At 33.9% G+C, this 115,343-nt stretch carries 93 protein-coding genes and 2 riboswitches (2 of these 95 cut by a window edge); of the genes, 36 read left to right on the top strand and 57 right to left on the bottom strand.

Features of this window, described 5'->3' with window-relative positions:
- The 3 genes in view from PQ463_RS20625 to mutY are tightly spaced (at most 36 nt apart) and all read right to left on the bottom strand, a layout consistent with a single transcriptional unit that may run on beyond the window.
- A protein-coding gene (locus PQ463_RS20625; RefSeq protein WP_274255277.1) for a gliding motility-associated protein GldE crosses the window boundary here: on the bottom strand, positions 1–769 show its 5' portion. The gene continues 536 nt to the left of window position 1, outside the view; only the first 769 of its 1,305 coding nucleotides appear in the window; it begins with the start codon at positions 767–769; the stop codon falls past the left edge of the window.
- 26 nt (positions 770–795) lie between these two features.
- Positions 796–1,233 carry a single-stranded DNA-binding protein gene (locus tag PQ463_RS20620; RefSeq protein WP_095928033.1) on the bottom strand — a complete coding sequence of 146 codons (438 nt, stop codon included), beginning with the start codon at positions 1,231–1,233 and terminating at the stop codon, positions 796–798.
- 36 nt (positions 1,234–1,269) lie between these two features.
- Positions 1,270–2,316 (bottom strand): A/G-specific adenine glycosylase, encoded by a 1,047-nt coding sequence (gene mutY / locus PQ463_RS20615; RefSeq protein WP_274255276.1) that lies wholly within the window; start codon positions 2,314–2,316, stop codon positions 1,270–1,272.
- Positions 2,317–2,456: 140 nt separating this feature from the next.
- On the opposite strand from mutY, the gene PQ463_RS20610 reads away from it, so the two are divergent.
- From PQ463_RS20610 to PQ463_RS20595, 4 genes are all read left to right on the top strand, one after another.
- Positions 2,457–2,747, top strand: coding sequence for an HU family DNA-binding protein (locus tag PQ463_RS20610; protein WP_007805026.1), 291 nt, complete (start codon positions 2,457–2,459; stop codon positions 2,745–2,747).
- A gap of 381 nt (positions 2,748–3,128) precedes the next feature.
- Positions 3,129–4,673: an Rne/Rng family ribonuclease gene (locus tag PQ463_RS20605; RefSeq protein WP_066032867.1), complete on the top strand. Its 1,545-nt coding sequence runs from the start codon at positions 3,129–3,131 to the stop codon at positions 4,671–4,673.
- 147 nt (positions 4,674–4,820) lie between these two features.
- Positions 4,821–5,609, top strand: coding sequence for a hypothetical protein (locus PQ463_RS20600; RefSeq protein ID WP_274255275.1), 789 nt, complete (start codon positions 4,821–4,823; stop codon positions 5,607–5,609).
- A 13-nt stretch (positions 5,610–5,622) separates the two neighbouring features.
- Positions 5,623–6,384 carry a hypothetical protein gene (locus PQ463_RS20595; RefSeq protein ID WP_274255274.1) on the top strand — a complete coding sequence of 254 codons (762 nt, stop codon included), beginning with the start codon at positions 5,623–5,625 and terminating at the stop codon, positions 6,382–6,384.
- A 13-nt stretch (positions 6,385–6,397) separates the two neighbouring features.
- Here the strand turns inward: PQ463_RS20595 and pbpC are convergent, their stop codons facing one another.
- The 3 genes from pbpC to PQ463_RS20580 all read right to left on the bottom strand — a co-directional run bounded on the left by pbpC (position 6,398) and on the right by PQ463_RS20580 (position 15,114).
- Positions 6,398–8,773 carry a penicillin-binding protein 1C gene (pbpC, locus tag PQ463_RS20590; RefSeq protein WP_274255273.1) on the bottom strand — a complete coding sequence of 792 codons (2,376 nt, stop codon included), beginning with the start codon at positions 8,771–8,773 and terminating at the stop codon, positions 6,398–6,400.
- Between the two features lie 74 nt (positions 8,774–8,847).
- On the bottom strand, positions 8,848–14,535 hold the full coding sequence (locus PQ463_RS20585; RefSeq protein WP_274255272.1) for an alpha-2-macroglobulin family protein: 5,688 nt from the start codon (positions 14,533–14,535) through the stop codon (positions 8,848–8,850).
- 135 nt (positions 14,536–14,670) lie between these two features.
- Positions 14,671–15,114, bottom strand: a complete 444-nt coding sequence (locus PQ463_RS20580; RefSeq protein ID WP_111379385.1) for a nucleoside deaminase — start codon at positions 15,112–15,114, stop codon at positions 14,671–14,673.
- A gap of 60 nt (positions 15,115–15,174) precedes the next feature.
- On the opposite strand from PQ463_RS20580, the gene PQ463_RS20575 reads away from it, so the two are divergent.
- The 4 genes from PQ463_RS20575 to PQ463_RS20560 are packed head-to-tail and all read left to right on the top strand — an operon-like array spanning position 15,175 to position 19,495.
- On the top strand, positions 15,175–15,987 hold the full coding sequence (locus PQ463_RS20575; RefSeq protein ID WP_274255271.1) for an energy transducer TonB: 813 nt from the start codon (positions 15,175–15,177) through the stop codon (positions 15,985–15,987).
- Complete coding sequence (locus PQ463_RS20570; protein ID WP_274255270.1) at positions 15,987–16,622, top strand: hypothetical protein; 636 nt, start codon at positions 15,987–15,989, stop codon at positions 16,620–16,622. Before PQ463_RS20575 ends, PQ463_RS20570 begins: the two co-directional genes overlap by 1 nt.
- Positions 16,623–16,673: 51 nt before the next feature.
- Complete coding sequence (locus tag PQ463_RS20565) at positions 16,674–18,461, top strand: 1-deoxy-D-xylulose-5-phosphate synthase (RefSeq protein ID WP_274255269.1); 1,788 nt, start codon at positions 16,674–16,676, stop codon at positions 18,459–18,461.
- 32 nt (positions 18,462–18,493) lie between these two features.
- Positions 18,494–19,495, top strand: coding sequence for a DUF3078 domain-containing protein (locus PQ463_RS20560; protein WP_111426123.1), 1,002 nt, complete (start codon positions 18,494–18,496; stop codon positions 19,493–19,495).
- Between the two features lie 74 nt (positions 19,496–19,569).
- On the opposite strand, the gene PQ463_RS20555 is transcribed toward PQ463_RS20560, so the two are convergent.
- The 5 genes from PQ463_RS20555 to PQ463_RS20535 all read right to left on the bottom strand — a co-directional run bounded on the left by PQ463_RS20555 (position 19,570) and on the right by PQ463_RS20535 (position 26,006).
- Positions 19,570–20,916 carry a deoxyguanosinetriphosphate triphosphohydrolase gene (locus tag PQ463_RS20555; RefSeq protein ID WP_274255268.1) on the bottom strand — a complete coding sequence of 449 codons (1,347 nt, stop codon included), beginning with the start codon at positions 20,914–20,916 and terminating at the stop codon, positions 19,570–19,572.
- A gap of 128 nt (positions 20,917–21,044) precedes the next feature.
- Positions 21,045–21,830, bottom strand: a complete 786-nt coding sequence (gene pflA / locus PQ463_RS20550) for a pyruvate formate-lyase-activating protein (protein WP_274255267.1) — start codon at positions 21,828–21,830, stop codon at positions 21,045–21,047.
- 74 nt (positions 21,831–21,904) lie between these two features.
- Entirely contained in the window at positions 21,905–24,139 is a 2,235-nt protein-coding gene (gene pflB / locus PQ463_RS20545; RefSeq protein WP_274255266.1) for a formate C-acetyltransferase, read from the bottom strand.
- Positions 24,140–24,231: 92 nt separating this feature from the next.
- Complete coding sequence (locus PQ463_RS20540) at positions 24,232–25,425, bottom strand: L-lactate MFS transporter (protein WP_274255265.1); 1,194 nt, start codon at positions 25,423–25,425, stop codon at positions 24,232–24,234.
- Positions 25,426–25,544: 119 nt separating this feature from the next.
- Positions 25,545–26,006 (bottom strand): Lrp/AsnC family transcriptional regulator, encoded by a 462-nt coding sequence (locus tag PQ463_RS20535; RefSeq protein WP_012023598.1) that lies wholly within the window; start codon positions 26,004–26,006, stop codon positions 25,545–25,547.
- A gap of 157 nt (positions 26,007–26,163) precedes the next feature.
- Between PQ463_RS20535 and metE the strand changes: the two genes are divergently transcribed.
- Together metE and PQ463_RS20525 are read left to right on the top strand one after the other, a co-directional pair.
- Entirely contained in the window at positions 26,164–28,485 is a 2,322-nt protein-coding gene (metE, locus tag PQ463_RS20530; RefSeq protein WP_274255264.1) for a 5-methyltetrahydropteroyltriglutamate--homocysteine S-methyltransferase, read from the top strand.
- A gap of 224 nt (positions 28,486–28,709) precedes the next feature.
- Positions 28,710–29,684, top strand: coding sequence for a polyprenyl synthetase family protein (locus PQ463_RS20525; RefSeq protein WP_274255263.1), 975 nt, complete (start codon positions 28,710–28,712; stop codon positions 29,682–29,684).
- 96 nt (positions 29,685–29,780) lie between these two features.
- Here the strand turns inward: PQ463_RS20525 and PQ463_RS20520 are convergent, their stop codons facing one another.
- Complete coding sequence (locus tag PQ463_RS20520) at positions 29,781–30,362, bottom strand: outer membrane beta-barrel protein (protein WP_274255262.1); 582 nt, start codon at positions 30,360–30,362, stop codon at positions 29,781–29,783.
- A 194-nt stretch (positions 30,363–30,556) separates the two neighbouring features.
- Positions 30,557–31,135, bottom strand: a complete 579-nt coding sequence (locus PQ463_RS20515) for an outer membrane beta-barrel protein (RefSeq protein ID WP_111367829.1) — start codon at positions 31,133–31,135, stop codon at positions 30,557–30,559.
- Positions 31,136–31,283: 148 nt separating this feature from the next.
- Between PQ463_RS20515 and gldA the strand changes: the two genes are divergently transcribed.
- Both gldA and PQ463_RS20505 read left to right on the top strand, forming a co-directional pair.
- The gene (gene gldA / locus PQ463_RS20510) at positions 31,284–32,180 is read left to right on the top strand and encodes a gliding motility-associated ABC transporter ATP-binding subunit GldA (protein WP_274255261.1); all 897 of its coding nucleotides are present in this window, start codon (positions 31,284–31,286) and stop codon (positions 32,178–32,180) included.
- A 380-nt stretch (positions 32,181–32,560) separates the two neighbouring features.
- On the top strand, positions 32,561–34,681 hold the full coding sequence (locus PQ463_RS20505) for an outer membrane beta-barrel family protein (RefSeq protein ID WP_274255260.1): 2,121 nt from the start codon (positions 32,561–32,563) through the stop codon (positions 34,679–34,681).
- Positions 34,682–34,770: 89 nt separating this feature from the next.
- Here PQ463_RS20505 and PQ463_RS20500 read toward each other — a convergent pair whose 3' ends face one another.
- The 16 genes from PQ463_RS20500 to PQ463_RS20425 form a co-directional block, all read right to left on the bottom strand.
- Positions 34,771–36,171 carry a pyridoxal phosphate-dependent decarboxylase family protein gene (locus tag PQ463_RS20500; protein ID WP_274255259.1) on the bottom strand — a complete coding sequence of 467 codons (1,401 nt, stop codon included), beginning with the start codon at positions 36,169–36,171 and terminating at the stop codon, positions 34,771–34,773.
- 81 nt (positions 36,172–36,252) lie between these two features.
- Positions 36,253–37,476, bottom strand: coding sequence for a dicarboxylate/amino acid:cation symporter (locus PQ463_RS20495; protein ID WP_274255258.1), 1,224 nt, complete (start codon positions 37,474–37,476; stop codon positions 36,253–36,255).
- Between the two features lie 192 nt (positions 37,477–37,668).
- A complete protein-coding gene (locus PQ463_RS20490) occupies positions 37,669–38,322 on the bottom strand; it encodes a class I SAM-dependent methyltransferase (RefSeq protein ID WP_274255257.1) in 654 nt (217 codons plus the stop codon).
- A gap of 134 nt (positions 38,323–38,456) precedes the next feature.
- The gene (gene metF / locus PQ463_RS20485; protein WP_274255256.1) at positions 38,457–39,413 is read right to left on the bottom strand and encodes a methylenetetrahydrofolate reductase [NAD(P)H]; all 957 of its coding nucleotides are present in this window, start codon (positions 39,411–39,413) and stop codon (positions 38,457–38,459) included.
- A gap of 158 nt (positions 39,414–39,571) precedes the next feature.
- Positions 39,572–42,247: a methionine synthase gene (gene metH, locus PQ463_RS20480; protein ID WP_274255255.1), complete on the bottom strand. Its 2,676-nt coding sequence runs from the start codon at positions 42,245–42,247 to the stop codon at positions 39,572–39,574.
- 86 nt (positions 42,248–42,333) lie between these two features.
- Entirely contained in the window at positions 42,334–42,750 is a 417-nt protein-coding gene (locus PQ463_RS20475) for a T6SS amidase immunity protein Tai4 family protein (protein WP_274255254.1), read from the bottom strand.
- A 293-nt stretch (positions 42,751–43,043) separates the two neighbouring features.
- Positions 43,044–43,364, bottom strand: coding sequence for a YbbC/YhhH family protein (locus PQ463_RS20470; protein ID WP_274255253.1), 321 nt, complete (start codon positions 43,362–43,364; stop codon positions 43,044–43,046).
- On the bottom strand, positions 43,364–44,368 hold the full coding sequence (locus PQ463_RS20465) for a homocysteine S-methyltransferase family protein (RefSeq protein WP_274255252.1): 1,005 nt from the start codon (positions 44,366–44,368) through the stop codon (positions 43,364–43,366). The genes PQ463_RS20470 and PQ463_RS20465 overlap by 1 nt, the downstream gene beginning before the upstream one ends.
- A gap of 340 nt (positions 44,369–44,708) precedes the next feature.
- Positions 44,709–44,825, bottom strand: a riboswitch (SAM riboswitch).
- Positions 44,826–45,148: 323 nt separating this feature from the next.
- Positions 45,149–46,201, bottom strand: coding sequence for an NAD(P)/FAD-dependent oxidoreductase (locus PQ463_RS20460; protein ID WP_073412897.1), 1,053 nt, complete (start codon positions 46,199–46,201; stop codon positions 45,149–45,151).
- 196 nt (positions 46,202–46,397) lie between these two features.
- Positions 46,398–46,979 carry a precorrin-2 dehydrogenase/sirohydrochlorin ferrochelatase family protein gene (locus tag PQ463_RS20455; RefSeq protein ID WP_274255251.1) on the bottom strand — a complete coding sequence of 194 codons (582 nt, stop codon included), beginning with the start codon at positions 46,977–46,979 and terminating at the stop codon, positions 46,398–46,400.
- 183 nt (positions 46,980–47,162) lie between these two features.
- A complete protein-coding gene (cobA, locus tag PQ463_RS20450) occupies positions 47,163–47,936 on the bottom strand; it encodes a uroporphyrinogen-III C-methyltransferase (RefSeq protein ID WP_274255250.1) in 774 nt (257 codons plus the stop codon).
- Positions 47,929–50,019 (bottom strand): ferredoxin-like domain-containing protein, encoded by a 2,091-nt coding sequence (locus tag PQ463_RS20445; RefSeq protein ID WP_274255248.1) that lies wholly within the window; start codon positions 50,017–50,019, stop codon positions 47,929–47,931. The genes cobA and PQ463_RS20445 overlap by 8 nt, the downstream gene beginning before the upstream one ends.
- An 81-nt stretch (positions 50,020–50,100) precedes the next feature.
- The gene (locus PQ463_RS20440; RefSeq protein ID WP_274255247.1) at positions 50,101–51,345 is read right to left on the bottom strand and encodes a sulfate adenylyltransferase subunit 1; all 1,245 of its coding nucleotides are present in this window, start codon (positions 51,343–51,345) and stop codon (positions 50,101–50,103) included.
- Between the two features lie 144 nt (positions 51,346–51,489).
- Positions 51,490–52,389, bottom strand: coding sequence for a sulfate adenylyltransferase subunit CysD (gene cysD / locus PQ463_RS20435; RefSeq protein ID WP_008466601.1), 900 nt, complete (start codon positions 52,387–52,389; stop codon positions 51,490–51,492).
- Between the two features lie 111 nt (positions 52,390–52,500).
- Positions 52,501–53,211 (bottom strand): phosphoadenylyl-sulfate reductase, encoded by a 711-nt coding sequence (locus PQ463_RS20430; RefSeq protein WP_274255246.1) that lies wholly within the window; start codon positions 53,209–53,211, stop codon positions 52,501–52,503.
- A 26-nt stretch (positions 53,212–53,237) separates the two neighbouring features.
- Entirely contained in the window at positions 53,238–54,125 is an 888-nt protein-coding gene (locus PQ463_RS20425) for a sulfite exporter TauE/SafE family protein (protein WP_274255245.1), read from the bottom strand.
- 316 nt (positions 54,126–54,441) lie between these two features.
- On the opposite strand from PQ463_RS20425, the gene PQ463_RS20420 reads away from it, so the two are divergent.
- Positions 54,442–55,224 (top strand): sulfite exporter TauE/SafE family protein, encoded by a 783-nt coding sequence (locus PQ463_RS20420; RefSeq protein WP_111379420.1) that lies wholly within the window; start codon positions 54,442–54,444, stop codon positions 55,222–55,224.
- A gap of 70 nt (positions 55,225–55,294) precedes the next feature.
- Here PQ463_RS20420 and PQ463_RS20415 read toward each other — a convergent pair whose 3' ends face one another.
- From PQ463_RS20415 to PQ463_RS20360, 12 genes are all read right to left on the bottom strand, one after another.
- A complete protein-coding gene (locus PQ463_RS20415) occupies positions 55,295–55,705 on the bottom strand; it encodes an RrF2 family transcriptional regulator (RefSeq protein WP_008466594.1) in 411 nt (136 codons plus the stop codon).
- Positions 55,706–55,827: 122 nt separating this feature from the next.
- The gene (locus tag PQ463_RS20410) at positions 55,828–56,334 is read right to left on the bottom strand and encodes an RDD family protein (RefSeq protein ID WP_274255244.1); all 507 of its coding nucleotides are present in this window, start codon (positions 56,332–56,334) and stop codon (positions 55,828–55,830) included.
- A 60-nt stretch (positions 56,335–56,394) separates the two neighbouring features.
- The gene (locus tag PQ463_RS20405) at positions 56,395–56,907 is read right to left on the bottom strand and encodes an alpha/beta hydrolase (RefSeq protein WP_274255243.1); all 513 of its coding nucleotides are present in this window, start codon (positions 56,905–56,907) and stop codon (positions 56,395–56,397) included.
- A 95-nt stretch (positions 56,908–57,002) separates the two neighbouring features.
- On the bottom strand, positions 57,003–58,175 hold the full coding sequence (locus PQ463_RS20400; protein ID WP_274255242.1) for a trans-sulfuration enzyme family protein: 1,173 nt from the start codon (positions 58,173–58,175) through the stop codon (positions 57,003–57,005).
- A gap of 187 nt (positions 58,176–58,362) precedes the next feature.
- The gene (locus tag PQ463_RS20395; RefSeq protein WP_111426103.1) at positions 58,363–58,788 is read right to left on the bottom strand and encodes an OsmC family protein; all 426 of its coding nucleotides are present in this window, start codon (positions 58,786–58,788) and stop codon (positions 58,363–58,365) included.
- 129 nt (positions 58,789–58,917) lie between these two features.
- Entirely contained in the window at positions 58,918–61,332 is a 2,415-nt protein-coding gene (thrA, locus tag PQ463_RS20390) for a bifunctional aspartate kinase/homoserine dehydrogenase I (protein ID WP_274255241.1), read from the bottom strand.
- Position 61,333: 1 nt separating this feature from the next.
- Complete coding sequence (locus tag PQ463_RS20385) at positions 61,334–62,317, bottom strand: alpha/beta fold hydrolase (protein WP_274255240.1); 984 nt, start codon at positions 62,315–62,317, stop codon at positions 61,334–61,336.
- A gap of 77 nt (positions 62,318–62,394) precedes the next feature.
- Positions 62,395–62,502, bottom strand: a riboswitch (SAM riboswitch).
- Between the two features lie 191 nt (positions 62,503–62,693).
- Positions 62,694–62,909: a hypothetical protein gene (locus PQ463_RS20380; RefSeq protein WP_274255239.1), complete on the bottom strand. Its 216-nt coding sequence runs from the start codon at positions 62,907–62,909 to the stop codon at positions 62,694–62,696.
- A gap of 638 nt (positions 62,910–63,547) precedes the next feature.
- A complete protein-coding gene (locus tag PQ463_RS20375; protein WP_274255238.1) occupies positions 63,548–64,636 on the bottom strand; it encodes a homoserine dehydrogenase family protein in 1,089 nt (362 codons plus the stop codon).
- A gap of 215 nt (positions 64,637–64,851) precedes the next feature.
- Positions 64,852–66,156 carry an O-acetylhomoserine aminocarboxypropyltransferase/cysteine synthase family protein gene (locus PQ463_RS20370; protein WP_274255237.1) on the bottom strand — a complete coding sequence of 435 codons (1,305 nt, stop codon included), beginning with the start codon at positions 66,154–66,156 and terminating at the stop codon, positions 64,852–64,854.
- Between the two features lie 52 nt (positions 66,157–66,208).
- A complete protein-coding gene (locus PQ463_RS20365; protein WP_274255236.1) occupies positions 66,209–66,403 on the bottom strand; it encodes a hypothetical protein in 195 nt (64 codons plus the stop codon).
- Between the two features lie 338 nt (positions 66,404–66,741).
- On the bottom strand, positions 66,742–69,588 hold the full coding sequence (locus tag PQ463_RS20360) for a TonB-dependent receptor plug domain-containing protein (RefSeq protein WP_274255235.1): 2,847 nt from the start codon (positions 69,586–69,588) through the stop codon (positions 66,742–66,744).
- 547 nt (positions 69,589–70,135) lie between these two features.
- Here PQ463_RS20360 and metK point away from each other — a divergent pair.
- Positions 70,136–71,386 carry a methionine adenosyltransferase gene (gene metK / locus PQ463_RS20355; protein ID WP_057117586.1) on the top strand — a complete coding sequence of 417 codons (1,251 nt, stop codon included), beginning with the start codon at positions 70,136–70,138 and terminating at the stop codon, positions 71,384–71,386.
- Positions 71,387–71,503: 117 nt separating this feature from the next.
- Here metK and PQ463_RS20350 read toward each other — a convergent pair whose 3' ends face one another.
- The 3 genes from PQ463_RS20350 to PQ463_RS20340 form a co-directional block, all read right to left on the bottom strand.
- Positions 71,504–73,762: a hypothetical protein gene (locus tag PQ463_RS20350; protein WP_274255234.1), complete on the bottom strand. Its 2,259-nt coding sequence runs from the start codon at positions 73,760–73,762 to the stop codon at positions 71,504–71,506.
- A 91-nt stretch (positions 73,763–73,853) separates the two neighbouring features.
- Positions 73,854–76,541: a carboxypeptidase-like regulatory domain-containing protein gene (locus tag PQ463_RS20345; protein WP_274255233.1), complete on the bottom strand. Its 2,688-nt coding sequence runs from the start codon at positions 76,539–76,541 to the stop codon at positions 73,854–73,856.
- Between the two features lie 83 nt (positions 76,542–76,624).
- On the bottom strand, positions 76,625–77,515 hold the full coding sequence (locus PQ463_RS20340) for a GLPGLI family protein (RefSeq protein ID WP_274255232.1): 891 nt from the start codon (positions 77,513–77,515) through the stop codon (positions 76,625–76,627).
- Positions 77,516–77,727: 212 nt separating this feature from the next.
- On the opposite strand from PQ463_RS20340, the gene PQ463_RS20335 reads away from it, so the two are divergent.
- The 4 genes from PQ463_RS20335 (at position 77,728) to PQ463_RS20320 (ending at position 79,974) form a co-directional block, all read left to right on the top strand.
- A complete protein-coding gene (locus PQ463_RS20335) occupies positions 77,728–78,543 on the top strand; it encodes a hypothetical protein (RefSeq protein ID WP_274255231.1) in 816 nt (271 codons plus the stop codon).
- On the top strand, positions 78,543–79,157 hold the full coding sequence (locus tag PQ463_RS20330; protein WP_111367772.1) for a deoxynucleoside kinase: 615 nt from the start codon (positions 78,543–78,545) through the stop codon (positions 79,155–79,157). Before PQ463_RS20335 ends, PQ463_RS20330 begins: the two co-directional genes overlap by 1 nt.
- A gap of 146 nt (positions 79,158–79,303) precedes the next feature.
- Positions 79,304–79,600 (top strand): type II toxin-antitoxin system HigB family toxin, encoded by a 297-nt coding sequence (locus tag PQ463_RS20325; RefSeq protein ID WP_111379445.1) that lies wholly within the window; start codon positions 79,304–79,306, stop codon positions 79,598–79,600.
- A gap of 5 nt (positions 79,601–79,605) precedes the next feature.
- Positions 79,606–79,974 carry a helix-turn-helix domain-containing protein gene (locus tag PQ463_RS20320; protein ID WP_111379447.1) on the top strand — a complete coding sequence of 123 codons (369 nt, stop codon included), beginning with the start codon at positions 79,606–79,608 and terminating at the stop codon, positions 79,972–79,974.
- Between the two features lie 62 nt (positions 79,975–80,036).
- Here PQ463_RS20320 and PQ463_RS20315 read toward each other — a convergent pair whose 3' ends face one another.
- The 3 genes from PQ463_RS20315 to PQ463_RS20305 all read right to left on the bottom strand — a co-directional run bounded on the left by PQ463_RS20315 (position 80,037) and on the right by PQ463_RS20305 (position 83,935).
- Complete coding sequence (locus tag PQ463_RS20315) at positions 80,037–82,580, bottom strand: sodium-translocating pyrophosphatase (protein WP_274255230.1); 2,544 nt, start codon at positions 82,578–82,580, stop codon at positions 80,037–80,039.
- A gap of 113 nt (positions 82,581–82,693) precedes the next feature.
- Positions 82,694–83,224 (bottom strand): inorganic diphosphatase, encoded by a 531-nt coding sequence (locus PQ463_RS20310; RefSeq protein WP_111288276.1) that lies wholly within the window; start codon positions 83,222–83,224, stop codon positions 82,694–82,696.
- Between the two features lie 111 nt (positions 83,225–83,335).
- A complete protein-coding gene (locus PQ463_RS20305) occupies positions 83,336–83,935 on the bottom strand; it encodes a DNA-3-methyladenine glycosylase family protein (protein ID WP_274255229.1) in 600 nt (199 codons plus the stop codon).
- Positions 83,936–84,008: 73 nt separating this feature from the next.
- Between PQ463_RS20305 and PQ463_RS20300 the strand changes: the two genes are divergently transcribed.
- Positions 84,009–85,130, top strand: a complete 1,122-nt coding sequence (locus PQ463_RS20300; RefSeq protein WP_274255228.1) for a hypothetical protein — start codon at positions 84,009–84,011, stop codon at positions 85,128–85,130.
- A gap of 196 nt (positions 85,131–85,326) precedes the next feature.
- On the opposite strand, the gene PQ463_RS20295 is transcribed toward PQ463_RS20300, so the two are convergent.
- On the bottom strand, positions 85,327–87,828 hold the full coding sequence (locus PQ463_RS20295) for a DUF5686 and carboxypeptidase-like regulatory domain-containing protein (RefSeq protein ID WP_274255227.1): 2,502 nt from the start codon (positions 87,826–87,828) through the stop codon (positions 85,327–85,329).
- A gap of 69 nt (positions 87,829–87,897) precedes the next feature.
- Entirely contained in the window at positions 87,898–88,875 is a 978-nt protein-coding gene (locus PQ463_RS20290) for a pyruvate dehydrogenase complex E1 component subunit beta (RefSeq protein WP_008466560.1), read from the bottom strand.
- Positions 88,876–89,376: 501 nt separating this feature from the next.
- On the opposite strand from PQ463_RS20290, the gene PQ463_RS20285 reads away from it, so the two are divergent.
- The 4 genes from PQ463_RS20285 (at position 89,377) to PQ463_RS20270 (ending at position 92,968) form a co-directional block, all read left to right on the top strand.
- Positions 89,377–90,123, top strand: coding sequence for an electron transfer flavoprotein subunit beta/FixA family protein (locus PQ463_RS20285; protein WP_198854647.1), 747 nt, complete (start codon positions 89,377–89,379; stop codon positions 90,121–90,123).
- A gap of 146 nt (positions 90,124–90,269) precedes the next feature.
- Positions 90,270–91,238, top strand: coding sequence for an electron transfer flavoprotein subunit alpha/FixB family protein (locus PQ463_RS20280; protein WP_274255226.1), 969 nt, complete (start codon positions 90,270–90,272; stop codon positions 91,236–91,238).
- A 165-nt stretch (positions 91,239–91,403) separates the two neighbouring features.
- Positions 91,404–92,027 carry a bifunctional nuclease family protein gene (locus PQ463_RS20275; protein ID WP_008466556.1) on the top strand — a complete coding sequence of 208 codons (624 nt, stop codon included), beginning with the start codon at positions 91,404–91,406 and terminating at the stop codon, positions 92,025–92,027.
- Between the two features lie 89 nt (positions 92,028–92,116).
- The gene (locus tag PQ463_RS20270; protein ID WP_111379457.1) at positions 92,117–92,968 is read left to right on the top strand and encodes a thymidylate synthase; all 852 of its coding nucleotides are present in this window, start codon (positions 92,117–92,119) and stop codon (positions 92,966–92,968) included.
- 38 nt (positions 92,969–93,006) lie between these two features.
- On the opposite strand, the gene PQ463_RS20265 is transcribed toward PQ463_RS20270, so the two are convergent.
- On the bottom strand, positions 93,007–93,303 hold the full coding sequence (locus tag PQ463_RS20265) for an isoamylase early set domain-containing protein (protein WP_274255225.1): 297 nt from the start codon (positions 93,301–93,303) through the stop codon (positions 93,007–93,009).
- A 239-nt stretch (positions 93,304–93,542) separates the two neighbouring features.
- On the opposite strand from PQ463_RS20265, the gene PQ463_RS20260 reads away from it, so the two are divergent.
- The 4 genes from PQ463_RS20260 to porT all read left to right on the top strand — a co-directional run bounded on the left by PQ463_RS20260 (position 93,543) and on the right by porT (position 96,394).
- Positions 93,543–93,887 carry a 2TM domain-containing protein gene (locus PQ463_RS20260; RefSeq protein ID WP_274255224.1) on the top strand — a complete coding sequence of 115 codons (345 nt, stop codon included), beginning with the start codon at positions 93,543–93,545 and terminating at the stop codon, positions 93,885–93,887.
- An 11-nt stretch (positions 93,888–93,898) separates the two neighbouring features.
- Positions 93,899–94,381, top strand: a complete 483-nt coding sequence (locus tag PQ463_RS20255; protein ID WP_274255223.1) for a dihydrofolate reductase — start codon at positions 93,899–93,901, stop codon at positions 94,379–94,381.
- 569 nt (positions 94,382–94,950) lie between these two features.
- A complete protein-coding gene (gene ubiE / locus PQ463_RS20250; RefSeq protein ID WP_111379460.1) occupies positions 94,951–95,682 on the top strand; it encodes a bifunctional demethylmenaquinone methyltransferase/2-methoxy-6-polyprenyl-1,4-benzoquinol methylase UbiE in 732 nt (243 codons plus the stop codon).
- Position 95,683: 1 nt separating this feature from the next.
- The gene (porT, locus tag PQ463_RS20245) at positions 95,684–96,394 is read left to right on the top strand and encodes a type IX secretion/gliding motility protein PorT/SprT (protein WP_111426084.1); all 711 of its coding nucleotides are present in this window, start codon (positions 95,684–95,686) and stop codon (positions 96,392–96,394) included.
- Positions 96,395–96,403: 9 nt separating this feature from the next.
- Here porT and PQ463_RS20240 read toward each other — a convergent pair whose 3' ends face one another.
- Positions 96,404–97,132 carry an RNA methyltransferase gene (locus PQ463_RS20240; RefSeq protein WP_274255222.1) on the bottom strand — a complete coding sequence of 243 codons (729 nt, stop codon included), beginning with the start codon at positions 97,130–97,132 and terminating at the stop codon, positions 96,404–96,406.
- 37 nt (positions 97,133–97,169) lie between these two features.
- Here PQ463_RS20240 and tamL point away from each other — a divergent pair, with 37 nt between their 5' ends.
- The 3 genes from tamL to accD all read left to right on the top strand — a co-directional run bounded on the left by tamL (position 97,170) and on the right by accD (position 101,831).
- The gene (gene tamL / locus PQ463_RS20235; RefSeq protein WP_274255221.1) at positions 97,170–99,743 is read left to right on the top strand and encodes a translocation and assembly module lipoprotein TamL; all 2,574 of its coding nucleotides are present in this window, start codon (positions 97,170–97,172) and stop codon (positions 99,741–99,743) included.
- A 61-nt stretch (positions 99,744–99,804) separates the two neighbouring features.
- Entirely contained in the window at positions 99,805–100,872 is a 1,068-nt protein-coding gene (gene fbaA / locus PQ463_RS20230; protein ID WP_008466540.1) for a class II fructose-bisphosphate aldolase, read from the top strand.
- Between the two features lie 104 nt (positions 100,873–100,976).
- Complete coding sequence (gene accD / locus PQ463_RS20225) at positions 100,977–101,831, top strand: acetyl-CoA carboxylase, carboxyltransferase subunit beta (RefSeq protein ID WP_111367748.1); 855 nt, start codon at positions 100,977–100,979, stop codon at positions 101,829–101,831.
- 129 nt (positions 101,832–101,960) lie between these two features.
- Here accD and PQ463_RS20220 read toward each other — a convergent pair whose 3' ends face one another.
- Positions 101,961–102,860, bottom strand: a complete 900-nt coding sequence (locus PQ463_RS20220) for a cupin-like domain-containing protein (protein ID WP_274255220.1) — start codon at positions 102,858–102,860, stop codon at positions 101,961–101,963.
- 89 nt (positions 102,861–102,949) lie between these two features.
- The gene (locus PQ463_RS20215) at positions 102,950–104,197 is read right to left on the bottom strand and encodes an ABC transporter permease (protein WP_274255219.1); all 1,248 of its coding nucleotides are present in this window, start codon (positions 104,195–104,197) and stop codon (positions 102,950–102,952) included.
- A 165-nt stretch (positions 104,198–104,362) separates the two neighbouring features.
- Between PQ463_RS20215 and purH the strand changes: the two genes are divergently transcribed.
- From purH to rodA, 6 genes are all read left to right on the top strand, one after another.
- Positions 104,363–105,889: a bifunctional phosphoribosylaminoimidazolecarboxamide formyltransferase/IMP cyclohydrolase gene (gene purH, locus PQ463_RS20210; protein ID WP_274255218.1), complete on the top strand. Its 1,527-nt coding sequence runs from the start codon at positions 104,363–104,365 to the stop codon at positions 105,887–105,889.
- 56 nt (positions 105,890–105,945) lie between these two features.
- Complete coding sequence (locus PQ463_RS20205) at positions 105,946–106,974, top strand: rod shape-determining protein (protein ID WP_008466528.1); 1,029 nt, start codon at positions 105,946–105,948, stop codon at positions 106,972–106,974.
- A 111-nt stretch (positions 106,975–107,085) separates the two neighbouring features.
- Positions 107,086–107,910 (top strand): rod shape-determining protein MreC, encoded by an 825-nt coding sequence (mreC, locus tag PQ463_RS20200; RefSeq protein ID WP_111426075.1) that lies wholly within the window; start codon positions 107,086–107,088, stop codon positions 107,908–107,910.
- Positions 107,903–108,409, top strand: coding sequence for a hypothetical protein (locus tag PQ463_RS20195; RefSeq protein ID WP_008466524.1), 507 nt, complete (start codon positions 107,903–107,905; stop codon positions 108,407–108,409). Before mreC ends, PQ463_RS20195 begins: the two co-directional genes overlap by 8 nt.
- Positions 108,406–110,382, top strand: a complete 1,977-nt coding sequence (mrdA, locus tag PQ463_RS20190) for a penicillin-binding protein 2 (protein ID WP_274255217.1) — start codon at positions 108,406–108,408, stop codon at positions 110,380–110,382. Before PQ463_RS20195 ends, mrdA begins: the two co-directional genes overlap by 4 nt.
- 15 nt (positions 110,383–110,397) lie before the next feature.
- A complete protein-coding gene (gene rodA, locus PQ463_RS20185; protein WP_111379481.1) occupies positions 110,398–111,633 on the top strand; it encodes a rod shape-determining protein RodA in 1,236 nt (411 codons plus the stop codon).
- A 261-nt stretch (positions 111,634–111,894) separates the two neighbouring features.
- On the opposite strand, the gene PQ463_RS20180 is transcribed toward rodA, so the two are convergent.
- The 4 genes from PQ463_RS20180 to PQ463_RS20165 all read right to left on the bottom strand — a co-directional run.
- The gene (locus PQ463_RS20180; RefSeq protein ID WP_274255216.1) at positions 111,895–112,575 is read right to left on the bottom strand and encodes a DedA family protein; all 681 of its coding nucleotides are present in this window, start codon (positions 112,573–112,575) and stop codon (positions 111,895–111,897) included.
- A gap of 134 nt (positions 112,576–112,709) precedes the next feature.
- Positions 112,710–113,051: a heavy-metal-associated domain-containing protein gene (locus PQ463_RS20175; RefSeq protein ID WP_111379484.1), complete on the bottom strand. Its 342-nt coding sequence runs from the start codon at positions 113,049–113,051 to the stop codon at positions 112,710–112,712.
- A gap of 30 nt (positions 113,052–113,081) precedes the next feature.
- Entirely contained in the window at positions 113,082–115,088 is a 2,007-nt protein-coding gene (locus PQ463_RS20170; protein ID WP_274255215.1) for a TonB-dependent receptor plug domain-containing protein, read from the bottom strand.
- 119 nt (positions 115,089–115,207) lie between these two features.
- Positions 115,208–115,343: the 3' end of an HYC_CC_PP family protein gene (locus PQ463_RS20165; protein WP_274255214.1), read on the bottom strand. It continues 263 nt past the right edge of the window; only the last 136 of its 399 coding nucleotides appear in the window; its start codon lies beyond the right edge, outside the window; the stop codon is at positions 115,208–115,210.

Below are 115,343 nucleotides of genomic sequence, written 5' to 3'. Positions count from 1 at the left end.
TATTATCTCGATAAACTGGTATTCTTGAAAATCCTGTTTCAATTATCTTAGGATAAATTTCTGCGAATGTCTCTGATATTTCCAATGCAAAAATATCAATTCTCGGGCTCATTACCTGCTTTGTATCGGTATTTCCAAAAGAAACAATTCCTTCAAGGATTTTCTGTTCTTCTGTTGAAGTCCCTTCCGAATCTGTAAGTTCCAATGCCTGAGAAAGTTGATTGACAGAAAAATTACTTTTTTGCTTTCCTAATTTGTTTTGAAAATATATGGTAACGGCACGCATTGGCAAACTAATCGGAGTAAGCACTTTATCTAAAAATGCCAGCGGATAAGCGACACGTTTAGCAAAGCGAATGCTATTTCTGCTTGCATAAACCTTAGGAAGCACTTCGCCAAATAATAAAATCAAGAAAGTAACCAGAATTACTTCGAGCGTAAATTTAAAAGCTGGCGAACCTACATTAGCAAAAATATTCTGTCCTATATAAGCAAATAGGATTACTACGCCTATGTTAAAGAAGTTATTAGCAACCAATAAAGTTGCGAGAAGCTTTTTAGGCTTTTCTAATAAATTTGAAATAATTTTTCCTTTTGCAGGATTATCGTTTAAAGAATTGTCGATATCTTGCTGTGATAAAGAAAAAAGCGCAACTTCAGCACCAGAAACGATTGCTGAAAGGAATAACAAAATAAAAATTCCGACGAAACCAATAATTAAATTAGCGTCAAGATTGGTAGAAAAAAGTAAACTGGGCTCTGGGTCCAAATTGCATAAAATTAGTTAAACATCACTTAGAAGGGCAGATCATTAATAGGAAGCCCTTCAGGAGCATCAAAGTTAGTGTTTTTTGCCGACTCTGTATCCTGGTTTTGTTTTGTATAGGCAGTTTCTTTTTTGGTAGTCAGAAAAGTAAACTCTGTAACCTGAATTTCGGTTGTATATTTTGTAGTTCCATCTTCTGTCTGCCACTGACGAGATTTTATTCTTCCCTCGACATAAATTTTGTCTCCTTTAGAAAGATATTTTTCGCAAATCTCTGCGGCTTTATTACGCACAACCAAATTATGCCATTCTGTAGAGGTAATCTTTTCATTGGTCGTTTTATTGATATACACCTCATTGGTAGCCAATTGAAAACGTCCGATGCAATTTCCTCCATCAAAATAATGCATCTTTACATCATCGCCTAAATGGCCAATAAGCATCACTTTATTTAATGTTCCGTTCATAGTTTTTGGTAGTATTTCTCCCAAAGATACATTTTTTTAGCAATTTATTTCTTGCTTTTCTATAAAATTATATATCACAATAGGAAAAGGAAAAGTTTTTATTTTTTGTGAATCTATTCCGTTTTCAATTTTCTCCTGTACTTTAATTTTCCAGAATTGAATGTGCAGATGCTGATGTGAAAGCTTATGCACAATAGTCGATTCGCTGCAATCTTCTATACTTATAATAGTATATTCTGAAAAAATTTCTTCTTTTGCTTTTTTAGAAACTTCATTAAAACCAACAATTGATTCTGTTTCCAGCAACGGAAACTCGTATAAATTATGCCAGATTCCTTTTTGAGTTCTTTTCTGAATTAATGTATTTCCTAAAACATCTTCTAAAATCAAATAATTGAAATAACGATTGGTTACTTTAAGCTTTTTAGATTTAACAGGGAGCATATTTACTTTTCCTTTTTGTAATGCAGCGCAGCTTTCGTTAAAAACACAAACTGAACAATCGGGACTTTTAGGCACACACTGTAATGCTCCAAACTCCATTATGGCTTGATTAAAGATAGCAGGATTATCTTTTGGCATTAATTCTTGCGCCAAAGCTGTAAATTCTTTTTTAGTTGCAGGAAGCGCAATATCCGATTCAATATCAAAATAACGAGACAATACCCGAAACACATTTCCGTCTACCACAGGAACCGATTCATTATAAGAAAAGGAAGCAATTGCCGCCGCTGTGTACTCTCCTACTCCTTTAAGTTTTAGAAGATCTTTATAAGAATCTGGAAAAACTCCATTTAAATCATTACTTATATATTGAGCCGTTTTATGAAGATTTCGCGCACGAGAATAATATCCTAAGCCTTGCCAAAGTTTCAAAACCTTCTCTTCGGGAGCATCTGCTAAATGTTTTACAGTAGGAAATTCCTTGGTAAATGAGAAAAAGTAAGGCATTCCTTGCACAACTCTGGTCTGCTGAAGCATAATTTCTGAGAGCCAAATTTGGTACGGATCGACCGTTTTTCGCCACGGTAAATCACGTTTATTCTGTAAATACCATTTTATCAATATGTTATGAAAATCCATTGCAAAATACTTAGATTGCAAAAGTAAATGTTTATGTAATTAAAATTTAACGAATTAGCTTGATTAATTATTTTTTTAATTCCTATATTTGCAAACTCAAAAAAATAGTACACCATTTATAAAATAAAATAGGAAAGAAAATGACGAAAGCAGATATCGTAGCGAAGATTTCAGAGAAACTAGGTCTTGAAAAAGGAGACGTTCAAGCAACAGTAGAAACTTTTATGGAAGAAGTTAAGACTTCTTTAGAAACTGGAGACAATGTATACCTTAGAGGTTTTGGTAGTTTTATCGTTAAAACTAGAGCTGAAAAAACTGGAAGAAACATTTCTAAAAACACTACTATTAAAATTCCAGCACACAACATTCCTGCGTTTAAACCTGCGAAAGTTTTTGTAGAAGGGGTTAAAACAAACAACGAAGCAAAATAATATTAATTAACATAAAATCTGACACAATATGCCAAGTGGTAAAAAAAGAAAGAGACATAAGGTAGCGACTCACAAACGTAAGAAAAGAGCGAGAGCTAACCGCCACAAAAAGAAAAAGTAGTTTTAAACTACTTTTTTCTTTTTAAACGTTCATTGAAATTGAAAATTAGTATTCAGTCATCAGTTTTTAGCCTTCAGTCTACTGATTACTCAGAACTGCAAACTGCCAGCTAGTTTTCACCGGGTTAATACCTGTTAAAAATATTGTTTAATCCATCCTTACAATTCAGTTATGAGTTATGAGTGTTGAGTTATGAGTTGTAAAACTTGAAACTTGAAACTTAAAACCTGAAACTAAAAGTCTGGATAAAAATTTACAGTGTGAATAAAGAATTAATCATTAGATCTAGTTCTGATGCAGTAGATTTTGCCTTATTAAAAGATGGAAAACTAATTGAATTACACAAAGAAGAAGAAAAAAGCAACTTTCAGGTTGGTGATATTTTTATTGCCAAAATCAGAAAACCAGTTGCTGGACTAAATGCTGCTTTTGTGAATGTAGGTTTCGAAAAAGATGCCTTTTTACATTATCACGATTTGGGTCCAAATCTAGCTTCTCAGCTGAAATTCATAAAACTTGTAAGCGCAGGTAAATTAAAAGATTTCTCCCTAAAAACCTTTCAGTTTGAAAAAGAGATTGACAAAGATGGCATCATTACTGATATTTTAAGTGCCAATCAATCTGTCTTAGTTCAAGTAGTTAAAGAACCTATATCTACCAAAGGCCCAAGAATAAGTGCTGAGCTTTCTCTTGCCGGAAGATTTATCGTTCTAGTTCCTTTTTCTGATCGTGTTTCTATTTCTCAAAAAATAGAAGACAAAAAAGAAAAGGATCGTCTAAAAAAACTTGTTCTATCGATCAAACCTAAAGGATTTGGTGTTATTGTTCGTACAGTAGCAGAAGGCAAAAACGTAGCCGAATTAGAAAAAGATTTGCAGAACCTGCTTGGCAGATGGTCTGCAATGTGTAAAAAATTACCAACTGCTCATCATCCATCAAAAGTATTAGGAGAGCTTAACAGAGCTTCTTCGATATTAAGAGATGTATTTAATGATACCTTTAGTGGTATTCAAATAGATGATGAAGAGTTGTACCATCAAACGAAGGAATATCTGCAAGAAATTGCACCTTCAAAACAATCGATTGTTAAGTTTTATCAATCAAATGACACTCCGATTTTTGAGAAATACAATATAGAGAGACAAATCAAAACTTCATTTGGCCGAACTGTTTCCATGAGTAAAGGTGCTTATCTTATCATAGAACACACTGAAGCTCTTCACGTTATAGACGTAAACAGCGGAAACCGTTCTAATAAAGCGACCAACCAAGAAGACACAGCCATGGAAGTAAATATGATTGCCGCAGCAGAAATTGCCAGACAGCTTCGTCTGCGTGATATGGGCGGAATAATTGTAGTTGATTTTATCGATATGTCTAATCCAGAAAACAGGAAAGTTTTGTTCGACTTCTTGCGAGAAGAAATGAGCGACGATAAAGCAAAACATAAAATATTACCGCCAAGTAAATTTGGCTTAGTCCAGATTACAAGACAGCGAGTAAGACCAGAAGTGAATATCAAAACCAGAGAGGAAGATCCTAACAAACATAATGGTGAAATTGAAGCTCCAATTTTAATCATTGATAAGATCACCGCTGATTTAGAAAGACTTTTAAAAACCCACAACAAGGTTGTGCTTAATACACACCCGTTTGTGGCTGCATACCTCAGCAAAGGTTTTCCATCATTACGTTCAAAATGGTTTTTTGAACATAAGAAATGGGTGAAAATCATACCTCGTGACGCTTACACGTACTTAGAATACCATTTCTACGATAAAAAGGGAAATGTTATTACAGAATAAAAACATCAAACCGCCTTTCGAAAGATTGGCGGTTTTTTTGTGCTTTTTTACAACACATTTTATGTCTTATAATAGCATATAAAAAACTTCTATCAGCCATCTAATTGCCTACCACACATTATGTTTGCCATATTTTAATCGATTTATATGACAGCTGCCACACGTCTTTTTTCGTTAACCAAAACAAAAAACATTCATTACTTGGTTATTCTTTTTTTATTTTCATTCAAACTATTGGCTCAAAATGACACTATTTTTTTTAATCCAGAATGGAAAACTACTGTAAAAGATTCTGCTATTTATTACCGATTAAAACCTACAAAAATAAAAACCAAAAAAGCTATTGGGCGAAAAATACAATATGTAGATTCACTTTATGTTATTAAAGATTACTACGTAAAAAATAATACTTTACAATTCGAAGGCTACACAAAAGATGTTGAGGGAAACAATAATGTCGGAAAAGCAAAATGGTTTAAAGAAGATGGTACTGTTCTTTATTCAAGAGATTTCAACAAACCTGCCCCAGGAACATTTAGAGTACCCAGAGCGCCAATTACTTATTTAAATTATAGCATTGCTGACAAAAGCCTTCTAACTGCAGGTTATGAATTTTGTTTGGACTGCAAAACCAACAATAAACTTTTTTTAGGCATTGGATACGGTGTTACAAATAGCTACAACGGACAATACTATGGTTTACCTGACCTGCATTTATCACGCAATGTCTCAATATTATTTGCAAAAATAGGAACAACCCACAAAAATGGTTATATAATGGGAGGATTATCCCTAATGAATTTCATAGATTTAGGGCTTGGATATTCCTTACCGTATAACCCAGATAAAGCTCCTGCATTTGAAGGATTTACGATGAGTCTTAATTTAAGATTTACAAAAAATCGAAAAGCTTACAGCCAATTTATGGGCTACTAAATAACTTAAACAAATGAAAACCTACATCACTATAATCTTCCTAATGTTACTTGCTCCATTGTCTGCTCAAAATGACACAATCTTTTTTGACAAAAACTGGAAAATAAGCAGTAAGGAAGCTGCTATTTATTACCGAATTAAACCTCTAAAAGTAAAAACAAAAGATGCTGTAGGTTATAAAATAAAAAACATCGACTCTCTTTTTACAATTAAAGATTACTATTTAAATAGTAATAAAATACAATTTCAAGGCTATTCTAAAGATTACAATGGTGATTATTTAGTTGGGAAAGCAAAATGGCATAATGAAAACGACGACACAATTGAAACGAGAGAATTTAACTATAGAGAATACAATACTTCATCAAAATTTAGAATCCCAGACTGGCCTATACTTTATTTAAATTATTCAATTGCCAACAAAAGTCTTTTAACTGCAGGTATGGAATTTTGTTTAGATTGCTATAGTGACAACAAACTCTTCATAGGTGCCGGGTACGGAATTACAAACAGTTACAGTGACAAATATTATGGACTTCCAGATCTTCATTTGGCCTACAATTCAAAAACTGGCTGGTTTTGTAAAGCTGGCGCATCAAATAAACATGCTTATACATTAGTCGGCTTATCATGGTTAAATGCGATAGACTTCGGACTTGGTTATTCACAACCTTTTAGTTATGAAAAGGCTCCAGTAATTAAGGGGCTTTTATTTGGTTTAAATATTAGGTTAACAAAAAATAAAGATGCGATTCTTCCAATGAAATTCATGTAATTTTTAAACGTTATTATTCTCTAACAATTTCAATTCTACGTCTTATTTCATTACCAGAAGCATCTACAACTGTTATGTAATGTATTCCCGTTGTGGGAGTAATTGGCAGTTCATGAAAGGTTTTTGTGGTCGCTTTATAAACATCATCTACATACCAAAATAACTCTTTATCTCTTTCAGAATACGCTACTTTCAAAATTACGGGCTGCACATTGCTATTAAAATCCTTTGTCAAATAGATTTTACTATTGGCTTTTGGGTAAATAAAATCCATTGTTGTGGTTTGCGTTCCCTCGCAACCTTCTTTGAATGGAGGCAATGGTAAATACTCAATATGCTGACTTTTGTAATACCAAGCCATAACAGGAGGCAGTACAAACCAGTTTTTAGTAACAATATTATCGATATTTTCACAACTACTGTTTACCTGAAACTGCTCTGTTTTATCTAAATGAATCGTTCTATGATATGGACAGACCTTAGTCGATTTTCCTTTTTTAGTAACCCATTGCTTAATTTTCGGGCAATTGTCTTTTGCCAAATAACCGCTTAAACGGCAAACCTCAACTTCAGCCAAATCGCTATAAGGCGTATCAAACCATCTTTGTCTTGGCAGCAAATTAAAAACATCAAATAAAATTGGCGCGGCACTGGTTACTCCTGTCAAAGTTGGCCTTCCTTCTCCAGTTGCATTTCCAACCCAAATTCCTACTACATATCTTGAGTTTGTTCCAATTGCCCACGCATCTCGATTTCCGAAACTTGTTCCCGTTTTCCAAGCAATTTTAAGCGAACTGTCATAAAATTTCCAAGCTTCATCTCCTTCGGGCCTATTTACCTCTTCCATTGCGTTATACGTCAACCAAATTGATCCTGCGCCTAGAATATTCTTTTGATCAGTTTCAGAGCCAAAATCGGGCTTAAAATCGTTTTTATAATTGAGCTCTGTAAACTCGTTGGTTCTATATTGCCCTTTATTTTTAGTGTAATAATTGACCGTAGATGAAAGATTCGCGTACGTTCGGCATAAATCCCACAAATTACTTTCTGCTCCTCCTAAAATAAGCGATAAACCGTAATGATCGGGTGTTTTATTAATGTTCTTTAATTTAAACTTCTGTAATTCTTCATAAAATTTGTTTACAGTAAACTCCTGAAGCATTAAAACCGCTGGAATATTCAGCGAACGTGACAAAGCGCGATGTGCGGGAACAGCTCCGTCAAATGTCAAATTAAAATTTTGAGGTGTATATCCAGAAATTTGCGTTGGAATATCGGCCACTAAAGTATTCGGCAATAACTCACCGTCATCTAACATCGCTCCATACAAAAGAGGTTTTAAAATACTTCCTGTACTTCTTGGCGCATCAATAATATCAACATCTTTTTGATGATCCACATCTGCTGGAGAGTTTCCAACATAACTCATTACGTTTCTGCTCTGAACATCAATTACCAAAATGGCCAAATTATGCACTTCATTCTGTTTATACTGATTGTAATAATATCGTGCAATTTGATTCACACGATTTTGCAACGCATAATCAATTGTTGTCTTTACTCTTGTTCCTTCTTCATTTTTTGCCACTCTCTGCAGTAAATGAGGCGCAATTTGAGGCAGATCGTATGGTTTTTGAGGTAGAGGTTCTTCTATTGAAAGTTCATACGTCTGCTTATCGATTATGCCTTCTTGATGCAGTTTTAATAAAAGTCGGTTTCGTTTGTTGAGTAATTTTATTTGATTTTTTCCTGGATAAATTAAACTTGGCGCATTGGGCAAAACGGCCAAAACCGCATTTTCAGCCCATGATAATTGATTGGACTGAACGCCAAAATAACGCCATGAAGCCATTTCCAACCCCACAACATTTCCTCCAAAAGGCGCGTGTGCTGCATACATTTCAAGAATTTCATTTTTAGAATAGCCTAACTCTAATCTTGTAGCGAGAATTATTTCTATTAATTTTTCAAAGTAAGTTCTATTTTTTCCTTTTCGGGAAAGTCTGATTACTTGTTGCGTCAATGTACTTCCCCCTCTGACTACTTTTCCTGCTTTTCTATTTTGTTTAAAAGCATTTATCATTGCACCGGGATTGAAACCAGGATGTTTATAAAAATACTCATCTTCAAAATACACAATACATTTCTTGAATTTGTCGGGAACACTATCTTGCGCAGGAAAACGCCATTGTCCGTCTCTGGCAATTTTAGCCCCTAGAAGTTCTCCTTCTTTACTTTCTATTACGGTTGAATATGGTTCTTTGAATAAAGTTCGAGGTATCGAAAAATAGTAAATCAGCAAGAGCATAAATGCAATTGCTGATTTTATTTTGTTTCTTTTTATCCAATTTAGAATGCGTTGGAGAAACGCTTTTAGTTTATTTTTCAATATTATTTTTTTTCGCTACGAATTCACTAATTTAAATTATAACAAATTAATTCGTGAATTCGTGGCTAACAATTTTATTTCACCACCTCAACCCAGAATCCTTTTGTTCTTGCCAAGAAAGTATTATCATACATCGCTTCGCATTGTAATCCAGGCAAATAATAGTTTCCTAAGTATGATGCGTTTAACAGAATTCTAAAGACTTTGGTTTCTCTGGCTTTCATACCAAAATAGAAATTAGTTCTGTCATCGCGAATATCAATATAATCAGCGATGTTGTTTACCGCATCTCCATAATCTGTAAAACGAGTATTTACAATTTCGAATCCTGAAGGCAGAATTTGCGATAATGCAACATTTTGAACGCTTTCTCCTCTTTGGTTTTTAATTGTAACCTCAGCAACAAATTCAGTTCCCTGATTGATTCTTGACACATTGATTACACTTCCTTTTCTATTTTTGAAAACAATAGAAGCTGTAACATCACTTTGAACCGCATTTTCTTGTCCTATTGGCAATATTCCAGTGTTCAATACACGAACATAAACCGTATTGGCTTTATTATTTTTAAGCGTAATACTGTTTGTCCCCGAAGCAACAGACAAACTACGATCTGCAACCGATTTACCTGTGTTTATGGTCTCTCCTTTTCCGTTTTTACTAAACTGAATATTAATTCCTTTTGGACCATTGCTTACTGCAAATTTCGACATTGCGTATAGACAGTAAGCAGTTGTCTGTGTACTCATCCATTGATTTGCTGACATTTCTTTAGCTAATTTAGAAGCTGTTACAAATGCTTTTTGTTTTTGGTCTAATAAAAGCATCGTTTCCAAAGCCATTGCTCTGTTTCTTTCGCTTGAACCATAATAGTAATAGCTATATCCGTCTGAACTTCCATCAATGCTTGTTCTCAAGAATAAACTTTGTCCAGCCGATTTTTGTCCAGCTAAAACATAAGCGGCTGCCAGACGAAGCATACTTTCGTTTGAAATACCTTTTGTTTCACGCAATCTGTTCATTGATGATAAATCGGCATTTCCTGCCAGAGCCAAAGTGTACAAACGATACGCTTGAGCTAAATCATTTCCGTATTTAGGTTCAAAACGCCATTGTTTCGCTTCTTTCTGCTGATATGATAACCATTTTGATTTGAAATTAATCGGTAACACATAACCTTTTTTCTCTGCTTCAATCAAGAAATGTCCTGCATAAGAAGTTCCCCAATCGTCTGCAATCGCATTTCCTTGCCAGTAAGGCAATCCGCCGTTTGATAACTGGAAATTACCCAATCTGGCAATTCCAGCAGCAACGTTTTTCTGAATCAGATCTTTACGTTTCGCATCAATATCTGCCACGTCTCCTAAGTACAATTGAGGGAAAACTGATGACGTAGTCTGCTCTACACATCCATGTGGATACTGAATCAAAAATTGCAATCTTCCATTCAAATTCATTGATGGCATTGACGAAACTTCTAATCTTGCTTTATTACTTCCAGCAATTCCAAATGTTTTCCATGAAATTGTTTTAGTGCTATTTGGAGATAAAACAACATCTGTAAATGTACTTGTAACTGGATTCGGATTTGTCATGTCGATTTCAACATCATAAACCGATTTCTCGCTTCCAGATGTTGCAATTACCTGAACTTTCGCAATTCCAGTCGCAGAACCTACAACCAAATTAAAATAAGCCATTTTCTCATCCGGCTGTGCAAAACTTAATTTTTGAACCGCACTTCCCATAACTTTCAATCCGTTACTCGTTTTAACCTGAATTGAAACATTTTTGATTTTATTTTCAGTTGCGAAAACCGTCACAGGCAATGTCACTTTTTCTGATGGCGAAATTTTTCTTGGTAACGAAGCCAATACCATCAGCGGACTCTTAACCTGTGTTGCTTTCTCAACACTTCCGTAAGCGCTTGTTTTTGCATCTCCCGCAACCACCATTGTTCTAACTGAACCAATGTATTTAGGGAGTTTTAATTCATGCGATTTTGTTTCTCCTTTTCCTAATTTAAATGGTCCGTAATACAATACAACAGGTTTAAAACGGTTGGCTTTTTTAGCTTTTCCGCCTCCTAAATCCTGGTCACCACCAATACTGAAAATCTGGTTTATTTTTCCGCCATAAGCACCAATTACATCATCATAAATATCCCAAGTTTTTACACCTAAAGCTTCCCGAACATAGAAACTATCCCATGCATTTGGCGTTTTAAAACGAGTTAAATCCAAAAGTCCTTCATCGACAACTGCAATTGTATAAGTCATTTCTTTACCTGATTTCTCACCCACTTTTACTGTAAACGGCTGTTCTGGTCTTAAAACATCTGGCATATTAAGAGTTGGTGCCAAAATGGTATTTTTATCTACCACTTCAATCGGTACAATTCCATACATACGAATTGGCGAATCATTTTTGGTTGAAGCATGAGGTTGCAATAACGTGATATTGAAATATACGTTTGGAGCCATTGCTCCTGTAATCGGAACTTCAACTTTTGTTTCTCCGTTTTTAGTTTCAGCCCAAATAGTCTGCACAACTCGCGATCCGTTTTCGATAGAAATTAAAGCACGCCCACCTTCACTTGAAGGGAAAGAAATTTGTGCTTTTTCTCCAACTGCGTAATTCTTTTTATCGGTAGAAAAAACTAACATATTGGCCGTTGAAGCATCTCTGTTTCGTGTTTTTCCAGACCAGATTGGCCAGTCTATATTTACAGTTAAAGAAGCCGCATGTCCGCTTTCACCATCTTCAACACGAATTAAGTAGCGTCCCCATTCTTCGTCTGTCAAAGCAAATTGGAAACTTCCTTTTCCGCTTGAGTCAGTATTGATTACAAATGTTTTGTATGAAGTCGTTGCATTCGATGAGTTGTAATTTGATAAATTATCGCTCGAAGAATCCCACCACCATCTCCAGTCTACTTTGTAAACTCTTACTTCGAGATTACGAACTGATTTTGGTCTTCCGTTTTCATCAACCGTTACCACATCAAAACGATTGTTTGCTCTCGTTTCAAGCATGCTGTATTTGTTTAGCTCAGGCGTTTTAAGTCCAACATACGTTTTATACGGAGAATAAGTTGTTGACATTACATCTGTACTAAAATCTCCTCCTTCTTCATACACTTTTGTAATGAATGATGCACGCAACATTCCAGGTGCTTGACCTTGCAATCTTGGCTGAATATTTACTGAAGCCTTTCCGCTTTCATTCAATTTCCCAGAGAAAACATTGATTTCTTCTGTACTAAACTGACGCGCTAAATCATCAAAAGTATATTTTTCATAACCTTTAAAAGTGGTTGCCTGCTGAGAGAATTTCGCCTGCATTTCTACATTCAAATTCTTAGCAATTGCACCGTGAAGCCATGTTACCTCAAGATTGTCTGTATTTGGATACGAAGCCGAAAGTGTTTTTCTGCTAAATGTATTTTTGATTTTTAAACGATTCGGCTTGATGGTTTCAATCTTAATACTCTTATAGAATTTAGCGCCACCAACACTTACCATGGCTTCCCAATTTCCTGTAGGCGCATCTTGGTTTGTTGGTACTATAAAAGCATAATGATTTAAATCATTTGTTTTTTGAACGGTTTGATAAACTGTTTTGCCATTCGGATCATTTAATCTGAATTTAATTGGATGTGATTTCGGAAGTTTATTTGCCGCATCATTCAAAATAAATGACAGATACAAATTATCTCCCGGACGCCAAACACCTCTTTCTCCATAAATAAATCCTTTTAAACCTTTTTGCAAAGTCTCTCCGGCAACATCAAAATTACTTACAGACAATGAAAGTCCGTCATCTAATTTCACATAAGTTGATTGATCTCCTAAAGTTACAATTGCGAAATAAGCGAATTTATCCAATTGGAAAGAAGCAATTCCTTCGCTGCTAGTTGCTTCTGTTGCTATTTTTTGCTGTTGAAAGTTGTATAAATCAACTCTTGCGTTTGAAACTGGCTCAGTTGTAACAATATTATTTACAGCAAATAAATACGATTTATTTTCACCTCTTTTAGCAATAACTCCTAAATCTGATGCTAAAATATTAGTAGCAATTCTAGCATTGTAGAAATAAGAACCTGTACAAGGATCCTGACTTTCTCTCCAGTCGTAATCATCATAATAGTAATAATCGTCGTAAGAGTTTCCGCTGTAGTTTACATCATTTTCATCAACTTCTTCTTCCTCGGCTTCATCGTCATTCCCTTCTGATGTTTCGCATTTATAAAGCGAATATTTCTTTTTATAAACAAATTCAACTCTGTAAATCGCTCCTGGTTCTGGTTTAATGATTTTAGATAAATCTAAAGCATACGTATTCCATTTCGAAAGATTTACGAGTGTGCTTTCCCTTAAATTCAGCGTTGTTTTGGCAATTGGCTGTGCTACTTTTTTGAGATTCTGTCCGCCATTTAATTCGTTATATTGAAGAAATTGCAGAATATTATTCTTGTAGATTTTATAAACCTTTACGTCAACTGCACTTAGATTTACAGCCTCAAAATTCAATTTTAAATTGTTTGAACTTGGCAGAATTGTTCCGTTTTTAATAAAACGAACATTTGGTTTTATCTGGTCGAAAGAGATTTTTTCGCTGTAATTGTTTTCTAATTTTTTACCATATTGACTTTCTATTCCCTGAAAAACTTCCAATAATAATTCACCCGTTACAACCTGTTCCGGTTCTTCGCCTGGCACATATTCAACGGCTTCTTCCACAACTGCTGCAGCCGAATCTACTGCAACTGCTGCAGAATCAACCACAACAGCAGCTGAATCTACCGCTACTGCAACAGTCTCTTCTGCAACAACCGTTACTGGTTCTGCTTTTTTAGGAGCATTTTGATTGGTAAAATATACTTTTAGTAAATTTCCTTGGGTCGAAAACTTCAGATTATTAGTGTTTTGAATTGAAACCAATCCAGCAAAATCCTGCCCTTTTTCTAAAGGTTCTGAGAAATTAATTAAAACCTGCTGATTGTTTCCGTCTGGAACTTCAACTTTTATAACTTTAAATTCATTAATGCTTGTAATCGGGAAATCGATTTGTCCTTTCTGATCAATATCAAAATCATTTCCATCATAAATAATTTCTAGATTTGAAGCTTCTGATTGACGTTGAATGCTGTCAATTATAAAATGAAATTCCTTTCCTGAAGATACATTTTTATCAAACTTAATCTTAAGATCGTTTCCATTATGTTTGGCTTGAACCAGCTTAATTGCGGTTTCCAAATCAATATTATCTGCTGTTTTTAAAGTACAATTTAAATATTGATACTCTTTACTATACGACTGAATATCGCCAGTATTGATGGTAAAATCCTGTTTAACCGTTTTAACTGTAAAATTGAATTTAGAAAGTTCTTTTTCTTTCTCTTTTGGAATTGCAGTCAGTTTATCTAAGTTTAAAGTAACTTGATATTCTGTACCCATTTTGAGCTTTTTCTCTGGAATAAAAGCTAAAGTATTTGTTGAAAGCGCTATGACTTTTCCGTGAACACTTGGCGAAATATCAAACAAATCGTCATCTAATTCCTGATTAGGTTTCCAATCATTTTTATCGAAAGCCAAAACTACACGAATATCCGAATCCGAAGAGACAATACCGCCTGTAAAACTGGTAATGTAATCTTTGAATAATGAAAAATCTGAATTGAAATCGGCAGCTGATTTTCTGCCACAAGATTGAAAAATAAAAAACACAAAAAATACGAGAAACAGTCCTTTTGCTTTCACTTTTAACTAGAGTTATTGGTTAATAAACTAGTATAAAAGTAAAATATTTTCGGGATCTTTAAGAGGAAAATTCTCTAATAATGATTATTTAACTTTTGTTGAAGATTATAAACTATCCTACAAGGTATCTAAAGCTTATTTACGTCTTTCCAGAAAAAAACGTTTCATTAAATCTGCTGCTTCATTAGCCATTACTCCAGAAACAACAGTCGTTTTCGGGTGCAATTTTGTTCCCATATTAATAAATCCGCGCTGTTCATCTCGTGCGCCAAAAACAATTTTCGAAATCTGACTCCAATACAAAGCACCTGCGCACATTTGGCAAGGTTCAAGAGTTACATAAAGCGTACAGTCTTTTAAATATTTTCCGCCCAGAAAGTTTGCTGCTGCAGTAATAGACTGCATTTCGGCATGAGCTGTTACATCATTTAATAATTCTGTCAAATTATGACTTCGTGCAATAACTTTATCAGCTACAACTACAACAGCTCCAACAGGAATTTCACCTTTTAAATAGGCTTCTTCTGCTTCCTGCAAAGCTTTCTTCATAAAATATTCGTCAGTAAAAGGATTTTCCATATCTGCAAAAGTAAAACTTTACCCATTATTTTTACTACATTTAAATTTTGAAATTGGAATATGGAAAGAAATCATAAAATAACAATACCAGAACCATGTCATGAAGACTGGGACAAAATGACGCCAGCTGAAAATGGACGTTTTTGTCTGAGCTGTTCTAAAACGGTTATTGATTTTACTTCTATGCCTCCAAAAGAAATTCAGCATTATTTCATTCAAAACCAAAATCAAAAAATTTGCGGAAGGTTTAAACAATCACAGTTAGATCGCATTACGATTCAAATTCCTAATCGCGTTTTATATTCGCAGACAAACTACCATAAAATATTTCTTCTCGCTTTGTTTATTGCAATGGGAACCACTTTGTTTAGCTGTGCAGATAAAGAAGGCAACAAGAAAAAAATTGATCAAATTGAAATTGTTGACAATCCAACACAAAATCAAGATGAAGATGTTTCCTCCTGCTATGGGCATCAGATTGAATCTAAAAAAGAAAAAACAAAAATACCAAGAGAAAGAGTCACAATGGGAATGGTAGTTCCTTCTAAACCTATTGAATATTATCGTTTTAAGTATAGCATTATATATAATTCAGTTGATTTAGATATTTTACCCGCTCCAAAAGACGGAATGAAAAAATTCTATTCTTATTTTGCAAAAAAATATACTGCTTCAAAAAAAGGAGAAATGTCGGTTTTATTTGTAGTAGAAAAAGATGGTACTTTGACTAATTTCAAAGTAACTAAAAACACTTCATCAGAAAATGAAGCAGAAGTCATTAAAGTTTTAGAATCTGGCCCCAAATGGATTCCTGGAAAAATAAACGATCGAATTGTACGATCAACTTTCATTTTGCCAATTACACTTAAATAATGAAAATAAAACATAAAATAACTGCCAATATAAATCGCAAATCATTTTTGCCCATACTGTTTGCGGTTATAACTGTACTTTTTTTCGGTTGCCAAAACAAAGAAGATAAACAACAGGAAGTTAAGAATATTGGAACTGTAAAAGACACTTTGACAGCAAAACCAGATGTTTTGGATACAACTGCAATTAACACTAAAAAATTAAATCAAACACCAGATTTATCAAAAGCAGAGCAAACTGAATTAAAACAAACGACACCAATAGCAACTAAAGAAGTTGATGAAAACAAATCTTCAAAATCTGACAAAGTAAAAAAAGATGATTCTGCCTCAACTCTAAAACCTATTTCAAATACAAATGCAGAATTTCCGGGCGGAATAGAACAATTTCATAACTTTTTTATGAAAGAATATAAAAAGCCAGAAGATGTAAGTTATTGGAAACTTAATTTCACTCTTGCATTTGCTGTCGAAAAAAACGGAAGTGTTTCATTTCTTGAATGTTCACCAGCCGTTGAAGAACCACTACAAAAAGAAATCATAAGAGTTTTAAGTTTATGTCCGAAATGGCAGCCTGGAGAATCGAATGGGAAAAAAGTTAGAATGCAATATTCTGTGCCTATTTTATTGAAATAAGACTCTGGGGAAAATTAAATTTAAAACCGTAAATTTGCTTTTTACCTTACGATGAAAAGCGATTTACTTTCCAACATATACAATCCTGCCGATTTGCGTCTTTTAAAAGAAGAACAGCTTGCTCAAGTTGCTCAAGAACTTCGTCAGTTTATTATTGATATTGTTTCTGTAAAAGAAGGGCATTTGGGAGCTAGTTTAGGCGTTGTAGAGCTTACAATAGCTTTGCATTATGTTTTTAATACTCCTGATGATTTATTGGTTTGGGATGTTGGACATCAAGCTTACGGACATAAAATACTGACCGAAAGAAGAGAAATTTTTCATACTAATAGACAAATTGGAGGAGTTTCTGGTTTTCCAAAAAGAAGCGAAAATGTTTACGATACTTTCGGTGTTGGACATTCTTCTACTTCGATTTCTGCAGCACTCGGAATGGCAATTGCTTCTAAATTAAAAGGCGATTTCGAAAAAGAACATATTGCAGTAATTGGCGACGCTTCTATCGCAAGCGGAATGGCGTTTGAAGGTTTAAATCACGCTGGAGTTACTGATGCTAATATTTTGGTTATTCTAAACGATAATGCGATCGGAATTGATCCAAGTGTTGGCGCTTTGAAAAAATATCTTACTTCGGTTAAAAACGGTAAAAATCCACGACAGAATAACATCATTAAATCTTTGAATTTTGATTATTCAGGGCCAATAGACGGTCATGATCTTCCTAAATTAATCAAAGAATTAAATCGTCTTAAAAAGATAAAAGGACCTAAATTCCTTCATATTGTAACTACAAAAGGAAAAGGTTTACAGCAGGCTGAAGAAAATCAGGTGAAATATCATGCTCCTGGAAAATTTGATGCTTCGACTGGAGAAATTCATTTAAAACAAGAAGAAAATCTTCCTCCAAAATATCAAGATGTTTTTGGCTTGACTATTTTAGATTTAGCCAAAAAGAATGAAAAAATAATCGGAATCACACCCGCAATGCCTTCTGGAAGTTCATTAAAATTTATGATGGACGAATTCCCAGAACGTGCTTTTGATGTTGGAATTGCCGAACAGCACGCCGTAACGCTCGCAGCAGGAATGGCAACTCAAGGCATGATTGTGTATTGCAATATTTACTCTACATTTTTACAGCGTGCCTACGATCAGGTAATTCATGATGTGGCGCTGCAAAATTTGCCTGTAATTTTTTGTCTAGACCGTGCAGGCCTAGTTGGCGAAGATGGCGCAACGCATCATGGTGTTTTTGACATCGCGTATCTGCGTTCGATTCCAAATATGGTAATCTATGCTCCGTTGAACGAAATTGAACTTCAAAACATTTTATATACAGTTCAATTAGGAATTGATCATCCTATTGCAATTCGATATCCACGAGGTCGCGGAGTCCTGCCAAATTGGGAAGTAGAAAATTTCGGACATTACGAAAAAATAAATTGGAACGAGGCAAAATGCTTGAAAGATGGTACGAAAGTTGCTGTGCTATCGGCCGGAACAATTGGAAATAATGTTATAGAAGCTCTAAAAGAATCTACCAATTCTAACGAAATCGCCCACTATAACTTTAGTTTTATTAAACCATTAGACATCAATACTTTAAAAATTATTTTTTCAACTTTCGAACGTATTATTACCATCGAAGAAGGGGTTAAAAATGGTGGTTTTGGAAGTGCAATTTTAGAGTTTGCAGCATCAAATAATTTCAAAAATTCTATTGAAATTTTAGGTGTTCCAGATGAATTTATCGAGCATGGAACGGTAAATCAACTGCAACAATTGTGTAAAATTGACGTTAAAAGTTTAATAAATCTTTTTTCTAATGGTTCAAAATAATTATTTTGCGACACCAAAAAAAAATTACCTAAATGAAATTATTGCGTTCTACCCTTTTGCTATTATTGCTTTTGTGTACTTCTAATAACTTTGCCCAGATTATACAAACCACTTTAAGTCCAAATCAAGCACCTAAACCGCCGTCCAACTGGAGCAGAAAAAATCAGGTTGGTTTTGACATTTCCGAAATTGCTTTTGTAAACTGGAGCGCGGGGGGAACAAGTTCTATTTCAGGTTTATTTAAAGGTGAATTTGGAAGAACTTACACAAAAAAAAATCATAAATGGGTAAACGAGCTTATTGTAAAATATGGTTTAAATAAACAAGACGGAATCGAGTTAAGAAAAACAGATGACGCCTTTCAGTTCAACTCTACTTATGGTTTCAGAAAAGATACTGCTTCAGATTGGTATTACTCTTCTAAATTAAATTTCAACACACAATTTACAGATGGTTATAATTACCCAAACCGTGATGTTGCCATTTCTAAACCTTTCGCACCAGCTTATATCTTTCTGGGAGCCGGAGCCGAGAATTCAAACAAAGAAAAAAATAGAGTATTTTACTTCTCTCCTATTACATTAAAAACCACTTTAGTACTTGATCAATATCTTGCAGACCAAGGTTCTTTCGGGGTTAAGAAAGCGGTTTATGCACCAGATCCGCTAGATCCTACTCAGCAAATATTGATTGAAAATGGACAAAAGGTAAAAGCCGAATTTGGTATACTTTTTACAGCTTATATGAAAAACGAAATCTATAAAAACGTTTTTTACGAAAACAGGTTAAGCTTATATACCGACTATTTGAACAAATTCGGAAATGTCGATATTGATTATGACACTCGTCTTGATCTTGTTGTTAATGCTTATGTAAAAGCAAATATAGGAGTCCACTTAATTTATGACGACGATATTAAAACGAAAAAAGACGTTGTTGATCCAACTACAGGAGCAACAACTCAAGTAAATGACGGACCTAGAATGCAGTTAAGACAAGTTCTGGGAGTTGGTTTGGTTTACGCTTTCAAATAAATAAAACAAGAATAATAAAAAATGCCTCTTTCAGAATTCATGAAAGAGGCATTTTTTATTGCAAACGAAACGATTTAACGCTTTTTCTGTCCTTGAATTGTTTCGTACAATTCTAGAGCATTTCCATCTGTAAGAAGCGAAACGTAGTGGCAGATATGCAATAAACGTTCGTATAGATTCGTTTTCTCCAAATGATGTTTCTCTGGCAGCATTTTCAAAATCAATTTATCGTAATTTGAAGCCGTTCCTTCAAACTTATTATTGAATGCAGTAATGAATTTATCCAATAATGTTTGAATGATTTGATAACCCACAATTTCTTTCTCAATCACTTCTCGGCTTTGGTAGATTTTATCAACGCTTAGTTTGATAATATCATTCATCTGTGCTTTGTATTTGCTTTTGTCTGTCAATGCATACGGAAAGTTTCCAGCAAGAATCGCTTCTTCATTTTCAACAAAAACATTTACCGCATCATTAATTAAAGTACCAATTGCCAAAGCTCTTAAATAGCTAATACGATCTTCTTTTGTAGTTAACGATTTGTATTTAGAAACCCCGATATTGTCTTTTACCAGATTAATCAAATATTCTAAAGCAAAATCTTCAGAAACCAAACCTAAATTAATTCCGTCTTCAAAGTCGATAATGGTATAGCAAATATCATCTGCTGCTTCGACTAAATAAGCCAATGGATGTCTTTCGAAACCAATATCTTCTCCCGATTTATTGGCAATCATTCCCATATCTTTGGCCACTTCTTCAAAGAACAATTTATCGGACTGAAAGAATCCGTATTTTTTATCGGAAATATTATTTGTTGGCTTTTTCGGAAGGCTTTCTTTTGGATATTTCATGAAAGCTCCTAAAGTTGCATACGAAATACGAAGTCCGCCTTCAATTCCTGGGCGGCTTGCCGTTAAAACTGAAAACCCGTTGGCATTTCCTTCAAAATCAATCAAATCCTGCCATTGTTTATCAGTAAGCTGATTTCTGTATTTCTGACCGTTTCCTATAGAAAAATATTCGCCAATTGCTTTTTCACCAGAATGTCCAAAAGGCGGATTCCCAATATCGTGCGCCAATGAAGCCGCAGCAACAATAGCTCCGAAATCGTTCATATGGTAACCGTGAACTTCTTTTAAATAAGGATATTTTTCAATAATTTTTTTTCCAACCAAACGTCCAAGCGAACGTCCCACAACAGAAACTTCCAAACTGTGGGTTAATCTCGTATGAACGAAATCTGTCTTAGAAAGCGGAATAACTTGTGTTTTATCTTGTAAGCTTCTAAAAGCGGAAGAAAATATTATTCTGTCATAATCTACTTCAAACCCTAAACGAGTATCATCTTGTTCTACACGTAATCTTTTGCTTGTATCTCCCTGACGTTTTAATGATAAAAGTTGTTCCCAGTTCATTGTTGTATTTTAGATTTCAGATTGTAGATTTATTATCTAATCGTCAAAAATACGTTTTATTTAGGATTTCATTCAACAAATATATTTTTAAAAAACAAACTCAAGCATTAAGACTTGAACAGAAGTATTTACTTAAGTATTACATTTTTGAAGTATTTCTTAAAAATTGCCAAGGCTTTTTCTTTGCTTTCCTCGGTTGGCGGCAGAGTGTCTTTTAACAGATAAGGCATTTTCAATAGTTCCCATTTTTGTGATCCCAGCTGATGAAACGGTATAATTTCTACTCGTTCAACTGTTTTATAATTGGTAAAATATTGTCCCCATTGTTCCAAATATTGCGACTGGTCTGTCCACCCAGGAACCAAAACATAGCGTAGCCACATTGGTTTTCCGGTAGATTCTCTGTAAGCCGCAACTTCTAATGTATTCTTATTGGTCAAACCAGTCAACTGATGATGCATATCGTCATTAATGTGCTTTACATCCAGCAATAAAATATCGGTAACATCAAAAAGTTCATGGGCTTCAGCATTATTAAGCCTTCCATTGGTATCCAGACAAGTCGTAATTCCTTCTTCGTGCAGACGTTTAAAAAAGTGAAGTAATTTGGTTCGCTGCAATAATGGTTCGCCACCTGAAACTGTCACGCCTCCCGTTGCTCCGAAATAACTTTTTTGACGAACTGCTCTTTTTACCAACTCTTCTATTTCGACCAGAGAACCTCCTTTTACATCCAACGTATCTGGATTCTGGCAGTATACACACCTAAACTGGCATCCTTGCACAAATACTACCATCCTTATTCCAGGTCCATCATGAGTACCAAAAGTCTCAAGAGAATGTATTCTTAAATGGCTCGGATCGTCTATGTTTAATTTAACAGCTTCAATATCTTGCAATGGAAAATACATCATATTCCTGAATAAAATTTGAATAAATAAAGGCTGGCTAACGTAAGCCAGCCTTTATTGACCTTAAAAATTTAAAATTACATAGCTTCATGGAAGGTACGAGCAATAACTTCGAGCTGATGTGCTCTTGATAATCTTACAAAGTTTACAGCATATCCTGAAACTCTAATTGTAAGCTGAGGGTGATTTTCTGGATGATCGTATGCATCTTGCAACATTTCGCGATTCAGTACATTTACATTTAAGTGATATGCCATCTGTGCAAAATATCCATCTAATACATTAACTAAATTGGTAACCTGTTCTTCTCTATTATCTCCTAACGATTTTGGAATCATTGAGAATGTGTTCGAAATTCCGTCTTGAGCATCTTTATATTCTAGTTTTGCAACAGAGTTTAAAGAAGCGATTGCTCCGCTATTATCACGTCCATGCATTGGATTTGCACCTGGGGCAAAAGATTCGCCATCTTTACGTCCGTCTGGAGTTGCTCCAGTATTAGTTCCGTACATTACATTTGAAGTAATCGTTAATAAAGAAAGTGTTGGAGTAGCATTTTTATATGCTGTATGTTTTCTAAGCTCTGTAACAAAGAAAGAAGTCACTTCTTTAGCAATTGTATCTACTCTGTCATCATCATTTCCAAATTTAGGATAATCACCTTCAATAATAAAATCTACTGTAAGTCCATTTTCATCTCTTACGGGTTTTACTTTTGCATATTTTATTGCTGATAATGAATCTGCAATAATAGAAATTCCGGCAGCGCCATAAGCTATATCAACATGCGGATCTGAATCTATTAGCGCCATTTGGGCTCTTTCATAATAATACTTATCATGCATATAGTGAATAATATACATTGATTTGGCGTAAACTCTAGCCAGTTCTTTCATAGCATTTTTAAATGCATTGTATACAACATCATAATCTAATATTTCGTCATTAATAAACGGAATATCTTTCATGATTAATGCTCCTCCTTTTTCTTCTCTTCCGCCGTTCAAAGCAATCAGTAATGCTTTAGGCAGATTAGCGCGTGCTCCAAAATGCTGAATCGATTTACCAATTTCCTGATGAGAAACACAGCAGGCAATTCCGTAATCGTCAGAACCTCGGTTTGTTCTCATTAAATCATCATTTTCGTATTGAATTGATGATGTATCTATTGAAACTTCGGCACAGAAATTTTTAAACCCTTCAGGAAGATCTTCTGACCACAATACTGTTAAGTTAGGTTCTGGAGAAGCTCCCAGATTATATAATGTCTGAAGAAATCTGAATGATGTTTTGGTAACTTTTGTTCTTCCGTCATTAAACATTCCGCCTATACATTCTGTCACCCAAGTTGGATCACCTCCAAAAATTTCATCATACGCTCCTGGTCTTAAATGGCGAACCATTCGCAGTTTCATTACAAATTGATCTACCAGTTCCTGTGCTTCATCTTCTGTAATCAATTCTAACTCTAAATCTCTTTGTATATAAATATCTAGGAAAGAAGATACGTTGCCTAGTGACATTGCTGCTCCATCCTGCTCCTTAACCGCAGCCAGATAGGCAAAATAAACCCATTGTACTGCTTCTTTTGCATTTTGCGCTGGTTGTGAAATATCAAAACCGTAATCTTCTGCCATGATAAGCATATCTTTTAAGGCGCTTATTTGAGCTGAAATTTCTTCACGAAGGCGAACTTTATGTTCTCTCATTTCCCCGTCAGCCTTAGCATAATCTTCTTTTTTAAACGCAATAAGCTGATTTACACCATATAAAGCCATACGACGGAAATCGCCAATTATTCGGCCGCGAGCATAATTATCCGGCAAACCTGTTAAAATATGTTTAGAACGATAATCTCTAATTTCTTTATCGTACGCATCAAAAACTTTTTCGTTATGATTTTTAGCATAATTAAAAATATCCAGCACGCGGTCTGATACTTTTAATCCTCTTTCTTTAACAGCAGATTCTACAAGTTTTATCCCTCCAAAAGGTTTCATTGCACGTTTTAATAATTGATCGGTTTGTAAGCCTACAATTACTTCATCTTCTTCATTAATATAACCTGGTTTAAATGCATTTATGCTTGAAATAGTTTCTACATCTATTGCCAAACATCCGCTATTAGCTCTTTCTTGTAATAATGCCTTTTTACAGATATTCCATAAATTGGATGTTTTTGATGATGGTCCACATAAAAAAGATGAATCTCCATTATACGGAGTAATATTTCTTACTACAAAATCCTGAACATTTACTGATGTTTCCCATTTGCCTGGCACAAATTCAATTTTTTCGACACTTGCTTTCATAACTCAATTGATATTTAAAGATTTATCATATCAAAATTCGATATTCCAAAAATCAAAAAACATGATAATAATCAATAAAATACGTTAATTATTTAAAAATTACGCAATCGTTGTCGGTAAATCATTCTTCTTTTTACCAATAAACAAAAAACAGAAGTAAATCCTAAAATCACTGCAAAAAAGCAGAAGATTATGTTATAATCTTTAGTAAAAGACAATAATCCCGGTCCTACAAATGCGGCTAAAGACCATGCGATTAATATAAAACCAAATGGTGTACTCATTTTGTATGGCCCATAAACATCTTTTGCAAATGCCGGCATAGCGGCAAATGCACCACCGTAACAACTAATAATAATAAAGACCATAATCTGAAATAAAACTGTGTTGCGCGTTTGTGTCAAAATAAAAAAGCAAGAAGTGCCAATTGTAAAAAAGAGGAAAAAAGTTAACCAGCGCCCAATTTTATCAGAGGCGCTAGACCAAAACAATCTGCCAAATCCGTTGAAAAAACCAATTAACCCCACAAAATTAACTGCTTGCGAATCATTTATATGTATTATATCTTTTGCCATTGGCGCCGCAATCGAAATTAAAGCAATGCCACAAGTTGTATTAAGAAACAGAAATAACCAAAGACTGTAAAATCGAACATCGGTCAGGAGTATCTTTAGTGGAATTGAAGAATTTTGCACTGAAATTTCAGTTACAGTATTTGAATCAGGAAGGGAAAGACAAAGAGAAGCCAGAACCATTAGAAGTGAATAAATACAACCCAATAAATAAAAAGTTCCTGATACACCATATAATTCTATTAAAGGCAAAATAAGACGTGATGCAATTATAGAACCTACTGCAAAAGACATAATAACCAATCCGCTGGCAAAACCGGGTTTCTCAGGAAACCATTTTATAACGACCGAAACGGGTGTAATGTATCCAAAACCTAAACCTATACCGCTTATGACACCAAAAAACAAATAGAACAAGAATACCGATTGGCTGGCAATCGCGAAGCCGCTTCCTACAAATCCGACCCCAAAAAATAACGCAGCAAGAAGTCCTGCATTTTTGGAGCCAATTTTACGAACAAACTTTTGCATAAAAGCTGCCGTAAGGCCAAGAAAACAAATGGCTAAACTAAAAGAAAGTTTTAACTGATTGCTATCCCATTTATTTAGTGTATGAATGGGATTTATCCAAACACTATATGCGTAGATAGAACCTATTGATAATTGCAGCATCATTCCCGCTATAACAATTATCCATTTATTTTTTGTTTTCATAAGATTATACATGTTTTAATTCTAACAAATGTATAAGCCGTGGTTTACAAAAAATGTGATTTTTATCGTGTTTTCAGTTTAAAAATCAGAAACTTACGAAATCGTTTTATATCAAAAAACTAAAACTCTAATGCGGTGCTGTGCTTGATTTCACCCATTACAAAAATACTATTTGTGTTTCCGATGTTTTCTATCGTAGATAATTTATTCATTACAAAATCTTGATAACTGGCCATATCTTGCACCAAAATCTTTAGCATAAAATCGTAATCTCCCGCTATATTGTAACATTCAATAATTTCTGGAAGTGCCACAATATCTTTTACAAAATTGCTCCCGACATTTTTGGCGTGTTCTTTTAAACGGACATTGCAAAAAACAGTCATACCACGGTTCATTTTCTTTTTATCTAAAAGCGCTACATATTTGGTAATATAACCGTCCCTTTCCAGCCTTTTAATTCTTTCATAAACGGGAGTAACCGTTAGAAATAATTTACTCGCAAGATCTTTTGTATTGATATTGCAGTCTTCTTGAAGATATTTTAGAATCAATAAATCGGTTTTATCTAGATTTTCCATAGTTTTTTTTACTGCCAAAAGTGAATTTCACATATTTACACAGCAAAATAATCTATAAAACAACATTTTAAAAACGTATTTTACTGAAATAAAAACCAAATATAAGTTATAAAAACCAAGAACGTAAATTTGTTCAGTAAAAAATACTGAATCAAAAATGAAAACAAACAACTTAGGTTACCCAAGAATTGGCAGCAGCAGAGAACTGAAAAAAGCCAGCGAATTGTATTGGGCGGGAAAAATTTCAGCAGAAGAACTTATAGATGCTGGAAAAGAAATCCGTCTTAAAAACTGGAAATTACAAACCGAAGCAGGAGTTGATTTAATTCCGTCTAATGATTTTTCTTTTTATGATCAAGTTTTAGATTTAACTCTAACCCTTGGAGCAATTCCGGTACGTTATCACGAATTGGCAAAAAACAATTCATCTTTAGATTTGTATTTTGCAATGGCAAGAGGATCTCAAAAAGACGGACAGGATGTTGTGGCAATGGAAATGACAAAATGGTTTGATACCAACTATCACTATATTGTTCCTGAATTTACCAAAAATCAAAAGTTTGAATTGTTTTCAGAAAAAATAATCAATGAATTTAAAGAAGCAAATGCGATTGGAATTAAAACAAAACCTGTTTTAATTGGTCCTGTTTCTTATTTATTATTAGGAAAAGAAAAAGAAGAAGGTTTTTACAGAATTGATCTTTTGGATGCTTTACTTCCGGTTTATTTCGAAATTTTAGAAAAACTGCAAGCAGAAGATGCTGAATATATTCAGTTCGACGAGCCTTTCTTAGCTTTAAATTTAACCGATAAAGAAAGAGCAGCTTTCACAAAAGTATATAACGAAATCAACACTCGTTTCCCGAAACTTAAAATTGTTTTAGCAAACTATTTTGACTGTTTTGGAGAAAATCTTGAAACTGCTTTGGCTTTGCCTGTTGATACTTTGCATTTAGATTTAGTTCGTTGTCCGCTGCAATTAAATGATATTTTAGAATCTGGAAAATTGGCTTCAAACGTAAATCTTTCTTTAGGAGTTGTTGACGGAAGAAATATCTGGAAAAATGATTTCAAAAAATCTTTAGAATTAATCAAAAAAGCAACTAACGCGTTAGGAACCGACAGGGTTTTAATCGCTCCTTCTTGCTCATTAATTCACAGTCCGTGCGATTTAGATCTAGAAACAAACGATCAGACCTTAACTCCTGAAATCAAACAATGGCTGGCTTTTGCTAAACAAAAAATCAACGAGATTGTACTTTTAAAACAATTTGCTTCTAACGAAGTTAGCATTGAAAATTCTGCTGATTACAAGGAAAATGTTTTGGCAAATGAAAACCGTAAAACTTCAAAATTAATTCATAATAACCAAGTTAAAGCACGAGTTGCTGCAATTACAGCTTCAGACGATAAACGTAAAAGTGCTTTTGCTACAAGAAGAAAAAGCCAAATTGAAGCTTTAAAACTTCCATTATTCCCAACCACAACAATTGGATCTTTCCCACAAACAGCTGAAGTGAGAAGCTGGAGAGCGAGATTCAAAAAAGGAGAATTAACAGCTCAAGAATACAATGATTTAATCGAAAAAGAAACCGAAGCAACCATTCGTTTTCAGGAAGAAACAGGAATCGATGTTTTAGTTCATGGTGAGTTTGAACGCAATGATATGGTTGAATATTTTGGAGAACAATTATCCGGATTTACTTTTACCAAAAACGGCTGGGTTCAGAGTTACGGAAGCCGCTGTGTGAAACCTCCTGTTATATACGGTGATGTTTCAAGACCAAATCCTATGACGGTAAAATGGTCTCAATATGCACAATCTTTAACTTCAAAATGGGTAAAAGGAATGTTGACTGGCCCCGTAACTATTCTGCAATGGTCTTTTGTGCGTAATGACCAGCCTCGTTCTGAAACGTGTACGCAAATCGCTTTGGCAATTCGCGATGAAGTTGTTGATTTGGAAAAAGCAGGAATCAAAATCATTCAAATCGATGAACCAGCGATTCGTGAAGGTTTACCTTTGAGAAAAGAAGAATGGGCCAAATATTTAGATTGGGCAGTTCGTGCTTTCAGAATTTCTGCAAGCGGCGTAAACGATGATACGCAGATTCATACACATATGTGTTACAGCGAATTTAACGACATCATTCAAAACATTGCCGACATGGATGCCGATGTTATTACTATTGAATGTTCTCGTTCGCAAATGGAACTTTTAGATGCATTTGCCAACTTTAAATATCCAAACGAAATTGGTCCTGGAGTTTATGACATTCACTCTCCCCGTGTTCCATCAAGCGCAGAAATGGTTCGTCTGTTAGAAAAAGCTTCAAACGTAATTCCGATAGATCAATTATGGGTAAATCCAGATTGCGGCTTGAAAACTCGTCATTGGGATGAAACCAAAAAAGCACTAATCGAAATGGTTGCCGCAGCTCAAGAAATGCGAACAGCTGTAGAGAATCCTGTGACTTAATACCTTTAAATAGTTTTTGTTTTTTATGCCAGCAAGTGAGATCGAATTTAGTTATGATTCGTTTCGATTTCACTTTGACTGGCATTATTTCTTTTTATTGAAAAATGCAACACTTTACAACATTTACGGTTTTAAATTAATTTGCAAAATTTTTCTTCTATTCAAAAAACACAAGTCGTAAAAATCTGTATTTTAGCCATTTACAAACTATTAAACTTAATTCTATGTATTCAGCAGCTCAATACACAAATTTTTTTATTAGTTATTTAGAGAATCAAATTATAGATAAAGAACCCAAAAATCTATACGATCCGATAGCATATATAATGTCATTGGGAGGAAAACGATTGCGCCCTACACTTACGCTACTCACCACAGAATTTTTTGGAACAGACTATAAGTTAGCATTACCCGCTGCTTTGGCAATTGAAATTTTCCATAACTCGTCCTTAATCCATGATGATATTATAGACGAAGATCCCATTAGAAGAGGAAAAGCCACAGTACACAAAAAGTGGAATACTAACATTGCTATTCTTTCTGGAGATGCAATGATTATCTTAACCTACGAATATCTGCTTAATTACGCCCCAAATCTTGCAAAAGATTTGATCAAAGCGGTTAACAAAATGGGAATAAAAGTATGCGAAGGGCAAACCCTGGATGTAGATTTTGAAACCCGACAAGATGTTACAGTTTCTGAATATCTAAAAATGATTAAGTACAAAACTGGTGCACTTATAGCGGCATCGATGAAAATGGGCGCTATAATTGCCCAAACATCGCAAGAAAACTGCGATTTAATTTATGATTTTGGAATTAATATCGGACTAGCTTTTCAGTTGCAAGATGATTATCTGGATCTTTTTGGCGATACTCCCACATTTGGCAGACGTTTAGGCGGCGATATTATTTCGAATAAAAAAACCTACTTATATTTTAAGGCTCTTGAAATTGCAACTGAAAGCGAAAAAGAAGTATTAGAACGTTTATACGCTGTTCGTCTTGAAGACAATACAAACAAAATTAAAACCATAACCGATTTGTTTCTGAAATCTGGAGTGCCAAATGCAACACAAGAATCAATCAAAAAGTACACATTTAAAGCTTCTAAAATTTTAGACAAAATCAATATAGAAGAAGATAAGAAAAAATTATTAAGAGAGTTTGCCGAGAGTTTAATTGGAAGACGTGTTTAGTTTGTTTTACTCTTAAATCTCTTTTACAACAGAAGATTTAACACAAAAAAAAACGCTCCAATTGAAGCGCTTTCGTATTTGCATAAAAATCTAAAATTAGAAGTTTTTAGAAATCCCGATGTTTACTGTTTTTCCAAAATTGACGAAAAATTTACTATAATCAACATCATCATTATCATAGCTTAATGTTTCATATCCTAAGCCTCCAATACTAAAATTTAGGCCAAAACCTTTCTTCATATTAATAAAAAGAGCTGGAGTAATACCTGTATAAAAACCATCAGCTTTATTATCTGACACAAGTGATCCATTTTCGTAATTTTTGCTTTTTTGATTTTGAAACCCAGCTCCCAAATCGGCAAAAACCGAAAAAGTTTCATTCAATGGCATTGTATAACGGACAAAAGCTCCTGTTTTAAAAGTATTACTTTTACCTTCACCTTCTCCAAGATTGGTTTTGGAAGATTCTACCGAAAATTCGATTCCTGCGGTCCAGTTATCATGAAATTGATATCCAACCTTTGGAGAAAACTCAAAAACATTGTTTTTTGCTGATGCAATTTCTCTGTCGATTTTTTCAGAAGTATAACCAATATTTCCTCCAACTAAAATTGTTCCCTTTTGGGCATTTGCAAAGCTAGCCATAGCCAATGCAAGAATAAGTAGCATTTTTTTCATTTGTGATATTTATTAAGATTTCACATACAACAAACAATTAAAATACCAATATAGAATCGTAGTCATTTTCTTAACTATTACTTAAAAACAACTCTCTTAAAACAGATTAAAAATTAAAATAACAACAAGAAATGGTTATAAAAAAAGCGCTCCGATTAGGAGCGCTTTCTGAAATTGAATATAAAAACTAAAGATTAGAAGTTTTTAGAGATTCCAATGCTAGCTGTTTTACCAAAGTTGAAATTAAATCTGCTAACATCTGGACCGTTGTTATCATAATTTAAAGTTTCGTATCCTAAACCACCAATGCTAAAGTTAAGACCAAAACCATTTTTCATGTTAATGAAAAGAGCTGGAACTACACCAATATACATTCCATCTGCTTTGTATTTTGTGTAGTTTGATCCAACGTAATCTTTTTCAGTTTGATTTTGGAAACCAGCTCCTAAATCTGCGAATACTGAGAAAGTTTGGCTTAATGGCATTGTGTAACGTACAAATGCACCAAATTTAGAACTGTTTGTTTTATATTCGTTTACACCTTGATCATCTTTTGAAGAAGCAACTGTAAACTCACCTCCAACTGTCCAGTTTTCGTGAAATTGGTAACCTACTTTTGGAGAAAAAGCAAATTCGTTTGATTTTCTTTCAGCATTACCGAAATCTCTTGTTTCAGAAGAATAAGAGATGTTACCACCTACTAATACTGTACCTTTTTGTGCGTTTGCAAAACTGCAGATAGCTAAAGCAGCCATCACTAGAATTTTTTTCATGATTTGGGTTTTATTTTAATTTTAGCATTCTCTTAACAATAACAATGCCGTGAATACTGGGCTACTCAATTTTTTTATAATCACTTTAAGAGATAAATTTTTAGCAATCGAAACTATTTCTAGTTACTTTTGTAACAAATAAAAAGTCATGTCGATAGAAGTAAACAGTATATCAAAAAGTTACGGAGAGCAAAAAGCTTTAAATGAAATTTCTTTTAAAATTGAAAAAGGAGAAATCGTAGGATTTCTTGGTCCAAACGGAGCTGGAAAATCTACTTTGATGAAAATTTTGACCACTTATTTACTTGCCGATAGTGGCTCAGCCCTTGTAAATGGTCACGATGTCATGACAAACGAAAAAGAAGTACAACGTTCGATTGGGTATTTACCAGAGCATAATCCGTTGTATTTGGATTTGTATGTTCGTGAATATTTGGCATTTAATGCCTATGTTTACAACGTGCCAAAATCAAGAATTGAAGAAGTAATTCAACTGACAGGACTGACACCAGAAAGCCATAAAAAGATTGGCCAGCTTTCTAAAGGATACCGCCAGCGTGTTGGATTGGCAAATGCTTTGCTTCATGATCCAGAAGTTTTAATTTTAGATGAACCGACTACTGGACTGGATCCGAATCAGTTAATGGAAATTCGTAATGTGATTAAAAATGCAGGAAAAAATAAAACTGTTTTTTTATCTACACACATTATGCAAGAAGTCGAAGCAATTTGCGATCGTGTCATAATTATTGACAAAGGACAAATTGTTGCAGACAATAAATTAGACCATTTGGTTACTGCCAATAAAGAGCAAGTTATTGAAGTAGAGTTTGATTACAAAGTAGAAGAACAGCTTTTGGCTAAACTAGAAAATATTTCTTCGTACGTAAATACTCATGACATGACATGGGAGCTAACTTTTGTTACAGATAAAGACATGCGTCCTACTATTTTTGACTTTGCCAACGAAAATGGATTAAAAACTTTGCAATTGAATCAGAAAAATAAAAACTTGGAGGCTGTTTTTAGAGAAATTACGAAGTAAGTTTTCAGTCTAAGTCACAGTTTTCAGTTAAAAAGCGGTTTGTTTTATAAAAAACAGACCGCTTTTTTTATTCCCCATTTTAATTCTTTTCCCTACAAATCAACAAATTAAGGCTTTTCTGCAAAAAATAATTATTATTTTTATTTAGACTTGTTATAAATAGTATTATATTTGGCGAATCAAATTTTAAATGCCACAGTATGTTACGTATACTCCACACCCTTAAAAAACATATTTCTATTGTTTCAAATCAAGCAATACATCTTCAAAAAAGATTTTCAGAAAAATTAGAACAAATTGTACTGCAATAATTCTAATTCAAAAAAATTACAAAGATTATGTTCTAAATCTCGGTTTAGAATTGCCCAAATTGAAACAACATGAAAAAAATTATAACCTCTCTTATGCTTGCTTTTTCGGTATATGATGGATATTCTCAAACAGAAAAAGAAACAGACAGTATTGTTGAAACCACTATAAATGCTTTAGATGAAATCGTGATTAGCAGAAAAAAAGTACTATATACTCAAAAATCTGATCGTCTTGTTTTTAATGTAGAAAACAGCATCGTATCTGAAGGCGGGACCGCGCTTGACGTATTATCTCGTGCGCCAGGCGTTGTTGTGTCTCAAGATGGCGATTTGTCTATTCGCGGACAGCAAGGTGTTGCAGTGATGATAAATGGTAAACTGACACAGCTTTCGCAAAAAGAATTAGCAAATTATTTAAAAGCAACAACCTCATCCAACATCAAACAAATTGAGGTAATCACCAATCCTTCTTCTAAATATGATGCTGCAGGAAAAGCTGGTATCATAAATATTATCCTCAAAAAACCAAATGCTTCTGGTTTAAAAGGAACTGCTTTTACCAGTTATGGAAGAGGCCGAAAAAACAGAACCAATTCTGGCTTTAATTTAAATTACAATAAAGATAAATGGGGCGTTTTCGGAAATTATAGCTATACTTTCCGTGGTGAAGAAGAACATAAAAAGTTCAATCAGACTCAATATACAGATCTTACACATCAAGAAATTATATCTAAAAATCACCAAACTTCTATTACAGATGAGCCTTTGACTTCTAATAATTTTAAAATAGGAACGCAATACGAAGTTTCTCCTAAAACAAATTTAGAGTTTTATGTAGATGCCAAAATCGGACGTTATGAAAATATGGCGGACGGAACAAATACAGTCTTTAATACTTCGAACCAGCCTATTTTTGATGCTTTGACTTACAATGACAGTAAAGAAAAATGGTTTGATTATACGTATGCTTTTTCTGGGGTGCATAAATTTAATACCGAAGGAAAAAACATGTCTTTTGATTTTGAATATGAAACTTCGAAGTTTAGATCCAATCAATTTCAAAGTGCTGATAATACAGCAAATGCAACTGTAGTAAATGACCGTCGCGGTTATATTCCTTCCCAGTTAAAAGTCTTTACAGGAAAAGTTGATTTTGTAAATCCGTTCAAGGAAAAGCAATCTATTGAATGGGGTTTTAAAACCAGTATTAAAAACAATGACAATCCATCGGTCTATGAATATTATGAAAATAATGAATGGCAGATTGATGTTAATTCGACTAACCATTTTGAATATAACGAACAGATTTATGCTGCTTACGCGAATTATAAATATCAGCTAGAAAAATTAAACATTCAGGCTGGTTTAAGAACTGAATATACTGCGATAAATATTGATCAGAAAACGCTAAACGAACAGCATAAAGACGATTATTTAAAATGGTTTCCGAGTCTTTCTTTAAAGTATGAATTTACCACTAATCATTCAGCACATGCATCGTATAGCAAAAGAATTAATAGACCAAGCCAGTTCGATTTGAATCCGTTTCGTTTTTATGATGATTCATTCAATTATTCACAAGGAAATCCGAATTTGATTCCAGAGATTACGCACGCTATGGAAATTGGCTATGCTTGGAAAAGTAATTTTATGGCTTCTGTTTATTTTAATAGTACCAAAGATGTTTTCACGGAAGTGTACAATTATAATCCAGACACGAATACAACCGTTACAACTCAAATAAATGTTGACAAATCATATAATTATGGAATTAACATTACAAACACCTCTGAGCTAAACAAATGGTGGTCTGTGAATACATTATTCAATGTTTTTGAAAATAAGTTTATGGGAGAGATTTTAAACAGTAATACTATCGATCCTATTATGACTTTGAATGTAAGCGTTCAGAATTCTTTTGCGATAACTGAAACTTTAAAAGCAGAAGGAAATGCCCAATATCAATCAAAATCAAATCTTGGAATTTATCAGAGAGACGGTTTCTTTGATTTCAGCATTGGGATTTCAAAACAAGTTTTAGCAAAAAAAGGAAACATCAAACTGAATTTTACAGATGTTTTCAATACCAATAATTTCAACATTAAATCTGCAGTTGCACAAACTAGCATCGATAAAAGATATGAGTTAGACAATCGTATTGCGACAATTGCATTTACATACCGAATTTAAAATTTCGTTCTTTAAATACCTTGTTTTTGTTTTTTTTGTGTTAGTCAAGAGCCTGTTCCTTCAAACAGGCTCTTCTACTTTTATCAAGTTTATAATTCTGAAAGCACTTCTCGCATTTCCTCAATTACAAGCTTCACATCATTTTCTGTAGTTCTCCAATTTACAAAAGAAGCTCTAATACCCTTTCTGCCTTGATAAACCGTTGGTGTCATAAATACTTTTCCTGTATCATTTAAAACAGATAAAAATTGACTTACTTTTTCTTGATTTTGCTCTCCTTTCAGTGTAAAGCAGACATTATTTAAACGAATTGGCGCTAAAAGTTCAAAATCATTTTCTATTAAGGCATTACCAAAATGCAAAGCCAATGCTGTACTATTCTCAATAATATCTCTAAAACCATCTTTTCCATAAGCTTTAAGCGAAAACCATGCTGGCAACGCACGCAAACGGCGTGAATTTTCAGGAAGAACATTCAAATAATTAAAATTCTCCAGCGGATTAGCTAAATAGGGTGCATTTGAGTTTTGGAACGTTTCAATCTGAAGATGAATATGTTCTTTTTTAACTAAATAAAAAGCGCTTTCATAAGGTACATTGAGCCACTTGTGACAATCGATCGTAATACTGTCTGCCCCTTCCCATCCTTGCACTAAATGCTTATATTTTTCTGAAACTGCTGCAAATCCGCCAAAAGCGGCATCAATATGCCACCAGAAATTGTATTTCTCTTTCAATGCAGCAATCGCTTCAAAATCATCAAAATCTGCTGTGTTTACAGTTCCTGCACTTGAGATTAATATAAAAGGCTTTCCGTCTAATTTCTTTATATTTTCTTCCAAATCAGCAATATCAAGAGCTTCACGATTTCCCTCTAGAGCTTTTATTGCTGTATAATTTTGACTTCCAATTCCTAAAAGCGATAGACATTTTATAGTAGAAGAATGCGGTGTTGCTGTTAGGATATTAATTGGTTCTGAAATTCCGTTTTTAGCAAAATCTTTTCCAAACTGTTTCCCAAACCATTGTCTAGCAACGCCAAGAGAAGTAAAGTTTGACATTGTAGCCCCTGTAACGAATCCGCCTAAAAATGAATCAGGAAGTTCTAACAATTGCAATAATAAATCGATGGTTTCAAACTCTATCAATGCCGACGCTCCTCCTTGTGCCTTTACAGCCTGAGTATTCTGATCATAGACAGTCGCTAGCCAATCGCCAACAATAGATGCAGGTGTCGAGCCGCCTGTAACAAATCCCCAATATCTCGGGCCTGGCGAAGAAACCATTAATGGAGCTAATCTTTCATTAAACTCTTTTAAAGCTTCAATAGACCCTAAACCTAATTCGTTTAGCTCAGTTTTAGGATCGATTGAATAATTTTTAGACGTTGGAATGTTTTCGATATTATTAAGGAAATCAAGACCTTGCTGTTTTGTTTTTTCTAAAATATTCTCAAAATTATTGAGATCATGTTGTAATATTGAATTCATAAGTTTATTGTATTAGTTATGTTGCGCAGATTGCACAGATGAAAAAATATTAAATAAGAATTTGTGTGTGTTAAAAGGAAGCTACCACTTTGTTTTTTCAGAGAATCTTGAAACCATCATAGAACAGATTACATCTCCATTGGCGTTTAACAACGTAGCAATTGGGTCAACCAAAGTTCCTAGAATCATTGCCACAGGAAGTGCTTGTTCCATCGGAAAACCATAAACAGTTATGGCTAAGATCTCGCCAATATAACCTCCGTTTGGAATTCCTCCTTCAACAATAGAAACGACAACTGTAATTCCTAGTGCTAAAAGAATGGTCATCGGATCTGAAAAATCTTTCCCAAACATGGCAAATAAAAAAGTTATTTTTAAAATGGAGGACATACTCGAACCGTCTTTGTGCAAAGGTGCTCCAAGCGGAATTACTAAATTCCGGACGTGACTAGGGATTCCCATTTTTTCTGCAGCATCTAGATTGGCTGGTATAGTGGCAATACTGCTGCAAGTTCCTACTGCGGTTAAAGAAGGAGTTATATTGTTACCCCAAAAAACTTTAAAAGCTCTTTTTCCTCCAGAAACAAGTGCATATAAACTGAAAAACACGAAAAAGTAGAAAATACAAGCGCCATAATAAACTGCCATCGGTTTTGCATAAACCCCTAACAATTGCGGTCCAAAAACTCCAACTTGATAAGCAAAATAGGCTCCGAGACCAATTGGTGCAGATTTCATGATAATGTTTAAAAGCTGTTTCATTACTTCGTTTCCTGAATCCAGAAAACTCTTGAAAGCTTTTCCTTTTTCTCCTGATTGCAGTGTGGCAAAACCAACTAAAAAAGAGAAAATAATCAACGCCAACATGCTTTTGCGAGACAATAATTCGAAGAAATCATTGGCAGTAAGCAATTTTGCAATCTGATCTCCTGCTGATCCTGATGCCACTTCTTCAAACGGAACTTTGGCAATCGCAATATCTTCATGAATTGGAAAAAGATAAACAGCACAGATCATTACAATTGCCGAAATCAAAATGGTAGCTAGAAAAACCAATATCATTATAACAAAGAGTTTTCCAAGTTTTTCTGTTCTTTCTAGATTCGCAACCGAAGAACCAATTGTAAAAAAGATAAGCGGAATAATGGCTGTAAAAAGTAAATTCAGAAATATATCGCCAAGCGGTTTTATGATCAAAACATCTTCTCCGAAAACCAATCCAAAAATACTTCCGACTATAATACCGCCAAGAAGCCATAAAATACTGCTGTAACTCTGCAAAAAATTGATTTTCTTAACTTCCATAATGATACAAGGGTTTAGAATTCAGCAATCTCTATATTTTCTAAACACATAGAAACATAGTTCTCTTTGTCTAGAAAGGCGTTTTACTTATTTAAACAAACATAGCTATGTGTGAAAAATGTAGTTTTCTTTTTAATTCTTCTAAACTAAAATTAAGAAAAATCTATGTTTCTATGTGTTTAAAAATCTTAACTATTTCTCTAGAACAATAGTAGTAAAAGCTCTGTCAACCAATTCGCCAGTTTTGCTTTTTACTTTTTCCGTCTGTGTTTCTGTGTAAACGATTTTAAAATCTGATTTTTTGATTAAATCCTGCGCTTTTTCAGTACTGTACAATTTAAATTCGAATTGTGTAAAAGGCAATGTTTTCATGAAATCTTCTTCGGCAAATGTTAAGCAGAAATTACCGCTTGGTTTTAAAACTCTGTAGATTTCTGAAAGCAATTCTTCGGGTTTCTGCCAAAAATAGATTGTATTTACAGTAAATATTTTATCGAATAATCCATCTTCAAACGGAATCGTATTTCCGTCATAAAGCGAAAAGAAAGCTTGTTTTTGAGAAACAAAATTTCGGTTGATCTGGCGCGCTTCTTGAAACATCAGTTCCGACATTTCTAGTCCGTAGTATCTTATATTTTTGGCTTGTTCAAACAGAAATTCTACATGTCCCGCATTTCCATGTCCGAGTTCCAGAATTTTGTTTTCGCTTGCTATATTGAGATTCTGAATCGAATGTTTGGTCATATTGATGTTCGTTTCGTTCATCATATTGGCCATTTCAATTCCTTTTTCTCCCGATGGATGTTTTAATTGAGAGGCTATGGCTTGTAGTTCTTCTTGTTTCATGACTGTAAAAGTTAAATTCCAAAATTAAATTCCAAATTCCAAGCCCTCTTGGTCATTATGAGGAACAAAGCAATCCTACTAACAAAAGTACAAAAGATTAGCAACGTGAGATTGCTTCGTTCCTCGCAATGACATTAAAAAACCTGACTTGCAATCTGGCGGATATTCTCAGATTTACCCATTGAATAATAGTGTAAAAACGGAACTCCTGCGGCTTTTAATTCTAATGACTGCTGAATCGCCCATTCGATTCCGACTTGTTTGATTTCAGCATTATTTTTGCATTTATCTACAGCATCGATCAAATCTTCTGGCAGATCGATTCTGAAAATCTGTGGTAAAACTTGCAAATGTCGTTGAACAGCAATTGGTTTAATTCCAGGAATAATCGGAATTGTGATTCCCATTTCTCTTGCTTTTTCTACAAAAGCAAAATATTTAGCATTGTCAAAAAACATTTGTGTTACTACATAATCAGCTCCTGCATCAACTTTTTCTTTTAATCTTTTTAAATCTGATTGTAAAGATGGTGATTCTAAATGTTTTTCTGGATAACCTGCAACTCCAATACAGAAATCAGCTTTGTTGTCAGCATCCATTACTTCATGAAGATATTTTCCGCAATTCAAATCGTTTATTTGTTTTACCAAATCAATTGCATAATGATTCCCTCCAGCTTTTGGTGTAAAAGACTGCTCGTCTTTCATTGCATCTCCACGAAGTGCCATTACGTTATTGATTCCTAAATAATGACAGTCAACCAACATGTACTCGGTTTCTTCTTTAGTGAAACCACCGCAAAGCAAATGCGGAACCGTATCTACATTGTATTTATGTTTTATAGAAGCGCAAATTCCAAGCGTTCCTGGACGCATACGAGTCAGTTTTTTGTCCAAAAGTCCGTTACCGCGGTCAATGTAAATATACTCTTCACGAGAAGTCGTTACATCAATAAACGGCGGATTAAACTCCATTAACGGATCAATATTATCGTATAACTCCTGAATGCTTTTCCCCTTTTGAGGCGGAATAATTTCAAACGAGAATAATGTTTTTCCTTTGGCGTTTTCTATATGTTCTGTTACTTTCATTATTAGAATTATGAGTTATGAGTTATGAATTTTGAGTTTGAATTGTGTAAAAAATCTGAATCAAAAAACGTAAATCAAATATTTGTTGTTTCAAATTTCAGGTTCCAAGTTTCAAGTTGCTATAGAGAACTTGAAACTTGAAACTTGAAACAAAAACTTTAATCTGCTATATTAGGGTTTAACCATTTCATTGCGTAATCAAGCGGTACATTTCGGCGTTTGGCGTAATCTGTAACCTGATCTTCTTTTATTTTTCCGAGTCCGAAATAGCGGCTTTTCGGGTTTCCGAAATAATATCCTGAAACCGACGAAGCTGGCCACATTGCCATGCTTTCTGTTAGTTTCACTCCAATTTGTTTTTCAACATCTAAAAGCTTCCAAATCGTTGGTTTCTCCAAGTGATCTGGACAGGCTGGATAACCTGGCGCTGGACGAATTCCTTTATAATTTTCTTTAATCAATTCTTCGTTGGTTAAAGATTCTTCGCTATCATAACCCCAGAAATCTTTACGAACTCTCTCGTGAAGATATTCGGCGAAAGCCTCAGCAAAACGATCGGCAAGGGCTTTAACCATAATCGAATTATAATCGTCTAGATTCTTTTCGTATTCTGCCGCCCATTCGTCTACACCAAAACCTGTTGTTACACAGAAAGCTCCCATATAATCGGTTACGCCACTGTCTTTTGGCAAAATAAAATCAGCTAAAGCGATGTTTGGAGCACCTTTTGTCTTTTGTGACTGCTGACGAAGCGTTAAGAATTTCTCTAAAACTTTTCCGTTTTCATCACGCAATTCGATATCGTCATCATTTACCTGATTTGCTGGGAAAATTCCGTAAATACCTTTTGCCTTTAATTTTTTCTCTTCCAGAATTACTTTCAGCATTGCTTGAGCATCGTTAAAAACAGATGTCGCTTCTTTACCCACAACCTCATCCGTTAAAATTGCTGGATATTTTCCGTACAATTCCCATGTTTGGAAAAATGGCGTCCAGTCGATATATGGAACCAAAACATCTAGTTCTACTTCGATGGTTTGCGCGCCAATTACTTTTGGTTTAACTGGAGAATATTCACTCCAATCCAATGGTAATTTGTTTTTACGAGCATCTTCAATTGTCAAGAAATTTTTATCTCTTGAACGGTTTAAAAATGTTTCTCTAAACGAATCGTATTCTGCGCGAATATCTGCCGCATATATTTTTCTATTATGATCTAACAGATTTCCTGCAACAGTAACAGCTCTCGAAGCATCGTTTACATGAATTACAGTTTCTCTATATTGAGGTGCAATTTTCACGGCTGTATGCGCGCGCGAAGTCGTTGCTCCACCAATCATAATTGGGATTTTAATGTCTTGTTTGTCTAATTCTTTGGCTAAATAAACCATTTCGTCAAGCGAAGGCGTGATCAATCCGCTTAATCCAATGATATCTACTTCATGTTCAATCGCCGCTGCAATGATTTTTTCTGGAGGCACCATAACACCAAGATCTACAATCTCATAATTGTTACAAGCTAAAACTACTGAAACGATGTTTTTTCCAATATCGTGAACGTCTCCTTTTACGGTTGCCATTAGGATTTTTCCATTTCCTTGTTTATCCCCTGCTTGTTTGCTCGCTTCAATAAATGGCAATAAATAAGCCACGGCTTTTTTCATTACACGAGCCGATTTTACTACCTGAGGCAGGAACATTTTTCCGCTTCCGAATAAATCTCCAACCACATTCATTCCGGCCATTAGGTTGATCTCAATAACCTCGATTGGTTTTGTTGCTGCCAAACGTGCTTCTTCAACATCTTCTTCGATAAAAGCGTCAATTCCTTTTACCAACGAATGTGTAATACGTTCTTGAACCGTTCCAAAACGCCATTCTTGAACCGTTTTTTCATCGCTTTTTGCTTCACCTTTTACGCTGTCTGCAAAATCTAACAATCTTTCTGTAGCGTCGTCACGTCTATCTAAAATTACGTCTTCAACGTATTCTAGTAAATCTTTCGGAATATCATCGTAAATCGTAAGCATTTCCGGATTTACGATTCCCATCGTCATTCCGTTTTTGATTGCGTGGTATAAAAACACCGAGTGCATTGCTTCACGAACCGTATCATTTCCTCTAAAAGAGAACGAAACGTTACTCACTCCACCACTAATATGTGCGTGCGGAAGATTTTCACGAACCCATTTTGTTCCTCTAAAGAAATCCAAAGCGTTCAATCTATGCTCTTCCATTCCCGTTGCAACAGGGAAAATATTTAAATCGAAAATAATATCCTGTGGAGGGAAACCTACCTTGTTCACCAAAATGTCATACGAACGCTGACAGATTTCCACTCTACGATCGTAATTATCCGCCTGACCCACTTCATCAAAAGCCATTACAATAGCAGCCGCTCCGTAACGTTTGATTAATTTAGCGTGGTGAATAAAGGCTTCTTCTCCTTCTTTTAACGAAATCGAGTTTACAACGCTTTTTCCTTGTACTACTTTTAGACCGGCTTCGATGATTTCCCATTTCGAACTGTCGATCATAATTGGCACTCTCGAAATGTCTGGTTCTGCTGCAATTAAATTCAAAAATTTAGTCATTGCAGTAACTCCGTCAAGCATTCCTTCATCCATATTAATATCGATGATTTGTGCTCCACCTTCTACCTGCTGTCTTGCAATATCAAGCGCCTCGTCATATTTCTCTTCCTTGATTAGTCTTAGGAATTTTCTTGAACCTGTTACATTCGTACGCTCACCAACATTCACGAAAACACTTTCCGGCGTAATAATCAACGGTTCTAATCCTGATAATACAAGGTCTCTTCTTTTTTCTGTCATTTCTTTTTAAAGTTACTGAGATTCTAAGATGCTTAGATTCTAAGTTTTTTATTCTATTTTCTTTCCTGTAAAAATCTATTTTACAGTTATCTGATTTTAATTATTTTAATTTCTTCTTGTCTTACAGAATCAATGAATCTATTTAACATTGGACTATTATAAAAATCTAGACACTTCATTAAATATAAATTTTGATTTGGATCATAAGATTTATAATCTTTTTTGTTCCATTTTTCTATCATCTGTTTATATTTTTTATTCCCAAAAACATACTCACCTTTCAGATTTATAATTTGCATATAACTACTTCCGTCTTTATATCTAATAATTTCTTTGCCAGATAATGCTTCAGAATAACAATCACAAAATGCTTGATTTTTTACTTTGATCAATTCATTTTCTAATTCCTTATTTTTATTCTGCGAATAACCTACAGAGCAAAATAAAACTATAAAGCAAAATTTAAATACGATTTTCATTTCATGCATATCTAAAACTCTCATTTATTATTTTAGGCGTGTCCCTCCGGGTCGGGCTATCCGTTACAAGTCCTCGCTCTTCCTTCGTCAGGCTGTGGGCTTTTCACTTCTATCCCTCACGCGAACTCGGTTTCATAAGACGATTTATGATTTCCGAGTTTCAATTTTCAATATTGATGGAAAAATTTCTCAATCAATATTATATGTTTCGTTCCTACGGAACTCTTGCTTTGTACGTTCTTTCTTTTCAACGGAATAAATTCCGTTGCTACCGATATTTCGTTCCTAACGGAACTTTTTAAAATATTCTACCTTTATTATTTTCCATGCATCATGTAAAGAACTTTACCATTTTTTGCTGAGATTTTAATATCAAATACACCTCCAAAACCGATACTATTAAAAGTTCCTTCAATATGCCAAATAGAATCGTTTTCTATTGTTACTGTATAAGGTCTTTGATCTTCTATTTGATCTTTACCATATGATTCAAACAAAATAGGCTCTGCTATTCCAACAGCTGTTTCTTCTTTTGTAACTAAACAATCTTCACATTTAATGCTTTTCTGAAAAACTGTATTTGTTGTGTAATTACAACTAATCAACATTAAACTAAACAGAAACAAAAATTTCTTCATTATTCAAATACCGGTGCCACACGTGGCTTATAATCCTTTGCAACCTCAGCCATTAATCGAATATGATCTGGTGTTGTTCCGCAACAACCTCCGATGATATTGATTAAATTATCTTCTAAATACTCTTTAATGAATACCTGAGTCTGTTCTGGCGTTTCATCGTATTGTCCGAAAGCATTTGGTAATCCAGCATTTGGATGCGCTGAAACATTAAAACTTGTATTATGTGCTAATGTTTTTAAATATGGTTTCAGCAAATCGGCTCCAAGGGCGCAATTGAATCCTACACTTAACAACGGAATATGCGAAACTGAAATCAAAAACGCTTCAACTGTCTGCCCAGAAAGTGTTCTTCCCGATGCATCTGTAATTGTTCCTGAAACCATGATTGGAATATCAATATTGCGTTCTTCTTTTACTTCTTCGATTGCAAAAAGTGCAGCTTTTGCATTTAACGTATCAAAGATTGTTTCTACTAAAAGTAAATCACAGCCACCGTCCATTAAAGCTTCTGCTTGTTGTTTGTAGGCAATTCGTAAATCGTCAAACGTTACGGCTCTGTAACCTGGATCATTTACGTCTGGCGACATACTTGCCGTACGGTTTGTTGGTCCGATTGAACCGGCTACGAAACGTGGTTTTTCTGGATTTTTTGCGGTAAACTCATCGGCAACCTCGCGTGCGAGTTTTGCCGATTCGTAGTTTAACTCGTAAACCAAATCTTCCATGTGATAATCGGCCATACCGATTGTCGTTCCAGAGAAGGTATTGGTTTCTACAATGTCAGCACCTGCTTCAAAATAAGCGGCATGTACATCGCGGATTGCTTGTGGTTGTGTTAGGGATAGTAAATCGTTGTTTCCTTTTAACGGATGTGGAAAATCTTTGAAACGCTCTCCTCTGAAATCTTCTTCTGAGAAATTATAGCGTTGCAACATTGTTCCCATTGCTCCATCAAGGATTAGGATATTTTTTTTTATTGCTTCTTGAATTGTTATTGCCATGGCTTATTTTTTTAGCTTCTGAGATCCTAAGGTTCTAAGATGCTAAGTTTTTTTTTATTATGATTGTGAAGTTTAAACCTAACAGGTTTTTAAAACCTGTTAGGTTTGCTTCGGATATTTTTTTTCACATTAATTCCAAAAGTGCACTATTGCTGGCTCATTAGCCCCGATTGAAGTGGAAATTATTTTGCTTTTTCCTTTAAAAAGCAAAATGATTGCAACGTAAAGCGGGAACTACTGACTGCAAAAATGCGCCAATGATTCGCTCCTGATACAGGATCTGTTTCAGTAAATATTATATGTTATCGAGAAAAGTTTTGAGAAATACGAGTATGTATTTGTGTTATCTATCTTTAATACTGGAAAATGTCGTATAAAGTAGAATTTAGCACCTTCTTTATGATAAAGGGTTGCTAAGGTTTCATCGGGTCTATCCCTCCGCCTTTCGTGATAACTGACAATAATTTTAAGAACAGTGCAAAGGTATGAAATAGGGTTTCGATTTGCAAATGTTTTTTTAAAGATGCTAAGACGCTAAGATTCTGAGATTCTAAGTTTTAAAATTGGCTCCAGATTTTCAAACATATCCCACGGTTTCAACCGTGGGAAACGTATTGTCATTATGCATATTGATTATCCGCTGTCTCAATACAATGTGCTCCAGTGGTTGAAACCACTGGCCATGTTTTTTATACATCTTCTAAAAAATAAAGCCCAAACTAAAAGTTTGAGCTTCCTATATAAAATCTTAGAATCTTAGCGTCTTAGCAACTTAGAACCTTAGACTATCGCTTTCACAACCGCTTTCGGAGCCTCTTTACGAGTTCCGTCAAAACCGTCTACACCAGAAACTGTTGTATATTTCAATACGTATTTTTTACCTGGGTTGATGATTGAGTAAGCAGCTTGGCACATTAAAGTTGCTTCGTGGAATCCGCAAAGAATTAACTTTAATTTTCCTGGGTATGTGTTTACGTCTCCAATGGCAAAGATTCCTGGAATGTTAGTTTGGTAATCTAATGCATTGTTTACTTTGATGGCATTTTTCTCGATTTCTAATCCCCAGTCACCTATTGGACCTAATTTTGGTGTTAATCCGAAAAGCGGAATGAAATAATCACATTCGATTTTACGGTGTGCTCCGTTTTCTTCGATATCTAATGATTCAACATGCTCAGCACCGTTGATTCCGATAACTTCTGCCGGAGTGATTAATTTGATTTTTCCAGCTGATTTTAATTCCTGTACTTTTTCTACAGAATCTAAAGCTCCTCTAAATTCGTTTCTTCTGTGGATTAAAGTTACTTCTGAAGCTACGTTTGCTAAGAAAATTGACCAGTCTAATGCTGAATCTCCTCCTCCTGCAATTACAACTCTTTTATCTCTGAATTTCTCAGGATTTTTGATGAAGTATTTTACTCCTTTATCTTCATAAAACTCGATATCTTCGATAAGTGGTTTACGAGGCTCAAAACTTCCTAAACCTCCAGCGATTGCGATAACTGGCGCGTGGAATTTAGTTCCTTTGTTTGATGTTACTATGAAAGTTCCGTCTTCTTGCTTTTCAACTGTTTCGGCACGTTCTCCTAATGTAAAACCTGGCTCAAATTGTTTGATTTGCTCCATTAATCCGTCAACTAAATCTCCGGCTAATACTTCTGGGAATCCAGGAATATCATAAATTGGTTTTTTTGGATATAACTCTGATAGTTGTCCTCCTGGTTGTGGAAGCGCATCTAAAATGTGGCATTTTAATTTTAGCAATCCTGCCTCAAAAACGGCAAATAAACCTGTTGGGCCCGCTCCAATTATAAGTATATCTGTTTTAATCATTATGTTGTTGTTTATAATCATTCTTAATAACGCAAAGAAACGAATAAATCCTTGTACTTTCAATGATTTTTATCATTAATTTCTTTCCGAAACTTTTTTACTCTCTATTTTTTAATGAAGAGGTAATCTCATTCATTCTTTTACATCGGGTTAAAACCCGACGCTACCAATATTATCGTTCCTCTGGAACTTTTTGTTATTCTTTACTTTTCAAAGAAGCAGTTATTTCATTCATTTTCTTTACTTTATCCTCAAAATTGCCTTTAAGCGTTTTTCGGTATTCATTCAGGTTCTCAACCATTTGATTGATATCTTCGGGAATTACTTCTTCAAAAAACTCTCTAAGCCTTTTGGCTGTTGTTGGCGATTTTCCGTTTGTTGAAATGGCAATTTTGACATTTCCTTTAGTTACGATTCCGCCCAAATAATAATCACATAAATCTGGTGTATCAGCGATATTGCAAATCAAATAGCGTTTTCTCGCTAAATCGTAAACCTTTTTATTTACTTTCAAATCGTCTGTACAGGCAATTACCATGTGACGTTTTTTAAGCATTTTCTTTTTGAACTTCGATTTTGTCAATGTTATCGAAGGGTGCTTTTCGGCTAAAACTTTTATTTCTAAATGAAATTCTTTTGCCACTACCTCAACATTAGCATTCGGACTTGACTTAAGCAAGAAAGAAAGCTTTTCCAGACCGACATTTCCTCCGCCTACAATTAATACATTTAAATTGTGAAGCTTTAGAAATATTGGATATAATTCGTTTTGTTCCATTTTAATTTAATTTCATCTAAACAAAATTATACCTTTTTGCTCTTAAATCTACCTTTTAAAAATTAAGAGCTTTTCTTAATTTTCTTCTTACCATTAAGTTATTAAGGAAGATTAAGCATCGCTTTATTAACTTCATGCTCTTAATGGTAAAATTATAACGAATAGAATTCGATGATTTTTACTTTATCTTGCTATTTCTTTTGATAGAAATTCTTCATAGAATCCTTTTAGTTTGTTGCTTTCGCGAACCACTTCACCTAAAACAATAATGGCTGGCGAACCTAATTCTTTTTGTTTTACAACTTCTAAAATCGAATCTACAGTTCCAACACCTACTTTTTCTTCAGCCGTTGTTCCGTTTTGGATGATCGCAACCGGTAAATTTCCTTTATCTTCTTTTTGAAACAAATCGATTATTTGAGGCAATTTGTGCATTCCCATCAAGATTACAACTGTTGCAGAAGATTGCGCTGCCAAGGCTACATCTGAAGATAATTTCCTATCAGAAGTTGTCCCTGTAATTGCCCAAAAGCTTTCTGAAACACCTCTTTTTGTAATCGAAATTCCCTGACTTGCAGGAACTGCAACTACAGATGAAATTCCAGGAACTACGATAGTTTCAATTCCGAAACTTTCTGCAAAATCAATTTCTTCTCCGCCTCTTCCAAAAATAAATGGATCTCCACCTTTTAGTCGCACTACGTTTCCGTATGTCAGTGCATTATCTACAATCAGCTGATTGATTTGATCCTGCGTGTAAGCATGATTTCCGATTCTTTTTCCAACAAAAATCCGAATCGCATTTTTGGGTGCATAATCCAGAATTTCTTCGTTGGCCAAAGCGTCGTATAAAACCACATTTGCTTCAGCCAATGCTTTTACAGCTTTTAGCGTAAGTAAATCGGGATCGCCCGGACCTGCACCGACTAAAGTTATTTTGGGTTTTATATTATGCATTTGCTAATTCCTGAGCTCTGAAAGTTTCGATTTTGTCAAAGAAAACAGTTGCTTGTGCAATGTAACCTTTAGCGAAAGCTTCAGATGGTTCATTTTTATTGATTTGGTAAACCAAGTCTTTAAAAGTTGAGTTTAATTCGATTTTATTTGTCTCAATGAAAACAGTATCAAACAAGTCTACGATTCCTGCGTGGTGGTTTGTTTTTTGGTTTTCTGCCAATAACAATGCTTTTGCACCATTTACAAATCCTGCGTAAGCATGGTAAATTGCATCTGACCATTTTTTCTCGTCAAAAGATTCCTGAGCCAAGATTAATTTCTCTTTAGCTTCAAACAATAATGTCGCTACTAAATCGATCACCACTCCAGCACATTCTCCAACTCCAACTGCTTTTACGTAATTGTCTGCGTTACCCCAATCCACAAAATCTGCTTCTGTTAAATTGGTTACATCTGCGTAAGGTTTTAAGATTTCGTAGAAATACTTTTCTCCTTTTGTATCATAATAATCTAGGAATTTTTGTCCGCTTCCATTCGCATCAAAATCATTTAAAATGGTACGCAACGCATCAGGACCTCTACGGCTAGGCACTTTGATTACTTTATCAGCAAAACGTCCTGCTCCGTTTCCTAATCTTCCTCCGCCTAATAAAACCTGCAAAGCCGGAGCCACTAGTTTTCCTGAGTTGATAGACATTCCTTGGAATCCAATTGCAGACATATTGTGCTGTCCGCAGGCATTCATACAACCTGAAATTTTAATTTCGATTTCAGTATTGTTTAAATACTGAGGATATTCAGCACTTAAAACTCTTTCTAATTCTTCTGCAATACCGGTACTACTTGCAATCCCCAAGTTGCAAGTATCTGTACCAGGACATGCCGTAATATCTCCAACTGAATTATATCCTAATTGAACAAAATCCAATTTGGCTAATTCTTGATAAAAGAAAGGAAGATTCTCTTCTTTTATGTTTCGTATTACAATATTTTGACGCAATGAAAAACGCAATTCATTTGCTCCGTAATTCTTGATTAAATCGGCTAATAATCTGGCTTTATCGGTATAAAAATCTCCTAATAAAACTTTGATTCCGATAGCATAATAACCGTCTTGTTTCTGTTTGATTACATTCGATTTTTTCCACGCTTCATACGCTTCTGTATCTTCGATTGTAACTTGCGGAACTTCTAATAACGGTTCTGTAATTGGTCCGTCGAAAGCGGTTGTATCTATTTCGTATGTTTGAAAAGCGATTGCTTTTTTCTCTTTTTCAACCAAATCAAGGAAAGCATCTTTGCCCATTTCTTTGATTAAGAACTTCATACGCGCTTTCATTCTTTTAGCACGTTCTCCGTATCTGTCGAAAATACGAATGATTCCTTCTGCTGTTGGAATGATTTCGTTTACGGGAACAAACTCTGAAAGTAATTCAGCATGTGCCGGCTGAGATCCTAAACCTCCACCAAACATGATTTTGAAACCTTTTTGTCCTTCTTTTATTTTCGGAATAAATCCTAAATCGTGTAGATAACTCAAAGCGGTATCTTCGTCTGAAGAAGAGAACGAAATTTTAAATTTACGTCCCATTTCCTGACAGATTGGATTTCTTAACAAATATTGGAAAAGTCCGTGTGCATAAGGCGAAACATCAAATGGTTCGTTTACGTCTACTCCAGCCAATTCGCTTCCTGTAATATTTCTAACTGTGTTTCCACAAGCTTCACGAAGTGTAATATCGTCTTTAGCCAAATCTGCCCAAAGCTCAGGAGTTCTGTCTAAACTGACATAGTGAATCTGAATATCCTGACGTGTTGTAATGTGCAAACGTCCTGTAGAATATTTGTCTGAAACTTGGGTGATACGCACCAATTGCTCGCTGGTTACTTTACCATAAGGCAATTTAATACGGATCATCTGAACGCCTTCTTGACGCTGACCGTAGATTCCACGCGCTAAACGAAGACTACGAAAACGCTCATCATCAATTTTTCCTCCACGGAATAAGTGAATCTTTTTTTCTAATTCGATAATCTCCTTCTGAACTACCGGATTTTCTATTTCTGTTCTAAAACTTTCCATTTCTCTTTAGTTGTTGGTTGTCAGTTGCTGGTTGTTGGTTTGCTGGCAGATAACTATCAACCAAAAACCATCAACTATCAACTAGCGAATGAATCCTACTCCTGCTGTTGTGTTAGTTGCTGTATCAATTAAGATGAAAGCTCCGTTTGATTTGTTTTCGTTGTATGAATCAAAATATAACGGTTTGCTTAATTTGATCGTTACTTCTCCAATTTCGTTAATAGCCAATTGAGAAGCTTCTGTCGTTCCTGAGTAATCTGTTGCAATTGTATTTTTAATGCTTTCTACTTTTGCTAAAACTCTGTTGGTATTGTGTTGTACCAAATATTTAGTTCCTGCAACCAGTTTTTTACTGTCCATCCAGCAAACTGTTGTGGTAATGTCTTTTTCAATTTTTGGAAGCTCACTTGATTTTACAATCATATCACCTCTCGTTACATTGATATCATTTTCTAATTCGATTGTAATTGAAGAACCTGCTGTAGCTTCGTCAAATTGTTTATCAAAAAAGTGAATTTTAGTAACTGTTGATTCTGTTAAAGATGGAAGAACTGTTACAGCATCTCCAACTTTAATTGAGTTTCCGTATAATTTTCCTGCGTAACCTCTAAAATCGTGGTATTCTTCTGTTTTAGGACGAATAACCGTCTGAACTGGGAAACGTGCTTTTCCTGCTTCGTAAACATCAGAAGCATGTAATCCTTCCAAATGTTCTAAAACCGTTTGTCCATCGTACCAAGGCATGTTTTCCGATTTATCCACAACGTTTCCGCCGTTGATTGCACTTAACGGAATGTAGCTTACGTTTTGCTCTTTGAAAGTACTTTTTGCATTTAAAGCCTCAAAATCAGCTTTGATTTTATTGAAAACTTCTTCTGAATAATCTACTAAGTCCATTTTGTTGATGGCAACGATTACTTCTTTTACTCTCAATAAATTATTGATGAAAAAGTGACGGTAAGTCTGTTCGATAACACCTTTTCTGGCATCGATCAAAATGATAGAAACCTGAGAAGTCGAAGCTCCTGTAACCATGTTTCTTGTATATTCTACGTGTCCTGGAGTATCGGCAATAATGTAACTTTTCTTTGCAGTCGAAAAATAAATATGCGCAACGTCAATCGTGATTCCTTGCTCTCTTTCTGCCACCAATCCGTCAGTTGCCAAAGAAAAATCAAGGTAATCGTATCCTTTTTGTTTACTGCTTTTTTCGATTGCTTCTATTTTATCAGTTGTCAACGATTTTGTATCATACAATAATCTTCCGATCAAAGTACTTTTTCCGTCATCTACACTTCCTGCTGTTGCTATTTTTAAAACGTCCATCTTATATATTGTTTCAGGTTTAAAGTTTCAGGTTTCATGTTCTCTCGAAACTTATAAATCTGTATGTTTTTGTTTTCTTGATTTTTACTTTTAAAATTTCGTCCCGAATTGCATTTACAATTAACAATTCATAATTAACAATTATTAAAAATATCCTTGCTGTTTTCTTTTCTCCATTGCAGCTTCAGAACGTTTGTCATCGATTCTGGCTCCTCTTTCAGAAATGGTTGACGATCTGATTTCTCCAACTACTTCTTCGATTGTTGCTGCGTAAGATTCAACAGCTGCTGTACAGCTCATATCTCCAACGGTTCTGAAGCGAACAATTCTTTCTTCGATTTGTTCGTCTTCTTCTTGGTACACAAAAGGAGAATGCGACCAGATTAAACCGTCTCTCAAAAAAACTTTTCTTTTATGTGAGAAATAGATTGACGGAATCTCGATTTTTTCTTTCTCGATATAACTCCAAACATCTAATTCTGTCCAGTTTGAAATTGGGAAAACACGAACGTTTTGACCATTTTCAATTTTTCCATTTAAGATATCAAACAATTCAGGTCTTTGATTTTTTTCGTCCCATTGTCCGAAATCATCACGAACTGAGAAAATACGTTCTTTAGCTCTTGCTTTTTCTTCATCACGACGCGCACCACCAATACAAGCATCAAACTTAAATTCTTCAATTGCATCCAAAAGTGTTGTAGTCTGCAAGCTGTTACGGCTTGAATATTTTCCAGTTTCTTCAACTACTTTTCCTTCATCAATAGCATCCTGAACATTACGAACGATTAGCTCTAAACCTAATTCTTCTACCAATTTATCTCTGAAAGCAATTGTTTCAGGGAAATTATGTCCCGTATCAACGTGTAAAAGAGGAAACGGAATCTTAGCAGGGAAAAATGCTTTTTGCGCTAAACGCACCAATGTAATAGAATCTTTTCCTCCTGAGAAAAGTAAAACCGGTTTGTCAAACTGTGAAATTACTTCTCTGAAAATGTATATCGCTTCACTCTCTAAAGCGTTTGTTTTTAATACTGAACTCATTTTTGTTTTTTGTTTCAAGTTTTAAGTTTCAGGTTTATTTTAGTTTTCCTAAATCTTCAACTTTGTTATTCTCTTAATACTTAATTCTTTTGTCTTAATACTAAAAAAGATTTACTCTTTCTTAGCACTATGAAGCCCACACTCTTTATGGCTTGATTCCCACCACCATCTTCCGGCTCTGATATCTTCACCAGGGAAAATCGCTCTCGTACAAGGTGCACATCCAATACTTACGAAACCTTGTTTGTGTAAAGCATTTTGAGGAACATTGTTTTCTGACAAATACGCTTCAACTTCTTCTAAAGTCCATTTTAGCAACGGATTGAATTTGATGATTTCGAAGTTTCCGTCATATTCAAACAAACTTAAATCATGTCTGTTTTCTGATTGTTCTGCTCTTAATCCCGTAATCCAAACTGAATTTCCAGCCAAAGCTTTTCTCAACGGAACTACTTTTCGAATAAAACAGCATTCTTTTCTGTTTTCAACGGAATCGTAAAAGCTGTTTGGTCCTTTTTCCTGCAACAGTTTTTCTACTGATGCCGCTTCTGGAAAATAAACCTCAATTGGTCTTTTGTATTTTTTTAATGTCTTATGAAAAACATCATACGTTTCCTGAAATAATCTTCCTGTATCTAAAGTAAACACCTTAATATCTGTGTTACTTTTTGCAATAAAATCGGTAATTACCTGATCTTCTTGACCAAAAGAAGTTGAAAAAATTACTTTTCCTGGAAATTCTTTTGCTAAAAAAACTAAGGTTTCGTCAAGCGAAAAATCTTTAGTTTTCTCTAATAATTCTTGTACAATATTCGCACTCATAAATCTCTCCTTTCTAAAATTATCTCTTACAATAATTTAGATAATGTTTTTAAACTCAATAATATAATTAGAATCCCAACAGCAACCATCATTGGTTTTCTTTTGATTTTATTTACTAAATAAGCCGCTAAAGGCGCTGAAACTACCCCTCCTAAAATTAATCCAATGATTACTTGCCATCCGTGGATTCCTCCAAAAAGCATGAATGTAATTCCACTTGCAAATGAAATCGCAAACTCAGCTGCGTTTACCGAACCAATAGTATATCTCGGATTTCTTCCTCTTCCTAATAAAGTTGAAGTTACAATTGGCCCCCAGCCTCCACCTCCAACTGAATCCATGAATCCGCCGAAAACTGCTAAGGCTCCTAACTTCTTAGTTTTCTTTTTTACAATATTCTTTTTTAACGCTTTTCTGATAATGATAATTGCCAAAACAATCATGTAAACTGCGATAAATGGTTTGATGACATCTCCATCAATTACATCAGACAATAAATAAGCTCCTGTAATAGAACCCAAAACTCCCGGTATCAATAAATGCTTTACCAGTTTTTTATTGATGTTCCCGAAACGATGGTGAGAAAGTGCCGACGCTCCAGTCGTAAACATTTCCGAAACGTGAACTGCTGTACTGCTTACCACTGGCGGAACTCCGTAAGCCAATAAAAATGACGTTGAAGTCGCTCCATAGCCCATTCCTAAAGTTCCGTCGACCAATTGAGCAAAAACTCCAATGGCTAAAAACACTAAAAACTCTGCATTAAAACCATTCACAAATCCATCCCACGTAAATTCTGCGTGATGATTGTATATTAAAACAGATAATAAACCTACTAGTAAAACAACAGGAATTCCAATCCAAAGCTTTTCTCTAAAAGAATCAGCCGTATTTATTTTCAGTTCTTTTTCCATATTAAAAAAATGATTGAATTTGTTTCCAAAATCTATTACCCTATCGGGTTAGTAGATTACTTTGCAAAAATACTACTTATTTCTAAATTACAAAGCAATATTATTATTTTTTTAAACCTCAAACTATCTATTTAGCATATTATAAAAGAGAGATTTACAGATTTTGCCGAATAATTTCACAAATAACACTCCATAACAAGATATTCAAACAATATATACATCAAAAACATTTGTTTATTAAATACCTTTTTCTAATCTCTATAAAATCGATAGGATTATTATAAAATTGTTGTATTTTAGCGGCAAATAATTTTTCATGGATTTTCAGATCGGTCTTGTAATTGCAGGTTTAGTAGTTGGTTTTATTGTCGGATTAACAGGTGTTGGCGGAGGCTCATTGATGACTCCTATTTTATTATATTTTAATATTCCGCCAACAACCGCAGTAGGAACCGATTTATTATACGCCGCATTCACTAAAGCAGGTGGTGTTTTTGTTCACAATAAAAAAGGCAATATCAACTGGAAAATTACAGGCTGGCTCACTCTTGGCAGTGTACCCGCTTCTTTAATAACATTATGGATTTTAAACAGCATTAAAACTGATATTGAAACTATAAATAGCGTTATTAAATATAGTTTAGGTTGGGCTTTACTATTTACCTCTGTTGCAATTATTTTCAAAAAAAGGCTTTTAAAGTTCTCTCAAAAACATGCTGGAGATAAATTCCATAGCGAAAGCACTACACAAAATATGCTGACAATAGGAATAGGAATACTTTTAGGAGCAACTGTAACCTTAACTTCTATTGGAGCAGGAGCTTTAGGAACTGTGACTTTATTTTTCCTTTATCCACTTTTACCAACACCTCGTTTAGTTGGAACTGAAATCGCACATGCTGTTCCTTTAACTTTAGTTGCTGGAATTGGACATGCGTCAATGGGAAATTTAGATTTAGGTTTGCTAGGACAATTATTAATGGGATCACTTCCTGGAATATATTGCGGAAGTATGTTAAGCGGAAAAGTTCCCGATCAGTTTCTTAGAAATGCGATTGCTGTAATGCTTTTCTTAGCAGGTTATAAATTGATTTTCTAATACATCATAAATAAAACAAAAGACCATTTCAAATTCAGAAATGGTCTTTTTTTTATGGATCAATTAATTCTTAAAACGCAATATCTGCTAAAGAATTACTTTCTAATATTTTAAGCGTATTATCGCGAACTTCTGTCATTAAACGTCGTGCCGCACAAGTTGATTCGTCGTCGCAGTCATCACATCTTTCGTAAAAATTATGACTCGCGCATGGCAGTAAAGCAATTGGACCTTCTAGAATTCTGTAGACTTTTGCCATACTGATATCCTTTGGATCTTTTATCAGATAATAACCTCCGCCTTTTCCTTTTTTAGCACCAAGAAAACCCGAGTTTCTTAACAACAATAAAATACTTTCTAAAAATTTAATTGAAATATGTTCGCTTTTCGCAATTTCAGCTATTTGTACCGGTTCATTGTTTTCACGTCTTGCTAAATAAGTTAAAGCTTTAATTCCGTATTTTGTTTTCTTTGAAAGCACTAATGTAAAATTTAGATTGCCGAATTTAATTTCAAATCAAACTCTTGCAAATTATTGAATAACAAAAGTATGCTTTTTGTTTGAACTATCACAAAGAATAAAGTTAAATTCTACTAAATCTATCAGATTACTTCCTTTTGTCCAATTAAATCTAAAGAATAAAAATTTTCCATATCTTGTTCTAAATCTTTTTTCTCCACCACATAAGTTTTAGAAAAAGAGTCATGCCAAAATCTTGCCGATTTACTTAAAAACGATAATGCTTCAAAAGGAATTAAACGACATAAAGTTCTAACGAAAATAATTCTGAAACTTGGTTTTAAACCATTTTCATCTACTACAACACTTCCAGTGACAATTTTCCCAATTGTTCTTCCAAAAAGACCTTCTAAAAACAAATAATAAAGCATTGCAAAAGAAAGATATGTCCCTACTAGCCCAAGGCTTATCATAATTTCTACCCAAACACTATAAATATCCCATTGAAAAACATTACCCATAATTACAATCACAAGCGTAAAAACAAATATGCTTACTGAAATAAAAACAAAATCAATAATACCATTAAAGAAACGATCACGATCAGATGTCAACAATTTCTTTTCCACCACATATGTAGAATTAGCCATTTTTTCACTTTGATTATTAAATATTCAAGATCCACAAAAATATACCTTTTAAAGTATTAATTACAAAAAATTACTACAAATAAGAAAAGCATTCTCTTTTTCCTGATACAAAAGATGATCTTGATTTTCAAAAATTAAATTTGAAATTCTGAGCTCTGAAAACCATTTATATTTTGGAATATTTGAATCCTTCTCTCCAAAATAAAGTTTGATTTTACAATTGGGAACTTCATTTTCAAAACGCAATCTTGTCGAAGAGACAGCTACTAACTCTGTAACTTTTAAACTTCTTAAGCAAGCTTTCCAAGCAATTGTTCCACCAATGCTAAAACCTAAAACTGCGGCATCTTCCCTTTCAAAATCCAGTAATTTATTTACTGCTTTTTCAATTCCGCCATTCAAAAATTGATTATGGATTTCCTTTTCATCACTTGAAGAATCAATCTGAGCTAATTTTAAAACATCATAATATTGAACATCAAATTTAATTTCTAAAATTTCGATATAATTCTGAATCCATTCAGGATTGCCTCCAAACAAATCTGACAGCAAAAGCAATCTTGGTTTTTTCATATGTTGCAAAACTAAATTAAGAAAAGTGGTTCTTTCAATAACAAAGAAAGGGCTATCTCAAAAAAATAGCCCTTCAAAAGTATTATATTTTATGTTTAAGCCAACGCTTGTTTCAAATCTGCAATTACATCTTCAACTGTTTCTAAACCAACAGAAACACGAACAAGACCTTGTGTGATTCCAACTGCTAATTGATCTTCTTCAGATAATTTGCTGTGTGTTGTAGAAGCTGGATGCGTAACAATTGTTCTTGTATCTCCAATATTTGCTGATAACGAACAAAGTTGAATTGAATTCAAGAATTTTCTTCCTGCTTCGATTCCGCCTTTAATTTCAAATGCGATGATGTTTCCACCAGCTTTCATCTGTTTTTTAGCAATTTCGTATTGCGGATGCGATTTCAAGAACGGATATTTTACGCTGTTTACATTTGGATGACTTTCTAAAAACTCAGCTACTTTTAAAGCATTTTCGCAATGTCTGTCAACGCGAACTGCCAATGTTTCTAAACTTTTTGAAAGAACCCAAGCATTAAACGGCGACAAAGCTGGCCCTGTATTTCTTGAAAACAAATAAATCTGTCTGATTAATTCTGCATCTCCAACTGTTACTCCACCTAAAACACGTCCTTGTCCATCAATTAATTTTGTTGCTGAATGGATAACCAAATGTGCTCCAAATTTAATTGGCTGCTGTAAATATGGCGTTGCAAAACAGTTGTCGATAATTAAAATCAAATTGTGTTTTTTAGCAATATTTCCTAACAATTCTAAATCGATTACATCAACTCCTGGATTTGTTGGAGATTCGGCGTATAATATTTTGGTGTTTGGCTTAATAAAACTCTCGATTGTTTCCGGCTTATTGATTTCAAAATAAGAAGTTTCGATGTTCCATTTTGGGAAATAAGTCATAAACAAAGCGTGAGTAGAACCAAAAACACTGCTTGCAGAAACAATATGATCTCCAGAATTTAACAATGCTGCAAAAGTAGAATATACTGCTGCCATTCCCGTTGCGAAAGCATAACCAGAATCAGCTCCTTCCATTTTGCAGATCTTTTCTACAAATTCAGTTGTATTTGGGTTACTGAAACGGCTGTAAATATTTCTTTCTTTTTCTTCTGTAAACGAAGCTCGCATATCTTCTGCATCTTCAAATATAAAACTTGACGATAAGTATAATGGCACCGAATGCTCTAGATACTGAGATCTTTCTAATTGTGTTCTAATGGCTTGTGTTTCAAAACCAAATTCTTCTGTATTCATTGTGTTGTTTTGTTTTTTTTGTTTTAACACGAATTGCACTAATTAGCACTAATTCTATTTTTATATAAATTTCACAGAGACTCTCAAAGGAAACACAAAGCTTCACTAAGAACCAAAGCGAATTTCATTTTAAGAGGTCAAAAGAATTATCTAATTTTCTAATTATCCAATTCTCTAATTAACTAATTTATAAAGCTTCGTTGTTCAAGACAACTTTGTAGTTAATGGTTGCTGTCGGTTCTACCGTTTTGGCAACTGAACAATATTTCTCAAAAGAAAGTTGTGCTGCTTTTTTTGCTTTTTCTGGATTGATTTCTCCTTCTAAATAGAAAACCACATCGATTTCTTTAAAAGGTTTTGCCTCTTCGATTTGCACTCGTGTTCCTTCAACCTCAGCATTAAAAGAAGTGATTTCCTGACGCTGTTTTTTTAAGATCGAAATCATATCAATAGCGCTACAACCCGCAACTCCCATCAATACCAATTCCATTGGACTTGCACCTAAATCGCTTCCGCCAAATTCGGCTCTGCTATCAACGTCAACTACGTGTCCGCGTTCATTTTTTACTTTGAAATGAAATGCGTCATTTACTCTGTTTAAAGTTACTTTCATTGTGTTGTTATTTTTTTGTTTTTTTTATTCTTGTCATTGCGAGGAACGAAGCAACCTCACTAACAATGACACAAAGCTTGATTTTGCAAATGTGATTGCTTCGTTCCTCGCAATGACAAACTGAATTTATTACCCTTTATCAGACAATCTCAAAATATCTCCGAAAACCCCTCTTGCCGTCACTGCAGAACCTGCACCAGCTCCCTGAATAACGATTGGACGATCTCCATAAGATTCTGTATAAATTTCGAAGAAAGAATCTGAACCTTTTAATCCGCCTAAAGCTGTATCTGAAGGTACCGAAACTAATTTTACTTCTAAATTTCCTTTGTCATTCTGCAAATCTCCAGACAATTCACCAATATATCTTAAAACGTGATTTGGCTGTTGCTCTGCTTTTATTTTAGCATAAATTGGATCGAACTCTTTTAATTTTGTCAAGAAATCGGCAGCGCTTCCTTCACGTAAGTGTTCCGGAATTAAATTCTGAATTGAGATTTCCTCAAACTCATTTTGCAAATCTAATTCTCTAGCTAAAATTAATAATTTTCTACCAACATCATTTCCGCATAAATCTTCACGCGGATCTGGTTCTGTATATCCGTTATCAATTGCTTCCTGCAAGATTTCGCTGAAAGGCGCATCTTTTGCAGAGAAATTATTGAATAAATAACTTAATGTTCCAGAGAAAACTCCTTTGATTTTCGTGATATTTTCTCCTGAAAGATGCAACAATTTAATCGTATCAATTAATGGCAATCCTGCACCAACATTGGTTTCGTATAAATAATTCTTTTGGTTTTCTGCCAAAGCTTTTCTTAATTCTTTGTAAAAACCATAAGTTAATGTATTCGCCACTTTATTTGAAGAAATCAAATCGAAACTGCTTTCTACAAGCGGAATATAATTTTCAACGAAAGTTGCACTTGCCGTATTGTCAATCGCAATTAAGTTTTCTAAATGATGTTCATTTGCGTAAGCAATAATATCTTTTATGGTGTAAGCTTCGCCTTTGGTTGCAATATCGTTTTTCCAATTGCTGTTAACTCCGTATTTGTTTAAAAGCAGTTTTTTAGAATTCGCTATAGCGAAAACATTCAGTTTAATGTCCTTACGTTTTTCAATTGCCGCAGCCGATTCTAAAATCTGATTGATTAAAGTTCCTCCAACTAATCCGTGACCGAAAATGGCAATGTTGATCTTTTTTGAAACTCCAAAAATCTCTCCGTGAATAACATTTAAAGCTTTGTTTAATTCCTCTTTTTTAACAACTAAACTCACGTTTTTACCTGTTACGGTGTTGTTGAATAAAATCGGAACAATTTTGTTTTTGATTAAAGCGGTGTATGGTTTGTGGAAAGTACTCAAATCTTGCCCGATAATCGATATTACCGATACATTGTCTGTTACTGTAATCTGATTTACATCTTTAGAATAAAAGTCATTTTCAAACTCTTTTTCTAATTCAACCATTGCAAGAGTTGCTTTTTCAGTTGCCACAACCAATCCGATTCCTCTTTCAGATGAGCCTTGAGAAATAATACTCACACTGATATTGTGATCTCCCATTACTTTAAAAATTCGGGCATCAACTCCAGCTTTTCCAAGTAATCCGCGTCCTTCAAGATTTACAAGAGAGACATTTTCTAATACAGAAAGTGTTTTAATTCCTTCTTTAGAAGAATCCGATGTAATTAAAGTTCCGCGGTTTTCGTGGTTGAAAGTATTTAAAATACGTAACGGAATATTCTTTTCTAACAAAGGAATAATTGTCTTTGCATGAAGAATTGTAGCTCCAAAATTTGCCAGCTCATTTGCTTCATTAAACGATAAATATTCGATTTTTTTAGCATCTGCAACCAAATCTGGGTTTGCTGTGTAGATTCCGTCTACGTGCGTGAAGTTTTGCAGTTCTTCAGCATTTAAATAATTGGCGATTAACGAAGCGGTATAGTTACTGCCATTTCTACCTAAAGTAGTTGTATCGTTGTTGTTGTTAGATCCAATGAAACCTGTAACTATATTAACCGTTTCTCCGTTATGTTCTTTAAAATAATTTACTACGTTTTTCTTTGAAAGCTGTTCTAATGGCTGTGCATCGCCAAATTTAGAATCGGTTTTCAGCAGATCTCTTGTATCCACAAAATTGGCTGGAATTCCTTTTTCCAATAAAATTGCTGTCAATAATTTAGCCGAAAGCAATTCACCTTTTGACAAAATCTGATCTTTGATTTTTTTGCTGTAATCTCCAATTAAACTTACGCCTTCAAAAAGTTTGTCTAAGACATTAAACTCTTCAGACAAATCAACCTGTGGATAATCTGATATTTGATATTTTTTGAAATTTTCTAATAATTCTTTGTAACTGCCATTTTTAGCCGCAATGCTTAAGATAAATTCAAGCTCATCTGTCGCATTTCCACGCGCAGATACTACAACGGCAATTTTTTCACCTTGATTTACTTTATCAGAAATGATTGAAACAACTTTATTAAGTCCTTCTCCGTTTGCTAATGATTTACCTCCAAATTTTAATACTTTCATTTTATTTCTTTATTGTTTCTGCCTTAAAAATGTCGGCAAGTAAATGATCTAATTGTTTGTACTCGATTAAAAAAGCGTCATGTCCGTGAACCGAATCAATTTCGCTATAAAAAACATTGTCTTTAAACTTCTTCAATTCTTCGTAGGTTTCTACGTTTTCTTTTGCTGTAAAAAACAAATCTGAATTGATTCCGACAATATGAATTGAAGCTTTCGTTTTAGACATTAAGTTTTCAAAACTTTCACTATTTCTAGTAATATCAATTGTTTTAAGCAACTGATTCATTAATTTATAAGAAGACAACTGAAATCTTTTCTGCAATTTTTTTCCGTGATGCGCCAGCCAGCTTTCTATATTAAAAATCAAAAGATCTTGATTGATGGTTCTTTGGAATTTTTCTTTGAATGATTCTGGCGAACGGTAACAAAGCATGGCGTGAATTCTAGCATCTTCGATTGGTTTTGAAGAATTATTTAGAATTTGCTCTTGCAAAAAGCAATTTGCGATAAGCCAGTCTGTCGATTTCCAGTCGCTCGCAATCGGAATAAGGTTTTCTGTAATGTTTGGTGCTAATGCCAAGATTTCCCACGCAATTCCGCCTCCTACAGAACCTCCAATAACAGCAAAAAGCTTTTCAATTTGTAAGGCTTTAATTCCTTCAATAAAAATTCTTGCAATGTCTCTTGCTGTAAAATCTAAATAGTTATCGATTAAGAAAGAGTTGCTTCCGTTTCCAGGAATATCAAAGGCTAAAACGGTATAAACAGCAGTATCAATGGTTTTACCTTCGCCAATTAAGTCATTCCACCAGCCGTTTTCGCCAGTAACTTGCGAATTTCCAGTTAAAGCATGATTAACCAAAACAATAGGCGCGCTGTGCAGCGGTTGTCCTGCAAGCGTAAAACTTAATGGTATAGAATGATAAGTTGCACCACTTTCTGTGATGAAATCTTGAATTATAATGGGATTTGGTATATTTTCCAATTTCAAATCTATTGTATTATTGACTTGTATATGGAAATATTAGAAAGAAAAACTAGGTTTAACTAGAAAAAATCTTGTTGTTATCTTTCCACGTTTGGCGTGGTAGAATGTAGCACCTTCTTCGTTTTACCGAAGGGTTGCTAAGGCTTCATCGGGTCTAATCCCTCGTCCTTTCTTTATAACATTTCAATACGTGTTTGAACTTAACGAGTGCAAATTAACTACTATTTTCTCTAACAAACAAATTTTATCTAAAAGTGTTTGTTAAATTTCTGAGACTTACTTTAGCAAAAACTATTATACGCAAAAATTTACCGAACAAAAATGCCCAGTAAAATTAAGCAGGTTTTACCCTAGTTTATGATGCTTTTTCCGTTTAGATAAAAAGCGTGTCATTTTCTTTTGAATACATCAAAAACAATAAAGAGTTTGGTGCTTTTTTCTCAGCTCCTTTACTTTCCTCTGTGATTCCAGCCTCAGTTATTCCGAATCTTGGGTGAGCCAATTCGTTTGTTGGTGGCGGATTATTTTTTCTAGTCCTTCTGTTTTTCAAATTTGAAATTTTTTCTGCTAAGTAGTTCAATGTGCTCATGATATTAAGTTTTAGTTAAGTTGTGTTTTATAATCTTTATTTCTCGTTTATCTTTTTGTTAAATCGTTTTCTGGAATAAAAAAACCCTTTTGGATTTTTAGATACCAAAAGGGTTTAAGTTTTTACACTCATATATACTTTTAGTATCAACAGACGTATGCGCAAATAAGCGCGACAGTAAACATCTTGTTCATCTGTAAGGATTTATTCATCTGTGATTTATATTGTATTTTATTTAAATTCTGCATTTGTTGTAAATTAAAAAGCCTCCCAAAATTTCTTGAGAGGCTCTTACTATATTATTATTGTATTCTTACAATTTTTTTAAGCAATAGAGACCCCCGTCTCGGTCTTAACCGAAATGGCACAAAACATTTTGTTGACTTTTAAGTTCATTTGATTTCTAGTAGTTTTTGGGTATAACAAATATGCAAATATTTTTTTTATTACACAAATTAAAATCAAGAATTTAATTACAAAATTCGTTGAAAATGTGTTTTTTAGCGTCAAAAAACATCCTACAAAAACGAAAACGAAATAATAAAGGTAAAAAACTTACAAAACAAGCTTGTTTTTCTTAATAATTCCATTTGACAAATCAGTTTATCAAAGAACCTTTTTCTTTTTTCTCTAAAAAATTACAGCCAAACAGCTTCTTTAGTCCTAATTCGCTCGACAATTTTCAGAATATCGGTTATAATTCCTCTCGAAATCGCCTGTTTACATGGCGGAGCACTCTGAATTACAATCGGAATATCGGCGTAAGATTTAGTATAAATTTCAAAAATAGTGTCAGAACCTTTCAATTGTCCGATTGGAGAAGCTGCTGGTTCTGAAATTAATTTGGTTTCTAAAGTGCCTTTTTCTAAATCAAATTCTCCTACATATCGAAGCACGTGATTTTCGGCTTGAGTAATCTTGGCGATTTTAAAAGATTTATCGACAGCGTCTTTGTTCAATACGCCATTTTTCTCCAAATGCTCTTCGGTTATAAATGGCTTAATTTTAATATCTGAAAACTCAAAATCTTTTCCTATTTCTCTGGCCAATATCAAAAGTTTCCTTGCCGTATCATTTCCTGAAAGGTCTTCTTTAAAATTTGATTTCATTAATCCCAAAAGGCTTGCGTCTTTTAAAACAGATGAAAAAGTAACTTCTTCTGATGAAAATCGATTAAAGACATAACTCAGATTATCAGAGAAAACACCTCGAATCTTTGTAATTTTTTCTCCCGAATAGTACAAATCTCTTAAGGTCTGTAGAACAGGAATTCCAGTTTCGACCGAAGTTTCATATAAAAACTCTTTATCATACTTTTTAAGATCTGCTCGCAGTTCTTTATATAAGTCAATCGGAAGCGTATTGGCCTTTTTGTTTACTGCTACAATATTGAATCCGTTTTTGATTAACGTATTATAGTGTTTTACCAATTCATCACTCGCTGTTGCATCTACGGCAATTAAATTTTCGAATTCATTTTCTTGCGCAAATTCGACAATATCTTCTACTTTAAAAGGAACTGCCAATTGTCTAAAATTGGTTTCCCAAGAATAGCCCACACCTTCTTTTTCAAAAAAAGCAACCGTCGAATTGGTTATAATAGGAAAATGAAAATCGACATTTTTGCTTTCGAGAAAAAAATCCTGACTTTCAATAATCTGATTAATCAAAGTGCTTCCGATATTACCAATTCCGAAAAGGATAATGTTTATTTTAAGCTTTGACATAATTTCTAACATTTTAATTTTTTAAAACCATATAAGGGATGTAAGTTCATTTAATATCCAAACGTTTATCAAGGTAGACGCACTGCAGTGCGTCTCTACAAAATGCACTTATATTTCTTATATGGTTTAAATTTTATAAAGATGCTTTTCATAAAAAATTACCTTTAGCAAAACCACTCGCTAAAGGCAATTTTTCAAACAAAAAACAAAAAAACCTAATTTTTATTGATGCTGAATTGAGAAAGCGAAACGCTCTCAAAAACAGTTTGCAGATCTGCAATTAAATCTTCGATATCTTCAATTCCAACAGACAGACGAATCAAATCTTTAGAAACTCCTGTTTCTATTTGTTCTGCTTCTGTCAATTGCTGGTGTGTTGTACTTGCTGGGTGAATAATCAGTGATTTTGTGTCACCAATATTCGCTAGCAGAGAGAACAATTTTGTGTCATCTACCACTTTTTTAGCCGCATCAAAACCTCCTTTTAATCCGAACGTGATAATGCCGCTTTGCCCTTCAGGAAGATATTCTTTAGCCAAAGCATTATATTTATTCGATTTTAGACCTGGATAATTTACCCAAACCACCTCATCTTGTTTTTCTAACCATTCAGCTAGAGCCAAAGCATTTTCACTGTGTTTCTTGATTCGAATTGGAAGTGTTTCTAGTCCCTGAATAATCTGAAAAGCATTAAATGGACTCAAAGCAGCACCAAAATCACGCAGCCCTTCAATTCGAGCTTTTGCAATAAAAGCTGCATTTCCTAAGGCTTCGTGATATACTAATCCGTGGTATCCTGCAGATGGTTCGGTAAATTCAGGGAATTTTCCGTTTGCCCAATCAAAGTTTCCAGCATCAATGATAACGCCTCCTAATGAAGTTCCGTTTCCTGCGATATATTTTGTTAAGGAGTGAATTACAATATCGGCACCATATTTAATTGGGTTTAATAAATAAGGTGTCGCAACTGTATTGTCTACTATAAATGGTACTTTGAATGCTTTGGCTTCTGCCGAAATTGCTTTTAAGTCTAGTACGTCTAATTTTGGATTTCCAAGAGACTCAACAAAGAAAGCTCTTGTGTTTTCTTTTGCTGCTTTGGTAAAATTTTCAGCTTTTGAAGGATCTACAAATGTGGTTGTAATTCCTAATCTTGGCAACGTAACTTTTAAAAGATTATACGTTCCTCCGTATAAACTGTTTGAAGCTACGATATGATCTCCTGCTTTTAGCAAAGTCAATAAAGTTGTTGAAATTGCAGATGCTCCAGAAGCGGTTACTACAGCTCCAATTCCGCCTTCGAGCGCCGTCAGTCGCTGCTCTAAAATATCGTTTGTCGGGTTATTTAATCTTGTATAAATAAATCCTGCTTCAGCAAGACCAAATAAATTGGCAGCATGATCTGCATTATTAAATACATATGATGATGTCTGGTAAATTGGCACGGCTCTAGTTCCTGCGTTTTTAGTTACGTCGTGTCCTGCGTGTAATGCGTTTGTTGCAAATTTTTGTGTACTCATGATTTCTTAGTTTTTTAGGTATTTTTAATACGTTTATATATTGTAATTGATTTTAATTTTTGAAATTGATTGAAGCTAAAATATCTTCAGCTTCTTCTTCAAGGTCATATAAATGAAACAGTAATGATTTCTGCGTTTTTATATGCTGGGCAGGATCATATTTTGGAGTTTCAGCTGATGTCTCTTCCGAATTATTATCTCTTAATAAGTATTGAAATGCGATTGTATTTATATCTAGTGTATTCATGATTTAAAATTTAAAATGTTGGAAATAAAAAAGCCCTTTCGGATGGCGACCAAAAGGGCTTATAGTTTAACTATAACAAAGATTGTCTCTTTCACTTTTGGCAACAGCAAATTGGGATGCACATTTGCATCATCTTACAACACATTATATTTCCTTTTGCTATTGTTTTCATTTTGATTTAAAATTTGAATTCGACTATTTTTTAAATTCGACTAATTCGATAGAGTAAATGTAGTAAGTATTTTTTGAACGACCAAATTAAAATTGAAATTTTGTACTATTTTTTTTGAAATTTCTTTCAAGCCTTTCAAATAAAGACTTGAAAGAAATTTATATAATTAAAATTTAAAGCTCAATCGGGCAAAACCAAATCTTCCGTTTAATCCGAATTGAGAAACTGCTCTTGAATACGCAAACTGATTCGCATTTGTTAAATCTGTACTTGGCGCTGGCGACAAAGTTGGCGTTGTGTTTGTAAAGGCAGGAGTTGCAGGATTATTTCTATCCGGATAAACATCTCCTATATTATTAACCCCAATTGTTGCTCTCAAATGCTCGTTGATCTGATATCCTAAAGATAAATCGGTAACCAATTTTGCGCTGTATTCTGGATGCTCGTACACAGAAGAAAATCCGTCTAGATTAACATCTGTTGCTCCTGGATCTGTAACTTTTCCGAAATAGCTGTTTCTTAAATAAATATCCAGTTTTTTAATATTGAAAGTTGTCATCAAATTGGCTTTCAATTTCGGAATAGCTTCTTCTAAATATACTCGGCTTGATTCTGGAAAGAAAGAATAAATATAAGGTTCTCCTCCTGCATTAACGATTGATTGCGGAATATGCAAATCGCCCACTCTTTTGGTTTCATTAAAGCTTAATGCAAAATCGTTTCTAATTGTGAAATCTTGAATTACATCATATTTCTGAGAAATCACCAAATCAATTCCTTTTGTTTCAGAATCGATTCCGTTTGTCCAGAACGAAGCTCTTTCTACACCTTTCAAATCAAATGCCTGCTGAAATAAAGTCAACGCCTCAGCCTGTTCTGGCGAAGTTGCCGCTGCGATCTGTGCATCTGTTGGTCTTGAATATTGTCCAGACAATACAATTCTGTCGTTGATTCTTGTAAAATAAGCATCAGTTGCAATGGTTATGTTAGCTTCAGGAATTTTGAATGTAAATCCTGTACTGATGCTTTTTGATTTTTCTGGTTTTAAACTTTCAATTCCAATACTTTTTGCTGCTTGCGAATCGTTTGTAAAATAGCCAACTTGATAAGGAGCACCATTTATAAACTGAGTAGAACTTGACTCAAAATATCTTTGCTGTAAAGAAGGCGCTCTAAAACCAGTCTGTCCAGAAATTCTCCAATTGATATTATCATTTAATTTTAAAAGAGAAGCCAATTTAAACGTAACCGTATTTCCAAAATCTGAATAATTTTCATAACGTGCAGCTCCATTTATAAGCCATTTTTCAGTAGCATTCAATTCTAAATCAACATAAGCAGCACCACTTTGTCTGTCTTTTTCTTTAGCATCTGAAGGCTGGAATCCTGAAAATCCTTGCGCTCCAGCTCCACGCTTGTTTCCAAAGAAGTCAGTTACAATTAATGGTGAATTGCTTGGCAGAATTCCTGAAACCAGATTTCCGTTTACATCATACAATCCGTAAGAAGCTTCTTCTCCTGCTTTTATTTGGTAGTTTTCATATCTGAATTCACCTCCAAAAGCAACATTCAGTCCAGCAAGAACATCGTATTTTCTACTAAAATCTAAATTGGTTGTGCTTTGTAAAAACGAAACTTTTCCGGCATCAAAACTAAATGGAGAGTTTGTTCCTAAAGTTGCATTGATGGTATTATTTACATCATAATTAAAAGAGTTTGTTCCTAAGTTGGTACTTAAATCAGTATCAAACCCAAATAATTGTGTATTTACTCCAACTGCTCCAGAAGCATCCAAAATTTTTGATTCAATTTCTGGCAAGAATCCGTTTTGGTACACTTGCGTAAAAGTCCCTGAACCGTTTGGGAGTCTATTAAATGCATATGATTTACCGCCTCTATAAGAAACACCTCCAAAAGAATACAATGAAGTGATTTCGCTCAAAGGATATTTAGCATTAAAATACACTTGCCCTGCTGCCAATTCCGACTGACCAACACTCATATTATAATCACTTCTCTGCTGGCCTCTGTAAGCTAATTCATTATTAGTTACATCAAAATTTAAAGCCGTCTGCATCTGCGTAATTGTTGAAGCTGATGCAATAGCGTTTTGCTGAGCTGGTGTAAAATAACTTACTTGCGGCGCATATTGTTTTAATGATGACAAAATCTGAGCTGAATTTGTAGTCGTATTAATATTGCTAAATAGCGAATTAATCTCTACTCCATCTTGCGCTGCTCTGTTTTCTACTGCATTGTAAGCATTAAAAATAGCATTACTTCTAATTCCTGCTCTGCTTGTGGCTTGTCTTGTTACGGCAGTTCCTGTAATATTTAAGAAACTTCCTGGCTTGCCTAATGAGGTTCCGTAGTTTAAATCGATTTGGGCCGTTTGTCCGTCTGCTCCTCCTTCAAAATTATTTGATCCTGAAGATAGGTTTGCTCCGTATTGAATTCCTCCAGTCAAATAATTAGCATTCTTTTTCAAGACAATATTAATAACTCCCGCAATCGCATCAGAACCGTATTGTGCGGCAGCTCCATCTCTTAAAACTTCAATTCTTTCTATGGCAAAAGATGGAATTGCATTTAGGTCCGTCCCAACAGATCCTCTTCCTGGCGATCCGTTTATGTTTACTAAAGCACTGGTGTGTCTTCTTTTTCCGTTTACTAAAATCAAAACTTGATCTGGCCCTAATCCTCTTAATTGTGCAGGATCAACGTGGTCTGTTGCATCTGCTGTAGATGTTGGGTTACTCGTAAACGAAGGAGCAACATAGTTTAAAATTTGAGTTACGCTCGTTTGCGGTGCTCCTTTTGTTATTTCTGATACGTTAAAAACATCAACCGGAACTGGCACATCTGTTTTTACTCTGTTTTTACTTCTTGATCCAATAATAGTAACTTCAGACAGTTCGTTGTTTTTTAAACTGTCTTGCTCTTTTTTATTGTCTTGAGCATAAAGTCCTGAAAATGTCACAAGACCTAAAACGATTAGTACATTTTTCTTCATTTCTTCTTTACTGATTAATTATTGTTTTTGGCTTAAAAAAAATCTTACAGGTTTCATTTTGACATAAAAAAAACCTCTGCGTTTCGGCAGAGGTTCTATTTATATATTTATTGAAAAATAATTACAATAGTGTCTCTGCGGATAACTCCGGCATCTTACAAGACATCATATTGCAAACTGTAAATTTCATTTGTTTCTTTTGTTTTAACGGCGCAAAGTTGCGAAGTATTTTTTAATCGACCAAACAAAAAACAAAATATTTTCTATTACCCTATCAAAATAGTATGCTACTGTTAAATTTCTGCTATAAAAAATAAAAAAAGTTGAACTTTAATTTGCAAATCAAAATGGTTTCATACCTTTGCACCCGAAATAGAGGAAAAATTTGAACTGATTGCAACCTCTTCATAATGAAATGATTTCGTTATGAATGCTGAGAAATTAATTTCAGCAGTAAAAAATGCTAAAGCAGATACTCTCCTTTAGCCCTTTTTAGCAATCATTTCCTCGCTTAAATTTAAAATTAATACATTTTTATTACATTATTATGGCTTATTTATTTACGTCAGAATCTGTTAGTGAAGGGCATCCAGACAAAGTTGCAGATCAAATTTCGGACGCTTTAATTGACAACTTTTTGGCATTTGATGCTGACTCAAAAGTTGCTTGTGAAACATTAGTTACAACTGGTCAGGTTATTTTGGCAGGTGAAGTAAAATCGAATACTTATCTTGATGTACAGCAAATTGCACGTGAAGTAATCCGTAAAATTGGATATACTAAAAGTGAATATATGTTTGAAGCGAATTCTTGTGGAATTCTTTCAGCTATTCACGAGCAATCTGCAGATATTAACCAAGGTGTTGACAGAGCTAAGCCAGAAGAGCAAGGTGCTGGTGACCAAGGAATGATGTTTGGTTACGCTACAAACGAAACTGAAAACTTCATGCCATTGGCATTAGATTTATCTCATAAATTATTACAAGAGTTAGCAATTTTAAGACGTGAAAACAAAGAAATCACGTATTTACGTCCAGATGCTAAATCTCAAGTTACATTAGAATATAGCGACGATAACAAACCAACTCGTATTGATGCGATTGTTATCTCAACTCAACATGATGATTTTGATGAAGAAGCTGCAATGTTAGCTAAAATCAAAAAAGACATTATCGAAATCTTGATTCCAAGAATTATCGCTAAAAACCCAGAGCACGCTCACTTATTTAACGATAAAATCAACTACCATATTAACCCAACAGGAAAATTCGTTATTGGAGGACCTCACGGAGATACTGGTTTAACAGGAAGAAAAATCATCGTTGATACTTATGGTGGAAAAGGTGCTCACGGTGGTGGTGCATTCTCTGGAAAAGATCCAAGTAAAGTAGATAGAAGTGCTGCTTATGCAACTCGTCATATCGCTAAAAACTTAGTTGCTGCTGGTGTTGCTGACGAAATCTTAGTTCAGGTTTCTTACGCAATTGGAGTTGCTGAGCCAATGGGAATTTTCATTGAAACTTACGGAACTTCTAAAGTAAACTTAACTAACGGTGAAATCGCTAAAAAAGTAGAAGCTATCTTTGATATGCGTCCTTACTTTATTGAGCAACGTTTGAAATTAAGAAATCCAATCTATAGCGAAACTGCTGCTTACGGACACATGGGACGTAAACCAGAAACTGTTACTAAAACTTTCTCTGCTCCAGGCGGAAACGAAAAAACAGTTACTGTTGAGTTGTTTACATGGGAAAAACTTGATTTTGTTGACCAAGTAAAAGCTGCATTTGGATTGTAATTCAATCTAAATCTTAAATATAAAAAACGGCTGTCTAAAATTTTAGACAGCCGTTTTTGTTTTCAACTATAATCAAACCTGACAAGTTTCAAAAACCTGTCGGGTTTCGTAATACGCTTAATATGTTCCGTTACTCATTTTAGTTAAAACTTCCTTCATTTGATTTGCAGTTTCTACATCAACATCACTAGTAATATATTTTACTGCTAAAACCTGTGTTTCGATAGCTTTTTGTGTCTGTCCATCTTTATAATACAATTGTGCTAAAGTGTCTAAATAGTACGGATTGTTTTTAGATATCACTAAACTATATTCAGACCATTTAATAGCGTCTTTTAAGAAGTTTGAGTTTTGTGGTTTTAATACAACTGTCCATGCCGCATTGTTACAAATGTCTGAATGGTACAGTTTAAATGAATTCCATCCATCATAAGAATAACTTGAGCTAGAGTCTAAGCCTCCAAAAATAGCATCTAATTTTTCTATCGGACTTGCTCCTGCCAAAGTGTTATCAAAATACGCACTGAACTCTTTCAAGTAAGTAGCATTAGAACCATCCTTTTCTTCAATCTGGCTTAAATAATAGAAGTAATTTCTGTAGGCATCAAAATTTCCTTTTCCAGATTCGATGATCTTTTTATAAACAGAATTGATTTTCTCTTTATTCATTTCGCCTGTAAGCCCGTCTTGAGAAGCATATATATTTTGCTGCAATGCATTAGAAACTTCAGAAACAGCACTTCCTATATTATGAATTTCTGGCGCACTATTATTGAATGCTACTTTATTATTCTCAATATCATCAGAATGTTTAAGCAAATAATCTATCGATAGAAAATCGGTATCATTAAGGATTTTATCTTGATTAAAAAGCTGTTTTGTAAAGCCTTGATTTTTGATTTCTTTTACAATTGTTTCTGCCAAAAACATATTGACATTTTTATTTTTTTGATGCGCCTCAATCAATTTTTTCCAAGTTTGAGCTACTACTTTTTGATCTAAAACTGTTTTTGTAATTACAAAATCAGCTGAATTAGAGTCGCTTACCCAATAATCTGAATCATAAGAAGCTTCTAATAAAACCGCTTTATTAAAGGCATTAATTAAATCTGCATCTGAAGCTTTTTTATTCTTTAGAACTTTATCTATAGACAAGAAAGCATTTGCTTTTTGAAGTTTTTTATATAAATCATTATAATAACCAAACTGATATTGCTGCGTTGTTAAATCTGATTTTGCAATGGCAAGCAGATCGCCGTTTCCGTTTAAAACCAATACGCATGGATCATTAGTTATTTTATTGTTTTTCAGCCATTTTTTATCATCGGCTCCAGCCAAATAATAATTATATGTATCATACAGTGCATTATACGAATCATACATATTATATCCAGTCTGTGTTTCCTGTTCTTTTACAAAAGCATCAAAACCTTCTTTTGCAGTTTTATTCTTGCTGTCAACCACAACAACCAAAAATTTATTGCTAGCTGTTTTGGTAGATTCTATTGCTTTTTTTAGGTTGTCTTCAATTTTTAACTTGAAATCATATTTAGTATAAGAAACAGTAGCATCAACAGGATACGCCGATCCAGCTACTGCGGCAGTGTCAATTAAATTATTTCCAACACTATCTACTGCAAAGCCTCCATAAGAATCTGAATCTTTCCCTGGATAAGTCCAGTTTGCAATACTTTGAATTTCTATTGGAACCACAGCTGAAGTCTTAGAAGGCTTCTGATCTTTTTCGTTTACAAATACCAAAGGATCTTTTCCTGATTGCTCAGAAATTTTCAATTCTTTTGTATTTTTATCAAAAGATCCGACAAGATTTAAATCGTTCAGAATTGCAAGATCATAGTTAATTGTTACTTCTGAAACATCTTTTGGCAAGGCAAATTTATTAACATCGCTTTTCCCATTATAGTCTTCGTAAACCAAATAAAGAAAATCAGTCTTATCTATTTCGAACTCTAAATCATCTTTAGTCCATTCAGGATCTTCTTTCGTTTTAATATAAGAAACTCTCTGGTATTGTACTGTTTCTGTTCCTTTTTGAGTTCCTATGTAAAAAGAGTAGTATGACGGATTCAAAAACTTAATCTTAACTTTTTTAGCATTTTTATCTTTAGCAAAAGAAAGATCAAATCTGTTTACTGTATTATTAGTACTTTTTAAGAAAACCAAAGAATCGCCTTTAATCTCATATCCTCCTGAATAAAAAACCAATTCGTACTTATTATCATCCAATAAATTCAATTTGATTTTTCCTCCTTTATTAGTAGATAAATAGGTGCCTTTTTCTATTCCATTTGTTTGAGCGAAAGAGATAGAAATTCCAGCAAACAGGAGCGATACACTCCAAATAAAATTGCGCATAACTACATTTTTGTTGTTAATAATATAGCGCAAAGATATTTGATTCTTCTTTAAACAAATCACAAAAGGTGATAATCTTGCAATTAAAATACTACAAATTATATTTCATTGAAAATATGATATAACGTGGCTGTACAGTATATTGAGAAACCCTTGTAGAGAATTGTGAGAAGCTGTCATCGTTAAGATATCTTGTATTCAGCAGATTGGTTGCCGAGACTTTATACTCCCATTTACTGTTCTTTTTTTGATAAATTAAACTAGCGCTTAAAAAATCATATTCGTTATCAACCGTTTTATCTCCATTATAATAATGGTAAAACTCATATTCCGAAACAAATGAGAAACTATTCAAGAAATAATAATCTAATCTAGCAAATGGTTTATCAGTGTAAAAAGTTGATCCACTGTATTTATTGACCAAAAGATTATAGCCAAATTCTATATTTGGAAGATTTTTATAATTTGTTGAAGCTCTTACTGTATAACTCTGAACAAAACTTTCTGTTGTCGACAATTTATTGTTTTGAATGTTATTAAATTTTGACCAATTAAAAGTTGCATTTGCAGAAGCTTTGTAATTCTTTAAAAATGAACGTCCGTAATTTCCCATTCCACTAAAAGTCTCATCGGCTAAATTGGAATTATAGGGAACAGAAGACTGATTAATTCCGTCAAAATTGGCTTTTGTTTTAATCGCATCTACTTTTCTTGTATAAGTTGCATTGGCAAAAATATTCTCAAAATTGAACATATTATATTTAAAATAACGAAGCGAATGAACTTGTGAAGTAGCATTTTCTAAGAAACGATTTCCGCGAAACAAACTGCTGTAATCAGATAAAACGTAACCAGCTGCCAATTGATTAATATCAGTAAAATCGTTTGTCAATGAGAAATTATAAGTCAAGGTTTCAGATTTTTTGATTTGGTATAAAGCGAAGAAATCCGGAAGCACTTTCGTGAAATTCTGAGAATAATCAGCTCCTAATTGTCCGTTTGTCATTTGATACGTATGAAAGCTAACTCCTGGCGTAAACGTAAATTTTCCTGTGAGGATTTTATAATGAAAACCTACAAAAGCATCATTAAATCTGTAATCAACATCATTATTATTTTCAACGTCATTCAAATCATTTCTTGTTCCATTATCTAACATTTGGAAAATGTGAGAATTGAAGTTCTGATACGAATACGTATTTCCTAACGTAATATTGAAATTGCTTTTTGGTGTAACCATATAATAATAATCCAATTTCGCATCCAATTTATTGGTTTTTACAAATCGGTCTTGATTATAATCATTTCTATTTTGTCCCGAAATGTATCCTGATAAATCAAAAGGAAGTGTTTGCAGGTTAGCATTATAAAATGGATTTTCATCTTGATATAAATGCTGCATTTCAAAAGCAAATATATTTTTAGCACTTTGAGTATAATACAAACTCAAATTCTGATTAACAGAAGTCGGATCTTGTTTTTTAGTTGTAAAAATATCTTCTGAAGTCGAAACATTTTGAACAATCTGCTCTCTAAATAAATCTGAATATTCTTCTTGTTTAGTAAGTTTGGTTAAGATATCGTAATCAAACTGAAATTTGTCGCTTGGCTTATAAGTTGAGCTTAATTTAAAAAGTCCCAAATTATTTTTCTGACTAGTATTTTCGTTACTTTTCTGCTGATCTCCAGAATCTAAAATTGTGGTTTGCGATTTGGTTTCCAATTCTGTTTTTGAAGTCGAAAGAATTCCAAAACCGCTTAAATTCCAAGCTTTATTAACTGAATAAGCAAAATTTGTTGCACCAAATTTTGTTTCAATTTCTTTTGCTCGATTATTTCGCAATAACGAAATTCCTAAATCATTAGAAGAGACATTAAAACTACTTCCTCCTTTTTTCATCACGTTTTTAAATCCTCCTGTAAACTTGAAATAATCTTGAGCCGTAAGAGGCAGTTCACCAATATTATTGAAATTGGTAATTAAATTGATACTGTATTTTGGACTGTAATAAAATAGTTTTGGATTAATGATATAACGACTGTCTAATTCCGCAACACCAATTCCTGCGGTTACATCTCCAAACCAAAAGTTCTTTTTACCTTCTTTCAGTTTGATGTTCATCGCCACATTTTCCTGATCATTTTCTAGACCTTTTAACTGGCTTACTTCGTTATAATTTCGTAAAACCTGAACTTTATCAATAGCATCGGCTGGAATATTTTTGACACCTAATTTGGTATCTCCGTCAAAAAAGTCTTTTCCTTCCACCATCAATTTGCTGACTTTCTTTCCTTCCACTTCAATTTCTCCATCAGCATTTACCTCAACTCCTGGGAGTTTCTTTAAAACATCTTCAAGCTTTTTTTCGGTTCCGGATTTAAAAGAATCAGCATTATAAACAATTGTATCACCTTTTATAGAAACGGGCATTTCACGAACAATCTCAACACCTTCCAATTCTATTCCAGCACCATCCAAAACAATGTTCTGATTCATATTTTCAGACTTTGTCGATACTGCCATTTCCTTAGATTTCATTCCTAAATAACTCACCTTGATCGTATAAGCTGTATTAGGTTTCAAAGTCAACTGAAACTTTCCTTTGTCATTGGTTATCCCATAAGAATCCATCGCTTTTGTGCCATTATTAATAGCCATAATATTGGCCATTTCTAACGGATTTTTCTGTTCGTCCTGAATCAAACCATCAAAACGAATACTTTGCGAAAAAGAAATAGAAGTAAAAAGTAAGGCAAATACAAAAAGTATCTTATTCATTATAAGAATATTAAGAGTTTGGACCCGAGCGATAGTGAACAGGCAAAGCAATTTGGAATTTGGAAATTGGAATTTGAAAGATATTATCTACCCATCGGAGGTGGTGGTCCGCCTGCTCTACCACGATTCATTTCTCTAAATTCTTCCATTTTTTTAATTACCGTTTCGTCATATTCTTTCTGAGAAATTACTTTTCCTTTTTTAGAAGGTTTTATTTCGACTTTATCTTTAGCATTCAAAACAATTTTAGAACATAAAATTGTAGTTGTTCCATCATTGATTTCTAAGATTAATCCAGGAAGTCCCCAATAGTTTTCTGGCCCTTGATTGATCGGGATTTCTGGCGTATACCAAGCCGTAACCACAATTTCTTTTGGCATTTCAAAATTGTCGGCAAAATTGGTCTTTGTCTCACCCGAAGTCTTTTTGACTTCGTCTTTTTTGTCGTCGTTATTTTTAGGTCTGAAGTTTCTGAAATCGGTTTTACTAGCCTGTTTTACTGCTGTTGCTTTGAAGCAATTGTAACCACCTATTTGTTTGGTTTCCTGTTCCAATTTCCAGTTTAATTTTGGTAGAGAATCTACAACAAGAAATTCTTTACCCATAAATTCTTTATCTACCGTATATGTTTTTGTTTTTACATCTTTATAAAAAGTACCGCCACCGCCAGTAAGTGAGCCAAACATAACTCTAAAACCTCCTTGCTGCTGACCAGGCGTTTCTAACTTTTCTTCTTCTTTGTAAATAGATGCTGCTTTATCAAAATTTAAAATAAATGTTTTCTCGAGCATTTTTTTCATTCGCTCTTCCATATTTTTCTGCATCTCTGGAGTAATATCTCTATTGCCACGCATGCCTTCAAATTTTGGTGCCTGTGTTTTTGACTCGTAAACAGCCATTCCCTGAAAATCTTTTTGCGCCTGAATTTGCATAGAAACAAGCAACAAAGTCATATAAAAAAATATCTTTTTCATTTCATTTTCTTTAAGTGAGTAAATGCGATAAAGCTTACATTCAAATGTATTATTTATTTTAAAATTCGAAAAACTAAATATATTAATGGCATCGAGACATAGATAGAATGCCTTATTTCTTAGACTATTAGATTTAAAAAAGGTTTAAGACTCCAAATTGAAATTTTAAGAAGAGTTTTTTGTAATTTGGTGCTCTTGTAAAATAATTTCTAATGCGTAAAATGGTGCAAAAATTTTTATTCTCCGTATTTCTTTTCTGCACTTTTCATGCGCTTTTGGCTCAGGATTTGAGTATAAATCCAACTTTAATTTCTCAATATAAAAATACTTCTGATACGTTTTTAGGATATGATGCTTTTGGATATTCGTATCAGATCACGAATAATGTTTTTTGCAAGATTAAAGGAAAAGAAATCTTCGAATACAAGAATGTTTCTTTGGGAAAAATTACAAAAGTTGATCTCCAGAATCCGCTAAAGCTTGTTTTGTTTTATGAAGATTTCAACAGTGTTGTTTTATTAGATAACCAATTAAATAAAATGACCGAAATTAATTTTTCGCAGAACGCCACGCCAATCGTAGTAAGTGCGATCGGAATGTCGACGCAAAATCAGTTATGGATTTACAACACTTTAAATCAACAGATTGGTCTTTTTGATTATTTAAAAAATGAATACAAAACAGTTTCAATTCCGCTGACTGAATCAATTCAATATTATCAAACCGACTTTAATACTTTCTATTGGATTGACAAGAAAAACAATTGGTACTCTTGCGACATTTTCGGGAAGATAACTTCGCTGGGAAAGATTGCCGATTTTGATAGAATCATTATCGTAAATCCTTCTCAATATCTTTTCAGTAAAGATAATTTATTGTATTTTAAAGGAATGAATAAATTGAATCCCGAAGTAATTTCTGAAATTAAAGTTTTGGAAAAAACCTTTGACAATTTTTATTACAAAGACCAAATTTTATCTATTTTTACAGCTACAGATATATCAAATTATAAAATCGTAACACCGTAATGCACATAGCAATAGCAGGAAATATAGGCGCAGGAAAAACTACTTTGACCAAATTATTGGCAAAACATTTCAAATGGGAACCTCATTATGAAGATGTAGTTGATAATCCGTACTTAGATGATTTCTATCATCAGATGGAGCGCTGGTCGTTTAATCTTCAGATTTATTTCCTTAACAGCCGTTTCCGTCAAGTGCAGCAAATTCGCGAAAGCGGAAAAAAAATCATTCAGGATAGAACGATTTATGAAGATGCCCATATTTTCGCTCCCAATTTATACGCAATGGGATTAATGACAAGCCGTGATTTTGAAAATTACACGTCATTGTTCGAATTGATGGAATCTTTGGTAAAAGCTCCAGATCTATTGATTTATTTAAGAAGTTCTATTCCAAATCTAGTAGGACAAATTCACAAACGCGGACGCGAGTATGAAAATTCTATTTCTATAGATTATCTAAGCCGTTTGAACGAAAGATACGAAGCTTGGATTCAGACTTATAGTAAAGGAAAATTACTAATCATTGACGTTGACAATATTAATTTTGTTGACAATCCTGAGGATTTAGGAGATATCATTAATAAAATTGATGCTGAATTGAACGGATTGTTCTAAAACACGAATTACACAGATTTACACTAAATAAAAAAGTCTCTAAATAAATTTAGAGACTTTTTTATTTAAATATTTTCTTACATTTGTTTTGCTTTAAATTCGTTTCCCTATTTGGGAAAAAATAAATATATTTGCAAAACTAAATTATGAGAATAATAGCAAAGAGAACCTTGCAAAATTTTTGGGAGCGATTTCCAAATTCAAAACAGCAATTATTATCCTGGTATCAAGTTTTTGATAAAAATAACTTTTCTAATTCCAATGCTGTGAAATCTTTTTTTGGTACAGCAGATTTTGTTGGAAATAATAAAGTAATCTTCAATATCTGCGGAAATCATTATCGTTTGATTGTAAAAATCAATTATGAAACCCAAATTGTATACATTCTTTTTATAGGAACACATAATGAGTATGATGATTTAAATGACATTAAAAATTTGTAAATAATATGAATATAAAGCCAATAAAAACAGAACATGACTATAGTTTAGCATTGGAAAGAGTTAATTTTCTTTTCGACGCCAAACCAGATACTGCTGAAGGAGATGAGCTAGATATTCTGGTAACACTTATAGAAAAATACGAACAAATCCATTATCCAATTCCTGAACCTGATCCTATTGAAGCCATTAAATTTATGATGGAACAAAACGGATTAAGTGATGCCGATTTAGGAATTATTTTAAACAGCAGATCGAGAGTGTCGGAATTATTTAATCGTAAAAGAGCCTTAACAATAAAGCAAATAAGAGTTTTAACTGAAACCCTTCATATTCCCGCCTCTACATTAATTAAAGAATATGCTTTAAATCAATAAAAAAAGCCTCTAAAATAATTTTAGAGGCTTTTACCTTTTAATAATAAACTTTGATAAAGTTGTTATTTCGCAGCTTCTACTTTCGCTAAAACTTCTTCTTCAGTTCCTTCAAAAACCTCAGTTGTTGTTTTACCATTTTCTGTTTTAGTAACAGTTCCAGTAGTTTTACCGTTTATATTTTTAACTTCAACACGAACTGATTGTTTCTCATATTTACTGGTATCAAAGCAATCTGTTTTTTGATATTTTCCAGTTTTATCAAAATGAGCCAGACATTTAGCTGTTTCTTCTTCAGAACAGCCTTTTTCTTTACACATCTTAATACATTCTTCTTTTGTCATTCCAGACATATCACCGCATTTAGACATTCCTGCGTGCATTTCTGTTTTAGCGCAACAAGAAGCTTTTCCAGCGATATCTGATGATTCGTGACCTTCTCCTAAAATTGGCGCAATTACCAATCCAATCAAACAAGTTAATTTGATTAAAATATTCATCGAAGGTCCAGAAGTATCTTTAAACGGATCTCCAACTGTATCTCCTGTTACCGCTGCTTTGTGTGCATCAGAACCTTTATAAGTCATTTCACCATTAATCATAACTCCAGCCTCAAAAGATTTTTTAGCATTATCCCAAGCACCTCCTGCATTGTTTTGGAAAACAGCCCAAAGAACTCCAGAAACCGTAACTCCAGCCATATATCCTCCTAACATTTCAGCAATTAATTGATTGTTGTCTGAGTAAACTAATTTTCCTAAAAGCACAATCAAGATTGGAAAACCAATTGTTAAAACTCCTGGAAGCATCATTTCGCGTAAAGCTGCTCTTGTAGAAATTTCAACACATTTACCATATTCTGGTTTTCCTGTTCCTTCCATAATTCCAGCAATTTCTTTGAACTGGCGACGAACTTCGTACACCATATCCATTGCTGCTTTTCCAACAGAATTCATCGCTAAAGCAGAGAAAACTACCGGAATCATTCCACCAACAAATAACATCGCTAAAACTGGCGCTTTGAAGATATTGATTCCGTCAATTCCTGTAAAGGTGACATATGCAGCAAACAAAGCTAATGAAGTTAAGGCTGCAGAAGCAATAGCAAATCCTTTTCCTGTTGCTGCAGTTGTATTTCCTACTGAATCTAAAATATCGGTTCTAGTACGAACCTCTTTTGGCAATTCGCTCATTTCTGCAATACCTCCAGCATTATCAGAAATTGGTCCAAACGCATCGATTGCCAATTGCATAGCTGTTGTCGCCATCATTGCCGAAGCTGCTAAAGCTACCCCATAAAATCCAGCTAAAGCATATGAAATCCAAATTGCCACAGCGAACAATAATACCGTTGGGAAAGTAGAAATCATACCCGTTGCCAAACCTGCAATTACGTTTGTTCCCGCTCCTGTAGATGATTTTTGAACAATTGCCAATACTGGTTTTGTTCCTAATCCTGTATAATATTCTGTTACTGATGAAATCGCACCACCAACAACTAATCCAACTAAAGTGGCGTAGAAAACACGCATTGATGAAATCGCTTTAGAACCTTCGCCAAAGAAAGTCATTTGCATTGTTTCAGGAAGCATGTGCTTTACTAAAAAGAAACAAGCTACAGCTGTTAAAACAATAGAAACCCAGTTCCCTATATTTAATGCTTTCTGCACTTGTGCTTCTTTAGCATTGTCATCTGATATTTTTACTAAAGTTGTTCCGATAATTGAAAATAAAATTCCGAAACCGGCAATTGCCATTGGAAGCAAAATTGGTCCAATTCCGCCAAAAGCGTCATTGATACTTCCGCCCATATCTTTTATTACATAGTTTCCAAGCACCATTGCCGCTAAAACGGTTGCTACATAAGAACCAAATAAATCAGCTCCCATACCTGCAACGTCTCCAACGTTATCTCCTACGTTATCTGCAATTGTAGCAGGATTACGTGGATCATCTTCTGGAATTCCGGCTTCAACTTTACCTACTAAATCGGCTCCGACATCGGCTGCTTTTGTGTAGATTCCACCACCCACTCTAGCAAACAAAGCGATTGATTCTGCACCAAGTGAAAATCCCGCAAGAGTTTCCAAAACAATTGTCATCGTATCGGTATCTTTCCAAACTCCTTCAGAAAACAAATGAAAGAAAATGATAAAAAAGGATGTCAAACCTAAAACAGCCAGACCCGCTACACCTAATCCCATTACGGTTCCACCGCCAAAAGAAACTTTTAAAGCTTGCGGTAAACTTGTACGAGCCGCCTGTGTGGTTCTAACGTTTGTTTTTGTTGCTATTTTCATTCCCATATTTCCTGCTAAAGCAGAAAAGAATGCACCAAAAATAAAGGCAATTACGATTAATAAATGTGTTTTTACTCCCGGAATAAAAGTAATTCCTGCCAAAGCTAAACTGGCAATAATTACAAAGATGGTTAATAGTTTGTATTCGGCTTTTAGAAAGGCTAAGGCTCCTTCGTAGATGTAATCTGAAATCTCTTTCATCTTACCGTCTCCAGCATCTTGTTTTAAAACCCAAGTCCTTTTTATTCCCATGAAAAGTAATCCTAAAACTGCCATAATAATCGGCAGGTAAATCATAAATGCATTCATAATATTTTAATGGTTTTGGTTAATAGTCAACAATCTAACTGAAACGAATTTAAACAAAAAAGCAATACTCCTGACGGCAGTATTGCTTTTTTTATATTAGAATACGGTTAAAATTATTTAATACTAAATAATCCTGCTGGTTTATTTTCAATGTCATCAAAACGCTTTGTACACTCAGCGATAATATCGTAAGCTTCTTTTACGTCTCCCCATCCTTCTACATCTACTTTTTTGTTTTCAAGATCTTTGTAAACTTGGAAAAAGTGCTCGATTTCTTTTACTAAGTGTGGGTTGATATCAGAAAGATCGTTTAATGAATTCCAGATTGGATCTGAAACTGGTACACAAATAATTTTCTCGTCTGGTCCTTTATCATCTGCCATGTGGAATACACCAATAGGCTTAACTTCCATAACACATCCAGGGAAAGTTGGTTCGTTTACCAAAACTAATACGTCAAGAGGATCACCATCTAAAGCTAAAGTTTCTGGAATAAATCCGTAATCAGCTGGGTACATCATCGAAGAGAATAACATTCTGTCGAAACGCATTCTTTTAATTTCAAAATCGTACTCGTATTTATTTCTGCTTCCTCTTGGTATTTCGATTAATACATCGAAAGTCGTTAATTTGTCTGCGGTCATTTTCGTTTTTTATTGTTTCTATAATTTCGGTTGCAAAAATAACTAAAGAATCTAGTTTTACAATAAAAAACAAGGTTAAATTATCTTCATTAGAGTTTAAAAAACAAGCATTTAATAGGTAATTGTTCGATTTCTTTTCTTCAGGTAATAATGCCATAGCAAATAGGTCGCATAAGAACGATATGGACTCCACTGTTCAGCATAAATTTCCATCTCTTGTCTGTCATGAATATTCAGTAATTCTTTGATTGCATTAATGACTGCAATATCGCCAAGAGGAATCAAATCTGGTTCTTCAAGACAGAACATTAAATAAATATCAATCGTCCAATTTCCAATTCCTTTTAATTTAATAAGTTCTTCGCGAACTTGTTTTGCAGACTTCGAAGTCAAACTTTCAATATCTAATTCTTTGTTTAAAACTGCTTCAGCTAAAACTTTGATATATCTTGTTTTCTGACGGCTTACTCCAAGACTTCTAAATTCTTCATCAGACAAAACAGCCATATTTTCGGGATTGCAAGTTTTGTAGGCTTTGATTTTTAAAAATGTAGCTTTCGCTGAATCGATAGAAACCTGCTGTTCGAGTATTAATAAAACCAAAGTTTCAAATCCAGGCGAACGCCTTGGAATTGGAGGCAATCCATATTTTTCAATGATATCTAGAAATATTGGATTTTTACTGGTTAAGAAATCGATTGCTTCTTGCATGCAATTAAGTTAAGAAAATGATTGTTAATAAGATATAATTACTATTTTTACAGCACTTTGATTTTTTAAACTTATGAAAAAAACTATACTTTTTTTACTTTCAATAGTGATTTTTTATTCATGTAGTAACGATGAAAAAATTGATGACAATCCTACTGTTGAAATTCCAAATGTAGAAATTCCTACTAAACCAGAACCTGTTCCGCAATCAAAAATCATCTATATTGCAGGTTATGAAGGACGAGAAGCTCGAGCATGGAAAAATAGCCAATCCTTTAATATTGATAATCCATACAAAAATATACCGCCTCGTAATATCGATGCAGGATCAATTTTTGTGCAAGGTGAAGATATTTATGTTTTTGGATCAGCAGATTTAGATCTTTATAATAATGTCTATTTAAATTATGCCTCTATAATATGGAAAAATGGAAAAGCAATTAAACAAGGAAGTGTTTCTAGTATGTGTGCTACGTATAATTATTATCCACTTTTTATAACAGAAAAAGACTTTTACTATGTTAGCAATGAAGATAACTTTCATAAGGATTCATCGGTCCCTTATTTAGTTAAAAACGACATACAAACTGCATTAACTGACCCAAATGCATTAGAACATACTTTTGCTAGCTCCATGTATGTAAAATCAAATGATGTTTATGTTGTTTTAAACCATTTAGAATCGAATTATCTAAATAATTATAGTGTCAAATTGTGGAAAAATGGACAAACTTCACCAATCACTGATGGCAAAGTTCTCAGAGCAGACAGCAGAGCAAATTCAATTTATGTTTCAGACAATAATGATGTCTATATTGCTGGCTACCATACCGCTGACGTTTCAGAAAGGAAAAAAGCAGTAATTTGGAAAAATGGCATACCTACATTTTTGACTGATGGCTATCAAGTAGCAGAAGCAAAATCAATATATATAAATGGAACAGATATTTATGCTGCTGGTTATCATATATATCATGCCGCAATATGGAAAAATGGTGTCGAAATTTCATTAACAAATGAAAAAAACTACTCTGTAGCCAATAGCATAGCAGTTGATGGCACAGATATTTATGTTGTAGGATATGAAATTATAAATAGTATATCTGTTGCGATGTTATGGAAGAACGGCGTAGCTATTCCTTTAACAGATGGAAGTAAAGATAGTCAGGCAAAATCCATTTTTATAGGTAAATAATTTTAAGATTACTTTTTAAATTAAAATAAGAATTTCGCAAAGACATAAAGTTTTAGTTTATCCAGATATACAAATTAGGATCCAAATTGTATTTTCAGCTAAATCTGAAAGAAAAAATATATACCACAAAAAAAGTCGCAAAGATTTGAAACCTTTGCGACTTTGTAACTTTAAATCTTTGCACCTAAAACCACAATTAGAAATAAAATCCGAAAGATCCTTTTACTGCAAATTTATGGGCATCTGGCATATCTAGATAATTTCCTCTCCAAGAAAAATCAATTCGGAAAACTTTGAAGATATTTCCAATTCCTGCATGATATTCGTAATACACTTTTTCAGGAGCATTATAAGGTAATCCCGAAGCATTTATGGCGCGGTTGGCATCAGAAATTGTTCCATGAACCGCTCTAATTCCGATAAACTCTCTCCAATTCAATTTTCTCATAAAAGGAACTCTTGCGAATAATCTTCCTCCAAAATCATGATTCCACTGCAATGTAGTGTATTGATCCGTAACGAATTCGTAGAAATTCAAATTACTGAATGTATTCTCGATCGTAAAATAAGTCTGGTTACCCGGAATTACACTCATCAAACCTAACGGAATTGTACCAAATGTTTTTCCTGTTTCAACTGTAATATTTGTTCTTCCTAAAGGCCCAATAATAATTGGCTGTCTGTAGAAAACCTGAATTTTTTCGTAAGCAAAATCACTGTCAAAAACACCTTTCAATCCATAACTGAAATTCACAAAGAAATGACTAAACGGACTATCAACTAAATCTCTTTCTACGCCATAACCAATAGTTTTTCTGTTTGGCATAAACTCAAACTGAATATTGGCCTCAGATTGTTTTACCATACTTTCTACAACACCTGCTGGATTTGCTGCAGTTGGTAAAGTTGTATAATAATCTAAACTAAATGTCTTAGAAGCCGATTCTAATGTTCGATATGAAAGTCCAGCTGAGACAATAAAATTCTTTTTAGGCTCCATTTCTACAGAAACATTACTCAAATTGATATTGGTCAATTTTCCGTTGCTTCCCGTCGTGAACAATGCCGAAGATGCAAAACTTCGCCCTAAAACATCATTTGTAGTGGTTAAGCTCGCACCAATCTGCTCGATGTCACGCCTATTTCCTCCAGAAATAATAACTCGGTTTTTCTTGTCAACCATCCATTTTCCAGAAACACCATATTTGAATTTATTATCGTCAAATCCATACGCTGTATAAGCTTGAATACGCCAAGGGTCGTTTGGCCCGAAATAAGTTCTTCCACCTACTCTTAACCTTATACCTTCAACTTCATTGTATCCGAAAGTGGAGAAAATTGGTCCGTAATCGAAGTTTTTAAATTCAATGTAACCGCTTCCTAAAATCGAGACGAGATTATACAGCTGCTTAAATCGCTTGACGGTCTGTAAAGTGTCAAGCATCTTATAAATTCCCTGCTCGTCTTTATTTAATTTTTCAAAACGATTTTCTTCCCAGAATTCGGGCGGTCGGTCGTAAACGGCATTGTCTATAAAATTGACTTCTTCTTTATAGAATTTCTCAGGTTTCTGAATGTTGAATTTATGATTTCGGTATAAAGTTGTTCTTTTTCCATAAACTCCTTTCGATTTTTCTTTCTTGTTTAAAGCAAAATCAGACATCATATAATCACGAGTCAAAAGGAAAACAGAATCGTTTTCAACCTCAAATTCCTGTTCGATATAAATATCTTTTACCCAGTTAATATTGGCACTTTTTGTAACGCCCATATTAATTTTCTTGATGGCAAAAGTGGTGTCATTAACCCAAAAATCTCCTTTAAAAGTCAATTCGTTTTTACGTCGCGGATAGAAAACAATATTATAACACCATTTTTTATCTACAAATGCACTGTCTTTTAGAACATAATTGTAAACATCGATTCCTGTTCTTGAAAGCGGGCTCGTAAAACTTTTATCAAAAAATTTAAGATGATTATCGTAAATATTATACTCAGAATAAAGATCTTTTACAAAAGATAAAATCTGCTGATTGCCGTTAAAACCAGACATTTTATTTCCAGTTAGATTTTCTTTTACTTTTTTGAGTTTATTGTCACCATAGACATCATAAACCGATTCGTTTATAAAAATTGGCAAATAAGTTTTCCCTGTAACATCAGAAGTATCAACATGATTAAAGATAAACTCCATTCCTTTAAAAAGCTTATTTTTCATGAATGCACTATCAATAGTGTTCATGTCAAATTCTACTTTTTCATACTTCTGCATTTGATATTGATTAAACAGGTACAGACCGTTTTTACGTTTTCTTTCCCATATTTTTCTCAAAATATCCAATGCTGGATTGTTCTTCTTTGACGTTTTTCCGGTATAAATTACAACTTCGTTAAGTACTTGTTCTTCGAACAAAACAATTTTGAAATTATAATTAACTGCTTTTTCTAAAGGAACTTCTTTATCTGAAAATCCTGCCGAAGTAACCAAAAGTGCGGTATAAGTATTTGGTGACTCTAAATAAAAGCGTCCGTCTTCATTAGAAACTATTCCAATATTTGAACCTTTAAATACCACATTTGCAAAAGGTATCGGCTGATTGGTTTTGTCCAAAACAACTCCACTCACCTTAGTTTGTGCAGTAGCAACATTCGCAAAAGCAAATAAAAAATATAAGAGAAGTAGAGTTAATTTGTTCATTATAAAGTAAAAAAAAACTTCACCAATCCATTCTGTCTGATGAAGTTTTATGAGTATTTTATATTTGTATTATTTGTATAATACTTTTTTTACTGCTTTTACAACATCACCTGCATTTGGCAACCAGTCTTTAAGCAATACTGGAGAATAAGGTGCTGGAGTATCTGCAGTTGTAATACGTTGAATTGGCGCATCAAGGAAGTCAAAAGCTTGTTCTTGTACGATATAAGAAATCTCAGAAGAAAGGCTGGCAACTGGCCAAGCTTCCTCAAGAATTACTAAACGGTTTGTTTTTTTAACCGATTTTAAGATCGCATCTTTGTCCATTGGACGAACTGTTCTTAAATCGATAATCTCACAAGAGATTCCTTCTTTTGCTAATTCATCAGCAGCGATAAAAGCTTCTTTGATGATTTTTCCGAATGAAACGATAGTTACATCAGTTCCTTCACGTTTAACATCAGCAACACCTAGAGGAATTGTGTATTCTCCGTCTGGCACTTCACCTTTGTCTCCGTACATCTGCTCAGATTCCATGAAAATAACTGGATCGTTATCACGGATAGCTGATTTTAAAAGTCCTTTTGCATCATAAGGAGTTGAAGGAACAACAACTTTTAAACCTGGAGTATTAGCAAACCAGTTTTCTAAAGCTTGTGAGTGAGTAGCTCCTAATTGACCAGCAGAAGCTGTTGGTCCGCGGAAAACGATAGGCACATTAAACTGTCCTCCTGTCATTTGACGCATTTTAGCAGCATTATTTATAATTTGATCAATACCAACTAAACAGAAGTTGAATGTCATATATTCTACAATAGGACGGTTTCCGTTCATTGCAGAACCTACTGCAATTCCTGAAAAACCAAGCTCAGCAATTGGAGTATCAATTACTCTTTTTTCACCAAACTCAGCAAGCATTCCTTTAGAAGCTTTGTAAGCTCCGTTGTATTCTGCAACCTCTTCTCCCATTAAATATATGGATTCATCGCGGCGCATTTCTTCGCTCATCGCTTCACAAATGGCCTCTCTAAATTGTATTGTTCTCATATTTTATATTGTATGTTGAATTTTCTGAAGAGCAAAAATAAATATTTTAAATAACTTAAAAGCAAAAATTAAATTTAAAATCGCATGAACTTCTATCTGTTCTCAGGTTTTAACTTTTTAATCTTTATTGTGATATTTACGAAATCGATATAATAACGTATAATTCACACTTAAATTCACTTAAAATATTTTTCAGACAAACTTCTATCTATTTGTTTAATTCTTGTTTCACCAAAATTCATTCATCTAAACGAAAAAAACAAAAAATTAGTATTTCTCAGACAAAATTAATTTGCTCTCCAACTATCGGTTATTGCAAAATTCCTAACAATCAGACAAAATGAATATTGTTTTATTTTTAGATCCCGATGAAATTCATCCAAAACTGAACAATCTGCGAAATCGTAATAGTTTTAAAAAATATTATGCACGCATAGTATAATTATTCCAAATTAAATTCTAAATTTGTAAAAGCATATTATAAATTCAAAATATATACTTATGAAAATACTAGTTTGCATCAGCCATGTGCCTGATACTACTTCAAAAATTAACTTTACCAACGGTGACTCAGAATTTGACACTAATGGAGTACAATATGTAATTAACCCTAACGACGAATTCGGTCTTACACGCGCTATCTGGTTTCAAGAGCAACAAGGTGCAAATGTAACGGTTGTAAACGTTGGAGGTCCTGATACTGAACCAACTTTACGTAAAGCATTAGCAATTGGAGCAAACGAAGCAATTCGTGTGAATGCAAATCCTACAGATGGTTTCTTCGTTGCAAAACAATTAGCAGAAGTAATCAAAAATGGCGGTTACGATCTTGTAATTGCAGGTAAAGAATCTTTAGATTATAACGGAGGAATGGTTCCTGGTATGATTGCTGGAATTTTAGGTTCTAACTTCTTAAATTCTTGTACAGCTTTAACTATTGACGGAAACAATGTAAAAGCGGTTCGTGAAATTGATGGCGGAAAAGAAACTGTAAGCACTACTCTTCCTTTAATCATTGGAGGTCAAAAAGGTCTTGTTGAGGAAAAAGATTTACGTATCCCAAACATGAGAGGAATTATGACTGCAAGAACAAAAGCGCTTACTATTCTTGAGCCAGTTGATGCAGCCGTAAATACAAAAGCGGTAAAATTTGAAAAACCAGCTCCAAAATCAGCAGTAAAATTAGTTTCTGCAGATAATTTAGATGAGTTAATCAATTTATTACACAACGAGGCTAAAGTGATTTAAGATTGTAGACTTTAGATTTTAGATTGCTGATTGCAATACGAAATCTAAAACTCAAAATTTGATTCACTTCAAAATCTAAAATCAATAATCATTTTAGATTTCATTTTCAAAAATCTGAAATCTAAAATCTAAAATCTAAAATTGTTATGTCAATATTAATATACGCAGAATCTGCAGAAGGAAAATTTAAAAAAGTTGCTTTCGAATTAGCTTCTTACGCTAAAAAAGTAGCTGAATCATTAGGAACAACTGTTACTGCTTTAACAGTAAACATCAGTGATGTAAGCGAGTTAGGCAAATACGGAGTTGATAAAGTTTTAAAAGTAAGCAACGACAAATTAGCTGGTTTTAATGCAAAAGCTTACGCTGATGTTATCAAACAAGCTGCTGAAAAAGAAGGAACAAAAGTAGTATTGCTTTCTTCTACAACAGATAGCATTTATCTTTCACCGCTAGTTGCTGTGGCTTTAAATGCTGGTTTTGCTTCAAATGTTGTAGGATTGCCAGTTAGCACTTCTCCATTTCAAGTAAAAAGAAATGCTTTTTCAAACAAAGCTTTCAACATTACACAAATCGACACAGATGTAAAAGTTCTTGGTTTAGCTAAAAACTCTTACGGCCTTTTTGAAAGCACAGGAGCTGCTGCAGCAGAAGACTTCAATCCAACTATTGGAGATAATGACTTTGGCGTAAAAGTAGAATCTGTAGAAAAAGTATCTGGAAAAGTTTCTATAGCTGATGCCGATATCGTAGTTTCTGGCGGACGCGGATTAAAAGGTCCAGAAAACTGGGGATTAGTAGAAGATCTTGCTGCTGTTCTTGGAGCTGCAACTGCTTGTTCTAAACCAGTTTCAGATTTAGGATGGAGACCTCACAGCGAGCACGTTGGACAAACAGGAAAACCAGTTGCAACCAACTTATACATTGCTATAGGTATTTCTGGAGCGATTCAGCACATTGCTGGTATCAACTCTTCTAAAGTAAAAGTAGTTATCAATAATGATCCAGAAGCTCCTTTCTTCAAAGTTGCTGACTATGGTGTAGTTGGAGATGCTTTTGAAATTGTACCACAATTAACAGAGAAATTAAAAGCTTTCAAAGCTCAGCATTCTTAATACAAAGAATTCTCTTTAAAAATATTGCTGCCTAAAAACAAGATGTTGTATCTTTGTTTATAGGCAGCTTTTTTGTTCCATATTTTTTGATTAAAATTGCAGCTTTATTTTCCAAACCAAAATAGTATTAAAATAAGGCGCTAAGTGCCTTTTTTACAAACATATATGAGTCTAGTAAAATTATCCATAAAAGGAATTTCATACAGTCAAACTCAAAATGGCGCTTATGCCTTAATTTTGAATGAAGTCGACGGCGAGAGAAAATTACCTATTGTTATTGGCGCTTTTGAAGCCCAGTCGATCGCTATTGCTCTAGAGAAAGAAATAAAACCGCCACGTCCGTTAACACACGATTTATTTAAAAATTTTGCCGAAAGATTTGATATCGTGGTAAAACAGGTTATCATTCACAAATTAGTTGACGGTGTTTTCTATTCAAGCTTAATCTGCGAAAGAGATAAAATCGAAGAAATTATCGACGCAAGAACTTCTGATGCTATTGCTTTGGCACTGCGTTTCAATGCTCCTATTTTTACTTATAAAAACATTCTGGATAAAGCTGGAATTTATTTAAAATCAAATACTGCCGAAACAGATTCTGGAGCTCAAGAAATAGACGATGTCCTTTCAAATCCTGAAACTTTTGGACACGAAGAAGAAAGCAACCAATCTGGAGACGTTTACGCAAAACATTCTTTACAAGAATTAAACGAGCTTTTAGACCAAGCCGTTTCTCAAGAAGATTACGAAAAAGCAGCAAAAATTAGAGACGAAATCTCTAGAAGATAAATATATGTTTAATCGTTAAACCGTTTATTCGTTAAATCGATTAAACAAATCCACGATTAAACAAATCCACGATTTAACGATTAAACAAAATGAAACAATACTTAGATTTAGTAAAACACGTTTTAGAAAACGGCAATCAAAAAGGAGACCGTACCGGAACAGGAACTAAAAGCGTTTTTGGCTACCAGATGCGTTTTGATTTAAGTGAAGGTTTCCCGATGGTTACAACCAAAAAACTACATTTAAAATCCATCATTTACGAATTGCTTTGGTTTTTAAAAGGCGATACCAATATTAAATATCTTCAGGAAAACGGAGTGAAAATTTGGGATGAATGGGCCGATTCTAATGGCGACTTAGGGCCCGTTTATGGGCATCAATGGCGCAACTGGAATAGCGAAGAAATTGATCAGATTTCTGAATTAATTACTGAATTAAAAACAAATCCGAACAGCAGAAGAATGCTAGTTTCTGCGTGGAATCCTTCGGTTTTGCCAGATACTAAAAAATCTTTTGAGGAAAATGTAGCCAATAACAAAGCGGCCTTACCTCCTTGTCATGCATTTTTTCAGTTTTACGTAGCAAGTCCAGATCCTGAAAAAGGCGAAACAAAAGGAAAACTTTCATGCCAATTGTATCAGCGAAGTGCCGATATCTTTTTAGGAGTGCCTTTTAACATTGCTTCGTACGCATTGTTGACCATGATGATTGCACAAGTATGCGACTTAGAACCAGGCGAATTTATTCACACGTTTGGTGACGCACATATTTACAATAATCATTTTGAACAATTGGAACTGCAATTAACGCGTGAACCAAAACCACTACCAAAAATGATTTTAAATCCAGAGATTAAAAACATTTTTGATTTTGATTTTAATGATTTCACACTTGTAGATTACGATCCACACCCTGCCATAAAAGGAAGTGTTGCTGTATAAAAATAAAAAAATCCGCTTAAAAATTTAAGCGGATTTTTTTATACAACTAAAACACTGTTTTCACTTCCAGCGTAATCATTCCATTTATAAGAATCGGCTTCAGGATCATTAACATAATTCCCGTCAATCAGATACTTAAATTCATAGATTGCATCTTTCACCAAATCGTAAGTTGCTTTAAATGTTCCGTTTTTTAACTTGCTTAAAGCTCCTTCCGAGGCATCCCAGTTATTAAAATCTCCAACCACCGCTGCCGAATCAGCATCTTTGGCATCTATTGAAAATGTAACTTTAACAACCGGCTTCGTTTTGATAAATTGTTTTTTCAAAGACATAACTATTTCGTTTTTAGATTTATACATCTAAAATTAATTAAATTCAACGAAACACTAACTACCTCCAGAACCGATTTATGATAATACCAAAAACAATATATTTTTTTCGCTTTATTGGTAATTTAAAGTGGTTAAAATTTTGTTTTTCAAATTATTAGATTACTAAAAAGTAAATATTCTATACCCAAAATATTGTCTTTCGAAAATAAATTTTAACTTTATGATCTCATTTTTATCTTATGGAAAAAGAAGTACACGAACAATACGAATACGCTAGACGCCGATTAAGACAAAAAAAGGTTTTATATTTTCATTTTGTTCTTTTCCTACTTGGAAGTTTATTTTTATTTATTGCCAATAGATTTTTTGGTTTCGGAGAAGGCACAAGTCAAAACTGGTGCATCTGGGGTATTACCATCTGGCTTTTCCTTTTTATTCTGCATTTTATAAAAGTGTATATAACCGACCGTTTTATGAATAAAAAATGGGAAAGAGAACAAATTGACCGATTAGTTGCTTTACAGCAAAAGAGAATCAGTCAGCTTGAATCTTCTATCAACGAAGAGAATGAAAATAAAAATTAGTTAAGCATACCATGATTATAATGATAGCGGCTGCAGCCGAAAATAATGCGCTTGGAAAAAACAACGAATTAGTATGGCATTTGCCAAATGATTTTAAAAGATTTAAATCGCTTACTACTGGTCACCATATCATTATGGGAAGAAAAACTTTTGAAAGTTTCCCAAAACCTTTACCAGACCGCGTTCATATTGTAATTTCCCGTCAAGAAAATTACAAACCAGAAGGATGCATTGTAGTAGATAGTATCGAAAAAGCAATTGCTCTGTGCCCTGAGAATGATGACAGCTATGTTATTGGTGGTGGCGAAATTTACAATCTTGCTCTTCCGTTTACTGATATTATTGAGTTAACTAAGGTTCATCATTCGTTTGATGCCGATGCTTTTTTTCCAAAAATCAATAAAAGCGAATGGGTTTTGGTAGAAGCCGAAGAAAATTATAAAGATGAAAAACACCTTTATGATTATACGTATGAAACTTACATTAGAAAATAAATAAAAAACATCCTCTTTTTAGGGAGGATGTTTTTAAATAATTGATTTTTGAAGCCTAACTCGCTCAAGAAGAATTTTGTTTTAAAAAAAATCACAAATGTTGAGAAACATCTGTAAAACTGAATAACATTTAATGTTATTTGAGACCCAAGCCTCAAACGCCTCTAATAACAAATACCACTAAGATATTAAAGGCAGAAAATTAAAATTTCCAAAAACAAATTTAATCCTAAGAACGTACTTTGCGCTTAAATATAGTATTTCCCCCCAAGAACAATACTTTCAAAACCCTTTCATGAACAAATGAATTACCAGCACAAAAAAAAGCAATCATCTGTTTAAGTCATAGCGACATAATCAATCATTAAAACTTTAATCATTTTTACTTTGACAAAGTTGCTCATAATAGCGCTATTAGACAATACCAAGATTTGGGGATTTTAATAAAATACCTAGATTTAGGGATGCAAAATCTGTTTTAAAATAAATCCTTCCAAACATTTATTTTACAAATTAAAAAACTCAATTACAGTTAAACTAGATTGTTTATATTTGCCCAAATAAAAAAAATGTCTGAAAAAATAACTCCGTATAAAGACTCTTCTTTAGGTAAAAAAGAGCAGGTAACCCAAATGTTTGACACCATTTCAGGGAATTACGATAATTTGAATCGTGTAATTTCTTTTGGAATTGATGTTAAATGGCGCAAAAAAGTATTAAAAATAGTATCAGACAAAAAACCAAAAGTTATTCTTGATATTGCAACTGGAACTGGCGACTTGGCCATTTTACTTTCACAAACTAATGCCGAAAAAATTATTGGCCTAGATATTTCTGCGGGAATGCTAGAAGTAGGAAAAAAGAAAGTAGAAGAAAAAAAGCTTTCAAATGTAATTGAACTAGTTTTGGGAGATTCTGAAAACATGCCGTTTGAGGACAATTATTTTGACGCAATCACAGTTGGTTTTGGCGTAAGAAATTTTGAAAACCTAGAAAAAGGTTTTTCAGAAATCTTAAGAGTTTTAAAACCAAATGGCGTTTTTGTTATATTAGAAACTTCTGTTCCAGATAAATTTCCTTATAAACAAGGCTACAATTTCTACAGTAAAAATATACTTCCGTTAATTGGAAAATTATTTTCTAAAGATAATGATGCTTATGGCTATTTGTCTGAATCAGCCGCTGCTTTTCCTTATGGAGAAGCCTTAAACAATATTTTAAGAAAAACTGGGTTTATAGATGTTGTGGCTATGCCTCAAACTTTTGGTGTCGCAACAATTTATTCTGCATCTAAAAAATAGTATGAAAAAAGTTGTAATCTTATTTTTATTGGTCTTAACGACAAAAGGACATTCGCAATTTGCTAAAAACATGTTTAGCAAAGATCCTATTATCAATCTTGAAAACTGGCAAAAGCAGCGTATTTACTTTGGCTACTATCTAGGTTTTAATAGTTTTGACTTTAAGTTTGATTACAAAACTCCCGTAAAGGAAGATATTCAGGTTAAAAAAACAACTGGTTTTAATGTGGGGGTTGTAGCCGACTTAAGACTTCAAGAATATATCAACCTGCGCTTTGAACCAGGCTTGTATTATACCAAACGTGATCTTTATTTTCCTGGTATAAGCAACAAAGAAAGTGATTATTTGAGAGAAGTAAACAGTACTTACATTCACTTTCCTTTGTTATTGAAATTTTCTGCCTTGCGTACAGGAAACATACGCCCATACTTGGTTGGCGGTATGTCTACAACTTTAAATTTATCTAGTAACGCCAAATCTAAAGACGATAACTTTGAGCAGAAATTTAGAGTAAAACAATGGACTGCTGCTTACGAATTAGGTTTAGGAATTGATATTTTTACCGAATACTTTATCTTCTCTCCTTCTGTTAGAGGAATGTTTGGTATAACAGATGAACTTATTAGGGACAATACTCCAGACAGCCCATGGACAGGAAACATTGATTCGATGAAATCTAGGGCACTTTTAATAAATTTCACTTTTCATTAAAACAAAGTATCAACTATTTCGTTTAAATTCACTAAGAATAATTGCTGTTGCGGTAGCGACATTTAAACTTTCGGTTTTTTGAAGCTCTCCAAATCTAGGAATTGTAAGACGGCTGGTTACAGTTTTTTCAATCTCTTCTGAAATCCCATTGGCTTCATTACCCATAATAATGATTCCATCCTGAGGCAGTTTTGATTGGTAAATATTTTCTCCGTCCATAAAGGTTCCAAAAACAGGCAGTTTAGTTTGAGCAAGAAAAAGTTTTAAATCAACATAGCTTACATTTACTCTGGTAATAGATCCCATTGTAGCTTGTACCACTTTTGGATTATAAATATCTACTGTTTCTTTAGAACAGACAATCTGCTTAATACCAAACCAATCGCAAAGACGTAAAATAGTGCCTAGATTTCCTGGGTCTCTGATGTCGTCTAAAGCTAAAATTAAGCCCGAATCGATTATTTCTTTTTCGGCTGGAATTTTAAAAACTGCCAAACAAGAATTTGGAGTCGACAAAGCACTTATTTTTTTCAGTTCTTGTTCATTAATAAGAGTGCGTTTTGAGGTGTGAACCGCTTGAAAATCATTCAACGTGGTGTATAAATGTTCTAATTCAAAATTGGATTGCAGCAATTCTTGAATTACTTTTACTCCCTCAGCAAAAAATAGCTGATTAGCAAAACGCTGCTTTTTTTGATGCAAGCCTGATATTAGTTTTATTTGGTTTTTACTAACCATAAAATAATGTACTTTTGAATTAAATATTAAATAACACTTGAAAAATAATTCCACAAAAATAATAGCATTTCTTCTAATTGCAATATTAATTTGCGCTTGTAATGCCGTAAAAAGAGTTCCCGATGGAAAAAATCTTCTTGTAAAAAATAATATTATAGTTAACGGAAAATCGACAAACGATGAGACAGCTTCTAATCAGATGTACCAAAAACCAAATGGTAAATTATTAGGTTATAAGCTTCGACTAAATTTATACAATTTAGCAAATTTAAATCCAGATTCTACTTATCAGGCCAAATTTAAAAACAATCCCGGAAAGTATGAGCGCATGTCTAAGATATTCTCTGCAAAACAAGTCGACCGTCTTGGACAATCTTTTTATTACAAAGGAATTCATGAGTTTCTAAAAAATACTGGTGAACCTCCAGTAATAATTGACACTTCTAAGGCTAAAAAATCATTGCTTCGATTAAAATACTATTATTTCAATAATGGTTTTTTTAATGTCCAAACCGATTATACTATTGATACTGTTGGAAAAAAGAGAGCTGCAATTAATTATAATATCACTACAGGACCGGCTTACAAGTTAGATACTATTAGAACCAAAATAATGACTCCTGCATTAGACTCATTATATAGAACTAATAATGAACCTTCTTTATTAAAATCTGGAAATCAATATAAAACTACTGATTTTGAAGAAGAGAAAAACCGTATCACAACATATTTCAGAAATCATGGTGCTTATTACTTTCAACCTACTTATGTAACTTTTGACATTGATACCATTGGTAAAAAAGCAAAAGCTGATGTCACTTTGATAATAAACAACAACACAATTCAAGATAGAGATTCAAGCCGTACTGAACCTTTTAAATTGTACAAAATTAGCGATGTAAACATTTACACAGATTATTCTGCTGCAAATTCTAAGAAAAAACCAACTGACAGTGTAACATACAACAACTTTAATCTTTACAGTTACAAGACATTAAAATATAGACCCCGTGCGATAACCGACGCTATCTTCATTACAAAAGGAAGCACTTTTGCTGATTTTAGAACCACTCTATCTTCTCGATATTTAAATAATTTAAGGATTTTCAACTATCCATCAATCCAATATGAAGTAGACAAAAGAGATTCTACGGCTCAATCTCTTATTGCCAATGTTTATTTGACTCCAAGAAAAAAATACAGTTTTGGAGCAACACTTGACTTAACACACTCTAATATTCAAGATTTCGGAATTGGAGCCAGTGTTTCTGAAACTATTCGTAATGTATTTAACCGTGCCGAAACTCTTGAAATTTCTGCCCGTTTAAACATCGGATCTTCCAGAGATATGGCCAACCCTAACAATAATTTCTTTAATGTTTCTGAGTATGGTTTGGATATGAAACTAAACTTTCCAAGAATTTTACTACCGTTTGGAACAGAAAAAATTATCCCCAAAAGTATGATCCCCTACACCTCTATTACTTCTGGTTTTTCAAAACAGCGAAATATTGGTTTGGATAAAGAAAATTTTACAGGAGGTATCTCATACAACTGGACACCAAAACGTCATAATACGGCAAAATTCGAATTATTAAATGCGCAGTTTGTCCGTAACTTAAATCCTGACAATTACTTTAATGTATACACTTCATCTTATGATGATTTGAATTTTATTGGAAAAGATTACAATGTGGATCCTCTCAACTGGGGAACCACAACAGAGGAACAAGCTAGAAAAGACCTTACCATACCTAAAGGAACAACTGGATTTACGAATGATGTGTTGACCGGAAAAACAGCCTTGACTCCAGACAATCCGCAATATCAAGAAGTTGAAAGTATTGAGGAAAGAAGAGTTCGTTTGACCGAAAATGATTTTATCCTTGCAACAAGTTTTTCTTTCACTAAAACAACTAAAAAAGATCTGGCAGATAACAATTTCTATCAATTTAGAACCAAAATTGAGTCGGCAGGAACACTATTGTCATTAATTTCTGAGGTTGGAAATCTTCAAAAAAATGCAAAAGGCAATTACGAGATTTTTAATCTAGAATATTCAGAATATATAAAAACCGAATTTGATTATATCAAACACTGGGATTTTGGAAAAGAGAAAGTTCTGGCGGTGAGAAGCTTCTTTGGAATCGCAATTCCGTTTGGAAATTCAAACTACATCCCGTTTTCACGAAGTTATTATGGCGGAGGTTCCAATGATAACCGTGCTTGGCAACCTTATGCTTTAGGGCCAGGAAGCACAAATGCCGTAAACGACTTTAACGAGGCCAATATGAAAATTGCAGCGAGTGCCGAATTTCGTTTCAAAGTTTTTGGAGATGTAAAAGGAGCATTCTTTGCAGATGCCGGAAATATCTGGAATGTGCTCGATAATGTGATAGATCCGAAAGCAAGATTCGACAACTTAAACGATTTAGCTGAAATTGCTTTAGGTACAGGATTCGGTTTAAGATACGATTTAAGCTTTTTTGTGATTCGTTTAGATTTAGGCTTTAAGACTTATAATCCAGCACATGAGAAGGGAGACAGGTGGTTTAAAGAATACAATTTTGGACACTCCGTTTTAAATTTTGGTATAAATTATCCATTCTAATGCTAATTAATTCTTATTTTTGCAACCTAAAAACTAAAAACAACTATAAAAAAAAATTAAAATGGCACACAACATTAAACCAGGAGTAGCTACAGGAGATCAAGTACAAGAGATCTTTAATTATGCGAAAGAGAAGGGTTTTGCTCTTCCAGCAGTAAACGTTACTGGATCAAGCACAATTAATGGAGTTCTTGAAACTGCAGCGAAACTTAACGCGCCAGTTATCATTCAATTTTCTAACGGTGGAGCTCAATTCAACGCTGGAAAAGGATTATCAAATGCAGGTGAAAAAGCAGCAATCGCGGGAGGAATCGCAGGAGCAAAACATATTCATACTTTGGCAGAAGCTTACGGTGCAACTGTAATCTTACACACTGACCACTGTGCAAAAAAACTTTTACCTTGGATTGACGGTTTATTAGATGCTTCTGAAAAACATTTCGCAGAAACAGGAAAACCATTATTCAGTTCTCACATGATCGATTTGTCTGAGGAGCCAATCGAAGAGAACATCGAAATCTGCAAAGAATATTTAGCTAGAATGAGCAAAATGGGAATGACATTAGAAATCGAACTTGGTATTACAGGTGGAGAAGAAGATGGCGTTGACAACTCAGACGTAGATAGCTCTAAATTATATACTCAGCCAGAAGAGGTAGCTTACGCTTACGAAGAATTATCTAAAGTGAGCCCTAAATTTACAATTGCTGCTGCTTTCGGAAACGTTCACGGTGTTTACAAACCAGGAAACGTAAAATTAACTCCAAAAATCTTAAAAAACTCTCAAGATTTCGTACAAAGCAAATTCAACACTGGACACAACCCAGTTGATTTCGTTTTCCACGGAGGTTCAGGTTCTACACTTGAAGAAATTAGAGAAGCTATTGGTTACGGAGTTATCAAAATGAACATTGATACAGATTTACAATTTGCATATACTGAAGGAATCCGTGATTATATGGTAAACAATATTGAGTACTTAAAAACTCAAATTGGTAACCCAGAAGGTCCAGATGCTCCAAACAAGAAATACTACGATCCAAGAAAATGGGTTCGTGAAAGCGAAGTAACATTCAACGCGAGACTTGAACAAGCTTTTGCTGATTTAAATAACGTAAACACGTTATAAAAAAGTATTCAGTTTACAGTTTTAAGTGTTCAGTTTGAATACTTAAAACTGAATACCACTGAACACTGAAATTTTTTATTACTGAACACTGAATACTAAAAGAAATGGCTTGGTTTAAAAGACAAGAAAAAGGGATTACGACCGCTACTGAAGATAAGATGGACGTTCCGAAAGGATTGTGGTACAAATCTCCTACTGGAAAAATTATTGATGCTGACGAATTGGCGAGAAATTTGTTCGTAAGCCCTGAAGATGATTTTCACGTTCGAATTGGAAGCGCAACCTATTTTGAAATTTTATTCGACAACAACGAATTTGTTGAGTTAGATAAAAACATGACTTCTAAAGACCCTCTGCACTTTGTGGATACAAAGAAATATGCAGATCGTTTGAAAGATGTAATGGAAAAAACTCATCTTAAAGACGCTGTACGTACGGGAGTAGGAAAATCTAAAGGAAGAGAACTTGTAATCTGCTGTATGGATTTCGCTTTTATTGGTGGATCTATGGGAGCGGTTGTAGGTGAAAAAATTGCAAGAGGTATTGATCACGCTATCAAAAACAAACTTCCTTTTGTAATGATTTCTAAATCTGGTGGAGCTCGTATGATGGAAGCTGCTTATTCTTTAATGCAATTAGCAAAAACTTCTGTAAAACTAGCTCAATTAGCTGAAGCTAAATTACCTTACATCTCTCTTTGTACAGACCCAACAACAGGAGGAACAACTGCATCTTACGCAATGTTAGGAGATATCAACATCTCTGAGCCAGGTGCTTTGATTGGTTTTGCTGGTCCTCGTGTTGTTCGCGATACTACAGGAAAAGATTTGCCAGAAGGTTTCCAAACTGCTGAGTTCTTATTAGAGCACGGTTTCTTAGACTTTATCACGCCAAGAAAAGAATTGAAAGATAAGATCAACTTATATATCGATTTGATTCAAAATAATGACATTAGATAGTTTTAAAACTACTTAAAATAGAAAATCTCAAGAAATTCTTCTTGGGATTTTTTTATATTAAATATTAACATATCATATCAACGAAATAAATTCCGTTGCTACCGACATTTCATTCCTACGGAATTTTTCTTAGCTCGCTTTCTTCAAATCCTTCTTCAAATCCTTCTTCAATTCTTTTTCAGCAATTTTAAAGACTAATTTTTCACGCCAAAGCGCATAGCGTTCTCTAAAAACTACTTTTATTGCACTATCTACAGCGCCATGCATAAATAAACTCCAAACGCTGGCCATTTTTCTACTAATCGATTGATCCCAAGCGCGAAGCGTAAGCGAAAAAGAACCATCTATATAACGCATCCAATGCCACATTCCTGTTGGCATGAATAAAGTATCTCCGTGTTCTAGAAAAACTTCATACCCTTCCACTCCTTTTAGAGCTGGGAATTTTTCAAAATCGGGATTGGCAACATCATAATCTTCTAAAGCATAAGTTGTATTTGGAAGACAATACAACCTTTTTTTCCATTTATTATCGAATAAAATAATATGTTTTCGACCTCCGAAATGAGTATGGAAAAGATGTGGCAAATCGATGTCATAATGCAGAAAAGTAATCGCCTTAGAACCGCCAAAAAACATGGCTGGCATACTTTCTATAAAACCGCCCATTAATTCTTTTGGGATTTTTACATCGTCAATTAATTCAGGTCTGTGTTTGAAAAGATTGAAGAAAAAAATACGCAATTGTGTTGGTTCGCGTTTGATCAAATCCAGATATTCTCCAAATTTCATACTTGCTATAGAAGCATTTATCACTTTTGTTGGATCTGCCTTTGAATTATCTACAAGCTTAACCTCTATATCTCCAGCAATTTGCTTGAAATACTCTGTTGACCATTTTTCTCTTGCTGGCCAATCCTTAGTAAGTCCTTTTATAATTAAAGGCTTTCTTTTGTCTAAATAATTCTTTTTGAAATCTTCTCTAGAAATAGACTCAACAGTATCGACAGATCTAAGGTTAAAGCTCATATATTTAACGATTTATGTTCTTGGTCTATCAAAAATATCTAATTATTTCGAGCCATCAAAATTTACAGTAAAATAACACAAAAACAATATTACATTCCTGTACGAATGGCCTCTACAGGATCTAGATTTGCCGCTGAAACCGCTGGCAGAATCCCCGAAATTAGCCCAATAAAGGCCGCTAGGCTTGTTCCCAAAATTATATTCCCTAAACTTAAAACAAATTCAAAATCGAGGACTTTTGTTAAAATTACAGCGATTCCCCAAACCATTAGCAGACCAATGATTCCGCCAATAACAGAAAGAATAATAGCTTCAAACAAAAATTGGAATAAGATAAATTTATTTTTTGCCCCCAACGACTTTTGAATTCCGATAAGATTGGTTCTTTCTTTTACCGAAACAAACATAATATTGGCAATTCCGAAACCTCCAACAAGAAGAGAAAATCCGCTGATGATCCAGCCTACAAAATTCATCTGACCTAAGATTCCATCAATAAAGTCCGTAAAACCAGAAAGCACATTAATAAAGAAATTATCCATTTCTCCAGCTTTCATTCCTCGGATTGCTCTCAGTTTTTGTGCAATTTCTGCTTTATAGGCATCCATATCAACACCTTTTTCAGGCTTTAAAACTATAACTGGAGTCATAGAATCACTATCACCATACATTCTTCTTAAAAAATTGGCTGGAAGATAAACCGAAGTATCATTGCTGTCTCCAAAAAAACCTGCTCCTTGTTTTGCAATTACCCCAATTACAGTAAAACGCTGTCCGTATAAACGAATACTTTTTCCGATTGGATCGCTTGAACCGAAAAGTCCATCCGCTATATCATATCCGAGAACAATAACGGCAGTTCCAGAGTTAGATTCAGATTCGTTATAAAATCTTCCTTTATCAAAACTCAAGCCGTCGATATCGACCATTTCGCTTGACGCTGGAATAATATTTACATCGCTGACAGTTTTAGAATCGTATTTTAAACTTTCTCTATTTACAAAAAGCTGATATGCTACCTGATCTGTATTATTCATTGAGTTTTTCAGACCGATATACTCATCATATTTTACATTTGGAAACTGCTCTCTCTTCCATTGCGGAATTTCAGATGGTCCAAAACAATATTTCATTAAATAAATCGTATTTTTATCCAAGCTGCTCAAATCTTTAGAGATTTTTTTATCCAAAGAGTCAACAGCAGCCAAAACAGCAATAATCGAAAAAATACCAATCGTTACACCTAAGAGCGACAATAAAGTACGTAATTTATTATTTCGCAAAGCATTGATGGCAAAACTCAAACTTTCTTTTAATAATCTTAGATAAACGATCATATTTTTGTATTTTTCAATAAAGTAAAATTCAATAATTTAAATTCAAAAACCTAATAAAAGTTAACTTACTCATCAGTAGATTTTTTTAGCATTTTGTTACATGATTTTTTTTTAATATAATATATAAAAAAACTACTTTTGCAGTCTCAAAATCATAACTACACAATGAGCACAACTAAAAAAATACAATCGGCATTAATTTCTGTTTTTTCTAAAGATGGATTAGAACCAATTGTTAGAAAATTACACGAACAAAATGTAACGCTTTATTCAACTGGAGGAACTGAAGATTTCATCAAAAACCTTGGTATTCCAGTAGTTCCTGTTGAAGACATTACTTCTTTCCCAGAAATTCTTGGCGGAAGAGTTAAAACTTTACACCCAAAAATTTTTGGTGGTATCTTGAATCGTCAAGACAATGAAAGCGATGTTCAGCAAATGAAGGAATTTGATATTCCTCAAATCGATTTAGTGATTGTTGATTTATATCCTTTTGAAAAAACAGTTGCTTCTGGAGCAAGCGAACAAGATATTATTGAAAAAATTGATATCGGTGGTATTTCATTAATTCGTGCTGGTGCAAAAAATTTCAAAGACACTGTGATTGTAGCTTCTGTTAACGAGTACAGTTTACTTTTAGATTTGATTACAGAGCAAGATGGAGCAACAACTTTGGAGAATAGAAGATTGTTTGCTACTAAAGCTTTCCACGTTTCATCTCACTATGATGGAGCTATTTTTAATTATTTCAATACAGACGAGACTATTTACAAAGAAAGCATTGCAAACGGTCAAGTTTTAAGATATGGTGAAAATCCTCACCAAAAAGGATTCTTCTTTGGAGATTTTGATGCAATGTTTAAAAAACTTCACGGAAAAGAATTATCATACAACAACTTATTAGATGTTGATGCTGCAGTAAATTTAATTGCTGAGTTTAAAACTGACGGACCAACATTCGCAATTCTAAAACACAATAATGCTTGCGGATTAGCTTCAAGAAAAACAATTAGCGAAGCTTATTTAGCAGCTTTAGCTTGTGATCCTACTTCAGCTTTTGGAGGAGTGTTAATTTCTAACACAAAAATTGATTTAGAAACTGCACAAGAAATCAACAAATTATTCTGCGAGGTTGTAATCGCGCCATCTTATGATGATGAGGCAGTTACGGTTTTACAAGAGAAGAAAAACAGAATTATTTTAGTACAAAACGACGTTGAATTGCCAGCTCGTCAAGTAAGAACTTGTCTTAATGGTTTGTTAATTCAGGACAGAAATAATATTACGGATAATAAAGAGCATTTAAAAACCGTTACAATAACAGAACCTACTGCTCAAGAGATCGAAGATTTGATCTTTGCTTCTAAAATCTGCAAGAATACAAAATCAAATACTATTGTTTTTGCTAAAAACGGAACATTGATTTCATCAGGTACAGGTCAGACTTCAAGAGTTGACGCTTTAATTCAAGCAGTTGACAAAGCAAAAGCTTTTGGATTTGATCTAAATGGAGCTTCCATGGCAAGTGATGCATTTTTCCCATTTCCGGATTGTGTAGAATTAGCCAAAAAAGCAGGAATAACTGCTGTAATTCAGCCAGGAGGTTCGATTAAAGACGAATTAAGTATAAATTATTGCAACGAAAATAATCTTGCAATGGTATTTACAGGAACTCGTCATTTTAAACATTAATTTGTTTAACTTTGTTCGATAAATAATTTATAACATTTTAAACCCCTAAAAAACTTATGGGATTTTTTGATTTCATGACCGAGGATATTGCGATAGACCTTGGAACCGCAAACACTTTAATCATTCATAATGATAAAGTTGTCATTGATAGTCCATCTATCGTTGCACGTGATAGAGTATCAGGCAAAATCATTGCTGTTGGTAAGGAAGCCAATATGATGCAAGGTAAAACACATGAAAACATCAAAACTATAAGGCCTTTGAAAGATGGTGTAATCGCTGATTTTGATGCTTCGGAAAAAATGATCAATATGTTCATTAAAAGTATTCCTGCATTGAAAAAAAGAATGTTTACTCCAGCTTTACGTATGGTTGTATGTATTCCTTCTGGTATTACTGAAGTGGAGATGAGAGCGGTGAAGGAATCTTGTGAGAGAGTAAACGGAAAAGAAGTTTACTTGATTCATGAACCAATGGCGGCGGCAATTGGTATTGGTATTGACATTATGCAACCTAAAGGAAACATGATTGTCGATATCGGAGGTGGTACAACAGAAATTGCTGTAATCGCATTAGGCGGAATTGTTTGTGACAAGTCTGTTAAAATTGCGGGTGACGTTTTTACAAACGATATCGTGTATTACATGCGTACACAGCACAACTTATTTGTTGGAGAAAGTACTGCTGAGAAAATTAAAATTCAAATCGGAGCGGCAATCGAAGATTTAGATGGCCCGCCAGAAGATATGTCAGTTCAAGGTAGAGATTTGCTTACTGGTAAACCAAAACAAGTAGATGTTTCTTACCGTGAAATTGCAAAAGCATTAGATAAATCTATTCAGCGTATCGAAGATGCGGTAATGGAAACATTATCTCAGACTCCACCTGAGTTAGCAGCAGATATCTACAACACTGGTATCTATTTAGCTGGTGGAGGATCTATGTTAAGAGGTCTTGACAAACGTATCTCTCAAAAAACAGATTTACCAGTTTATATTGCTGAAGATCCTTTGAGAGCTGTTGTTCGCGGTACAGGAATGGCTCTTAAAAACATTGCTAAATTTAAAAGCATCTTAATCAAATAAGATTCAAAATAATAATCAATTTACTTTTATAAGGGTCAAATTACAACCTTTTGACCCTTGTAAAAACTGAAACCTTTAAGCATATCCTGAAACAAAATAACCAGACAAGAAATGCAGCAAATATTTAATTTCCTTATAAGAAACAGTAATCGATTGCTGTTTTTGCTGCTTTTAGGTATTTCGTTAGGACTCACGATTCAATCTCATTCTTACCACAGAAGCAAAATAATCAGTTCTGCAAATTTCTTAAGCGGAGGTGTTTATGAAAAAATCAATCGTGTTAATGAATACATGAATTTAAGAGCTGAAAACGACGAACTTGTACTTGAGAACGCAAGATTAAAAAGTCTTTTATTCAACAAAGAAGACACATCAAAATTGCCTTTACCTGATACCATTAAAGGGGTAAAACCTGCCGACATCATTGTATCAAAAGTAATTCATAACACATATAGCACACACGAAAACTTTCTTACTTTAAACTCTGGATCTAACGAAGGTGTTAAACCAGATATGGGGGTAATAAACAGTTTAGGAATTGTGGGTATCATAGATGATACGTCTCCAAGATATTCTACCGTTGTGAGTATTTTGAACATGAAATCCAGAATTAATGCCAAGCTAAAAAAATCAAATCATTTTGGTTCTTTAACATGGGATGGAAAAAGCACTGGATTTGTACAGCTAAGAGATGTCCCGAGATTAGCTTCAGTTAAAAAAGGAGATACAATTGTAACAGGAGGACAATCTGTAATTTTCCCTGAAGGAATCAACATTGGAACCGTTGAAACGATTTACAAAGAGACCCAAACAAGTTTTTATGTTATAAAAGTTAAACTTTTTAACGACATGACAAACTTAGGACACGTTTACATTATCAAGAGCAAAGACAGAGAGGAACTTATTAATTTAGAAAACAAAGAAAAAAATGAATAGCGCTCTGTTAGTCAATATTTTTCGATTTATTATGTTACTGGCAATTCAGATTGTTATTTTCAACAATATGAATTTCTTGGGATATATAAGTCCGTTTCCGTATATCTTGTATATCATTCTTTACCCAGTAAACAGCAATAAAGCTGGATTAATTATCTCAAGCTTTTTCTTAGGACTAATCATGGACATGTTCTGCAATTCTGGAGGAATACATGCCACTGCGTGCGTTATTTTAGCTTATTACAGGCCTTATATTTTTAAATTTTCTTTTGGTTTAAGTTATGAGTATCAAACCATTAAACTGAATGAATCTTTAACACCAGAACGATTTTCATTTATACTGGTTTCGGTTCTAATGCATCATATTGTACTGTTTGTTTTAGAAGCCTTCCAGTTTAAATTTATCTGGGACATTTTGCTTCGAACCTTATTTAGTTCTATCTTTACTATAATCACCTCAATAATAATAATTTATCTTATTAAGCCCAATAAACGATGAGAAAAGTCTTGCTGCCCACTATAATTATTATTGCAGCGTCTTTGCTAGTGATTAGGATTTTTTACCTGCAGATTATTGATGATTCTTTTAAACTGAAATCAGAAAATAATGCAATAAAAAAAGTATATGACTACCCTGAAAGAGGTTATATTTATGATCGTAACGGAAAACTCCTTGTTGCGAATCAGGCTTCTTATGATATCATGGTTATTCCAAGAGACATAAAAAAGGACCTAAATATTGCTGAATTTTGCGCTCTTCTGAATATTACTGAAGAGGAATATCATAAACGTATTGAAAAAGCAAAAGTATATAGCCCAAGGCTTCCGTCTGTATTTTTATCTCAGTTAAACAAAAACGAATTTGCTGCTTTTCAGGAGAAAATCAGAAAATATGATGGTTTTTATTTCCAAAAAAGATCACTTCGTGACTACGAAGTAGATTACGGAGCAAATATTTTTGGTTTTATTACTCAGGTAAACGAAAAACAAATCGAAAAGAATCCGTACTATAACAGTGGTGATTTAATTGGAAAGCAAGGTGTAGAAGAAAGCTACGAAGAGATTTTACGCGGAATAAAAGGTGTAAAATACATTCAGAAAGACAAATACAATCGAGAAATTGGCCCTTATAAAGAAGGGAAGTACGATACAATTGCCGTTGCTGGAGAGGACATTAATTTAACGATCGATGCTGAACTTCAAAAATATGGCGAGGAATTGATGATTAATAAGCGAGGAGGAATTGTTGCTATTGAACCTAAATCTGGAGAAATTCTAGCATTGGTTACAGCTCCTTCTTATGATCCTGGTATTTTAGTAGGGCGTCAAAGATCTAAAAACTACACACTTTTATATCACGATTCTATTGCAAAACCTTTATATGACAGAGGGCTTTTAGCAGAGTATCCTCCAGGTTCTCCATTTAAAATCCTTACTGGTTTGGTTGCACTTCAAGAAGGTGTTGTAAATGAACAAACTACTTTCATGTGTCATCACGGATTTAGTTATGGTGGAGGCCGTTTTATGAAATGCCACGGTTTTGGCCCACATCAATTGCATAACGGAATTTACAATTCTTGCAACACTTATTTTGGCCAAGCCTATATGCTGACAATTAATAAATACAAAGACCCCGGTCAAGCTGTGGATGTTTGGAGCAGCCACATAAAAAGTTTTGGTTTAGGTCAGTTTATGGGGTACGATTTGCCTACTGGAAAAAGAGGAAATATTCCGACTTCTAAAACGTATAAAAGAATCTATCCTAACGGCGGATGGAGAAGCTCAACGATTGTCTCTAATGCAATTGGTCAGGGAGAGGTTTTAATGACACCTATTCAATTGGCCAACATGATGGCAACCGTTGCCAATCAGGGTTATTATTATACTCCTCACATCATTAAAAAAATTGAGGGCGAAAAAATTGATGAAAAGTTCACTACAAAACATGTGACTACGATTGATCAAAAGTATTTCCCACCGGTTATCAGCGGATTATTTGATGTATATAACAAAGGTACCGCTTATGCTCTAAGAGTGGAGGGAATCGATATTTGCGGAAAAACAGGTACTGCTGAGAACTTTGCTAAAATAAACGGAAAAAGAACACAGCTTAAAGACCACTCTATATTTGTTGCTTTTGCCCCAAAAGACAATCCAAAAATTGCTATTGCTGTTATGATTGAGAATGGAGGTTTTGGAGCAACAGTTGCAGGTCCGATTGCGAGTTTAATGATTGAAAAATATCTAAGAAAGAAAATTACAAGAACCGATCTAGAAGTAAGAGTATTAAATAAAAGCTTACTTTCTGAATATGCTAAAGTAGGCGGAATAAGTGATGCTGTTAAAATTGAATCTGTACCAAAAGATTCTGTTTTACAAGCAAAAATTATAAAACCAAAAGCACCAGCAGCCGTAACAGCACCTAAAACGGAAGTTAAAAAAACAGCAGTAGACACAACTAAGAAAAACTAAGAAAGATTATTTCAAATGAAAAATCAAAGTGTAAAAAATAATATTGATTGGATAAGTGTCTTTATCTACATTGCGCTGGTAACTTTAGGTTGGCTGAATATTTATTCGTCTTCTTTATTATCTACCGATGGAACGTACCAAAAACAGCTGATTTTTATCTGCTGTACTATTCCATTGATATTTGTTGTGCTTTTTGTTGATGGTAAATTTTACGAAAAATATGCGAGCATCATCTTTGGAGTTTCCTTACTGTCTCTTGCAGGATTATTCCTTTTCGGAAAAACCATAGCAGGACAGCGATGCTGGTACGCTATAGGGAGTTTTACTTTACAGCCATCTGAGTTTGCAAAAGCCGCAACTTCTCTAGCATTGGCCAAATATTTGAGTGACACACAAATCAACTTAAAAGAAACCAATAGGCAAATCCAAGCTTTGGCTATTATGCTATTACCTGTAATATTGATTTTACCACAGCCAGATCCTGGAAGTGCTTTAATTTATAGCGCATTCATTCTTGTTTTATACAGAGAAGGTTTGCCTTCTTGGTATGTATGGACGGCATTTATAACCATTACACTTTTCGTTCTTACTTTAGTTTTAGAACCATACGCTGTTATCGGAATGGCATTTGTCGTGTTAGCCATTATACATTTTAAAGGCAGAGTAGTTGATAGAAATATCATTTTAAGCGGAATTTTATTAGTCCTAATATCTGGATTTGTTTTCTCTGTTGATTATGTATTTGACAACGTTTTCAAACAGCACCACAGAGACCGTTTCAATATTTTACTTGGTAAAACTGTAGACATGAAAGGTATTGGATACAATACCAACCAATCTGAGATTGCTATTGGTTCTGGAGGATGGCTTGGAAAAGGTTTTCTTGAAGGTACGCAAACCAAAGGAGGATTTGTACCTGAGCAGCACACCGATTATATCTTTACCACTGTTGGTGAAGAATGGGGTTTTGCAGGTTCATTAGTAGTGATTCTACTTTTTACAGGTCTGCTTCTTAGGGTTATTTATTTGGCAGAAAGACAGAAAACTAAGTTCAGCCGGGTTTACGGATATTGTGTCGCCGCAATTCTCTTTATCCATTTCTTTGTAAACATTGCGATGGTAATTGGTATTTTCCCAACAATCGGGGTTCCTCTGCCCTTCTTTTCATATGGAGGTTCTGGACTCTGGGGATTCACTATTTTGCTGTTTATTTTCCTTAAAATGGATGCCAACAAAGTAAATGAATGGTAAGATCAAAATTGTTAATTGTTAATTGTTAATTGTTAATTGTTACATACAATTTCTCGAAATTTTTACTTCAAACTAACATACAATAATTTCATTCTAACAACATACCCACGGTTTTAACCGCGGGAACACAATAAAATTCACATTTCGTTCAATCATAAACGTGTTATGAAATGCGGGAATTGATTTTTATAAAATATCAATCAAGTATGATAATAAAAAAAATCCGAAGTTTTCACTTCGGATTTTTTTATGCTTGTTAAATTATATCTCTTCGTGTGGTCTCTTTTTTAAAAGTTTTAATAGAACTGGAAAAGTTGAGATTATAATGATTATGATAATAATGTATTCAATGTGTTTCTTTAAATCTATTCCTTGCTTTAAGAAAACGCCGTATAGATAATGTCCTGCAAAAATTAGAATAAATGACCAGAGGAAAGAACTCAAGATATTATAAAACATAAATTTCTTTCTGTCCATCGAAACAATTCCAGCAACAATTGGAGCAAACGTTCTGAAAATTGGCAAGAAGCGTGCATAAATAATTGCTTTTCCTCCATATTTTTCAAAAAAGTCTTTTGATTGAAGCAGATATTTTTTCTTAAACCAGAAAGTGTCTTCTTTTTTGAATAAATAATAACCGCTTTTTGCACCAAACCAATAACCAGTCATGTTACCCAAAACCCCCATTATAGCAACTGCTGTAGCAAGCAGAAATACATTTAAAAAATCATTTGGAATAAAAGCAACATTTTCAATTAAATCACGACTGTAAATACCTGCTAAGAAAAGTAAACTATCTCCAGGCAGAAAAAAGCCTGCAAAAAGTCCTGTCTCAGCAAAAACTATAAACAGAACGATAAACAACCCAATCTGAAAACCTCCGACGCTTAAAGTAATATAAAATTCAGGGTTTAGTAACTGAGTCCATTCAAAATTATTCATAAATGTGATTGGTTATTTTTTATAGTTCGTGAAAGTAACAATAATTTACCTTAACCACAATAAAATGCGGTATTTTAAACATAAATTAACTATTAAAAAAAGCCCAAACTAATTGTCTGGGCTTCTCTGCATAATTATTCTCTTACATACTTACAACAGCTATGAAGGTTGTCATAATCTTCAGTTGTTGCTTTAACTTCTTTAGTATCATGACCTGCCTTTGCAATTGCTTTGTTCAAATCTGCAGGAGAACATTTCTCTTCATTTAAAATAACCGAAAGCTGGTGCGAACCAACATCCCAAGTCGCCGTTTTTACTCCCGGAACGCCATAAGCCGCTTTTTCAATTCGTTTTTTACATTGTTCGCAGTTACCGTTTACTTCTGTGGTATATTTTAAATTCTTATTTTTTTTAGTTTGAGCCTGAGCCGAAAATCCTAAAAAAACCATCATTGCGATTAAAACTATTTTATTCATTGCTTTTAATTTTTATTATTATTCAAATTGTTATTTAATTTTAAATCTAAGTCCCGCATAATACATCTGCCCAAAAATTGGTGCGTATGCAATTGATGCATCAAAATTAGGTCCAAAAGGATCGTTGGCTCCTAAAATTGCTTTTTCTTGTCTATAATTTCCAATATTTTCTCCTCCTACATACACTTCAAAAACTGAAGAAAAAACACGGGTTACTTGCGCATTCATTACAGCATAAGCAGGCGAAAAATCTGGAAACTGATCTGCTGAAGGATTTGAAGCCGTATATGGCAATTGTTGTTTTCCTGACCAATTATAAGTAAAATCAAACCTCCACTGTTTATTATCATTCATCGTTGTTTCATATTCTAAATTTCCTAAGAAACGATGTTTAGCCTGAAGCGGACGCTGGAATGTCCCTCTCAAATAATCGGTCTGAATGTCATAATATTTGTAAGCTGTTCTTAAATTCAAATTGTGAATCAATTCGTAATTGAACTCAACCTGAAGGCTATTTGCAAAAGAACTTCCTTTCAAATCGTAAAACAACACTTGTTGCGGACTTTGCATCACATCTACAACTGCCTGATTTTGGAAATCGGTTCTATAAAGATCAAAACCTGCGTCGGCATTTCTGTTGAAAAGACGGAATTTTTGAGAAAAACTTACTCCATAATTCCAAGCAATTTCAGGATTCAAACCGTATATTTTTCCGTTAGAATCTAAGATTGAAAAAGTTCTTGAACTGGCAAAAAGCTGCTGATTCTCGGCAAAGATATTAGCAGAACGCTTTCCTCTTCCTGCAGAAAAACGAACTACTCCGTTTTTCCAAGGATTATATCTCATGTGCAATCTTGGCGTAACAAAAACTCCTAATCGGTTATGATTGTCAACTCGTCCTCCTAAAATCAAACTGAAATTATCTGTATTATCGTAAGTATATTCAAAGAAAGCACCAACTGAGTTATCAATTCTGCTTACATCTGTCAGGTTCACAAATTCCTGATATTGATCATAAGTAAAATTCAGACCAGTTGAAAACTTATGCATCGTATTATTGATGATCGAATTGAAAATCAAATTAGAATAAAAACTATTCTGCTTGATATCATATTGATTTAAACCATAATAAGAATCCTGTTTATGACTGTTAAAGGCATTTTGAAAACCGATACTTTGGTAAGGCATATCTTTAAATACATATCCTATTTTTGTCGAAACATCAAAACGTTCAGTATTAATTTCTGAACCCCAATAATTGGTTGTGCCACGATCACGATCTTTATCAAAATTAACTTCTCCAGTTTGTTTTTTATCGTTCATGTATCTGAAATTGATAAAACTTACTAAACCACTCTCTGGATTGTAATATTGATAACGATTTAAAACATTGATTTGTTTTCCTAGAGGATTGTCAAGAAAACCATCTTTGTTCATATCATTTTTTGCCACACGCGCATTTCCGTGAACAAATAAGCTGGTTGCCCATTTGTCTGATAATTTCTTATTGAAATGTGTGTTTAATTCAAAACGAGAATCGGTAGAACCATAAGCATTCAGAAAGAAAGGAATATCATTTAAAGGTTTTAAAAGCTCTGTATTAATCTGGCCAGAAATACTTTCGTAACCATTTATAACACTCCCCGCTCCTTTCGTGATTTGAACACTTTCAATCCAAGTTCCAGGTGTAAAGGACAAACCATACGCTTGAGACGCTCCTCTTACAGAAGGAATATTTTCTTCTGTTATCATTAAATACGGACTAGTTAAACCAAGCATTTTGATCTGCTTAGTTCCCGTTAAAGCATCAGAAAAATTAACATCGATTGACGGATTGGTTTCAAAACTTTCAGCTAGATTACAACAAGCTGCCTTAAGCAGTTCTTTACTGGTAATTACAGATGTATTGGCTGTTACTGTGAAGGATTTTTTAATTCCTTTTTGCTTTTTAGTAATTTTTACTTCCTGTAGATCTTCTTGTGAAAAAACAGAGAAAGAAAGCAAAATCATTGCAAAAAGCATTATATTTTTTTGCATAAAAAATTGATTTTAATGTTGAAATAGAATTACATTTTTGATGTTTTTCAAAAACAAAAACTATCAAAATGTAAATACAAAGTCTTGACTAAGACTTGCATTGCATCTTAACATTAAAATCAGGAATAGAAAATATACTGATGGTATAATTTAAATAAGGGGGGCGCATTCGCATCAGCGTAATACGAAAGAACTTCTTTCTTTTTAAAAGTTGGAACTTCTAAAAAGACTAAAGGCTTATAATCTTGTACAACT

Origin of the sequence: Flavobacterium sp. KACC 22763, from assembly GCF_028736155.1 — a bacterium.
Classification (GTDB): domain Bacteria; phylum Bacteroidota; class Bacteroidia; order Flavobacteriales; family Flavobacteriaceae; genus Flavobacterium.
Note: the sequence above shows the minus strand (reverse complement) of the source record. Positions and strands in the feature narration are given on the sequence as shown.

Coding starts and splice junctions, on each gene's coding strand:
- PQ463_RS20620 (WP_095928033.1), bottom strand. CDS start 1,233: ATGAACGGAACATTAAATAAAGTGATGCTTATTGGCCATTTAGGCGAT.
- mutY (WP_274255276.1), bottom strand. CDS start 2,316: ATGGATTTTCATAACATATTGATAAAATGGTATTTACAGAATAAACGT.
- PQ463_RS20610 (WP_007805026.1), top strand. CDS start 2,457: ATGACGAAAGCAGATATCGTAGCGAAGATTTCAGAGAAACTAGGTCTT.
- PQ463_RS20600 (WP_274255275.1), top strand. CDS start 4,821: ATGACAGCTGCCACACGTCTTTTTTCGTTAACCAAAACAAAAAACATT.
- PQ463_RS20595 (WP_274255274.1), top strand. CDS start 5,623: ATGAAAACCTACATCACTATAATCTTCCTAATGTTACTTGCTCCATTG.
- PQ463_RS20580 (WP_111379385.1), bottom strand. CDS start 15,114: ATGGAAAATCCTTTTACTGACGAATATTTTATGAAGAAAGCTTTGCAG.
- PQ463_RS20575 (WP_274255271.1), top strand. CDS start 15,175: ATGGAAAGAAATCATAAAATAACAATACCAGAACCATGTCATGAAGAC.
- PQ463_RS20570 (WP_274255270.1), top strand. CDS start 15,987: ATGAAAATAAAACATAAAATAACTGCCAATATAAATCGCAAATCATTT.
- PQ463_RS20565 (WP_274255269.1), top strand. CDS start 16,674: ATGAAAAGCGATTTACTTTCCAACATATACAATCCTGCCGATTTGCGT.
- PQ463_RS20560 (WP_111426123.1), top strand. CDS start 18,494: ATGAAATTATTGCGTTCTACCCTTTTGCTATTATTGCTTTTGTGTACT.
- PQ463_RS20555 (WP_274255268.1), bottom strand. CDS start 20,916: ATGAACTGGGAACAACTTTTATCATTAAAACGTCAGGGAGATACAAGC.
- pflA (WP_274255267.1), bottom strand. CDS start 21,830: ATGATGTATTTTCCATTGCAAGATATTGAAGCTGTTAAATTAAACATA.
- pflB (WP_274255266.1), bottom strand. CDS start 24,139: ATGAAAGCAAGTGTCGAAAAAATTGAATTTGTGCCAGGCAAATGGGAA.
- PQ463_RS20540 (WP_274255265.1), bottom strand. CDS start 25,425: ATGAAAACAAAAAATAAATGGATAATTGTTATAGCGGGAATGATGCTG.
- PQ463_RS20535 (WP_012023598.1), bottom strand. CDS start 26,006: ATGGAAAATCTAGATAAAACCGATTTATTGATTCTAAAATATCTTCAA.
- metE (WP_274255264.1), top strand. CDS start 26,164: ATGAAAACAAACAACTTAGGTTACCCAAGAATTGGCAGCAGCAGAGAA.
- PQ463_RS20525 (WP_274255263.1), top strand. CDS start 28,710: ATGTATTCAGCAGCTCAATACACAAATTTTTTTATTAGTTATTTAGAG.
- PQ463_RS20520 (WP_274255262.1), bottom strand. CDS start 30,362: ATGAAAAAAATGCTACTTATTCTTGCATTGGCTATGGCTAGCTTTGCA.
- PQ463_RS20515 (WP_111367829.1), bottom strand. CDS start 31,135: ATGAAAAAAATTCTAGTGATGGCTGCTTTAGCTATCTGCAGTTTTGCA.
- gldA (WP_274255261.1), top strand. CDS start 31,284: ATGTCGATAGAAGTAAACAGTATATCAAAAAGTTACGGAGAGCAAAAA.
- PQ463_RS20505 (WP_274255260.1), top strand. CDS start 32,561: ATGAAAAAAATTATAACCTCTCTTATGCTTGCTTTTTCGGTATATGAT.
- PQ463_RS20500 (WP_274255259.1), bottom strand. CDS start 36,171: ATGAATTCAATATTACAACATGATCTCAATAATTTTGAGAATATTTTA.
- PQ463_RS20495 (WP_274255258.1), bottom strand. CDS start 37,476: ATGGAAGTTAAGAAAATCAATTTTTTGCAGAGTTACAGCAGTATTTTA.
- PQ463_RS20490 (WP_274255257.1), bottom strand. CDS start 38,322: ATGAAACAAGAAGAACTACAAGCCATAGCCTCTCAATTAAAACATCCA.
- metF (WP_274255256.1), bottom strand. CDS start 39,413: ATGAAAGTAACAGAACATATAGAAAACGCCAAAGGAAAAACATTATTC.
- metH (WP_274255255.1), bottom strand. CDS start 42,247: ATGACAGAAAAAAGAAGAGACCTTGTATTATCAGGATTAGAACCGTTG.
- PQ463_RS20475 (WP_274255254.1), bottom strand. CDS start 42,750: ATGAGAGTTTTAGATATGCATGAAATGAAAATCGTATTTAAATTTTGC.
- PQ463_RS20470 (WP_274255253.1), bottom strand. CDS start 43,364: ATGAAGAAATTTTTGTTTCTGTTTAGTTTAATGTTGATTAGTTGTAAT.
- PQ463_RS20465 (WP_274255252.1), bottom strand. CDS start 44,368: ATGGCAATAACAATTCAAGAAGCAATAAAAAAAAATATCCTAATCCTT.
- PQ463_RS20460 (WP_073412897.1), bottom strand. CDS start 46,201: ATGATTAAAACAGATATACTTATAATTGGAGCGGGCCCAACAGGTTTA.
- PQ463_RS20455 (WP_274255251.1), bottom strand. CDS start 46,979: ATGGAACAAAACGAATTATATCCAATATTTCTAAAGCTTCACAATTTA.
- cobA (WP_274255250.1), bottom strand. CDS start 47,936: ATGCATAATATAAAACCCAAAATAACTTTAGTCGGTGCAGGTCCGGGC.
- PQ463_RS20445 (WP_274255248.1), bottom strand. CDS start 50,019: ATGGAAAGTTTTAGAACAGAAATAGAAAATCCGGTAGTTCAGAAGGAG.
- PQ463_RS20440 (WP_274255247.1), bottom strand. CDS start 51,345: ATGGACGTTTTAAAAATAGCAACAGCAGGAAGTGTAGATGACGGAAAA.
- cysD (WP_008466601.1), bottom strand. CDS start 52,389: ATGAGTTCAGTATTAAAAACAAACGCTTTAGAGAGTGAAGCGATATAC.
- PQ463_RS20430 (WP_274255246.1), bottom strand. CDS start 53,211: ATGAGTGCGAATATTGTACAAGAATTATTAGAGAAAACTAAAGATTTT.
- PQ463_RS20425 (WP_274255245.1), bottom strand. CDS start 54,125: ATGGAAAAAGAACTGAAAATAAATACGGCTGATTCTTTTAGAGAAAAG.
- PQ463_RS20420 (WP_111379420.1), top strand. CDS start 54,442: ATGGATTTTCAGATCGGTCTTGTAATTGCAGGTTTAGTAGTTGGTTTT.
- PQ463_RS20410 (WP_274255244.1), bottom strand. CDS start 56,334: ATGGCTAATTCTACATATGTGGTGGAAAAGAAATTGTTGACATCTGAT.
- PQ463_RS20405 (WP_274255243.1), bottom strand. CDS start 56,907: ATGAAAAAACCAAGATTGCTTTTGCTGTCAGATTTGTTTGGAGGCAAT.
- PQ463_RS20400 (WP_274255242.1), bottom strand. CDS start 58,175: ATGAATACAGAAGAATTTGGTTTTGAAACACAAGCCATTAGAACACAA.
- PQ463_RS20395 (WP_111426103.1), bottom strand. CDS start 58,788: ATGAAAGTAACTTTAAACAGAGTAAATGACGCATTTCATTTCAAAGTA.
- thrA (WP_274255241.1), bottom strand. CDS start 61,332: ATGAAAGTATTAAAATTTGGAGGTAAATCATTAGCAAACGGAGAAGGA.
- PQ463_RS20380 (WP_274255239.1), bottom strand. CDS start 62,909: ATGAGCACATTGAACTACTTAGCAGAAAAAATTTCAAATTTGAAAAAC.
- PQ463_RS20375 (WP_274255238.1), bottom strand. CDS start 64,636: ATGTCAAAGCTTAAAATAAACATTATCCTTTTCGGAATTGGTAATATC.
- PQ463_RS20370 (WP_274255237.1), bottom strand. CDS start 66,156: ATGAGTACACAAAAATTTGCAACAAACGCATTACACGCAGGACACGAC.
- PQ463_RS20365 (WP_274255236.1), bottom strand. CDS start 66,403: ATGAATACACTAGATATAAATACAATCGCATTTCAATACTTATTAAGA.
- PQ463_RS20360 (WP_274255235.1), bottom strand. CDS start 69,588: ATGAAGAAAAATGTACTAATCGTTTTAGGTCTTGTGACATTTTCAGGA.
- metK (WP_057117586.1), top strand. CDS start 70,136: ATGGCTTATTTATTTACGTCAGAATCTGTTAGTGAAGGGCATCCAGAC.
- PQ463_RS20350 (WP_274255234.1), bottom strand. CDS start 73,762: ATGCGCAATTTTATTTGGAGTGTATCGCTCCTGTTTGCTGGAATTTCT.
- PQ463_RS20345 (WP_274255233.1), bottom strand. CDS start 76,541: ATGAATAAGATACTTTTTGTATTTGCCTTACTTTTTACTTCTATTTCT.
- PQ463_RS20340 (WP_274255232.1), bottom strand. CDS start 77,515: ATGAAAAAGATATTTTTTTATATGACTTTGTTGCTTGTTTCTATGCAA.
- PQ463_RS20335 (WP_274255231.1), top strand. CDS start 77,728: ATGCGTAAAATGGTGCAAAAATTTTTATTCTCCGTATTTCTTTTCTGC.
- PQ463_RS20330 (WP_111367772.1), top strand. CDS start 78,543: ATGCACATAGCAATAGCAGGAAATATAGGCGCAGGAAAAACTACTTTG.
- PQ463_RS20325 (WP_111379445.1), top strand. CDS start 79,304: ATGAGAATAATAGCAAAGAGAACCTTGCAAAATTTTTGGGAGCGATTT.
- PQ463_RS20320 (WP_111379447.1), top strand. CDS start 79,606: ATGAATATAAAGCCAATAAAAACAGAACATGACTATAGTTTAGCATTG.
- PQ463_RS20315 (WP_274255230.1), bottom strand. CDS start 82,580: ATGAATGCATTTATGATTTACCTGCCGATTATTATGGCAGTTTTAGGA.
- PQ463_RS20310 (WP_111288276.1), bottom strand. CDS start 83,224: ATGACCGCAGACAAATTAACGACTTTCGATGTATTAATCGAAATACCA.
- PQ463_RS20305 (WP_274255229.1), bottom strand. CDS start 83,935: ATGCAAGAAGCAATCGATTTCTTAACCAGTAAAAATCCAATATTTCTA.
- PQ463_RS20300 (WP_274255228.1), top strand. CDS start 84,009: ATGAAAAAAACTATACTTTTTTTACTTTCAATAGTGATTTTTTATTCA.
- PQ463_RS20295 (WP_274255227.1), bottom strand. CDS start 87,828: ATGAACAAATTAACTCTACTTCTCTTATATTTTTTATTTGCTTTTGCG.
- PQ463_RS20290 (WP_008466560.1), bottom strand. CDS start 88,875: ATGAGAACAATACAATTTAGAGAGGCCATTTGTGAAGCGATGAGCGAA.
- PQ463_RS20285 (WP_198854647.1), top strand. CDS start 89,377: ATGAAAATACTAGTTTGCATCAGCCATGTGCCTGATACTACTTCAAAA.
- PQ463_RS20280 (WP_274255226.1), top strand. CDS start 90,270: ATGTCAATATTAATATACGCAGAATCTGCAGAAGGAAAATTTAAAAAA.
- PQ463_RS20275 (WP_008466556.1), top strand. CDS start 91,404: ATGAGTCTAGTAAAATTATCCATAAAAGGAATTTCATACAGTCAAACT.
- PQ463_RS20270 (WP_111379457.1), top strand. CDS start 92,117: ATGAAACAATACTTAGATTTAGTAAAACACGTTTTAGAAAACGGCAAT.
- PQ463_RS20265 (WP_274255225.1), bottom strand. CDS start 93,303: ATGTCTTTGAAAAAACAATTTATCAAAACGAAGCCGGTTGTTAAAGTT.
- PQ463_RS20260 (WP_274255224.1), top strand. CDS start 93,543: ATGGAAAAAGAAGTACACGAACAATACGAATACGCTAGACGCCGATTA.
- PQ463_RS20255 (WP_274255223.1), top strand. CDS start 93,899: ATGATTATAATGATAGCGGCTGCAGCCGAAAATAATGCGCTTGGAAAA.
- ubiE (WP_111379460.1), top strand. CDS start 94,951: ATGTCTGAAAAAATAACTCCGTATAAAGACTCTTCTTTAGGTAAAAAA.
- porT (WP_111426084.1), top strand. CDS start 95,684: ATGAAAAAAGTTGTAATCTTATTTTTATTGGTCTTAACGACAAAAGGA.
- PQ463_RS20240 (WP_274255222.1), bottom strand. CDS start 97,132: ATGGTTAGTAAAAACCAAATAAAACTAATATCAGGCTTGCATCAAAAA.
- fbaA (WP_008466540.1), top strand. CDS start 99,805: ATGGCACACAACATTAAACCAGGAGTAGCTACAGGAGATCAAGTACAA.
- accD (WP_111367748.1), top strand. CDS start 100,977: ATGGCTTGGTTTAAAAGACAAGAAAAAGGGATTACGACCGCTACTGAA.
- PQ463_RS20220 (WP_274255220.1), bottom strand. CDS start 102,860: ATGAGCTTTAACCTTAGATCTGTCGATACTGTTGAGTCTATTTCTAGA.
- PQ463_RS20215 (WP_274255219.1), bottom strand. CDS start 104,197: ATGATCGTTTATCTAAGATTATTAAAAGAAAGTTTGAGTTTTGCCATC.
- purH (WP_274255218.1), top strand. CDS start 104,363: ATGAGCACAACTAAAAAAATACAATCGGCATTAATTTCTGTTTTTTCT.
- PQ463_RS20205 (WP_008466528.1), top strand. CDS start 105,946: ATGGGATTTTTTGATTTCATGACCGAGGATATTGCGATAGACCTTGGA.
- mreC (WP_111426075.1), top strand. CDS start 107,086: ATGCAGCAAATATTTAATTTCCTTATAAGAAACAGTAATCGATTGCTG.
- PQ463_RS20195 (WP_008466524.1), top strand. CDS start 107,903: ATGAATAGCGCTCTGTTAGTCAATATTTTTCGATTTATTATGTTACTG.
- mrdA (WP_274255217.1), top strand. CDS start 108,406: ATGAGAAAAGTCTTGCTGCCCACTATAATTATTATTGCAGCGTCTTTG.
- rodA (WP_111379481.1), top strand. CDS start 110,398: ATGAAAAATCAAAGTGTAAAAAATAATATTGATTGGATAAGTGTCTTT.
- PQ463_RS20180 (WP_274255216.1), bottom strand. CDS start 112,575: ATGAATAATTTTGAATGGACTCAGTTACTAAACCCTGAATTTTATATT.
- PQ463_RS20175 (WP_111379484.1), bottom strand. CDS start 113,051: ATGAATAAAATAGTTTTAATCGCAATGATGGTTTTTTTAGGATTTTCG.
- PQ463_RS20170 (WP_274255215.1), bottom strand. CDS start 115,088: ATGCAAAAAAATATAATGCTTTTTGCAATGATTTTGCTTTCTTTCTCT.